Source organism: Runella limosa DSM 17973, from assembly GCF_000482465.1.
Lineage (GTDB): Bacteria > Bacteroidota > Bacteroidia > Cytophagales > Spirosomataceae > Runella > Runella limosa.
Genome location: NZ_KI519422.1, coordinates 230276 through 345618 on the forward strand (window position 1 = coordinate 230276; position 115343 = coordinate 345618).

The 115343-nt window shown below is 45.3% G+C and carries 73 protein-coding genes (1 of these 73 cut by a window edge); 35 read left to right on the forward strand and 38 right to left on the reverse strand.

What is annotated here, in order from left to right; all coding sequences use genetic code 11:
• The 3 genes from bshC to K339_RS0118895 form a co-directional block, all read left to right on the forward strand.
• On the forward strand, positions 1 to 729 hold the end of the coding sequence (gene bshC, locus K339_RS0118885; protein WP_028525003.1) for a bacillithiol biosynthesis cysteine-adding enzyme BshC. 828 nt of this gene lie to the left of the window's left edge; 729 of the gene's 1557 nt are visible here — the last part of the coding sequence; its start codon lies off the left edge, out of view; it ends in the stop codon at positions 727 to 729.
• A gap of 127 nt (positions 730 to 856) precedes the next feature.
• On the forward strand, positions 857 to 2284 hold the full coding sequence (locus tag K339_RS34135; RefSeq protein ID WP_051398109.1) for a CotH kinase family protein: 1428 nt from the start codon (positions 857 to 859) through the stop codon (positions 2282 to 2284).
• Between the two features lie 70 nt (positions 2285 to 2354).
• Positions 2355 to 4712: a PDZ domain-containing protein gene (locus K339_RS0118895; protein ID WP_211243817.1), complete on the forward strand. Its 2358-nt coding sequence runs from the start codon at positions 2355 to 2357 to the stop codon at positions 4710 to 4712.
• Positions 4713 to 4736: 24 nt separating this feature from the next.
• Here K339_RS0118895 and K339_RS0118900 read toward each other — a convergent pair whose 3' ends face one another.
• The 6 genes from K339_RS0118900 to K339_RS0118925 all read right to left on the reverse strand — a co-directional run bounded on the left by K339_RS0118900 (position 4737) and on the right by K339_RS0118925 (position 9256).
• Positions 4737 to 5579, reverse strand: coding sequence for a helix-turn-helix domain-containing protein (locus K339_RS0118900; protein ID WP_028525005.1), 843 nt, complete (start codon positions 5577 to 5579; stop codon positions 4737 to 4739).
• A 17-nt stretch (positions 5580 to 5596) separates the two neighbouring features.
• Positions 5597 to 6043 (reverse strand): hypothetical protein, encoded by a 447-nt coding sequence (locus K339_RS0118905; RefSeq protein ID WP_028525006.1) that lies wholly within the window; start codon positions 6041 to 6043, stop codon positions 5597 to 5599.
• An 81-nt stretch (positions 6044 to 6124) separates the two neighbouring features.
• Positions 6125 to 6808 (reverse strand): hypothetical protein, encoded by a 684-nt coding sequence (locus K339_RS0118910; protein WP_028525007.1) that lies wholly within the window; start codon positions 6806 to 6808, stop codon positions 6125 to 6127.
• A 66-nt stretch (positions 6809 to 6874) separates the two neighbouring features.
• Positions 6875 to 7720 (reverse strand): helix-turn-helix domain-containing protein, encoded by an 846-nt coding sequence (locus tag K339_RS34140; protein ID WP_051398111.1) that lies wholly within the window; start codon positions 7718 to 7720, stop codon positions 6875 to 6877.
• Positions 7721 to 7853: 133 nt separating this feature from the next.
• Positions 7854 to 8375, reverse strand: a complete 522-nt coding sequence (locus tag K339_RS0118920; protein ID WP_028525008.1) for a hypothetical protein — start codon at positions 8373 to 8375, stop codon at positions 7854 to 7856.
• A 23-nt stretch (positions 8376 to 8398) separates the two neighbouring features.
• Complete coding sequence (locus tag K339_RS0118925; RefSeq protein ID WP_028525009.1) at positions 8399 to 9256, reverse strand: hypothetical protein; 858 nt, start codon at positions 9254 to 9256, stop codon at positions 8399 to 8401.
• A gap of 160 nt (positions 9257 to 9416) precedes the next feature.
• Between K339_RS0118925 and K339_RS0118930 the strand changes: the two genes are divergently transcribed.
• The gene (locus K339_RS0118930) at positions 9417 to 10067 is read left to right on the forward strand and encodes a Uma2 family endonuclease (RefSeq protein ID WP_028525010.1); all 651 of its coding nucleotides are present in this window, start codon (positions 9417 to 9419) and stop codon (positions 10065 to 10067) included.
• A 4-nt stretch (positions 10068 to 10071) separates the two neighbouring features.
• Here K339_RS0118930 and K339_RS0118935 read toward each other — a convergent pair whose 3' ends face one another.
• From K339_RS0118935 to K339_RS0118955, 5 genes are all read right to left on the reverse strand, one after another.
• Positions 10072 to 10857 (reverse strand): helix-turn-helix domain-containing protein, encoded by a 786-nt coding sequence (locus K339_RS0118935; RefSeq protein WP_310586642.1) that lies wholly within the window; start codon positions 10855 to 10857, stop codon positions 10072 to 10074.
• A gap of 87 nt (positions 10858 to 10944) precedes the next feature.
• Positions 10945 to 12273 carry an NAD(P)/FAD-dependent oxidoreductase gene (locus K339_RS34145; protein ID WP_037301109.1) on the reverse strand — a complete coding sequence of 443 codons (1329 nt, stop codon included), beginning with the start codon at positions 12271 to 12273 and terminating at the stop codon, positions 10945 to 10947.
• A gap of 12 nt (positions 12274 to 12285) precedes the next feature.
• A complete protein-coding gene (locus tag K339_RS34150; protein ID WP_051398112.1) occupies positions 12286 to 12894 on the reverse strand; it encodes a hypothetical protein in 609 nt (202 codons plus the stop codon).
• 106 nt (positions 12895 to 13000) lie between these two features.
• Positions 13001 to 14452 carry a BamA/TamA family outer membrane protein gene (locus K339_RS0118950; protein WP_229598773.1) on the reverse strand — a complete coding sequence of 484 codons (1452 nt, stop codon included), beginning with the start codon at positions 14450 to 14452 and terminating at the stop codon, positions 13001 to 13003.
• Entirely contained in the window at positions 14449 to 15219 is a 771-nt protein-coding gene (locus K339_RS0118955) for a M15 family metallopeptidase (protein ID WP_157607655.1), read from the reverse strand. Before K339_RS0118955 ends, K339_RS0118950 begins: the two co-directional genes overlap by 4 nt.
• A gap of 154 nt (positions 15220 to 15373) precedes the next feature.
• On the opposite strand from K339_RS0118955, the gene K339_RS0118960 reads away from it, so the two are divergent.
• Entirely contained in the window at positions 15374 to 16840 is a 1467-nt protein-coding gene (locus K339_RS0118960; protein WP_028525014.1) for a Gfo/Idh/MocA family protein, read from the forward strand.
• A gap of 62 nt (positions 16841 to 16902) precedes the next feature.
• Here K339_RS0118960 and folB read toward each other — a convergent pair whose 3' ends face one another.
• From folB to K339_RS0118975, 3 genes are all read right to left on the reverse strand, one after another.
• Positions 16903 to 17253 carry a dihydroneopterin aldolase gene (gene folB, locus K339_RS0118965; RefSeq protein ID WP_028525015.1) on the reverse strand — a complete coding sequence of 117 codons (351 nt, stop codon included), beginning with the start codon at positions 17251 to 17253 and terminating at the stop codon, positions 16903 to 16905.
• 184 nt (positions 17254 to 17437) lie between these two features.
• The gene (locus K339_RS0118970) at positions 17438 to 18235 is read right to left on the reverse strand and encodes a DivIVA domain-containing protein (protein WP_028525016.1); all 798 of its coding nucleotides are present in this window, start codon (positions 18233 to 18235) and stop codon (positions 17438 to 17440) included.
• A gap of 74 nt (positions 18236 to 18309) precedes the next feature.
• Entirely contained in the window at positions 18310 to 19758 is a 1449-nt protein-coding gene (locus K339_RS0118975; protein ID WP_028525017.1) for a M61 family metallopeptidase, read from the reverse strand.
• Between the two features lie 127 nt (positions 19759 to 19885).
• Here K339_RS0118975 and K339_RS0118980 point away from each other — a divergent pair, with 127 nt between their 5' ends.
• The 8 genes from K339_RS0118980 to K339_RS0119015 all read left to right on the forward strand — a co-directional run bounded on the left by K339_RS0118980 (position 19886) and on the right by K339_RS0119015 (position 36622).
• On the forward strand, positions 19886 to 21793 hold the full coding sequence (locus K339_RS0118980) for a tetratricopeptide repeat-containing sensor histidine kinase (RefSeq protein ID WP_028525018.1): 1908 nt from the start codon (positions 19886 to 19888) through the stop codon (positions 21791 to 21793).
• A 75-nt stretch (positions 21794 to 21868) separates the two neighbouring features.
• A complete protein-coding gene (locus K339_RS0118985) occupies positions 21869 to 22507 on the forward strand; it encodes a response regulator transcription factor (protein ID WP_028525019.1) in 639 nt (212 codons plus the stop codon).
• A 204-nt stretch (positions 22508 to 22711) separates the two neighbouring features.
• Positions 22712 to 24358 (forward strand): hypothetical protein, encoded by a 1647-nt coding sequence (locus K339_RS0118990; protein WP_051398113.1) that lies wholly within the window; start codon positions 22712 to 22714, stop codon positions 24356 to 24358.
• On the forward strand, positions 24318 to 30365 hold the full coding sequence (locus K339_RS0118995) for a hypothetical protein (protein WP_157607656.1): 6048 nt from the start codon (positions 24318 to 24320) through the stop codon (positions 30363 to 30365). The genes K339_RS0118990 and K339_RS0118995 overlap by 41 nt, the downstream gene beginning before the upstream one ends.
• Before the next feature lie 28 nt (positions 30366 to 30393).
• The gene (locus K339_RS0119000) at positions 30394 to 31446 is read left to right on the forward strand and encodes a hypothetical protein (RefSeq protein ID WP_028525022.1); all 1053 of its coding nucleotides are present in this window, start codon (positions 30394 to 30396) and stop codon (positions 31444 to 31446) included.
• Positions 31447 to 31454: 8 nt separating this feature from the next.
• The gene (locus K339_RS0119005; protein ID WP_028525023.1) at positions 31455 to 33557 is read left to right on the forward strand and encodes a fibronectin type III domain-containing protein; all 2103 of its coding nucleotides are present in this window, start codon (positions 31455 to 31457) and stop codon (positions 33555 to 33557) included.
• Positions 33558 to 33580: 23 nt separating this feature from the next.
• Entirely contained in the window at positions 33581 to 36166 is a 2586-nt protein-coding gene (locus tag K339_RS36095) for a fibronectin type III domain-containing protein (RefSeq protein ID WP_051398114.1), read from the forward strand.
• A gap of 12 nt (positions 36167 to 36178) precedes the next feature.
• The gene (locus K339_RS0119015; protein WP_028525024.1) at positions 36179 to 36622 is read left to right on the forward strand and encodes a hypothetical protein; all 444 of its coding nucleotides are present in this window, start codon (positions 36179 to 36181) and stop codon (positions 36620 to 36622) included.
• Here the strand turns inward: K339_RS0119015 and rdgB are convergent.
• The 4 genes from rdgB to K339_RS0119035 form a co-directional block, all read right to left on the reverse strand.
• On the reverse strand, positions 36601 to 37188 hold the full coding sequence (rdgB, locus tag K339_RS0119020; protein WP_028525025.1) for an RdgB/HAM1 family non-canonical purine NTP pyrophosphatase: 588 nt from the start codon (positions 37186 to 37188) through the stop codon (positions 36601 to 36603). The genes K339_RS0119015 and rdgB overlap by 22 nt on opposite strands.
• A gap of 66 nt (positions 37189 to 37254) precedes the next feature.
• Positions 37255 to 38190 carry an FKBP-type peptidyl-prolyl cis-trans isomerase gene (locus tag K339_RS36100; RefSeq protein ID WP_084332258.1) on the reverse strand — a complete coding sequence of 312 codons (936 nt, stop codon included), beginning with the start codon at positions 38188 to 38190 and terminating at the stop codon, positions 37255 to 37257.
• A 58-nt stretch (positions 38191 to 38248) separates the two neighbouring features.
• The gene (locus K339_RS0119030) at positions 38249 to 39160 is read right to left on the reverse strand and encodes an FKBP-type peptidyl-prolyl cis-trans isomerase (RefSeq protein WP_028525026.1); all 912 of its coding nucleotides are present in this window, start codon (positions 39158 to 39160) and stop codon (positions 38249 to 38251) included.
• A 55-nt stretch (positions 39161 to 39215) separates the two neighbouring features.
• Positions 39216 to 40244 (reverse strand): DHH family phosphoesterase, encoded by a 1029-nt coding sequence (locus K339_RS0119035; RefSeq protein ID WP_028525027.1) that lies wholly within the window; start codon positions 40242 to 40244, stop codon positions 39216 to 39218.
• A gap of 121 nt (positions 40245 to 40365) precedes the next feature.
• Here K339_RS0119035 and K339_RS0119040 point away from each other — a divergent pair, with 121 nt between their 5' ends.
• Both K339_RS0119040 and K339_RS0119050 read left to right on the forward strand, forming a co-directional pair.
• On the forward strand, positions 40366 to 40785 hold the full coding sequence (locus K339_RS0119040) for a nucleoside-diphosphate kinase (RefSeq protein WP_028525028.1): 420 nt from the start codon (positions 40366 to 40368) through the stop codon (positions 40783 to 40785).
• Between the two features lie 196 nt (positions 40786 to 40981).
• Positions 40982 to 41662 carry a response regulator transcription factor gene (locus tag K339_RS0119050; protein ID WP_037301114.1) on the forward strand — a complete coding sequence of 227 codons (681 nt, stop codon included), beginning with the start codon at positions 40982 to 40984 and terminating at the stop codon, positions 41660 to 41662.
• Here the strand turns inward: K339_RS0119050 and K339_RS36105 are convergent.
• On the reverse strand, positions 41657 to 42388 hold the full coding sequence (locus tag K339_RS36105; RefSeq protein WP_051398117.1) for a LytTR family DNA-binding domain-containing protein: 732 nt from the start codon (positions 42386 to 42388) through the stop codon (positions 41657 to 41659). The two genes, K339_RS0119050 and K339_RS36105, sit on opposite strands and share 6 nt — an antisense overlap.
• Before the next feature lie 604 nt (positions 42389 to 42992).
• Between K339_RS36105 and K339_RS0119060 the strand changes: the two genes are divergently transcribed.
• The 7 genes from K339_RS0119060 to K339_RS34185 all read left to right on the forward strand — a co-directional run bounded on the left by K339_RS0119060 (position 42993) and on the right by K339_RS34185 (position 74984).
• Positions 42993 to 43172: a hypothetical protein gene (locus K339_RS0119060; RefSeq protein WP_028525031.1), complete on the forward strand. Its 180-nt coding sequence runs from the start codon at positions 42993 to 42995 to the stop codon at positions 43170 to 43172.
• A gap of 15 nt (positions 43173 to 43187) precedes the next feature.
• Positions 43188 to 44297, forward strand: coding sequence for an LpxL/LpxP family acyltransferase (locus tag K339_RS0119065; protein ID WP_028525032.1), 1110 nt, complete (start codon positions 43188 to 43190; stop codon positions 44295 to 44297).
• Between the two features lie 630 nt (positions 44298 to 44927).
• Positions 44928 to 53315 carry an SdrD B-like domain-containing protein gene (locus K339_RS34175; protein WP_169731876.1) on the forward strand — a complete coding sequence of 2796 codons (8388 nt, stop codon included), beginning with the start codon at positions 44928 to 44930 and terminating at the stop codon, positions 53313 to 53315.
• A gap of 471 nt (positions 53316 to 53786) precedes the next feature.
• Positions 53787 to 60710, forward strand: a complete 6924-nt coding sequence (locus K339_RS38075) for an SdrD B-like domain-containing protein (RefSeq protein WP_028525034.1) — start codon at positions 53787 to 53789, stop codon at positions 60708 to 60710.
• A 267-nt stretch (positions 60711 to 60977) separates the two neighbouring features.
• Positions 60978 to 65045 carry an Ig-like domain-containing protein gene (locus tag K339_RS0119095; RefSeq protein WP_028525035.1) on the forward strand — a complete coding sequence of 1356 codons (4068 nt, stop codon included), beginning with the start codon at positions 60978 to 60980 and terminating at the stop codon, positions 65043 to 65045.
• A 739-nt stretch (positions 65046 to 65784) separates the two neighbouring features.
• The gene (locus tag K339_RS0119105; protein WP_157607658.1) at positions 65785 to 74217 is read left to right on the forward strand and encodes an Ig-like domain-containing protein; all 8433 of its coding nucleotides are present in this window, start codon (positions 65785 to 65787) and stop codon (positions 74215 to 74217) included.
• 338 nt (positions 74218 to 74555) lie between these two features.
• Positions 74556 to 74984 carry a hypothetical protein gene (locus K339_RS34185; protein ID WP_037301123.1) on the forward strand — a complete coding sequence of 143 codons (429 nt, stop codon included), beginning with the start codon at positions 74556 to 74558 and terminating at the stop codon, positions 74982 to 74984.
• 94 nt (positions 74985 to 75078) lie between these two features.
• Here the strand turns inward: K339_RS34185 and K339_RS0119120 are convergent, their stop codons facing one another.
• The 15 genes from K339_RS0119120 to K339_RS0119195 form a co-directional block, all read right to left on the reverse strand.
• Positions 75079 to 75648: a DUF4833 domain-containing protein gene (locus K339_RS0119120; protein ID WP_028525038.1), complete on the reverse strand. Its 570-nt coding sequence runs from the start codon at positions 75646 to 75648 to the stop codon at positions 75079 to 75081.
• Positions 75649 to 75658: 10 nt separating this feature from the next.
• Positions 75659 to 76579, reverse strand: a complete 921-nt coding sequence (locus K339_RS0119125) for a PfkB family carbohydrate kinase (protein WP_028525039.1) — start codon at positions 76577 to 76579, stop codon at positions 75659 to 75661.
• Positions 76580 to 76711: 132 nt separating this feature from the next.
• The gene (locus K339_RS0119130) at positions 76712 to 77410 is read right to left on the reverse strand and encodes an HAD family hydrolase (RefSeq protein ID WP_028525040.1); all 699 of its coding nucleotides are present in this window, start codon (positions 77408 to 77410) and stop codon (positions 76712 to 76714) included.
• Between the two features lie 107 nt (positions 77411 to 77517).
• Positions 77518 to 78552, reverse strand: coding sequence for a lysylphosphatidylglycerol synthase transmembrane domain-containing protein (locus K339_RS0119135; RefSeq protein ID WP_229598775.1), 1035 nt, complete (start codon positions 78550 to 78552; stop codon positions 77518 to 77520).
• A 1-nt stretch (position 78553) separates the two neighbouring features.
• Positions 78554 to 79486, reverse strand: a complete 933-nt coding sequence (locus tag K339_RS0119140; protein WP_028525042.1) for a CDP-alcohol phosphatidyltransferase family protein — start codon at positions 79484 to 79486, stop codon at positions 78554 to 78556.
• A gap of 56 nt (positions 79487 to 79542) precedes the next feature.
• Positions 79543 to 80424, reverse strand: a complete 882-nt coding sequence (locus tag K339_RS0119145) for an ATP-grasp domain-containing protein (protein ID WP_028525043.1) — start codon at positions 80422 to 80424, stop codon at positions 79543 to 79545.
• Positions 80425 to 80743: 319 nt separating this feature from the next.
• Positions 80744 to 81448: an NTP transferase domain-containing protein gene (locus K339_RS0119150; RefSeq protein WP_028525044.1), complete on the reverse strand. Its 705-nt coding sequence runs from the start codon at positions 81446 to 81448 to the stop codon at positions 80744 to 80746.
• Between the two features lie 131 nt (positions 81449 to 81579).
• Positions 81580 to 84135 (reverse strand): DUF5686 and carboxypeptidase-like regulatory domain-containing protein, encoded by a 2556-nt coding sequence (locus K339_RS0119155; protein WP_028525045.1) that lies wholly within the window; start codon positions 84133 to 84135, stop codon positions 81580 to 81582.
• Positions 84136 to 84197: 62 nt separating this feature from the next.
• A complete protein-coding gene (locus K339_RS0119160; protein WP_028525046.1) occupies positions 84198 to 85193 on the reverse strand; it encodes an NAD-dependent epimerase/dehydratase family protein in 996 nt (331 codons plus the stop codon).
• Complete coding sequence (locus tag K339_RS0119165; protein ID WP_028525047.1) at positions 85190 to 86311, reverse strand: hypothetical protein; 1122 nt, start codon at positions 86309 to 86311, stop codon at positions 85190 to 85192. The genes K339_RS0119160 and K339_RS0119165 overlap by 4 nt, the downstream gene beginning before the upstream one ends.
• Positions 86308 to 87513: a serine palmitoyltransferase gene (gene spt, locus K339_RS0119170; protein ID WP_028525048.1), complete on the reverse strand. Its 1206-nt coding sequence runs from the start codon at positions 87511 to 87513 to the stop codon at positions 86308 to 86310. Before spt ends, K339_RS0119165 begins: the two co-directional genes overlap by 4 nt.
• A gap of 149 nt (positions 87514 to 87662) precedes the next feature.
• Positions 87663 to 88286: a TetR/AcrR family transcriptional regulator gene (locus K339_RS0119175; RefSeq protein WP_229598777.1), complete on the reverse strand. Its 624-nt coding sequence runs from the start codon at positions 88284 to 88286 to the stop codon at positions 87663 to 87665.
• Between the two features lie 177 nt (positions 88287 to 88463).
• The gene (locus K339_RS0119180; protein ID WP_028525050.1) at positions 88464 to 89372 is read right to left on the reverse strand and encodes a helix-turn-helix domain-containing protein; all 909 of its coding nucleotides are present in this window, start codon (positions 89370 to 89372) and stop codon (positions 88464 to 88466) included.
• 4 nt (positions 89373 to 89376) lie between these two features.
• Positions 89377 to 89721, reverse strand: a complete 345-nt coding sequence (locus tag K339_RS0119185) for a hypothetical protein (RefSeq protein ID WP_028525051.1) — start codon at positions 89719 to 89721, stop codon at positions 89377 to 89379.
• 199 nt (positions 89722 to 89920) lie between these two features.
• A complete protein-coding gene (locus K339_RS0119195; RefSeq protein ID WP_028525052.1) occupies positions 89921 to 90646 on the reverse strand; it encodes an EcsC family protein in 726 nt (241 codons plus the stop codon).
• Between the two features lie 685 nt (positions 90647 to 91331).
• On the opposite strand from K339_RS0119195, the gene K339_RS0119200 reads away from it, so the two are divergent.
• From K339_RS0119200 to K339_RS0119230, 7 genes are all read left to right on the forward strand, one after another.
• Positions 91332 to 91916 (forward strand): RNA polymerase sigma factor, encoded by a 585-nt coding sequence (locus tag K339_RS0119200; protein ID WP_028525053.1) that lies wholly within the window; start codon positions 91332 to 91334, stop codon positions 91914 to 91916.
• A gap of 51 nt (positions 91917 to 91967) precedes the next feature.
• Entirely contained in the window at positions 91968 to 93050 is a 1083-nt protein-coding gene (locus K339_RS0119205) for a FecR family protein (RefSeq protein ID WP_028525054.1), read from the forward strand.
• Between the two features lie 235 nt (positions 93051 to 93285).
• Positions 93286 to 96714: a TonB-dependent receptor gene (locus K339_RS0119210; RefSeq protein WP_028525055.1), complete on the forward strand. Its 3429-nt coding sequence runs from the start codon at positions 93286 to 93288 to the stop codon at positions 96712 to 96714.
• A gap of 34 nt (positions 96715 to 96748) precedes the next feature.
• The gene (locus tag K339_RS0119215) at positions 96749 to 98254 is read left to right on the forward strand and encodes a RagB/SusD family nutrient uptake outer membrane protein (RefSeq protein WP_028525056.1); all 1506 of its coding nucleotides are present in this window, start codon (positions 96749 to 96751) and stop codon (positions 98252 to 98254) included.
• A 295-nt stretch (positions 98255 to 98549) separates the two neighbouring features.
• Complete coding sequence (locus K339_RS0119220) at positions 98550 to 99449, forward strand: ThuA domain-containing protein (RefSeq protein WP_084332264.1); 900 nt, start codon at positions 98550 to 98552, stop codon at positions 99447 to 99449.
• A 34-nt stretch (positions 99450 to 99483) separates the two neighbouring features.
• The gene (locus K339_RS0119225; RefSeq protein ID WP_037301130.1) at positions 99484 to 102645 is read left to right on the forward strand and encodes a PVC-type heme-binding CxxCH protein; all 3162 of its coding nucleotides are present in this window, start codon (positions 99484 to 99486) and stop codon (positions 102643 to 102645) included.
• 155 nt (positions 102646 to 102800) lie between these two features.
• Positions 102801 to 103907 carry an acyltransferase family protein gene (locus K339_RS0119230; protein ID WP_028525059.1) on the forward strand — a complete coding sequence of 369 codons (1107 nt, stop codon included), beginning with the start codon at positions 102801 to 102803 and terminating at the stop codon, positions 103905 to 103907.
• A gap of 115 nt (positions 103908 to 104022) precedes the next feature.
• On the opposite strand, the gene K339_RS0119235 is transcribed toward K339_RS0119230, so the two are convergent.
• The 3 genes from K339_RS0119235 to K339_RS36115 are packed head-to-tail and all read right to left on the reverse strand — an operon-like array spanning position 104023 to position 105531.
• The gene (locus K339_RS0119235) at positions 104023 to 104883 is read right to left on the reverse strand and encodes an alpha/beta hydrolase (RefSeq protein WP_229598778.1); all 861 of its coding nucleotides are present in this window, start codon (positions 104881 to 104883) and stop codon (positions 104023 to 104025) included.
• Between the two features lie 59 nt (positions 104884 to 104942).
• Positions 104943 to 105086 (reverse strand): hypothetical protein, encoded by a 144-nt coding sequence (locus K339_RS37195; RefSeq protein ID WP_157607659.1) that lies wholly within the window; start codon positions 105084 to 105086, stop codon positions 104943 to 104945.
• Between the two features lies 1 nt (position 105087).
• Positions 105088 to 105531, reverse strand: coding sequence for a DUF6934 family protein (locus K339_RS36115; RefSeq protein WP_051398119.1), 444 nt, complete (start codon positions 105529 to 105531; stop codon positions 105088 to 105090).
• A gap of 236 nt (positions 105532 to 105767) precedes the next feature.
• Between K339_RS36115 and K339_RS34195 the strand changes: the two genes are divergently transcribed.
• The 6 genes from K339_RS34195 to K339_RS0119275 all read left to right on the forward strand — a co-directional run bounded on the left by K339_RS34195 (position 105768) and on the right by K339_RS0119275 (position 114628).
• Positions 105768 to 106421: an RNA polymerase sigma-70 factor gene (locus K339_RS34195; protein WP_051398120.1), complete on the forward strand. Its 654-nt coding sequence runs from the start codon at positions 105768 to 105770 to the stop codon at positions 106419 to 106421.
• 54 nt (positions 106422 to 106475) lie between these two features.
• Positions 106476 to 107483, forward strand: coding sequence for a FecR family protein (locus tag K339_RS0119255; protein WP_028525061.1), 1008 nt, complete (start codon positions 106476 to 106478; stop codon positions 107481 to 107483).
• 123 nt (positions 107484 to 107606) lie between these two features.
• Complete coding sequence (locus K339_RS0119260; RefSeq protein ID WP_028525062.1) at positions 107607 to 111083, forward strand: SusC/RagA family TonB-linked outer membrane protein; 3477 nt, start codon at positions 107607 to 107609, stop codon at positions 111081 to 111083.
• Between the two features lie 21 nt (positions 111084 to 111104).
• Positions 111105 to 112541, forward strand: coding sequence for a RagB/SusD family nutrient uptake outer membrane protein (locus K339_RS0119265; protein WP_051398136.1), 1437 nt, complete (start codon positions 111105 to 111107; stop codon positions 112539 to 112541).
• A 57-nt stretch (positions 112542 to 112598) separates the two neighbouring features.
• Positions 112599 to 114278: an FAD-dependent oxidoreductase gene (locus K339_RS0119270; protein ID WP_028525064.1), complete on the forward strand. Its 1680-nt coding sequence runs from the start codon at positions 112599 to 112601 to the stop codon at positions 114276 to 114278.
• The gene (locus tag K339_RS0119275) at positions 114275 to 114628 is read left to right on the forward strand and encodes a hypothetical protein (protein ID WP_028525065.1); all 354 of its coding nucleotides are present in this window, start codon (positions 114275 to 114277) and stop codon (positions 114626 to 114628) included. Before K339_RS0119270 ends, K339_RS0119275 begins: the two co-directional genes overlap by 4 nt.
• Before the next feature lie 11 nt (positions 114629 to 114639).
• On the opposite strand, the gene K339_RS0119280 is transcribed toward K339_RS0119275, so the two are convergent.
• Positions 114640 to 115170: a DUF2911 domain-containing protein gene (locus tag K339_RS0119280; protein WP_051398121.1), complete on the reverse strand. Its 531-nt coding sequence runs from the start codon at positions 115168 to 115170 to the stop codon at positions 114640 to 114642.
• Between the last annotated feature and the right edge of the window lie 173 nt (positions 115171 to 115343).

Genomic DNA, 115343 nt, shown 5'->3' on the forward strand with positions numbered 1-115343 from the left:
AAAGAAGGCGACGAATACAAAGCGCTCAATTCGGATATTTCATTCTCCGAAACGGAGATTTTGGCTTTGGCCAATGAGCACCCTGAGCAATTTAGCCCCAACGTTGTACTGCGACCGTTGTACCAAGAAATCATTTTACCCAACTTAGCCTACATTGGTGGTCCTTCGGAAGTGCCGTACTGGATGCAGTTGAAGGGGGTTTTTGACCATTATCAAGTGCCATTTCCGTTGTTATTGCCGCGTAATTTTGCCCTGTATGTGAATGCAGCAAGCCAAAAACGTGCTGAAAAACTTGGGGTGACGGTCGAAAATCTGTTTTGGGACGATGTACGTTTGCGTAAGTCTTTTGTAGAAAAAACATCGACGGTTTCGCTGGAATTGGCGCAGGAAAAGAAGGCGATAGAGGACGTTTTCAACGACATTTTGCACAAAGCTTTGGCCATTGATAAAACCCTTGAAGGAGCGGTTAATGCCGAAAAAGTGAAAATGCTGAATACGCTCGAAAATTTAGAAAAGCGTCTTCAAAAAGCCGAAGAGCGCAATCACGAAACGGAAGTAAATCAGTTATTGGGCTTAAAAGCGAAACTTTTCCCGAGCGGAGGGTTGCAAGAGCGCAGCGAAAACTTCCTTAATTTTTATCTCAACGATAGCACATTTATTGAGAAACTATTGGCGCATTTTAATCCCCTTGATTTTTGTTTTAATATTTTGACCGAAGAAGGAGAGTAAGAGTTAGGACTCAACTACTTAATAGTAAGGGCTCTATAGAAAAGTGTGTTTTTAGTGATAGTAGGGTTCAAGTACCGATTTGTTTTGTCAAAGTACTCAATACTTTAGAGATAAAAATGTACACGCCATGAAAAACTATCGATTAAATAAGCTTTATAAACTATGGAGACTTACTACTTTAGGTTTAATAATAGTTGTTTCTTGTTCAGAAGGAGATAGGCCGACTCCCATAAGTTCTGTTATTCCCAGTGGAGATTTACCCAATATAAAACCCAAAGGGAATGAAAATTATCTAAAGGAAAACTCTGATTATATCTACAACCAAGAGAAAGTAAAGACATTTGAGCTACTTATTAGAGACAAAGATTTAGAAAAGCTCAACTTCGACCCTGTCAATCAAGATTATGTAGAAGGGGCTTTGATATTTGAGGGGGATACAATTAGCCCAATTGGTGTACGTTACAAAGGTTCGATTGGGGCTTTTGCTGGTTGTTTATCAAACCGTGATTGGACGAAACCTTCGGGTCAAAAAGTTTGTGAAAAACTCAGTTTGCAAATAAAAATTAACTGGAAAGGTCGCAAAGAACGTTTTTTTGACCTAAATAAACTTCAATTTCATTCGCAGAACTACGACAAATCCCAGCTTCGTGAACGCCTAGCTTATTGGCTCTTTGCCGAAATGGGTGTTCCTTCTCCGCGTTCAGTTCATGCTAGGTTACTTATCAATAAAAAATATTCAGGTTTATATGGCCTTACGGAAGAGATAGATAACCGTTTTGCAGAATATTTTTACAAAGAAGGCAAAGGTAATATCTACAAGGAAGTTTGGCCAGTAAAAGCCAATGGAGAAGTGGAATCGGATGATGCTTTTATCAATGCTTTAAAAACGAATGAAGAAGAGAAAGACATTAACTTAATCAGAGAATTTGGGCAAGCGATTGCGGCTTCTAACGCGTCAAATAACAAAGATGTGGTGAAGAAGTATATGAAAGTCAATGAGTTAGTGTCGTATATTGTGGTTGACAGAGCAATTAGGCATGATGATGGCCCGTTTCATTGGTATTGTACGAACGAAACGGTAAACTCTTGTACAAATCACAATTACTACTGGTTTGAAGATAAAAAAAACAGAAAAATGCACCTCATTCCATGGGATATGGATGGCACTTTTGAACACATAATTAGGAATGCAAACGAAAATACGCCTTTGGCAGATAAATGGGGCGAAACATCGAATAACTGTTTGCCTTTTGCCAAAGGAAGTGGTAATTTAAAACATCGTTCGGCTGCTTGTGAAAAGCTAACGGCAGCATGGGTTAATTTTGACCAAGAATATAATACTACCAAAAGTTATTTTCAAAATAACTTCGTTGCAAACGATAAAATAATTTCCCAGTTAGACAAGTGGGCAAAACAAATTGAGCCTTATATTATTGAGGCAGATAATATTCATAATAAAGATATTATGAACGTGGCGAATAAAAGAACAACCACACTTCTTATTTGGCAAAATGCAACAAATACTTTGAGAAGTCAAGTCAAAGCTATTCAGTGAAATCTAGAAGGCAAACTGCCATATAAATAATTCGGCAACTTATTCCTCCATTTCTTAACCTCTCTTTTTGATGATGATACGTTTTTTTGCGTTGTGGGTGATGAACTGCATCTTCGTTTCGGTCGTAAGCGCTCAAGTGACGTACTATGTTGCGCCTAACGGACAAGATACCTATGCGGGTACGCTGCAAAGACCCTTCAAAAATGTATCTAAAGCCATCGCTTTGGCGCAACAAGCCAAAGGAGCAAAAGTGAAAATATATTTGCGCGAAGGGGTTTATTATTTGTCCGCTCCTCTTGTGTTGAACGCGGATGAAGTGAAGGCAGCATCGGTAGAAATCGGCGCGTATGCCCACGAAAAAGTGACTATTAGCGGGGGAGAGGCCGTACAGCTGGCATGGAAACCGTTTAAAAATGGTATTTATCAGGCTCAGGTAAACGGCAGTGGTGCCTTCGAACAACTTTTTATCAACGGCCAATTACAGCATTTGGCACGTTTTCCCAACTATGACTCCACCGCTCGGGTATTTCATGGCACATCGGCCGAGGCAACAGCCCCCGAACGCGTACGGACGTGGAGCCAACCCGCAGGCGGCTACGTACACGCTCTTCACTCGGGCGAATGGGGCGGATTTCATTATCTAATTACGGGTAAAAATCAAAACGGGGAGTTAGCGTTGGAGGGTGGTTGGCAAAACAACCGTCCTTCGTCAATGCACAAACAGCACCGTTTTGTAGAAAATATCTGGGAAGAATTGGATGCTCCCCACGAATGGTATTTTGATAAAAAGACCCGTACGTTGTACTTTATTCCCCCGCCAAACATAGACCTCGCTAAAGCACGGGTGGAAACCTCGGGACTATACACCCTAGTAGAATTGCGCGGCACTCCCGAAAAACCGTTGCGTAATGTTCATTTCAAAAACCTGCATTTTACCCATACTGAACGTAGTTTTATGGAAACCAAAGAGCCGTTGGTGCGCAGCGATTGGACGTTTTTTCGGGGCGGAGCCGTGCTGTTGGAGGGGGCTGAAAACTGTACCATTACCGACTGTGAATTTGCCGATTTGGGAGGGAATGCCGTCGTAATGAGCAAATATAATAGAAATAATACCGTCAAAGGGTGCTATATTCATCATATTGGAGCGAGTGCTGTGGCGTTTGTGGGTGATCCCAATGCGGTACGTTCGCCTTCGTTTCGGTATGAGTGGTCGATTCCCTACGAAAAACTGGATAAAACTCCTGGGCCTCAAACCAACAATTACCCGCAAGTGTGTTTGGTTGCTGACAATTTGATTCATGACGTGGGACAAATCGAAAAACAAGCGACGGGGGTTCAAATCGAGATGTCGGCGAAGATTACCGTGCGTCACAATAGCATTTACAATACGCCAAGGGCAGGAATAAACATCGGCGATGGGGCGTGGGGCGGACACGTGCTGGAGTACAACGATGTGTTTAACACCGTCTTAGAAACGGGCGACCACGGCGCTTTTAACTCTTGGGGACGCGACCGTTTTTGGTACGCTAACCGACGCTACATGGATAGCCTGACGGCGGTGCATCCTGAACTGATTCTGCTCGACGCGCAGCAAACGACGATTATTCGTAATAACCGCTTTCGCTGCGATCACGGCTGGGACATTGACCTCGACGATGGCTCGTCCAACTACCATATTTACAACAACGTTTGCCTCAATGGCGGTCTCAAGCTTCGGGAAGGATTTTACCGAACGGTTGAGAACAATATCATGGTCAACAACTCATTTCACCCGCACGTTTGGTTTAAAAATAGCCACGATGTATTTCGGCACAATATTATAATGAAAAAGTATTTTCCCATTCAAATCAACGATTGGGGGAAGGAGATTGACCAAAATTTATTCCCTGATGCAGCGGCCTTGGCGTTGGCACAAAAGAACGGTACCGACTCCCGAAGTAAAGCAGGAAACCCTCTTTTCGTGAATGCTTCGGAGGGAAATTATACGGTCAAAAACGCTTCGCTGGCGCTGACACTCGGTTTTAAAAACTTCCCGATGCAGTCGTTTGGCGTGCAGAAAATAGCCCTAAAAAAACGAGCTTTACAGCCTGAGTTGCCAACACTCGTAACCAATGAATCGGTGGAAGGAAAGACCGTTGTGATTACTTGGTTAGGCAGTACGCTCAAAAACGTAGAAGGCTTAGGCGAACGCTCCGCCTACGGACTTCCCGACGAAACAGGTGTGATTATAACGAGCGTCGCGGTCAATAGCTTATTGTCGAAAGCAGGTTTACAGCCCAAAGACGTCATCCGAGTGGCTAACAACAAGCCTGTCAAAACCATTCGCGATTTGCTAGAAATCTACCAAGAAGTCAACTGGCAGGGACACATGGACGTAGAGGCGTTGCGCAATCAGCAGTGGGTGAAACGAGTAGTGATGCTAAAATGAGGGCGATTGGATAGAAAAAGGGGGCTACAGCCCTACAAAATTAGAATTTAGCTGAAGGCGACGTTCAGGGTTAAGATTGCTTTCTTGAATCAGCATATTGGGCGTAACACCTGCAAACTGCTTAAAATCTTTGACCAAATGCTGATAGTCAGTGTAACCAGTCTCCACCGCAATGCTCAACCAGTCCAAGTCTTGACGGGCATCTTTGAGTGAGTAAGCTTGATAAAATCGACAGATACGGGCAAAGTATTTAGGAGTAACGCCTACTTGCCGTTCAAAACGCTTCTCAAACTGACGAAAACTTAGGCAGGCGTCACTGGCTGTTTGGGAGAGATTAAACCCTTGTGGGTTACTTAATATAATACCACCAATTTTGTCGATTGGCTCAAACCCAAATTTAACTCGGGAGACTTTCTTCGTAAAGTAGCGGTCAAGAATGCAGGGAAGCTCGTCATAAGAAGTTGCATGGGCCAGTTGGTCTTCTACATCATCAATTTCTCGCCCTAAAATCGCTTGTGCTTCAATATATTGGTGCAGGAGTTCGTACATCGGAATCCGAAGTAATTTATGAATGGCGCCAGGCTGAAATCGCACGTGGACCATCATGTATTCGGAAGGTAGGTGTAAATTTTGGCGAGTGGTAGGAAGCCCAAAAATGCAGGTCTTAGGGCGTACTGTAAATACTCCTGTCTCAACAGTCTCGGCGGTTTTGGTACCCCGAACCACAAAGGTCATTCCTTCTTCGGGATTTACGGGGTATGCCTTGCTGGGCGCAGGAATGTCTTTCCCAAATCGCATGTGTAGCACCAAATACTCTTTAATGTATGGGCCGAGAATAAGCGAGGGTTGACAACGTTGGCAAATCATGGCATTAAATTGTCAGTTTATTTGGGACTATAATAATGTTCAGAGATACTGGTTATTTTCCATTCGTTACCCTTTTTTTCGAGCAATACTACTCGGTGGGCTTTTACTGTTTTTCCATCGGGGGCGGTGTAGGTGGTTTGGTAATTGGCACTGGCAAAATTTTCCGCCGATTTGATTTGAAAGTCGGCATTGCTCACACGCAATGGCATGGCGGGCGGGAAGGTGTTGTCGTTGGTAAAATCAGCTCCTGTACGAAAGGTATAGCTGCCGTCGGGTAAATTTACGCTTACAATGGTATGTTTTGTGTCTTTAGGATCAAACGACCAATGCTTTCGTACTTCGCTGGGTTGATGCGCTTTGAGCGCTTTTGCTTCGGCAAGTAGCGTGGCTTTAATCGCGTCGTCGTTGGTTTGAGCAAACAAACTGCCTGAGCCAATCAAAAGGGCAAATAATAAATTTTTCATTTTTAACAGGTTGTTGGGTGAAACATTGCTGTACAAAAATGAAGGCTTAAAGCTGGTTTTTAGTGGTAAAAAATCGTTGAACTACGACTTCCCAAAAAACAGTTGCCAAATTTGATTCAACAATTCCTGATTACCCAAAAACAAATAGGCGACAACAGCCAAATTAAACACATAATATCCCAAACCAATGAAGTAAGGCTTGAACGTTTTTCGCGTAAAAAACTCCACTATAAAAAACAACAACCACAAACCCAACTGTACCGCTAAACCATTGGCCAGCAAACGAGCCACCGCAGGGTTGATAAAGGGTATGACCGTCATCACCATAAATCGGGCGTGGTAAGCGGGCTTTCGGCGAAAATAAATGGCTAAACCGTAGAATACCAAGAAAACGGGTACATCGAACAGGTTGGCCGTGAAAACAGGCAGGCTTTTTTCGCGGCTTTGTTCTTGGTTAATAATCAATAGTAATGATACAACCATCAACGCCACCACTACATACGATGCTTTGCCCACCAGTTTATGCCAATGAATTTTTTTTTGCACAATCAAAATCGGTTGAACAATGAGCATTAGTAGCCAAATAATGAGCATCACCGCGTGAAAGTGTGTAACCCCAGTGATGGCAATAGGGACATTGCCAATGGGACTGATAACGCCTTGAAAGTCTGGAAATTCACCAAAGTAGCTTTGGAAGAAGCAGTAAATTACCAAAACAAAAAAGGCAACAAAAAAGAAAGGTAGAAAGCGGTAGGTTTTTTCCATGATGAATGTTTTTTTCGAAACATACTGCCTTTTAAGCGTGTAGAGGTGGTAAAAAAACGACAGGATTTAGCGCGTAGCCATTGTTTTGTTCACCAGTCCCAGTCTGCGTTCGGGAGAGTCCAGTTCTGCTTGAAGGATAAGATTGGGTGTAACGCCAGCAAATTGTTTGAAGTCCTTGACCAAATGTTGGTAATCGTTATACCCCGTTTGTAAAGCGATACTGAGCCAATCGAGCGATGGGTTTTGTTGTTTGAACTCAAATGCTTTATCAAAACGACTAATGCGTGCCAAAAACTTTGGGCTAACGCCCATTCGTTCAATAAACTGCCGTTCCAGGTGTCGTGGACTCCAACACGCTTGGTTTGCCAGCCAATCTAACGAAAAACGATTAGGGTCTTTAATCAGTAACTGTCCAATTTGAGCTACAGGACTCGCGTCAATTTTTCGTTTTTTTGCTTTTTGCCACAAGTATGCCTCTGCAATTGTAATGATGTCATGGTAAGAGGAAGCATTGGCCATTTGCTCATTGACGGTTTTTATCTCATGTCCAATCACACTTTCGGTGTCGAGATATTGATCGGTAATGCAACGCAGTGGGACACCAAATAATTGGTACATGGCGTCGGGCCAAAACACCACCTTGAGCATGATATAGTCGTTTGAAATGTGCAAGTTAAGCCTCGAAACTTGCTGACCTGACACGTAACAAGCTCCTCGTTGTACGACCTCGTCGGTGTGCTGATTGATACTCGTAAGCGGAGTTCGCGGGTTAAAAGTGAGGCATTGTTCGGGGCAAGGCGGGTATGGTTTCACAAAAGATACATTGCCCTGCTTTACTTTAAAATGCAGCAGTAAGTACTTTTTCACAAATGGGGCAAGGAAAGGCGACGGAGTAATGTGTTCAAAAACCATTCTTTTCTTTGAAATAGATTGATAGTGAGCTAGTTCAAATGTAAACAATGAAGTTTTAAAACAATATACCGTTAAATAATTTGCCTGAAGCTTGGAAACTGATGCTAAAAAATGGATTTTAAGCCTAAAGCTCCTATTTGCGATTTATTAAAAATGGACAAGCTGCCACCAGTACAAAACCCAAAATAGAAAACCATTCCCTGCTCTGAAAATTCTTGATGACTTGCGGGTGCATTTCATTGATTTTTGCCACTTGCTCGGCAGTAAGGTGCTTAAAATCTAAGGTTTCAATGTAGCGATTGATGGGGATTTGCTGTTGCGTTGTCAAAACAATATCAGCCACGAAAAGCCCAAACGCAGCTAACAATAGCCAAAAAACGGGTGATTTCCACTGTTTTACAAAAAACAGAATTGCAATCACGTAACTGCACAAGATAATTGGCCCAAACACACCCATGCGTACCCGCATGAAGCCATCAATGATTTGCCAATGGGCTGCCCACTCAGTAGAAGGCATCAAGTCGCCTTTCAAATTGATAATCCCAAAAGCGATTGGGTCTAAAATCCCTTCCAAATGAATGCCAGCATATAAGCCTGCATTAAGCAGTACGATGTAGAGCAATACGGGACGAATTTTGTCAATGAGTGCGTTCATTCGGTGATTTTGCGTTTAGTTTTCTAGCCTGTTATTGCACTTTTTTGGAATTTTGTCAGTAAAGCTACACCCAACCAATACAAAAGAAAAAACGGTATGCCTGGAATAAAGAACAACATTAAAATTTCAAAGCCTTTGGGAAAGTTAAATTGAATAAAGTAAATCATTGTCGCTGATACTATACCAAGCAGACTGAAAATGATAGATACGATTGGGAACCAAACTTGCACTTGTCGCAGCTTATAAAAATAGACTGAAAGCCATATTATCAATGAAAACTGAATAAGCCGCCCCAGTACACCAATGTTGACAATGGTTGTATTGTCATAGTGCTTTGCAAAATCTTCTACTTTTTTGCCTTGACTTATCCATTCTTTCATTGCTTCGGGATATAGGTAATGGTGCCTAAATTCCCAAATAAATTCTACAAAGGCAAGAATAAAAACAACGGCGATTACCCCTCTCATTAAATTTCTGTCTTTCCATGAATCGCTCATCCATAAAGACAAACCAAAGCCCCCAAAAAGTATTGCTGCGATGAATAAGAAAATATAGCGCAAATGTTCGCGTTCGGGGTGTTCAAGCATTTTGAGGCTGAGGTCAGGGGGGGCGACTAGACCAAATATATCAATCAATGGACACACCATTAAGAAGAGAAAAATACTACCGACGGGTACGCCTTCGACAGACCTTGCTGAATAGTGCCAAAACAGCACTATCAACGTAACAATGGCCACAGAAATAACACTACAGATGGTGACATACCTCAGAAAATTATTGCCTTCTACGTAGGGAGAATAGCGCCCAATCGCGATGACAACCAAAAAAGGCAGTATGACTAAAACGAAGGTTGTCAGAATAGATATAGCTTTTCTTTTCATTCGTTTATAAAGAGTTATGTTTTGGCAAACGTAGGAAGAATGCCTTGGGAAAGCATAGTAAAAAAACGACATTTTACCTGATAGCACATTCTCAAAAGCGGGTGCGATTGACCTAGTCTATATCAATTTTTTGTACATTTGTTTACCAACTGAACGTATCATGAGCAATCGCCTTGTTGCTGAAATTCTGAATGAACCAGATGCTTATTTTTTGATTCAAGCCATTGAAGTGGTACTTGAAAATGAAAAGCAGCGAAGAATGGCTTTTTATAATGACATCACCGAACAAGAAAAAGCGGAATTTATCAATGGTGAAATCGTTGTTCATTCGCCTGTGATGAAACGCCACAATACTGCTTCGTTGTTACTAGCTCGTTTGATGAGTATCTACGCCGATACAAATCAACTTGGTTTTGTAGGTATCGAAAAAATCATGATTACGCTCACTCGTAATGATTATGAGCCAGACATCTGTTTCTTCAAAAAAGAGAAAGCCACCATTTTTACCGAAAAGCAAACACTTTTTCCCGCTCCTGATTGGGTGATTGAAATTTTGTCAGAGGGCACAAAAGAGCGTGACCGCGGGGTAAAATTCAAAGATTATCAGGCACATCAAATAGAGGAATACTGGATTATTGATCCCGACCACCAAACCATTGAACAGTATCACTACGCAGAAGGCGAATACGAACTGATTCTTAAATCGGCAGAAGGGCACATTAAAAGTTTTGTCATGGAAGGATTCCACATCCCAATTCGGGCCGTATTTGACGAAGCCCTAAACGTCGAAACCTTGAAAAAGTTGATGTAAAGTTTTAGTAAATCACCGCATTCTCAAAATCAAATCCTGTGGGAACGACTCCCGTAAATTGCTTAAAATCTCGTAACAAGTGATTGGGGTCAAAATAGCCACAACGGTAGGTAATATCGACCCATTTTAAAGCAGGGTTTTGTTTTCTCAAGTTCATCACCTGATTGAAGCGAAGCAGACGTTGGTACATTTTGGGACTTACTCCTATGCGTTCCAAAAACTGACGCTCAAATTGCCGAGAACTTACACAAGCGGCTGCCGCCATTTGGTCTAAGGTTTGCGTTCGTAAATTGGTTTGGGTTAGGACAGCGTCGATAGGTAATGCTGAGACTTTACTTCTGGTCAGTTGACGAACTAAATACTCGTTTGTCAAGGAAATAACTTCGTTGTCAGAGTCGGCATTACAAATGTGTTCCGAAAGCTGTTTTACCTCTCCGCCCAACACCGCCGCACTTTCTTCGTATGTATTCGCAAAATACGTCATCGGAACGTTCAACAGCCGATACATACCTCCAGGCTGAAAAAGTATTTTAAACATACAATAGCCGTTGGGAATCAGTAGTTTAATGTTGCCGATAGTTGCCTGTCCCATAATCATCGTGTTAAAAGCTGTCATGGGTTTTCCCGTTGTATCAAAGGGTTGGGGCTGGCTGCGGGGGTAAAAATAGAGGCACTGCTCAGGTACTGGAGCCATAACCAAAGGGATACCGCTCCCTTGACCAAGGCGAAGCATCCAATATTCTTTTACGAAAGGACGCAAAAGGGGCGGGGGTAGAAATTTTTGTAACAAAGCAAAGCAGGTTTAGTATAGATGAAAATACACTAAAAGTGCTTGATATACAAAAAGATAGCATTAAATTTACTAAACGGTCAGACGTCAGTGAGACAACCGTAGCTTCTCAAAAAACTCAGGGTTAAAGTCAGCCTCTTGGAAGTGCTCTAGCACGTAGTCTAACGAGCGTTGTTGGCGTATCCACGCGTCGCAAGTAGCGTGACGAAGGCGAGTGCCCAGCGCGTTAAAGCCCGTAACTGCCTGCGTATCTTGGCGGTAGTTGATTCGGATGGCGATTTCTTTGCTTGGATGCTGCCAATAAAAGGTCTGAATGCCGTCGGGGCACTGGGCAGGAACATCGCCGTAGGTTTGGTATTCTAGGTCAAAAAACTTAGCCGAATTAAAAAAGACGCCTGGCCGATAGGGCGTCCTTTGACCACCAATGGTCTGAGCAACGGTTTCTCCCATGATTCGGCCCGTGTACCAAATTTGCTCCACCGATTTACGGCCTTGCGGGGGTATGCGGTGTTCCACGCAGTCACCAACCGCATATACGTTAGGAAGGTTAGTTTCTAAATACTCATTGACCAAAATTCCGCGTTGCGTTTCGAGGGAAGTAGTGCGTAAAAAATCAATATTTGGCTCAACGCCGATTGAAATGCCTATAAGCTGACAATCAATGGTTTCGCCCTGCGAAGTGATGACGCGCTCCACCTTCTGGGTACCTTGTATTTTGGCCAATTCGCAGCCAAATCGCAGGTTGATTCCATGCTTTTGGACATGTTGGGTTACAAGAGCAGATTCTTCGGGAGCTAATACACTGCTCCAATAACTCGATTCACGCACGAGCATGGTCACATGAATGCCGCGCGAATGAAGCATTTCGGCCAATTCGACCCCAATTAACCCACCACCCACGACCACGGCTTGTTTTACTCCTGCCGACGACCGTTCGAGTTTTTCCAAATCCTGAAAGCTATAAAGCCCTTGGACGCCATCCAGATGGGTATTGGGCCAGTCGCCAAAACGAGGCACAGAACCCGTTGCAATGATAAGTTTATCGTAAGAAAGGTCGCGTACTTGAGAGGCGGAAGTGGCTGGTTTTGAGGCTACTTTTGTGAGTCGTTCAAGCAGGGTTGGCTGGTAAACAACCGTTTGGCTATCGGCCGAAAGAAATAACTTACGTTGGGCAAAATCAACAGATTCAATCATGCCTCTGACTAACTCAATCTTATTTTTTTGCCAAAACCAGTTTTCGTAAGGTTGGGTATGCTCAAACTTGAGATGCCCCATATACATGTACATGAGTGCCGTTCGGGAAAAGAAATAGTCGGTTTCTTTGGAGATAACCGTGATGCGGCAATCGCTACGTTTGCGCAGCTCCCGTGCGGCTGTGATGCCCGCAATTCCATTCCCGATGATAACAACGTGCATATTGAAAAGCGGCTATTGCAATGGTTTGGGCTTTTTCTCGATTGATTTGCCCTTGGAACCAATGCTAATTCGTAAACCAAAATCTTTGCCTTTACTTACGTCTTCGAGCGATACGAGCATTCCCCCTTTGGCCTTCCAAGTAGTGCGTTTGCCCTGTTTAGAATCGGGCGTGTATTTCCCTGACAAATAGGTGTCAAATTGATTGTACAAGCTTTGGGCATCATTGGCTTCGTTGAGATAAATATCCACCCGAACGCCGTTGAGGGCTTTGTTGTTGTCGAGGTAATAAAGAATATCAATCGCTTCAAAATTCTCGGTTTCGTGCGTGTAACCTACGTGGTCGGTACTGTCTTCAAACAGCTCAAACTTTTCTTCAGCCTTGATTTTGCTCAACGGGTCGCCAAACTTAAAACCACGAAAATCGCCCCCTTGAGGCGTGATGACGAGCTTCAATAGCTCTGATTGATTGCTACTTACAACAGGTGTTTTGACGGCATTGGCTGTATCGGTAGTAGCTTTCTGTTCGGCTGTTTTTTCGTTACTTTTTCCACACGAAAACAAGATTGCGACAACGCCAGCCAAGACTAATAAGTAGGTGTATTTTGGGTAATAATGAGTCATTTCGTCCAAATTTGCTTAAAATCCCTGCTAAGTTAGGGCTAAATACACTTCTATACCAATGACTTACTTCTTTTTAATGGGAAACTAATACTTTGTTGGGGGAAAATCAGAACTCTCGGCCTATCGAAAAATAGGGACGTGCTTCGCCCAAGTGATTGACGGAATAATTGAGACGTCCCACAAAATTATACCAAGTCACCACATCCAGCCCTATTCCTACACCCATCAATGGGCGGTTGGCCAATGTGCTGTTGTTTAGCGAACTGTATTGGTTTCGGGTATAACCAAAATCGGCATAGATGTTGGGATAAATCGCCAACGGGAAGGTATTAAACTGACGCATTTTGATGAACTTACTCAAGTTAAATGTTCGGTTTAATAGTTGGTAGCGCAAATTAGTTTTGGCTAAAGCAAAGTGTTGACCATCAATAACATATAATTCGTAGCCGCGTACAAGGTCGGTGCCGTAGCCCAACCCCCGCGTTTGTAAAAAAGGCTGCAAGAAGGGGCTAGAAGTCTTGGCTTTGAGACTGTAGCTGAAAAAGAGTTTTTTGCCTAAGGAGAAGTATCGTCCATAGTTGGCAGTAGCCTCCCATTGTTGAATATCATCGGAAGAAAAAAGCCCTAATCGGCTAAAAACGAGTCCATAATAAAACCCTCTTAAAGGATATTGGACACGGTCGCGGCGGTCAAAAAAATGTGAATAGCTCAGTTGGAAATAACGCTGTTGTCGGCGACCTTCCAAAAAATAATTAGGATTTAGGCGCGCCACGGTATCGCTGAGGGTGGTATGCGAATATTGGGCAGTTATTGAATGAAAACCGTAAAACCGTGGCCGATAGGTAAAAGTAACGTAAGGATTGAGTCGTTCTCGAACGCGGCTATCGCTTGGAAAAAAAATAAGTTTATCGGCACGGGTACGGTAGGGCAAGGTTCGGTTGGTTAGCCGAATCATTCCGACGGTCATTCCTAGTTTTTGCTTTTTACCCAAATAGGGGCGGGAGTAATACAAATCGAGCCGAGGAATAAACCCAAACTCGGCGCGTAATCGGAGGCGGTCGTTGTTGCCTGTCAGGTTTTGGTGCAAAATATAAGTGCCATAAATTGTGCGGCTCAGGTCACGCCCGCGTTCATACCACCATTCGTTGAAATTGCGGTCGGCGAGTTCAAATACAGGAAAAGCCAATAAATACCACTGTTCCTTAACAACCACCTCCAAATCAACCGTCTGAGGAGTAGCAATCAGCTTGCCATCGGCCGTATAAAAGGCCATGCCCGTGGTGTCGGAGTTTATCGTTTTTCTTTTAAGTTCTACCGTGACGAAGAGGTTGGTGTTGAGGATTTTACGTCGGTCAAATTCTAGCAGGGAATCGAGCCGCTGGGCGGTTAGTACATCGCCCGTCCGTACGTCCATCTCACGACGAATAATGTGTTCACGGGTGCGATAGTTGCCCGTAAACGTAACTTGGCGCACGCGAATGTACTGAGACGTGTCGCTCACTGAATGACCAAACAGTGAAAGCCAAAATCCATGAAATAAAGCGAGAAGGAGCATCATTCAATAAACCCGTATTTAGCTTTTGCTTTGGCGCGAGACAAAGCATTAAAATGCCACCATTCGGTCTGAATCGACGTAAATCCAGCTTTGAGCATGACGCGACGAAGTAACTTACGATTTTCGACTTGTTGGCGAGATAGTTTCCCCGATTTGAGCATTTCGGCTTCACGTCTTGGCTCGGCACTAACGCCAAAAAAATCAAAAATAGTGCCCATATCGAGCGGCTTGCCGTTTTCATCGGCGATGGTTAAGTCAACCGCACAACCAAAGTTATGAATAGAGCCTTTGGCAGGGTCAGCCACAAAATCTTCGCGGCGATTATAGGGTAAATGACTCATCCGTGCCCAAAAAATCTTGGTAACACTCAGCGGACGTGCCCCGTCGTACACCAACAACGTATAATTGGGCTTTTCTTGTTTTAAAAACTGATTGGCTTTTACCAATTTTTGGGCAGCCATGGGCTGCAAATAAGCGCGCTCTAAGTCGCCATAGACATCTTCTTTGATGAAATTGTCGGTCGTGGAGTACTTGAGCTCAACCTTGAGCGTAGGGTCGAGGTTTTGGATGTCCACTAGGCCGTGTTTGATAAATTTTGTCTCTAAAGTGCCCACCTTTGTCTGGGCATGACCAGCCAATGAAAGGCTTACAAAAAGCCACAGCGCAGCAATTATTCTTCTCCTCTGCAACCAATAACGAATAACCGATAACGAATAACCGATAACAGTCTCCCCAATAGTCCACTTTGCTTTTAAGAACGTATTATACATCAGGCGTTTGCTTTTTTGTCTCTATTCAATCTCAAAAGTAAGCAGAGTTTTAGCATCTTTTCTAAAAAAATGCGCAATAAAACGGTAATTATTACCCTCTTCTGTGCTTTAAGTTACGAGTCTGTTCAAACAACTTAAAAAAACTACTAAACCAATGAAATCAAAACAAAAGACCTTATCGGTATCAAGACGCGATTTCGTGCAAAAGAGCGCCTTGGCCGTAGGTAGCTTTTTCATTGTGCCCCGCCATGTGATTGGAAAGGGTTATACTGCACCGTCTGACAAACTTAATTTGGCAGCCATCGGAGCAGGTGGCAAGGGAACAAGTGACATTTTTAACGCATCAAACAAAGGAGCCAATAACGTGGTGGCGCTCTGCGATGTGGATTACAAACACGCTGCTAAGTCAATCGAGCGTTTCCCTAACGCAACTAAGTACAAAGATTGGCGTGAAATGTTGGCCAAAGAAGGAAAAAACATTGATGCCGTTACCATTTCTACGCCTGACCACAACCACGCGGTGATTGCGATGGCGGCCATGCAATTGGGCAAACACGTCTATGTACAAAAACCATTGACCCACAATATCTACGAAGCGCGTATGCTCACGGAAGCGGCTCGTAAGTACAAAGTGGTAACGCAGATGGGTAACCAAGGTGCGTCGAACCCTGCACAGCTACAGATGGTTGAGTGGTTCAATAAAGGATTAGTAGGGCCTGTGCATACGGTTCAAATTTGGACCAACCGTCCTGTGTGGCCACAGGGGATTCCTGTACCAACGGGCAAGCCTGATATGCCAGAAGGCATTGCATGGGATCAGTGGGTAGGGCCTGCGCAGTGGGTTGACTATCACCCAGGCTATCACCCATTCAAATGGCGTGGTTGGTGGAACTTCGGTACGGGCGCGTTGGGTGACATCGGTTGCCACACCATCGATACTCCGTTCCGGGTATTGGGTCTTAACTACCCAACTGAAGTAGAGTGTAGCATAGGTTCGGTGTTCTTGAAAGACTGGAACCCAGAGTGGATTCCTGAAGGATGCCCGCCGTCGGCGTTGGTGGAAATTAAATTCCCTGCTACTGCGAAAAATAAGAGCCCATTGAAAATGGAATGGATGGACGGCGGTTTGCGTCCGTTCCACCCTGATTGGATTCCTGCCAACGAACCACTTAGCACCGACGGAAACGGCGCGAACGGGGTGTTGATGATTGGTAGCAAAGGAATCATTGCCTGCGATATGTATGGCAACAATCCTAAGATTTATTACAAAAACGGCGACAAAGTAGAAATGGCGAAAGATAGCAAGTACGCTGCGCCAACAAACTTGCCAGAATACGGCCACCAAATCCATTGGACAGAGGCTTGTAAGGCAGGTTTTGGTAGCGACAAGCACAAAGGCTTGACATCGTCGTTTGATTACTCAGGACCACTTACTGAAACGGTATTGATGGGTAACTTGGCGATTCGTAGCTACATGCTTCGTCAGCCAAAAGGCGATGGCTTCGACTACTACGGTCGTAAGAAGTTGTTGTGGGATGGTAACAACATGAAGATTACAAACTTCGACGATGCGAACCAGTTTGTATCGCGTCAGTACCGCGAAGGTTGGAAATTGGTGTAAGCTATTTCCCCGACGATCATAAACAAAGCGCCCCCGTTTGCCAAGCAAACGGGGGCGTTTTATTACCCTTTCATCGTAATGCGCGAACGCGCACAGACGCCTCCGACGGGCGGGTTAAATTTCGAAACGCTGACTTCGATGCTCTCTACGTTGGGGTAGGTTGCGCGTAGTCCTTCGATGATATTGTAGGCAATATGCTCCAGTAGCCGACTTGGCTTGCTCATCACTTCTACCACCACTTTATATACCACTTCGTAATTGACCGTGTCGCGCAGGCGATCTAGGCGGGCGGCTTCTAAAAAATCGGTTTGGATGGTGACATCAATCGAAAACTTGTTCCCAATTTTTTGCTCCTCATCCGACGTGCCGTGGTAAGCGAATATTTCAATTCCTTCTAATGCTACTGTTCCCAAAATATATAATGTGTGTTAAAGACTTTCCAAGTTTGGATTTTGATTGAGTAAAAACTTGGAAAGTCTAAAATGTTGATACAGAGACTTTCCAAGTTTGGATTTTGATTGAGCAAAAACTTGGAAAGTCTAAAAGGGTGCTACTAAACCTGTGAGGTTTTCAAAACCTCACAGGTTTGATTTGATTTTAGATTTGGTCGAAGAATGAGCCCTCTTGCTTAGGTTTTTGCTCTTCAGGGGTTGGTTCGTCGGTTGTTTCTTCAGCTACAGTTCCTTCCGTAATAACCTCAGCTACTACTTCTTGTACAGGCTCTGGCGCTATTTCTTCTACGGGAGGTTGACTTTCCACGATTTCTTCCACAATTTTCTCCGCTTCTAAGCGAGCTTGTTGGGTTTGCTCTCCTTGCTGAATTGCATCCGATACTTGCGTTTTAAGGTCTTCAAGACGTTCTGCTACCGTATTTTGGGCAAATTTCTTTTCAAAACGCTCCACACTATCCACCGTATTGTTGGCGAGGGTTTTGAGTTGAACAATCAAGTTGTCGCGGTATTTTTCCATGGCTTTGAAATCACGTTCCTGATTTTTAAAATCATTCATGATTTCTTCGCGCACGTATTTTGCTTGGTTTTCGGCATCAATGACGAGCATATTCGACTTCTTCCGCGCTTCGTTGACGAGTTCTTCGGCTTTTTGGCGTGCGTCTTCGATGTACTTTTCGGCGGCGGTTTTGGCCTGCTCGGTCATTTGCGTACTGGTATCTTCCGCCGTTTTGAGCATTCTAAACATCGTCAATTCTACTTCCCGAAGTTTGTTGAGCTCTTTTTCGGCTATTTCAAGCTGCATTTTTAGCATCTTGTTTTCGTTGAGCACGCGTTCCCATTCGTGAGACAAAGAGGCCAAAAAAGCGTTTACTTCTTCTGCGTCGTATCCACGTAAGACTCTTTGGAAAGTATGTTGACGAATCTCAATCGGCGTGATTTTCATTGTCGTTGTTAGATTTATGCCTGATAATTTGGTGTTAATGTATGAAAAAATCCGCTAAAACACTCAAAAATGCCTTAAATATTGCCATTTAACCATTTTTTTCGTTCTAAAACGGCAGGTTCACTTTCTAATTCTTGTAGTTGGACTGTCCCGTCTCCCAAACTAACCATGTGTAAACCTACCCACGCGAGGGCATCGTTTAAGTGATTTTCGAGGGGTAAATTGCTCAAAATACAGTCGTTCCAGTACCACGGAAGCGCTTCCCCCGCAATTTCTTCAACCACTGCTTGGTAGTCTTCCATCGTATATCCCACAAAAGGTATGCCAAATCTTTGCCATAAAGAGTACATAACGTCATCGAGGGACCGTTTGTGTCCGTGAATCTTGCGAATGGTTAGGTCAAGAATTAACGCTGCCAACGCTCCTTTATGATACACTGATACTTTTCGCTGCGGAATTCCTTTCTCGTAGCCGTCGAGCCACAAGTCCCATGATGATTCTACCAGCGATTGCTGGGCATGACGGCTATTTTCAAAATGACGCTTCATGTAGGTTTGCAGTTCGCGATAGTAGCCTTCATCATTAAAGACCCCCGAACGCCGCAGAAACAAATCGCCGTAGTAGGTCGTCACTCCTTCGGCCACAAAGCAAGTCGTGAAGTAATTTTCTTTGGTAAAATCGTACGGAAGCAACTCTTTCGGGCGAATCCGAATGATGTTCCAAGCGTGAAATAGCTCGTGTGAGCTTACGCCGAGGAGGTCGAGATACAAGCCATCGCCTTCGTCGTCGGGGCCAAGTACGACCATCGTTGAGTGACGGTGTTCAACACCGTGGTAGTACGGCGTGGGTAAGATCAGGTTTAAAAAGTGATATTCAGGCTCGGGAAAAGAACCCATTGCGGCAATTTGGGCGGTCGAAAATTTCTGAAAATCGGCGACAATTTGCTCCCAATTGGGCTTGATATTCCCTTGCATCCAAACGTAAAACGTGGTATCCTGCACCTGATAAGTACGGTGTTGGAGCGTTTCGGAGGCCATCAAAGGGCTATCGACGAGTTCGTAATAGTCTTTGGCCAATAGCGTTTTGGGCGCAATCTGCTGCAATCCACAGGCAATCTGGTATGTATCGGGAATGGCAAGCTGAAGCGTACAAGGTTCGTTTAAAAAAGCATCGGCATATACACAAAGATTCACAGGATTAACATACCAAAAGTCATTATTGACGTAGCTGCTGCCTGCATTTTGTACATTGGCATAGTAGTTGTAACGAACCACCACTTCGGTTTCGTCGCCTGTTTCTACCCGCCAGCGGTCTTTCGTTATTTTCCGATAAATAAGTGGTTCGCCATTTTTATTGAAAACTCCAAAACGCTGAATATTTTTGGCAAAATGCTGTAACTCATACCGTCCAGGCCGCCAAGCGGGCAGTTGGATTTCGAGATATTCAGTTTCTACTTCGAGAAATGTACATTCGATTTCAATAAAACGGCTTTCTGGACTGGGTGACGATAGGAGATAATACATACGATGTTGGTCAATGGAGGGGAATAAAACTAGGTAAAAATAGCAAAAACCACTTTCCAAAGTCAATCTGTAGTTTCTTTTCCAAAATAGCTGTACCTTAAACGTCAATTCTTAACCCTACTTTTAAATGAAAAAAAGCTGCTTATTGGTAGGTTTTTTTGGAATACTTTTTGGTGCAATGGCTGTTGCCCAAAAACGTACTGTACCCCAATCCACTGACTCGTTGGTTCAATTTTTAACCACTTCCCCCAAAGATACACTCTACCTGCAAGCACTTGCGGATTATGCCTGGAAGAAAGTGGATGCGTCGGAGTACAAAGCAGGAGACTCGCTGGCGAAAGTACTGCTGACGTTGACGCAACAACTCAAAAACAAAAAGGGAGAATTTGATTCGTACGATTTGCGAGGACGGAGTGCGTACGTGCAAGGAAAATACAACGAAGCGTTGGACTTTTACAAAAAAACGTTGCAGTTGACCAAATCGTCTTCGTTGGGGTTTGCATCACAACAACGCGCTTTGACGAACGTAGGCATGATTCTTCATTTAATGGGGAACAACGAAGAGGGGTTGAAGTACGTGTTGGAATCTATCAAGATTTTTGAGCGAGAACGTTTACCCAAATTATCAGGAAGTTCTCCTTACGATATTGCGGCGGCAATCTATCACCTTCAAGGTAAAAATGAGGTGGCCCTGAAATACTTTCAGCAGAGTTTGGAAATCAAAACAAAGGAAAAGAATTACCGTGGATTGGCCGTTACCAACAACCGAATTGGGTCGTTGCTGGCCGAACAAAAAGAATACCAACGGGCTTTGTCTTACCTTCAAAAAGCCGATAGTTATGCGCAGCAGGCTAATTATGAGGCTATTATGGTGGACATTGCCATCAATTTGTCGCTGGTGTACAGGGCTTTAAACAAACCAAAAGAAGATTTGGCGGCTTTAAAAAAAGGGGAGGAAAGTGCTAAAAAACTTCATCTTAGGCATCACCTTGGGGCTATTTACGGGAATTTAGGCCAGTACTACCAATCTCAAAAACAGTACCAGAAAGCAGAAACGTATCTGAAAGACGCGTTGTCGATTTTTAAAGAAATTGGCTCGCTCGAATACCAAGGCTATATCTACCAAGCCCTGAGAGAAATGTTTGTGGAAAAAGGAGATTATAAACAGGCTTACGAAAATCAACAAGTGGCCCAAAAACTGAGTGACTCGCTGTTTTCGCAACAACAAAAAGCCCGCATGGACGAATTGAGTATGAAGTTTGAAACCGAACGGAAAGAACAACAAATCAAACTATTGCAGAAGGAGTCAGAGTTAAAGTCGCAGCAAAATAGGTTGTGGTTAATCGGCGGCGGATTGGCGTTGCTTTTGGCGTTGGTGAGTATTGTGTTTGTCATCAATCGGGCCAAATACCGTCGTTTGCAGGAATCGCTGCAATTGCGCAACAAGATTGCGGCCGACTTACACGACGAGATTGGGAGTACGTTGAGTAGTATTTCGCTCATGAGCGGGTTGACCCAGAAACAATTGGCCACTAATCAACCCCAAAAAGCGGAGCAGATGGTGCGTAAAATCAGCGCCGATGCGCGCCAAATGTTGGAGTCGATGGACGACATTGTGTGGACGATAAACCCCCGTAATGACTCAATGCAGCATTTGTTTGTCCGTTTGCGGGAGTATGCCAAACCGTTAGCGGAGTCAAAAGAGATAGCGTTGGATTTTGTAACGGATGCCCAAGTGGAGGCGTTGAGTTTGCCGTTGCAAGTGCGTCAAAATGTGTATTTGATTGTAAAAGAGGCGTTAAACAACGCGTTTAAATATGCTCAAGCCAGCAAGATAAGTATCGAATTTAGCGGACAGGGTGACGAATGGAATGTATCAGTAATCGACAACGGGGTAGGTTTTGAGGTAGCTGCGGTAAACACTCGCAATGGGCTCAAAAACATGAAAAAACGGGCCGAGGAGATTGGAGGGACGTTGGTCATAGAATCGGTTTTACAAAAAGGGAGCGCAGTACGTTTAAACTTCAAGAACTAAGCCATAAATCATATATTTATCCGATTTACAACGATGTTACAGTCATTTATCTTTGCCTGATAAACGAAAACTACCATGCCACGCATTTCGATTTATGACGATAACGATTCGTTTAGACATACCATTGCGCTCATCATTGAACTGAGCGACCACTTCGAGTTGGCAGGCTCACATCCTGACGCGACTCGGGTAGTCGAAACCGTTCAACTTGAAAAGCCAGAGGTAGTCTTGATGGACATCGAAATGCCCTCGCGAACGGGCATAGAAGCCGTGGCATTGTTGCAGCAATTGGCTCATCCTCCCAAAGTACTGATGCTCACTGCGTACGAAGATACTGACAATGTATTTGCCGCCATTGAAACGGGAGCCGTGGGTTATTTATTGAAGAAAACCCCCGCCGAAAAAATCATGGAAAGCATACAAGAAGTACTGCAAGGCGGTGCGGCCATGAGCCCGAGCATTGCGCTCAAGGTGTTGGGGGCGTTTCAGAAACCTAATCAAAAAGTAACCTACGACCTGACGCCCAAAGAAATGGACGTGCTACGCCGCTTGGTCGAAGGGGATAGTTATAAGCTCATTGCGCACCATTGTCAAATCAGCATTAGTACCGTACAGACGCACATTATGCGGATTTACGAGAAACTTCAGGTCAATTCCAAAGGCGAAGCCATCAATAAAGCCCTTCGTGAAAATGTCATTCAGCTTCCTCGCTGACCGTTAACTCAATTCCTACGACCGTTAACTCAAAATATACCTCTCGAAAGTATATTTTTAGAGGGTGGGTATTTATTTTAATATATTGATTATTAGGTGTTTGTGTTTTTGTGAATATACGTGAGTAGTTCTACGGTCATATATTTATACGATTGACTCAGCTATACAAATGGGCTATTTTTGTTCTACCCAATAGCAAAAACTATGCGCCGATTTCTACTGTTTTTGTGTCTTATCCTAAGCAAGTTCATTCATGCTCAGAATACTACTTCCCAAGCCGTCAAACTGTCGGGGGGGCTCAACGCTTATGCGGGTCTGTATCAAGCCAGCGGAATTGACGCCCGTAACCAAACCACGCCCTTTGGCTTGAGTGGTTCGGTCAACGTGGCCTTGCCAGGAGGCGTGTCTTTACCTTTTTCGATGGTGTTAGGAAACCAAGGAGCTAACTTTCGTCAACCTTTCAATCAGTTTGGCGTAAGTCCTACTTACAAATGGGCGATGGTTCACGCGGGCTACCGCAACGTCCAGTTTTCGCCTTTTACCTTGGCAGGACATACATTTTTGGGAGGAGGTTTTGAGATAAACCCAGGGAAACTACGTTTGGGAGCGGTGTACGGAAGGTTCAACAAAGCCATTTCGACCGACCTCGCCAACCCCGACCAAGCACTGCCATCGTTTAAACGTACAGGATACGCCGTGAAATTGGGTTACGGAACGGCCTCCAATTACGTTGATTTGAATTTGCTCAATGCCGCTGACGACCAAAACTCCATCACTCCCAACGAGTCGATTGCGCCTGCCCGCAACACAGTGCTAGGCCTGACGTCGCGGTTTACGCTCGTAAAAAAAGTGTCGTTTGAATTGGACGCTGCGGGGAGTGCCTACACCCGAGATACCCGTGCGCAGCTGATTCTGTTGGAACAAGGTTCGTTGCTCAAAGCCTTCACCATTTTTATGCCAGCCCAGCTCAGTACGCAGTTGACGACGGCCCTACAAACGGCCGTGGGTTACCAAGACAAAGTCTTTGGCCTCAAACTTCAATACAAACGTATAGACCCCAACTTTCAGACGATGGGCGCCTATTATTTCCAAAGCGATATTGTGAGTTATACGGTAGCGCCGAGCTTCAATTTGATGAATAGCAAATTGCGAATTATGGGGAGCTTGGGGATTCAGAAAGATAATTTGGCCCAAAATAAAAACGCCCAAACGGGCCGAACGGTTGGCTCGGCGGTGTTGTCGTTCAACCCCTCTACGGCATTTGGTATCGACCTACAGTTTTCAAATTACGGCATTAGCCAACAAGCAGGCTTGCGACCCATCATCGACACGTTACGATTAGCCCAAAACAACTTGAGTTTGATGGGGAATGTGCGTTATAATCTTCAGAATGAGTCGGTTTCTCACTTGTTTACCCTCACGGCTACGCACCAACAATTGTCGGATTTGAACCAAAATACGGCGGAATTTACCCAAAACCAGAACCAAAATGTGAACCTGGGCTACTTCTTTACTCAATTGGAATCAGGTTTTGGAGCCAATGCCACCGCGAGTTATACGCAAACGTTTCTTCCCCAAGACCAAACGGTTCGTTTTTATGGGCCTACCGTAGGGGTAAATCACACTTTACTAGATAAAAAACTGAACGTATCGGCCAGCGGAAGTTATTTGTTCAATCAACAATTAGGGCAAAACGGTCAGGTCATTAATGGTTCGGCCAACGCGAGCTATCAGCTTGGTAAGCGCCAGAGCTTGAGTTTACAACTAGGATACCTTAACTCAAATACGGGACAACCCGATCAAAAATTCAATGAACTTAGAGGATCACTTGGTTATGGAATCTCGTTTTAACAGCCCCCTAGCCCCCAATGGGGGAATTGTTCGGTTCGTTTGCGGTACAAAACTTCGTTGGTTTGTCATAGGACTGATTTGCTGTGCATTTTTAGCCCCCATTGGGGGTTGGGGGCAGTCGGTGCAGGTGACGGTCAACGTATTGCCGCCCTACAGTGCCTATTTGCAAGACTACCCAGGTCGAGGGAATCAAGTGCAAATTTTTGTTCGAAATACTACTTCTGCGGTCCTAGAAGTGCGTTTTTTGGGAGTAATCACGGGGGACAATGGCGTACGAATTGCGACGCCACAAAACTTTCGTCCGTTGGTGCCGCTGCGTTTGGCTCCTTTGGAAAATAAATTGCTGACGCGTTCGGATTTGGAAGGGTTGTTTGATTTGGGGCAAATTGAGGTTCAAGGCGTGGACAAAGCCCAACTTTACCGTGGAATGCCCTTGCCCGAAGGGAATTATCAGCTGTGTGTTCAAGCTTTCGACAACCGAAGTAGCCGTCCTCTATCGGCCGATTTTCCGTTGGGATGTAGCGGGTTGTTTACCCTCAGAAGCGTAGAACCTCCCATGCTCGTCAACCCTATCTGTGACAGTAAAGTCGCTGCCAATACGCCACAGAATGTCATTTTTTCGTGGACGCCACCCGTGGGTGTATCGCCCGCGCAGGTGAGTTATACGCTGAGAGTGATTGAATTGCCTGATGTTCAGCCAGTAGCCGAAAATGTCCTGAACAATCAATCCAATGTAATCAGCGGTTTCCCGAACAGTAGTCAGGATAAAAAGCCTACCTCTAAACCTACCAAAATTGAAACAGCAGAAATCAAAGTAAATACGTCCAATGCGCTATTGGGATACGACCCCAACGTTTTTATTGATGCCGTAGTGCTGCCGCCATCGGGTGTAGAAGTGAAGAATATTCGGGTAAATTCATTTTTATACGGCCCCAACCAGCCTGCCTTGAAGGTAGGCAAACGGTATGCGGTGCGGGTTCAGGCGTTTGATGCTTCGCGAAAAATCAATTTTCTGAACGAGGGAAAAAGTCCCGTTTGCTATTTTACGTACGGAGAAGATACCATGCCATTTTTTCCCTTAGGGCCTTCATTTGCTGCCAACGACAGCACGGGAAAACCTAAGCCGATGGTCGTGAAATCTGGAAATATACCTGTCAATTGTTCTTGCAATGCGGGCGAAATTTCGGACAACCAAGTGGATAACGAGGGTGTCCTGAAAAACAAATCGGCGACCATTGGGCTGTTTACCATGCAGTTGCTCGACAATGTAAAAGAAGTTAATGGCAAATTGAACGGCGACGGCATGATTCCCATTCCGATGGTCAACAGCCAATACGTCAAGCTGCGGGTTCGTCTTTACGATGTCCAATGCAACGCAGCGGGGCAGGTGATTGGTGGTACGGTGCGCGCTCGTTTGAGTAATAAAGCAAACCCGTCTTTGTTCCCTAACTACGATTCGCCCGACTATAAGCCGCCTACGCTTACTTCGAGTCAGATGGGGAGCTTGAGCGAGTTTTTTGCTACCCAAAAAGACATGCTCGTTTCTTCCTTGAAAAATACCAAAGAAAGCATTGGCTTTGAAGTGCCCTTTGGTATAGACAAATCTTTTGGCCCCGTCAATACAGTGATTGCCATTACCAACGTCACCTTTACGCCCAAAAACGCTTATTTTGACGCCAATACGTGGATAAAAGTAGCCAATAGCCAGGTAAATGGCATTCCGTTGAGTGGGTATAACATGTGTATGTCGCCCAACAAACCTTGCGGTGAAGGCATTCTGTACTTGGCCGAAAAAATGCAGTTGTCGCAGTTTTTTGCTTTAAAAGGAATGGACACCGCTCCGCCCAAAGGCCCGTTTGAAGGCCCAGATACTACCGTGGTAACGCACGTTGTTTTTGATGAAAATGGCTACAAACAACTGCGCGTTCATGGCCTGCTGACGCCGCCTGGTTTGGTAAATGCCGAAACCAACGGCCCCGTCGAAATTAGTGTCAACGCAGGCATGGTTAATTTTCAGAACTGGACGGCGCAGTTGTCTTTTCCTAAGTTTTATGTACAAGGCTTGAGCGATTTTAAGTTTGCGATGCTGCCTGGCAAACCTGCGCTTTATGACCACTCAGAAACCACTACGCCCGCCAAGCTGCCCGAGGGATATTTGGAAAACCCCGCGCTTGAATTGAATTTGTGGCAAGGACTTTATTTTCCCGAAATCAGCTTGGAACTCCCTGCTTTTATCAAGCGGGCCGATGGCAAACCGCTTACCGTTGGCGTGAGTGATTTGATTTCTGACAACAACGGTTTTTCGGGAAAAGCTTTTGTGAAGAATATTTTGGATGTAGGCAGTGGTTCGTTGGATAGTTGGTATTACTCGATAGATGAGCTATCCGTAAGTTTCTTAAAAAGTACCTTCCAAAAGTCCCAAATGAAGGGTTTGGTAGTATTGCCGATTTTCAAAAACCCACAGGAACAGGCATCGCAGTTGCCCTACACCTGTACCCTTTCCAAAGATCCGCAAGCGGGCTCGCTGGGGGTGGAATTTAGCATTTCGCCCACCGACAAAATGCAAATGGATATTTGGATGGCGCAATTGCACTTGGCTGCTGATAGCAAAATTTTTGTTACGTATAATACAGAAGGATTTACCGCAGGCGCTGAATTGAATGGTAAGCTGGACATTGTTACTGATTATTTCAACTTTACTGCGGCTTCTTTTCAAGGATTGAAATTTCAATCTAAACCCGATTATTTTGGTCTAACCAGCCTAAAAATGGGTTCGGCTTCTCCCCAAAAAGCGATGGCTGATTTTCCGCTTACGCTCACCGATTATAAATTGGTCAACAACGGTGGCGGTTCGATGGGGTTGAAGCTAATGGGTAAACTTGACCTCACGGGCGATGGCGATAAGGGACTTTCGGCAACGGGTGGGGCTACAATCCTCTTCAAAGTAGGTATGAAAAATGGCCGCCCTGACTGGAATTTTGACAAAATCCAGCCCAATGAAGTCTATGTAGATGGGGATTTGGGACCTATACACGTACAAGGAGGATTAGCCTTTTTTGATAATGACCCCACCTATGGAAATGGGTTGAAGGGGGAGGTGGATATGACCATTGCAGGTTTGATAGGCGGATCGGTAGAAGCACAATTTGGCCGAACGCTGGCCAATAATGGCAACTTCCGCTATTGGCACGTAGGTGGTAAAATCAAAATCGGTGGCTCAGGGATTCCGTTTGCTCCTCCTTCGCCGCTGGTATTTAGGAGTTTTGGAGGTGGTTTGTACTCCAATATGACGAAAGAATTTAACGGTGACGGGTCAATTACCTATAAACCAAAAGTTTTGCCTGCTCCCTCGGGCGGCTTTGAGGCAACGGTGGGTATCGGCTTGGTCACGCCTGGCGTATTTACCATGGAAGGTACACTTACCATGGAGTCCAATGCCATGGCGATAGACGTAAAAGCGTGGCTATTGGGCGAATCTATCAACAAATCGCTGGCGCAAGGGAGCGGAGTCGTGGAATACAGTTTTGCTGATAAAGTCTTCAAAGCCCAACTCAACATGCACGCGGGCTACGACGTACCACCGCTCATCAGCCTAAGTGCCGATGTGAAAGACACGCGTCTATTGATAGATGGCAACAAGGGTACATGGTTTTTATCTTTGGGCATTCCTCAAAACCGCATAGGATTGAATGTTACGCTGGCGAAGCTTGGTAGTTTTGATTTTGGGTCATATTTTATGATGGGAAACTACACGCCAGGAGATGTGGGGGCGCTTCCGCCTCCGCCTTATGGCTTTGAAAAACGGCCAGGTATTTTGCAAGAATTGGGGTACAAAGGAACTGCGGGAACTGTTTTTAAAGACAGTTCTCCGATGTTGGCCTTTGGGGTTGGTTACAAATTGGGCGCAGATTTTGGTATTGGCCCCTTCCATTTACGCTACGACGGTGCCATTGGGTTTGATTTAGCCTTGGCCAAGAGCGAAGACAAATGCAACGGAAATACGCCTGGTATCAATGGCTGGTATGCCCAAGGTCAAATCTACGCTTATATGCACTTTGCGCTGGATTTGGACATTGATACGTGGGTGTATGAAGGAAGGTTTACGGTCGTAGAGCTAGAAGCCGCTGCTTTGTTGCGCGGAGGCATGGTTAATCCGATTTGGCTCAATGGGCACATTTTGCTCAAATACCGCGTGCTGGGCGGATTGGTAAAAGGACGCGTAAATCTTGAATTTTGGTACAACAAAGGTGAACGATGCGAACCCGCTTACTCGCCGCCTAATCCTTTTGCAGGGCAGCCACTCATCGCCACGTTGGGACCTTCGGGTACGAAGCAAAAAGTGTCCATCTTGTCGCCCTATTATGCGGAGTTTAACTATCCCGTAGAAACGGATTTGATTGTTGATATTGAAATTCCTCAAGGACAAAAAGTGGAAGCGGGAGCACAGGGCACTGTTACGATGGGGCCAGGTGGGGTGCAGATTTTCCACCGTGAGTTTCGGCTTAAATTGAAAGAAAACTTCAATGCCATTGCGACCAGTGTACCTGCCGAATATGCCAATTGTAGCAAAGATAATTCGGGACGGTTTAGCTGGGGAAAAAACGAAGACGGTGATCCTAATTACAGTGCGACGTTTTACCGCAGTACGGCGCTTTTGCCCAATTCAACGTATAAAATGTCGATGGGCGTACAGGTGTTTATTAAAGACAACAGTGGCAAAGTAGTTCCTTACATTTTTAAAAACCAGACGGTCGAACAAACCGAAACCGTTGAATTTGCCACGGGGCCTTGCATCAGTGTATTGTCGAAAGGAAGTGAAGATGAGGCTACGGTTCTCACTTCGTACCCATACGAAGGACAGCGATATTTTATGAAAGGAGATGCCGCCGCGACCTTTATCAAGCTCAAAGCCAACTTGTCTTGCTGTATGAAAAACCTCAATAGCGACGAATTTTATGACTTAAAAGTTCGATTGGTACCGTTGGAAGGGGCCAAGTTTGCGGAGGTAAATGCCCCGAATGTACTGCTAGCCGACGCCAAATTTGACGGCGACAAAGTGAGCTATAAAATGCCGTTTGGCATCAAAAACAAGACTTTTTATCGCTTTGAGTTGGTACGGATTCCGAAAGCTGATTTTGCCGAAAAAATGTACGCTGAAGCCCTGAAAGCCAAAGCCTCGGCCAAAAAAATCACAACGGCTAACATTTACGTAAGTACGGGTACGAAAAGCTACAATGGAAGCATATCCGCTCAAACCTGGTCAACTTCGGGGAAATATAATGCGCCAGGAGTTGGAGCAGGTGCAACGGCCAAGGCTGTCAACCAAAAATACGAGGACGTAATAACCGACTATACAGTGGTTTCGGAACAAGAATACGAAAAAATTGCCCAAGGCTATGGTACTTCATATAAGGTCAATACTGCAACAGAAAAGATGTTTAGTGACGGCAAGTTTCTTGTTCAAAAGTCGGTTGAAAACCTTCAACAGCAGCAAAAGCAAGAAGCCGCATTTTTCCAGAGCTTGGAATCGCGTTTGTACAAATACTACTTTAAAACCAGTGAGTTTAGTACGCTCAAGGAAAAGCTGATGGCCACGCAATTCCCTCCCACAGAAACGTCATTCTGGGGTTTTCTCTCCGATGCCTTGACGACCAAAATGGTGTCCAAAGAAGGATTTGATACGTATGAGTTAAGAACCGAAAAACTGAGCAGTGAAATCGTAAGGCCGCCTTTGGTGCTGCTTCGCGCCGACCCAACGAGCAATTGGTTTAAAAATATTGCCATTCCAGTAAGTCAATTGCTAGAACGAGTACGGCCTGATATTTATGACCCTAAAGGAACAAATATGCTGTTCAGTGGCTCGTATGGGAAAGAAAACCCCGACAGTCCAAGTAAGGTTTTTGAGCGGGCCATGGTGTTTTTTAATACCATCAATGATGCGCCCCAGCAGCCTTTCAAAAATGAAGACATAGAAGCCCTTTTCCTTTCGGAAAAAAAGAAAAAATAAACGAACAATTGACTGAAAATTGAGAATTATGAAACCACTCGTCACATTGCTAATCGTTGTCGGATTTTTTTCAAACTCTTTTGCGCAGCTAGGCAAAAAAGTAACAGCCAATGCGCCAATCACCGCACCTAAGACACCTGCCGTAAACTTGAATGTGGTAGAAATGAGCCTCATAGCCAATACGAACGCTACCAGTGCCGATTTAGGCGGGTTTAATATAGCAGATAAAGAGTTGGGTAAAAATGCTTTGGAGGCAAACCAAATAGTGGCTGATGCCAATAAGATGATGATTGAGAAAACCATCTTTGGCGACAACGCCCCCAAAAACTACGGCATCACTTATTGGTCGGACCCAGTCTTGAAATTGTACAATAAATACATTGCGCAAAAACTAGTAGAGCTCATTGAAGCAAACGATGACAAATACAACAGCAACAATCAGGGAATCAATGAGTACATCGCTTCAAAGGTAGCCGATCAGCTTGTTTTGGCAGCAACCAATAACGGGGCTTATGTAAATACGTTGTTAGAAAAGTGGAAAGGAGGCAAGCTTGGCCCAGAAACGCTGGAAACGCTCAGAACAAAAACCAAGGAAAAGTTCAAAACGGAGACTTGGACGGCTGATTATCAACAACCCAACTACTTTAAAGATGAGTTGCTGAACATTCACTCTCAGATGCCTTTTGACTACGTAACAGACAAGTCGAATGGATACTCCTCTACGAACAGTCCTGCCAACACCCGTGGCTTTTTCTTTATGGCGAGTCCAGGAGCGAATGCCAATTGCGCTATTGCGGTTATCATTGCCAAAAGCCAAATAGAGACCAATAAAAGCAACAGTAAACTGACTCAGCTATTGCAATCGGCCAAGTGGGGAACGCTCTATCGCCCATTGTTGGATTACAAAAATCAAAGTGCCTTTTTTGACGTACATCAGGTAAGTTTAAATTGGTTACAGGCCATTACGTCGTCCAATCAAGGAGCTATTTTGTTTGACAAAGACCATAATTGCCCGTCGGAAATGGCTTACAGCATTGCCCAAAAAATCCGCTCCGCCTCGGTGTTTAACTCCGCTAAATAATTGACAACATGAAAGTTAGTGTATATACTCGTTTTGTCCTTTGCTTCTTACTTTTTGCTTCTTCAGCTTGGGGGCAACAAAAAAAGACGGCTGCTTCTCCAAAAACACCCATAGATACCTCGCTGTTGGGAAAATACCGAGTAGGGGTAATGACCAAATCCTTTGGCGATTCGATTGTCGTTCGTTGGGCACCCAACCAATCCTCTTTTTTCAGACAAGCGCTTAAATCGGGCTATTTGCTTACTCGGCGGAGCGTAATTGACAATAAAACTACGAAACTGGACTTTCAAGAGATGATATTGCCTTGGACACTTGATGAATGGCTTAAAAATACGGCTCGCCGCGACACCCTAGCGGCGGCTTGTGCGCAGTTGGTTCATGGAAAAAATACGCCCATCGGAGCTACTGAGGCCGTGACGCTGGATAAAATTTTGGAACAACAAAATCAAAACGACCTGCGCATGATGTTGGCCTTGGTTTTGGCAGATAGCCACCCCCGATATGCCCGTGGAATGGCCTTAGGTTGGGTAGATAAAAAGGTTAAAAAAGGAGTTCAGTATCTCTATTATATCATTCCACTGACCGATCCGCAAACGTATCCAGTAGAAGTGGCGGCATCGTCGGTGGTCAATGACGGCCCAGGAGCGCCCCTGAAAATGGTACCTGTCCGCCCCGAATCGGGAGAGCATTTGATAAAACTTAAATGGAATCGCCGTTTGGCCGAATCCGCTTTTTCGTCATACCACGTAGAGCGCTCAACAGATGGCGGCAAAACTTTCCGTCGGCTCACCAAGCGTCCATGGATACAGCCCCCCGCCGATCAGATGGATGACATCATCCAATATGCTGACTCCGTTCCTCAAAATTACCGCCACTATCATTATCGAATTTTGGGCATTACGCCTTTTGGTGAATTGGCACCTTCTGAGGTTATTGTAGGCATGGGAGTTGACAAAACCCCCCCGCCATCGGTAGAACAACTCAATGCCAAACACCTCAATGGAGCCAAAGTAAGCGTTACTTGGAAATATCCTACAGTAACTGGCGATGTGGCAGGCTTTGTGGTGGCCAAAGCAACGAATTTAGAAGGGCCTTTTAGCCCGCTAGTTACCCAGCCGTTGGCGCCTTCGATACGTGAATTTACGGATACCACCGCTATCCCTCATTTGCCCAATTATTACAAAGTAATAGCAATAGATACGGCCCGAAACTTGGGGCATAGTCTGCCCGTTTATTGCATCATCAAAGACGGAAAAGGTCCTTCAAAGCCAAAAGGATTGCAAGGATACATTGACTCAACGGGCTTTGTGCGTGTTGTGTGGGACATGAATCCCGAACCCGATTTGATGGGCTATCAGGTGGTATCGGCAAACGACCGCAAACACGTTTTTACGGTAGATACCAAAGGCTATTTGGCATTACCAGTCTATAATGATAGCGTGACGCTAAATACCTTGACGCGTAAAAAATACTTTCGGGTGATTGCCTACGACAAAAATTACAATCCAAGCGAAGCGTCTGATATTTTGGAGCTGATTCGTCCCGATAAAATTGCGCCAACGACGCCTGTCATAAGAGACTATGTAGTGAGCGATACCTCAGTAGCGTTTTCGTGGGCACCAAGTAGCAGCGACGACGTAGCGTATCAGTTGTTGTTACGTCGCGGTAAAAACAGTGAAAGGTGGGTTGAATTGGCAAAATTAGCCAAAGACATTTCGACTTACACCGACAAAACCATCAAAGGAAGCGCAGAATACGGCTATGCGTTGGTGGCAGTGGACGAAGCGGGGCTGCGTTCAGAGACGTCTTTCCCGCTCAATGTTCAAACGCCTCGCATTACTCCCCAAAAAGTCAATGGGCTCAAAGCGATTGTCAATCCAGATAAAACGGTGTTGGTTTCGTGGAATTATGCCGTCCCGAATTGTCGCTTTGTGGTTTATCGGTCTGTCGAAAAAGAACCTTTTTTAAGTTATGATTCGGTTTATGATAACCGTCAATACCAAGATAAACGCCCACCAGCTAAAGGCATTGTTCAGTATGCGGTACGGGTTATTTATCCTGATGGACTGGAGTCAAGTTTGTCTTCGGTCGTAAAAGTAGAGCTTAAATAAATGCCATTCAACGCATTGTGCCCATGAAAAAGCTATTCTTATTTTTAGTGTTTATCAGTTTTGGGAAAGCCTTTGCCCAAAGCGAAGCACCTTCCAATTTGGCGGCGGTTGCCGTTTCCAGCAAACAGGTTAATCTGAGCTGGAAAGATAATTCGAATCGGGAGTTAGGCTTTGAAATAGAGCGTTCTACTACTTCTGAAACGGCGGGTTTTTCAAAATTAGGCGAGGTCGCAGCCAATGTTATTTCTTATACCGATGCCAATCCGCCAGCCAATATGTATAGTTATTATCGGGTAAGGGCGAAGTTGACAGCGACCACTTTTAGCGGTTATTCCAACGTGGTTTATGCTTTCCCGCCCGTTGCGCCCAACATTTCAAAAATTGAGGTGAAAGGGACAAACTGGATTGCGATTACGTTTAAGGTACAAGGCGGAAAAGAAAACGGCAATGTCGTTATTCAGCGTCGCCAAGGGCAGGGTGGGGCATGGAGTACGATTGGCTCGTTTGATTCTAACCTTACGTTTTATGATGACCAAACCGTTCCGTTAGACAACACTGAGTACTGTTATCGGGTGTCTTGGACGGGAGCTCCCAATGAGTTTTCTAATATCGCCTGTGCCACTACGCTCGCCTCACCTCCTAACCCGCCCACCAATCTTAGCGCTGTAGCGGTATCGTCAAGCCAAATCAACCTTAGTTGGACGGATGCGTCCAATAATGAGTCGGGTTTCGAAGTTTTTCGCTCTACTGATAATGCTAATTTTTCTAAAATTGCCGATGTTGGCGCCAATGCAACGACCTACGCCAATACGGGGCTGAATGCTTCTACCCGTTATTATTATTATGTAGGTTCTCAACGGGGTGGGACGCCTTCGCGCACCAAATCCAATACCGCCGATGCCACCACGCAGTCGGGCTTGCCCAATGCCCCCGCACGCTTAACGGCCAACGCTACAAGTAGTTCCCAAATCAATCTTTCGTGGGCGGATTTGTCAGACAATGAAACGGGTTTTGAAATAGAACGTAGTACGGATAGCCGAAATTATAGCAAAATAGCCGACGTGGGGGCTGGAACAACGACCTATTCCAACACGGGACTTATTAGCAATACGCAATATTGTTATCGGGTACGGGCAAAAAATGGCGCAGGAAACTCAGGTTATACCGACCCAGCTTGCGCTACTACCCAAGCTCCTCCCGTAACGATTCCTCGCCCGCCGAGTAGTTTGACAGTCACGGCGACAAGCAGCAGTCAAATCAATTTGGCGTGGACGGACAATGCCTCTGATGAAACGGGCTTTGAAATTGAACGCAGTACAGATGGTACGAATTTTGCAAAAATCGCCGATGTCGGTGCGAATACTACGACTTATTCGAATACAGGCTTGAACGCTTCAACGCGTTATTGGTACCGCGTTCGGGCTAAAAATTCGGCGGGAGTAAGTAGTTATACTAACGTTGCTGACGCCACTACCCAAGCGCCTCCCGTAACGATTCCTCGCCCTGCGAGCAGCTTGACAGCCACGGCTATGAGCAGCAGTCAAATCAATTTGGCATGGACGGATAATGCGTCCGACGAAACGGGTTTTGAAATTGAGCGCAGTACGGATGGTACGAATTTTGCGAAAATCGCGGATGTAGGCGCGAATACCGCTACCTATTCGAACACAGGTTTGAACGCTTCAACGCGTTATTGGTATCGCGTTCGGGCTAAAAATTCGGCGGGCGCTAGTAGTTACACCAACGTTGCTGACGCCACCACCCAAGCTCCTCCCGTAACGATTCCCCGTCCGCCGAGTAGTTTGACAGCCACGGCGACAAGCAGCAGTCAAATCAATTTGGCGTGGACGGATAATGCTTCTGACGAAACGGGCTTTGAAATAGAACGCAGTACGGATGGGACGAATTTTGCGAAAATTGTGGATGTAGGCGCGAATACCACGTCGTACTCGAACACGGGCTTGAGTGCTTCAACGCGTTATTGGTACCGCGTTCGGGCTAAAAATTCGGCGGGCGCTAGTAGTTATACCAACGTTTCGGACGCCACTACTTCATTGGCCGTTCCTGTAGCTCCAACAAACCTCACGGCCGAACTCGCAGATTATGACCAAATTCGGTTGACGTGGGGAACGCTTTCTAACGTCACCAACGTCCTCGTTGAGCGTTCAACCAGTCCGAATACTGGGTTTGCGCAAATTACGCAACAACCCGCTACGAACACCTCGTACGTGGATCTTGGGCTCAACGAACAAACTACCTATTATTACCGCATTCGCCTTTCTAACGCCGCTGGGAATTCAGGGTACAGCAACGTAGTGAGTGTTACTACGCCCGAAGTGGTGATTTCGGTACGGCCGCAGTTGTCGGAAGTGGGATTGACCGTGGTTGCTTACGGCCACACGTTACGCATCCAAAACGAGCGTTTTCAGCCGTTAGAAATGGACTGGAAACTCATGAGTTTGAATGGACAACCCCTCAAAACCGATGCAGGCATCGTGGCAGGCAAGCAAGCATGGATACACGATCTAAGTGCCTTGCGAGGAGGCGTGTATGTAGTGGTAGTAAATGCCGAAAATCGTGTTTTTTCGACCAAAATTGTACTCAATTAATTCCCAAAGAATATGAAGACCTTAGCGATAGTTAGTTGTTGTTTGATGTTGCTGTTGGCAGGATGTACGCCCCAAAAAGTGGTTCCGATTGCCGATTTGATTGGGAAAAAGTGGAAAGCAAAATTGGTAAAAGAAGGCACTCAGGTAGTATTTAACTTGGGGGGGAGCACCAATGTAAAACCAAGTTATGCCAATTTTCGATTGGATTTGAGCGATCCCAAACAGGTCACTTTTAAAGATATTGATGGTAGAACGCTGGTAGGAACGTGGACGGTTTCGACCGATAACCAGCGCCTTATTCTAGAAAACCTAGTTCCAAAGCCGACGGGGACCATTGGGACGGTGGAGTTTTTTATTACCGAAACCCCGACCGCCGATGTACTGAAATTAGAACGAACCGCCGAAAGCCGAAAAACGGGAAATAGTATCAATAGTTATGAATTGATACCTGAATAATCTTGCAAAAACGCTACAAGTTTGGCAAAAGCCCTTGAACGGTGGCTGATTTTTCCCTTTTCGTCCAACGACATTTCGGCAAATGTTCGTTCCGAACCATCTGGGACAAAAATAGGATCATAGCCAAAGCCGTCGGTGCCGCGTGGAGTGTCGATGATAGTACCTTCGACAATTCCCTCAAACGAATGGCTTTTCCCTTCTAACGTAAGCGTAATGACGGTTTTGAAACGTGCTTGGCGGTTACTTTCATTGGCCAATTCACTCAAAACCCGCTCAATGTTGCGGGCGTGGTTGCGTTCGCCACTATAGTAAGCTGAATGAACGCCAGGAGCGCCGTTGAGTGCTTCTATTTCAAGGCCAGAGTCATCGGCAAAGCAGTTGACGCCGTAGTGTTCCCACACGTATTCGGCTTTTTGCGCTGAATTGCCTTCAATGGTATCGGTGGTTTCGGGAAGTTCTTCGTTGCAGCCGATTTCTTGGAGGGTTTTTAATTCAAAATTATCGCCCAAGAGTGCTTTGATTTCCTTGAGTTTGTGGGCGTTGTTGGTAGCAAAACAAAGTTGCATGATGTTAGAAAGGTAAAAGAACAAAAAGCGGCCATTCGGCCGCTTTTTGTGGTATAAAAAATAAAATTACTTGCGTTTCGCTTCGACCTCAAAGAGCAGCGGAGAATAAGCAGGGATTTTGCCACCACTACCCGTTGCCCCGTACCCGAGGGTAGAAGGGAAGATGATGATGGCTTTTTCGCCGTAACGCATCTTAGCGATACCGTCATTAAATCCTTTTACCACGCCTCCTGATGCGGTACCTTTAGGGTCAACCACGTTTACATCGACGGTGCCACTGTCAAATTGTGCCCCGTTTCGGATAAGTTTTCCAGTATATACAACACTGACAGTTGTTCCAATTTCGATTTGGGCAGAATCAGGACGAGCCAAGGTCTTTACAAACCGAAGCCCATTTTCGGTGTTTCTTTCTAACCCCAAAATCTTATTGGCTGCTACGTAATCGTTAATTTGTTCTTCCTGCGTACGTACTTTTAGAATATTTATATCGTAGCGAATGGGAATATACAATGGTGCCAACAACGAAACATCGCCAGAACCACGCAACGACCACGGTACAAAAAGCGTTACTTTGTCGGTCTCTCTTATTTTTTCATAAGGAGCGTTCATCAGTACCTCAAACGATGGCACAGGGTTAAAACGGTACGCCATTGCATAGCCAGTAGTAGTGATGTCATTGGTGTTGAAAGAACGAATAAATACATCTCCATATCCTACTTGACTACTGTCAATAATGGCTCCATCAAGCCGCCTAGCGATGTAGCTAAATGTTACTTCATCTCCAATTTGAGGTTTCTGGAGGCTTGTGTCGGCGTTGCTAACGACATAAAACAAGCCCGAATTGAGGCTATCAGCCACGAGTTTGTTCGCGCTTAGATAGTTCTTGATTTCGGTCTTATTTTCGAGTGTTTTACGATCTTGGTACACATCTTCCGTCTGCTTGCAAGCAAACATCGTTGCCACAATACTTGCCGCTGTACCTAAAATTAACTTTCCCCTCATTCTTGTTCGATTGAGTGTGTTTGATTGAGTTTGTTTGCGATTTGCAATGGTTGGCTGCTTACTGTTGCCCACCTACTGCGCCAGGCCCTGCGGGAGCTGCTGGTGCTTTTTTCACGTCCACCAATTCAACGTCAAATACCAACACAGAGTTTGGTGGAATCACGCCTGGAGAACCTGCCGTTCCATAAGCTAACGACGACGGAATGATAAACGTACATTTTCCACCTTTTTTCATGTTCATGATTCCTTCTTCCCAGCCTGGAATCACCATTCCTTGGCCGATAGGGAAGTCGATGGGCTTGCCACCACTTTGTGGGTTTTTCACTGAGCTATCAAAAACCTTTCCGTCAAGGAGTTTGCCAGTGTAGTGTACAGTTACTACGTTTCCAGCAACGGGCTTCACCCCTGTTCCTTCTTGCGTTACTACATAGTTCAAGCCCGACGCCGTTTCGGTTGCGTTAAGTTTGTTTTTAGCTACGTAGTCGTCGATGGTTTTGGCATCCACTTTTACTTGTTTGTCGCGCGCTGAAGCTTGTGATTTCTGGAATTCCTGCTCATTCTGAACATCCACGAGTTTTACCGTAAACTGAATGTCCGAACCTTTAGGAATGCCTGGAGGAAGTGGTTGCATCATGCGTGTAAAGAGTGAATCGGCACTTACGAAAAACGACGCACTGTCTTTTTTAGAAATCATGGCAAGACCTTCTTCAAAGCTACCTTTGAAAGGAGGTACTTGAAGCATCATTTGCATTGGTTGGCCTTCCTTATAGGTATCGCGCAAGACAGAGTCTTTGCTGTTTTTTAATACCAAATGAAACGTAAGAATATCGCCAACTTTTGGTTTGCGGCTATCAGAATGTTCATCGTGAATTTGATATTTAAGACCAGTTTCGCTGACACTAACACGGTTGTTGCAAGCAGCCATGAGGGCAGCTACCGAGAAAAAAGCAATTGTTGATTTAAATTTCATGAAATGAGTGCAAAGCACAGTTTAATTGTATTTGAATTGGGATGCGATTACAAGATTATTTTTTAACGCTTAAAAGCTCATTTTGGTATTCGGGCAATACTGATAATAAAAGCTCAGTGGTTTCTTTTAATGAGGTACTGGTACGTCCACCAGAGGCGTTTTTATGACCTCCTCCTGCAAAGTACTGATGGGCCAAGTCGCGCACCGAAAAATCAGACACTGAACGGAATGATAGCTTGATTTCGTCGCGGCGTTCGATGATGAGTACCGACATGACGATGTTTTCGAGCGAAAGCCCATAATTAACAATGCCTTCAGTGTCGCCCATCTCCGATTGAAAGCGTTTTAACTCTTCGAGCGATAGGGTCATATATACCGTACGGTAGTCGGGCAAAACGGTAAGTTTTTCTGATAAAACATATCCTAAAAGCCGCGTACGACTGATGGTGTTGTTGTCAAAAATAGCCCGATGGACGTCGTTTACTTGCAAACCCGTTTTCATGAGTTCAGCTACGGCAAGGTGTACCTCGGGCGTTGTACTTCCGTGTCGGAATGACCCCGTATCGGTCATAATTCCCGCGTACAAGCACTGGGCCATGGGTAAGTCCACCAGCGAGGCATCCCCCAGTTGCTGAATGAGTTCAAATACATACTGCGCCGTTGCGGCTTTGGTGGTATCCGAAAACACAAAGTCAGCAAAGGATTCTGGCTCTAAATGGTGGTCAATGAGCACCTTGGTGGCCGTTGAAGCCAGTGCAAGTTCGCCCAAGCCTTTGATACGATGGAGGGCATTAAAGTCTAAGCAACAAATCACCTCGGCTTCTTGTATCACCTGTTTGGAGCGTGCTTGAGACTGAACGTTTTGGTCGTACGTAATTACTTCAGCAAAGTCGGGCATCCAGCGCAAATTGGCCGAACATTCGTTAGGAATGATGACCGTTGCACTGTGTCCTTTTTTTTGAAGGTATAATTTCCATCCCAAAGAAGAACCTATCGCGTCAGCGTCAGGATTTTGGTGGGTCAAGATGACAACACGTTTTTGGGGCGAATTGATGAGTTCGTAAAATGCGTTCCACTGTTGCATAGCTTGCAAAATTAGCAATTTTCTTAAAAAAGACCTGCTAGGTTTTCAAAACCTGTGTAGTCTGCGTAGTTTTGCCCCACTTTTTTATCGAAAATTGTTCATTTTAAATCACAACATACTAATGGCAACCAACAGAACATTCACTATGGTGAAACCCGACGCTGTAGAAGCAGGGAATGCAGGCGCAATTTTGAAGATGATTGAAGAAGCGGGATTCCGTATTGTGGCTTTGAAAAAAACCTTGTTGACCCAAGAGCGCGCAGGACAATTTTATGCCGTACACGCCGAACGTCCGTTTTATGCCAGCCTGTGTGCATACATGTCATCGGGACCGATTTATGCGGCGATTTTAGAAAAAGAAAATGCTGTGGCAGATTTTCGCACGTTGATTGGTGCGACCAATCCAGCCCAAGCAGCCGAAGGAACTATCCGTAAATTGTTCGCTACGTCGCTAGAAGCAAATGCCGTTCACGGTTCTGACTCAGACGAAAATGCGGCGATTGAAGGAGGCTTCTTTTTCTCATTGACGGAGCAATTTTAAAAAAAAATAGCCCAAAAAAAGTTTAGGCTTCGAGGTATATCGAAGCCTTTTTTTTTGCCATTTTCCGTGAAACATCAATTTCGTGTAGATTTCACGGGCAAAAAAGTAGGTTTCACGGAAATGTCTTGCGTATGGGGTACAGCAAAGCGTATCTTCAATACAGTTATAAACTGTAAAATCCCCCATAAGTAGAGAAATGAAAAATCCCGAAATGAGATTGCGGAAGATGGATTCGTCCGTATTGATTGCCAAAGAAGAGCCGTTTTCGTGCGAAGTATTGAGCAAACTTTTAGAGAGCGAAGGCTTCGATGTTGTAGGAAGAGCTAATGAGTTGGATGAGCTTATTCAGAAGATTCACACCAAGAAACCAAAGTGCGTGATTGTCGAAGCCAACTTAATCGGAAAAGAGACAAGTCACTTATTAAAGCAAATTGCGGAAGCATCGAGCCGACCTAAGATGGTTTTGTTTTTTAATGCCTCTAATTCCAGGGAACTCTCCAAAGCACTGGACGCCAATTTTAATGGCTACCTGTATTCGGAAGATAAATTGGAGGAGTTGTACAAATGTTTGTTGTATATCCAGACGCAAACAAAATACTACAGCGATGGCTTCAAGGATTTGATGAAGAAGATGGGAGTCAATGAGGTAGATAGCGAAACCCACCGAAAGTTGAAGTCACTTACAAAGCGAGAACGGCAGATTCTGTACCTAGTAACCGAGGGGCTGACGGGCTACGAAATAGCCGACTCGTTGTCGATTAGTTATCGAACACTGGCGAATCACAAACAAAACTTAATTCAAAAACTAGGCATTGAGAGCAACCGACATTTACTCAAATTTGGGCTACAGATAAAATCGTACCTCAATACATTATAGTTGTTTGCTAGGAAGGCTACGGTTTTCACTAAGCGATTTTTTGAAGGCATCCAGCCGAGTACGGGGCATCACTAGCTCTCGTGCTTGGTTGGTACCTTTGACATACACAAGGTATTTTCCTTTTTCCCAGTACGTATAGCTATTAAGGTGATTCATGTTGATGATACAACTTCGGTGAATGCGGAAGAAGTGAATTGGATCAAGCTCTAGTTCTAGCACAGCGAGCGGTTTTGAGATTTGGAAGCGACCTTTGGGGTGTTCCACAAAGTATTTCTCTTCTACTGTTTCAAAAAAGTAGCAATCGTCAATTCTCAAAAACGCCTCACCCGTTGTTGCTTTGCCGTCAATAAACTTGATGTATTTGTCGGTAGATGCGGGGCTACTGACGGTTATGGGGGTATTTATTGAAAATGTAGTAAATGATTCTGATTCAGGAGCAGGGACGGCTTCGGCAAAACTTTTTAGCGGAGCAGGAGTCACTACTGTTTCTTTAATAACAGTGGCTGCTGGCGAAGAATGCCGACGAAGCGCAATAGCTTGTTTTTGAGAATGTGTTTGGTTGTTTGTTACTTCTAAAAAATCGCGAACAAGCGACACATTTAGTAAAACATAACCGAGAATGATGATAAATGGTAAGTATAAAAGATAGGTTTCGATGGTAAAACCATGCAAAATGTATAAATCGAGGTAGCGGTTAAACGAATAGTGGGGGAATTCGCGGAGCAAAAAGCGAACATGTAACGTAACAGGGAAAAAAAGAAAAAATGCTACAAAAAACAGCGGTAGGAATTTTAGTTCATACCAAAGGATAGATAGGGTATTAAAGTTGATTTTGCGGATTCCCCAAAAACGGTGGTATATATCAATTAGGAAGGACAGTATATATAAGGTACAGAACTCTGGTACTAAAATCCCGATTAAGATATTTTTGGCATAACTAAAAAAAGTCTGATACGAGACATAGATATCTAAGCGAGTTTTGGGGGATACAGCCCACCCGAGAATCTCGCAAAAGATTACTATAACCAACAAGAAAATAACCCCAGTCTTTGGGTTTTTATAGAAAGACCGATTAAGCGTCATCGACTTCATGGCTTCTCTTTAAGTATCAACTGCCTCTGGCAGTGTAGGGTATTGTGACTCACAAAGATAGAAAATAGTCAATAGTTACTATAACATTTCATAAATATAGGCATTACTGCGGATTTCCCAGCAGGCTTCGCTCCTCTACCTTTGTATCATCCAAAGCGGAAAACAACAGTGGGTTAAAAACAACAAATAATGCACTGGTTATCAATAATTTAAAATAAAAAAAATAACTACTACGACAATGAAAAAGTCATTCGAAATCAAAGCAAAAAAAGAATTGAACTCTTTTATCCGGGCTGGCAAATTTTATGCCAAAAATGAAACTGCAAAGGTACTCAACCTTGGTGAGTCAGATCCGTTTGCGTCTTGCTACAAAATTGTGGTAAACAACGACGTTGAAAATAAGCTAGTTCTTCAATAAATCTCTCGGTCAGCAATGAGCTTTTCAGGTTTTATAAACTATCAGCGTGCGCTTCTCGACTGCGAAAGTGCATTTAATAAAGTGAATTTACACGATGAAGAAGGGTATATGGTAAGGTTTGCGATATTTTCAGCGAACCTTACCAACTTCCTGCCTGAAATCCCTGTTTCGGAACATGCTGAGATGTTTAGAAAACTACTAACGAGCTTGGCATTTGAGACCTTTGATCGTAATGTGTTGCATATCAGTGAGGTATGCTCTCTCAATGGTGACCTGAAGGCGCTAGAAACCCCAGGTACTCCGAGTATATTTTGTACGTTTCATTTAGGTTCGTACCGAATCATTGCCAATTTGTTGATTAAAAATGGGCATCATTTTACAACCATTGTAAAAAAAGATGTTTATAAACAGCAGATTGATTCGATGATGGATTATACAAATAGGATGAAACAAACGTACAAAACGGATAGTGAAGTCCACGTGGTAAGTGCCGAAGATCCTAATATTGTACTAAAACTGCTTAGAGAGTTAAAAGCGGGGAGGTCGTTGTTAGTATATTTGGATGGAAACGTGGGTACAAGCGATGAAAAGCTTGAGAAAATCACGTTTTTAAGCCGAACAATCACTGCTCGAAAAGGAATGGCTTACCTTAGTTATGTAGCTGGGGTGCCGCTAGTGCCAGTGATTTCGTATCGGAAATCGGATATGAGTAATGTTCTCTACATGGGCGAAAGGATATACCCCGACAAATCCGTAACCAAAGAGGCATATTCCCAGAAAATTTTACAACAACTTTTTGATTTTTTTGCCAAGTACGTCGCCAATTTTCCCGAACAATGGGAGGGTTGGAATTATATACACCATTCTTTACAAACAGATGAAACGTCGTTATCGCCACCACCCCCTTCGGCTTATCGAAGGTTGAGTTATCAATTCAACGAGCATCGCTACAGTATTTTTGACCTGAAAGAGTCGCCCGTTTTGTTTGATAAACGCTATTATTCTACGTACGAAATATCGGATAGCTTGCGAGATTACCTGCTTGAATCTCCTTTTAGTAATCCTAAAAGGGTGTTGGGGAAACCAATTTTTCAAGAGTTAGTTCGTCAAGAAATTATAATTTGAGTGTGCAAAGTCTCCAATTTTTGGAGACTTTTTGTTTTTACCCACTCCCCAAATGGCCGTTTTTACCCATTTTTCGAAAATGCTTCACGGGCTAAAATGTAGATTTCACGGGCTAAAATGTAGATTTCACGGGCAAAAATGTAGGTTTCACGGTTTTGGACTTGAAACAGCGTCGCAGGCGTTTGTTTTCGTGGTAATTTTGTCACAGAGAATTTAAGCTCAAAAGCAATAAATCGTCCAGCTGTACAAAGACAGCTTGCTCAACGTTATGCAGGGTAATAGGACAACGTTATGAAGTGTCTTCGAGTATCGATAACGTAATTTTTCAAAGTAGGGTAAAGTGTGCAGCATTGGCCTCGTCTTTCTAAGACGAGGCCATGTATTTTTAGGACATTTGTAATTGCTCCTTATAGTGCTTTCAATGAGATTTGGTTTTATGATACGGCCATTTCATTTGAAAGATGAAAATTTTATCCCAGATTTTTTATGGATTTGAAATAAGAGTTTTGGCATAGTATTTGAAGGGTGAAGGTATATCCCTTGCGGTGGTCGGTGTATATCTTACTAAAGCAAACGGAGTTTTAAAATTAGAGAGGATTACCAACACAACTGTTCCAAATCCAAATGTTTATGTATCCAAACAATTACCAACGTTTCGCCTTGTTAGCAAAGAACAAGGAGCTGAACCCGCCAAGGAGAATCGGGAGGTTGCTGAAATGGGGGCTATTTTTTGTAGCTCTGCTGCTGAATCAGCAGTTAATGGCTCAAGTAAGTGGAACTGTTTTCCGTGATTTTAACATCAATGGAACACAGCAAACCACCAATCCTATTGAGCCTGGCCTTGAAGGAGTGACAGTTAAAGCTTTTAATGCCTCCAATGTACAAGTAGGAGCCACTGCAACTACAAGTGCAACAGGAGCATATACCATTGCGGGTATTACGGGAAATGTACGTTTGGAGTTTACGCTTCCCAACACGTTCTATGCCTCTAACGGTAAAACAGGAAATACAACGGTGCGCTTCGTGACAGCACCTTTAACGGGAGTAAACTTGGCCGCTAACAACCCAAGTGACTACTGTCCAGGTATTCCTGATGTGATTGTTACCTGTTTTGTGAACGGAAACCCCACGCTGGGAGGTACGGCAGGAACAGGAGATGCGCTAGTGAAGTTCCCGTATGACATCGCCAATGCTTCTACAACATCGCCTACGCACTTGGCCAATGCCAATGAAGTCGGTTCGGTATGGGGTGCGGCGTACCAAAGAGAAACCAATAAAGTCTTCACCTCAGCCTTTTTGAAACGCCACGTAGGGTTACTTTCGGCAGGGCTAGGAGGGATTTTTACTACCCAGCTAGGCACTACGCCTAGTACGGCACTGTTGGTCGATTTGGAAACGTTTAGTGGCGCTCCGCATAACATTGACCTCGGGCAGTCGGTGATTGGAACACGTACATTACCAGCTGCGGCAAATGGAAGTAATGAAGATCCATCTGCTTTTGGAGCGGTAGGGAAAGTAGGTTTGGGAGGAATGACGATTTCAGAAGATGGTCGGACGCTTTATGTGATTAATTTATACCAGAAAAAACTTATTTCGATCAATATCGGTGTACCTGCCAAAACAACGATTACGTCAGCGGATATTCATACATATACCATTCCTGATCCAGGCTGTACCAATGGGGTTTCGCGCCCTTTTGCCGTGCGTTATTATCACGGGAAAGTATATGTAGGAACAGTCTGTACGGCAGAAAGTGCAGGAGGTACACAAAGCAACCTTCATTCTTATGTCTATACTTTTGATCCTGCCACGACAACCTTTAATTCAACGGCGGTAGCCAATTTTTCTCTTAATTATCCTAAAGGAAAAGTTCACACCTCAGAAACACCTGATAAGTGGCTACCTTGGACAGATAACTTCAGTGTGCTTTATAAGGGTGTGCCCGTTGGGACGCCAGGCGCACCCAGAACCATGCGCCCACAGCCAATGTTGTCAGACATAGACTTTGTGGAAAACGGAGACATGGTTTTGGGCTTCACTGACCGTTCGGGACACCAATTAGGTTATCGAAATACGGGGGCTGGTGCTTCAAACGATAGTATATTCAGTGGATATATTGGTGGTGATCTTCTACGTTTGGCAAAAGGCTCGAGTACTTGGACGCTGGAGTCGGGAGGAAATGTGAGTGGCCTAACAGGCTCTGCCAATAGCCAAGGCCCAGGTGGGGGAGAGTTTTATTCGGATGATCAGTACAGTGGACAATTGGTTATAGGGGGGCCTATCGTCGAAATTCACCAAGAAACGTATGTGGGTAGTAGCTTTACACTTCCAGGAAGTGGATTACTAATGGCAACAGTCATGGACCCGTTGAGTACATGGTCTGGGGGAACTTCTTGGTTTAGTAATACCACGGGAAAATACACTAAAAGGTATCAGATTTACCAGTCAACAGCTGACGGTGGTATCACCTTCGGAAAAGCGGCTGGGTTGGGAGCGTTGGAACTTAGTTGTGCCCCGTCTCCCATCGAAATCGGTAACCGAATTTGGCTAGATACAAATAGAAACGGGATTCAAGATCCAGGAGAAAATGGAGTGGGTGGGGTCGTTGTAACGCTCTGTGATTCAACAGGTGCTACCATCACCACTGTTACTACGGATGGTAACGGTAACTACTACTTCGCATCTCTAACAGGAACGGATGCGACAGGTATCAAGTATGGCGTAGCCTTGAAACCGTTTACGAAGTACAGATTGAAAATCCCTGCAACAAATGGAACCAATGTATTGGCTTCTACAGACGCGCTAGGTAATGATTCGGCAGATAATGATTTTGCGCTTAATGGTACGAGTGGTGAATTGACCTTCATTACAGGCGGTTCTGGTGCCAATATACACACGTACGATGGTGGCTATCAGCCTCCTGTGGGTTCATTGGGTAACTTTATTTGGAAAGATACAAATGACAATGGCAAACAAGACAGCGGTGAAGCTGGCCAAGCAGGAGTGATTGTGCAGTTGGTGCAAGGTGCAACCGTCGTAGCTACCGATACAACTGATGCCAATGGTATCTATGGATTTAACAACCTAAGTGCTGGAAATTATCAAGTGAAAATCTTGGTTTCATCGTTGCCAGCAGGCTGTGTTATTTCTTCAAAGAAAGATGCGGCTGGAGTGGCTGATACGTTGGATTCTGATTTTGATCCCACAACTGGATTGAGTCAATCGGTAACGATTACTCCTACTGGCTCGGGTATTGCCAAAGATAACCCAACGATCGACGGAGCGCTTTATTCACCGCTAGGCTCTATCGGTAATTATGTTTGGAAAGATGCCAATAATGATGGCAAACAAGACCCAACCGAAGCAGGACAAGCTGGAGTAATTGTACAACTTTTGCAAGGCTCTAGCGTGATTGACGAAGACACGACCGATGCCAATGGTTTCTACAGTTTCAATAACCTGACATCAGATACTTATCAAGTCAAGCTGCTCTTAACTTCACTGCCAGCGGGTTGTGTTATTTCGTCTAAACCTAACGCGGCAGGAGTAGCAGATACTTTAGATTCTGATTTTAACGCGGCAGGTTTGAGTCACTTGATTACGATAGACACTTCAAAGCCAGCAACCGATACATCGCGCAACAACCCACATATTGATGCCGCACTTTATTCACCTAAAGGTTCGATTGGTGACTACGTGTGGAAAGACCTTAATGATAATGGGATTCAAGACGATGGCGCTACGGGCGTAAAAGACGTGATTGTGGAACTATACAAAGGAAGTACAACGGGTAGTCCAGTCGCAAAAGATACAACCGATGCCAGCGGTGCCTATGGTTTTACCAACTTAGATGCAGGCGATTATTACGTCAAAGTAGTCATTACAAGTCTGCCAGTAGGTTGTGTGATTAGTACTAAACAAGATTTGGGTGGTGATGATACCAAAGATTCGGATGTGAATCCAGTCACTGGTTTTAGTGCGAAAATCACTTTAGACCCAACGTTGACAGGGCTTTCAAAAGACAATCCAACCATTGATGCGGCTTTGTATTCGCCCAAAGGTTCGATTGGTGATTACGTTTGGAAAGACCAAAATAACAACGGCGTTCAAGACTCGGGAGAACCAGCAGTAGCGGGTGTAATCGTTCAATTGTTGAACTCTACGACCAGCGCAGTTTTGGCAACGGATACGACAGACGCAAGTGGATTGTACTTGTTCTCTGACTTGTCAAGCGGTACTTATCAAGTAAAAATCGTGACGACGAGCTTACCAGCAGGTTGTGTCATCAGTAGCCAGCAAAATTTGGGTGGCGATGATACCAAAGACTCTGACTTTAACCCAACCACGGGTTTGAGCCAAGTGGTAACTATCAATGCGTTGGGCACAGGCATTGCCAAAGACAACCCAACGGTTGACGCAGCCTTGTACTCACCAAAAGGCAGCATTGGTGATTACGTTTGGAAAGACCAAAACAACAATGGTATTCAAGATGCAACTGAAGTAGGAGTGGCGGGTGTGATTGTTCAATTATTGAACTCGACAACCAGCGCGGTATTGGCAACTGACACAATGGATGCAAGTGGTTTGTACTTGTTCTCGGACTTGTCGAGTGGCAGCTACCAAGTGAAAATCGTGACAACGAGCCTACCTGCCGACTGTGCACTTAGCAGCCAACAAGACTTGGGTGGCGATGATGAAAAAGATAGCGACTTCAACTCAACCACAGGTTTAAGCCAAGTAGTAACCATCGATGCTTTGGGTACAGGCACAGCTAAAGATAATTTAACGGTGGATGCTGCTTTGTATTCGCTCAGAGGTTCGATTGGAGACTTTGTTTGGAAAGACCAAAACGACAATGGTATTCAAGACCCTAACGAATCGCCAGTGGCAGACGTAATCGTGCAGTTGTTGCAAGGAACGACTGTTATAGCGACGGATACGACAAACTTTAACGGTTTGTATTTGTTCCCTAACTTACCAAATGGGACCTACCAAGTAAAAATCGTAACAACAAGTTTGCCTGATAGCTGTGTAATTAGCAGTAAGCAAGATTTGGGGGGCGACGATACGAAAGACTCTGACTTTAATCCAACCACAGGCTTGAGTCCATTGATAACCATTAATGTTTCGGGGACAGGTATCGCCAAAGACAATCCAACGATAGATGCGGCACTGTCAACACCGAAAGGTTCGATTGGTGACTACGTATGGAAAGACCAAAACAACAACGGTGTTCAAGATTCGGGTGAGCCAGCGGTGGCAGGTGTGATCGTTCAATTGTTGAATTCAACAACTAGCGCTGTTTTGGCAACTGACACGACGGATGCGAGTGGTTTGTACTTGTTCCCGAACTTGAAGTCAGGAACTTACCAAGTAAAAATTGTAACGACGAGCTTACCAGCGGGTTGTGTCATCAGTAGTCAACAAGACCAGGGTGGTGACGATACGAAAGACAGTGATTTTAACCCAACGACAGGTTTGAGTCAAGTGGTGACAATCAATGCCTTGGGAACAGGTTTGGCCAAAGATAACCCAACGGTGGATGCAGGTTTGTATTCTCCGAAAGGTTCAATTGGTGACTATGTTTGGAAAGACCAAAACAACAACGGTGTTCAAGACTCAGGAGAGCCAGCGGTTGCAGGTGTGATCGTTCAATTGTTGAACTCTACAACGAGTGCGGTGTTGGCGACTGATACGACGGATGCAAACGGTTTGTACTTATTCTCAAATTTGGAGAGTGGAACTTACCAAGTAAAAATCGTAACGACGAGTTTGCCAGCGGGTTGTGTCATCAGTAGCCAACAAGACTTGGGCGGTGACGATACGAAAGATTCAGATTTCAATCCAACGACAGGTTTGAGCCAAGTAGTAACCATCAATGCCTTGGGAACAGGCATTGCCAAAGACAATCCAACGGTTGACGCGGGCTTGTATTCTCCGAAAGGTTCGATTGGTGACTATGTATGGAAAGACCAAAACAACAACGGTGTTCAAGACTCTGGTGAGCCAGCAGTTGCGGGAGTAATTGTTCAATTGTTGAACTCAACGACCAGTGCCGTTTTAGCAACTGACACGACGAACGCTCAAGGTTTGTACTTGTTCTCGAATTTGGAAAGTGGCACATACCAAGTAAAAATTGTGACGACGAGCCTACCAGCGGGTTGCGTGATTAGCAGTCAACAAGACTTGGGCGGTGACGATACGAAAGATTCAGATTTCAATCCAACGACAGGTTTGAGCCAAGTCGTGACCATCAATGCCTTGGGAACGGGCATCGCCAAAGACAATCCAACGGTTGACGCGGCGTTGTATTCGCCAAAAGGTTCGATTGGTGACTATGTTTGGAAAGACCAAAACAACAACGGTGTTCAAGACTCAGGAGAGCCAGCGGTAGCAGGTGTGATTGTTCAATTGTTGAATTCAACTACCAGTGCGGTGTTGGCGACTGACACAACGAACGCCCAAGGTTTGTACTTGTTCTCAAATTTGGAGAGTGGTACTTACCAAGTGAAAATTGTAACAACAAGCTTGCCAGCGGGTTGCGTGATTAGCAGCCAGCAAGACTTGGGCGGTGACGATACGAAAGATTCAGATTTCAACCCAACAACGGGCTTGAGTCAAGTCGTGACCATCAATGCTTTGGGAACAGGCATTGCCAAAGATAACCCAACGGTTGACGCGGGCTTGTATTCTCCGAAAGGTTCGATTGGCGATTACGTTTGGAAAGACCAAAACAACAACGGTGTTCAAGACTCAGGAGAGCCAGCGGTAGCGGGCGTGATCGTTCAATTGTTGAACTCAACCACCAGTGCGGTGTTGGCGACTGATACAACGAACGCTCAAGGTTTGTACTTGTTCTCAAATTTGGAAAGCGGTACTTACCAAGTGAAAATTGTAACGACGAGTCTGCCAGCGGGTTGTGTCATCAGCAGCCAGCAAGACTTGGGCGGTGACGATACGAAAGACAGTGATTTTAACCCAACGACTGGCTTGAGCCAAGTGGTGACAATCAATGCGTTGGGAACGGGTCTTGCGAAAGACAACCCGACGGTGGATGCAGGCTTGTATTCTCCGAAAGGTTCAATTGGTGACTATGTTTGGAAAGACCAAAACAACAACGGTGTTCAAGACTCAGGAGAGCCAGCAGTGGCAGGTGTGATTGTTCAATTGTTGAACTCAACCACCAGTGCGGTGTTGGCGACTGACACGACGAACGCTCAAGGTTTGTACTTGTTCTCGAATTTGGAAAGTGGTACTTACCAAGTGAAAATTGTAACAACGAGCTTACCAGCAGGTTGCGTGATTAGCAGTCAGCAAGACTTGGGCGGTGACGATACGAAAGATTCAGATTTCAATCCAACGACAGGTTTGAGTCAAGTCGTGACAATCAATGCGTTGGGAACAGGTTTGGCCAAAGATAACCCGACGGTGGATGCAGGCTTGTATTCTCCGAAAGGTTCAATTGGTGACTATGTTTGGAAAGACCAAAACAACAACGGCGTTCAAGACTCAGGTGAGCCAGCGGTTGCAGGTGTGATCGTTCAATTGTTGAACTCAACCACCAGTGCGGTGTTGGCGACTGACACGACGAACGCTCAAGGTTTGTACTTGTTCTCGAATTTGGAAAGTGGTACTTACCAAGTAAAAATTGTAACAACGAGCTTACCAGCAGGTTGCGTGATTAGCAGCCAACAAGACTTGGGCGGTGACGATACGAAAGACAGCGACTTTAATCCAACGACAGGTTTGAGCCAAGTAGTAACCATCAATGCGTTGGGAACAGGTCTTGCCAAAGATAACCCAACGGTGGATGCAGGATTAGTTATACCATGCGTAGAGTCGAGTGTAACCTTGACGGGTACCCCTGTATGTTCGGCCAATCTGCAGACATATAGCATTACGTTCAATGTCACCAATAAACTAGGTATTGTAAAGGTGAACAAAGGAGTGCTTACAGGTAATAATCCTTATACTGTGACAGGCATTCCATCGGGGCAAAGTGTGATTATCACGGATAGTTTAAGTGCGCTTTGTAAATCAGACACGACGATTGTAGGGCCTAACTGTAACTGTAATCCAGCGCTACCGCAATTATTGACACCAAGTTTGACGGCTTGTATCGGGGATACTTTCCCGACCTTAAAAGCGACGGTGGTGGGTCTTGCAACTGTAGAATGGTTTAGTCAACAAACAGGCGGAACAGTGTTGTTTACGGGCTTAAACTTCAAGCCAAGTGGCATAGTAGCAGCCAATACGGTCTTCTATGCGCAAGCACGTAGCACAGACCCAACCTGTCCAACGGCGGTAAGTACAGGCCGAGTCCCAGCGACGATAAATGCTCAAAGTTGTATAGACACGGTTGACTTAGCATTGAAGAAGTCGATTAACACGAAGATAGCGCAGGTAGGTGATATACTTACTTATACGCTAAAAGTCTGGAATGAATCGAACAAAAATGCAACGGGCGTAGAAGTCGCGGACAGTATTGCGACGACGGTACAGTTCATTGCGGGTAGTTTTCAACCAAGCCGTGGTAGTGCGACAATCAGCGGCAATGTCATAAAGTGGACGATTGGCAACATTGCAGCCAATGGCGATACGGTGACGTTGACCTATCGAGTACGAGCGACCCAAGAAGGGCTGCACTTCAACACGGCTGAAATCTCGAAAGTAGATCAAAAAGATGTGGATTCGACGCCAGGCAATGGTAGCCAGACAGAAGACGACATCGACCGCCAGTGTTTTAGCGTGCCATTTAAGGTGTGCCCAACCAACCAAGTGGAAGCATCGGTACCTGCGTCTTTGACAAATGTACAATGGTTCAAAGATGGTGGAACGACGCCAGTAGCAACGGGCAATGTGGTATTGCTGAGTGAAGTGGGTATATATACTTTCACTGCAACAAATCAGACTTGTCCAGCAGAAGGATGTTGTCCAATCATCATTGAGCCAGGAGTGAACTGCTGCCCAGAGGATTTGTGCGTGCCATTCACGATTCAAAAAAGAAAGAAAAAGTAAAATAAGGTTGTAGCCAACCGCGCCCCCCTTTTTCATCGGAAGAAGGGGGGCTTTTTGTTGTCTTGCTTGGCTGTTTTTTCCCAAAGATTTGGTAACAGGTATTCCCAAAGAGGGCGTAATCTTAAAGTGAGCAGATGTTTATATCCCATTTGTAGTGAATGCGAGAAAAAGTTGGAAAGGTATTTAACGGTCTTTGGTATTCTTGAAGGGATAATAAAAAAGGGAAATAGGTGCTTATTGCCCTTTTTTTAATGTGTATTCTTGAAGTTTGGTTCGATTGTTGCGGGATATAGCACTTCGTTTGCAGATATAAACTTATGATGATTGGATATTAATATTTTGAGTTGGTATCCAATTGATTTGTTAGTATATACTGAATTTCTAATAAAAAATCACATTGGTATGTGTTTTGCTGCAAAAAGGTAGATAAAAGAATGATTTTTCACTTACCCTATTTTGTCGCACATCTGCATGAAATCTTTACTTCGCACTTATCGAGGGGAGTATGTCAATTGGCTGTTTAGTTTTTGGCTACAGTCGCTGGCTATCATAGGTATATTCCTATGGAGCTCTCAGAAAACCCAAGCCCAGTGTTCTGTCACTATTCGTAAAGTAACGGTCTCAGGCTGTTACTTGGTGAATGGCCAAAGCAAAGCCACCGTCAGTGTTGAGGTGGGATGGACTAATGCCCCCAGTGGTGGTGTGATTACCGTCACAACAGGTTCTCAAACGAGGACAATTACCCCAGGAAGTATTACAGTAAGTTACCCTCAGGCAAACAATAGCGCGCCACTATCAGGGACACAAACCATTGTAAGCCCACAGGTGGTAGCTTTTGAAGTAGATGCTAATGGGAGCACCAATAATGCCCTTACAGCTCGATTTAATGCTACTTGTACAACATCAACCACATTTAATGCTCCAGCAGCCTGCCCTACAGCAGCTTGTAGTGGAAATAACGTAGGGGGGATGGTTTTCAAAGACTTTAATGATAACGGGGTCAGAGAAGCGGGAGAAACCGCAGGGGTTTCGGATGTTGCCGTCAAAGCCATCGCGTGTGATGGTACGGTTTATAACACCACCACTGATGGATACGGCTTTTATTCGATTCCTGTTCCTGCTAACAAATACCCTGTTCGGGTTGAGTTTAGTAGTGTACCTTCTATTTATAAGCTAGGAGTAAACGGAACTAATTCTCGTACCTCAGTTCAATTTGTCAATGCGCCTTCTTGTAATATCCATTTGGGGATAGTCAATCCAGTCGAATATTGTTCGGGTAGTAACCTAAGGGTGTTTGTGCCTTGTTTTACGTACGGCGATCCTTTGATAAGTTCGCAGCAAGGAGTAAGCGCAGCCAATCTTTCTGCCAATGCTGACGCCTTGGTAAGTATTCCATACCGTGTTTCGTCTTCGACTTTTCAAGGCGAACAAATGATTACCAATGCGGGTAAAATAGGCACAATCTGGGGGTTGTCGTATAATAAATATACAAAAAAACTCTTTCTAAGTGCGGTTTTAAAACGCCATGCAGGACTGGGGTCTTTAGGCTTAGGAGGTTTGTATGTGATGGATTACACAAATTCAGCTTCTCCAACGGTAAGTAACTTCATCAATGTATCGACTATCGGTATCAACGTTGGTACCATTGCTACCAACAGTGCTCGCGGTTTACAGGCTGATAAAACCCAACCTAGCCGTGACCAACAGTCGTTTAGTGCCATTGGCAAAGTAGGGATCGGTGATATGGATGTGTCAGACGATGGTAATAAATTATGGTTGACCAACTTGAGTGATAAAAAATTGTATTCAATTGATATTACCCAATACAACCAAAATGGAACTGCGCCTACGACTAGCAATGTAGCCAGCTTTACTATTCCTGCTACGTGTACGGGAGGTGAGTACCGTCCTTGGGCGATAAAAGCCTACAACGGCAAAGTGTATGTCGGTGGTGTTTGTGATGCTTCTACTTCTTCTAAAACAAACCTTCGTGCTTCTGTATATGAATTAGATGGAACAACATTTACTCAAATCTTTGACTTCCCGCTAACCTATCCTAAAGGTTATCCAGCGGCAGCCAATACAAGCATTACGGGCTGGTTTCCTTGGACTGATAACTTTAATGATTTGCTTGAAGGCACAGTACTTCGTCATCCTGTTCCTATTTTCACTGATATTGAGTTTGATGTTGATGGCTCGATGGTATTGGCTTTCGGAGACCGTACTGGTTTACAAGGTGGAGATGCCAACTATCATCCTAATACAACAACGACAGACTTATATGAGACAAACTCACAAGCAGGGGATATTTTAAGGGCTTTTTATGCCAATGGTGCGTTTGTATTAGAAAACAATGCCAAGGCAGGGCCTAACACTGGATATGGGCCTGCTAATTCGCAAGGGCCAGGTTTTGGGGAGTTTTACGATGATAACTGGCGCCAAGACGGAAATCCTAATCGAATCTGGCACGCCGAACAAATCATGGGTGGACTGGCCCTTAAACCAGGCTCTGGTGAGGTGGTCGTAACGACGATTGACCCTGTAGATGAGCAACCGTATGCAGGAGGAGTTCGTTATATGAACAACAGCGACGGTAAAGTGACTGGGGCTTATTCGGTCTATGTGACACGAGCTCCGGGCGCTTTCCAAATCCCAGGTACGTTTGCCAAAGCAACAGGTTTGGGTGATATAGAATTGAACTGTGATAACTTAGACATCATAGAAATCGGAAATCGCACTTGGCTTGATACCAACAAAGACGGTATTCAGGATGCTTGTGAAAAAGGTTTGAAAGATGTGAGTGTAACACTCTACAAAGGCAATACAAAAATTGCTACTACAAAAACCGACGCCAACGGAGAATACTACTTCAGCCGTAAATCGAAATTGACCACAGGTACGTGGTCGGCAACGGGAGCTGATACGACTTTATTGCCTCTTACGGCTTATCGTTTGGTTTTTGGTACATCAGGACAAATCACCAATAGCAGTGATACCTTGGCAGTTGCAGGTCTTGGGAAGTTTTTACTGACACTAAAAGACGCAACTACAGGGACTGGCAATGACCATAACGATAGTGATGCAGCCAAAGCAAGTGTAACGGGCGAAGGAGGTAGTTTCCCCGTGATTACACTTACAACAGGTACAGTAGCTACGACGAATCACACGTTTGATGCTGGTTTTTACTGCGTAGAACCTTATAACTATAAAGTAACTGTTACGCAAGCAACGTGTACAGCCATCACGCCTAATAGCGATGCCAAAATAGAGCTGACCGACGTAAAATGTGCCGATAAGTACGCTTTCTCGAAAAATTCAGGTGGTGTCTTTACAGGAGCTGCTTACGCTTCAGCGACGGCATTGACAGGGACAACCATTACGTTGAACAACTTAGCCAACCCCGCCACGGCGGCAGGCGATACGTTCTACATTCGTTTGTACAACGGCTTGTGCTGCTACAAAGACACAACGATTATTTTACCATTCAAAGATTGTAGCTGTATCAAACCTGTAGTGACTGCCACGCCAAAAAATCAAGTAATTTGCCAAGGAGGAACAATCGCTTCTTACACTGCGGTCACTCTTCCAAGTGCAGGGATTACTTACCGTTGGTATGGTCCATTGACTGATACGACGGGAACGTTAGGAACAGCAATTAGTGGTCAAACCAATGCTTCATTCACTCCAGCAGGAGGCTTTACAGGAAGAAGATATTATGCTGTGATAGCAACTGGCGTAGCCCCAATATGTTCGGATACGGCCTTTGTGTCATTGACAATTAACGTTCGCCCAGTAGCCAATGCAACGGCTAAACAGCAAACAATTTGCGTGGGTGATTTACCTGCGGCCTTCACCGCTACTCCAAGTACGGGCGTAAGTTACCGTTGGTACGGAGCGTTGAGCGATACAACAGGTAGCTTAGGAACAGCCATTGGTGGTGCAACAAGTGCAAGCTTTACACCATCTGGTAGTGCGATTACGACGGTAGGAACGAAGTATTACGCAGTGATTGTGACCAATACCCAAACGTCATGTGCCGATACTGCTTTTGTTCGTTTGGTAGTGAACAAGAAGCCAACCGCAGGAGCTGATAGCACAGGTACCAATGCGATTTGTAATACCGTAGGTACTATCAATTTGCCAGACGCTGCCGCAGGCGAGACTTGGACTCAATTAGGAAATACCCCAAGTGTGGCGACGATTGACGCACAAACAGGCGCTGTAACGGGACTGACAAGTATCGGTGTGTATCAGTTTGTTCTTAGAAATGCCCAAACGGGTTGTGCTGATACCGTAGCCGTAGAGGTGAAAAACTGCCAGAAAGGCTCAATTGGCGACTACGTGTGGAAAGATTTGAACGATAACGGTGTCCAAGATTCGGGAGAACCAGGAGTGAGAGGCGTCATCGTTCAATTGCTAAACTCGACGACAAACGCTGTCTTAGCAACCGATACAACAGACGTGAGTGGTTTGTACGGTTTCAATGGCTTGGAGTCGGGTAGTTACAAAGTGAAAATTGTGTTGAGTAGTTTGCCAGATAGCTGTGTCATTAGCAGCAAACAAAACCAAGGCGGAGATGATACCAAAGATTCGGATTTTAGCCCAACAACGGGAGAAAGCCAAGTTGTAGTAATCAATACCTTGGGAACAGGTTTACAAAAAGATAATCCAACCATCGACGCAGGCTTGTTTACGCCAAAAGGTTCGATTGGGGATTATGTTTGGAAAGATTTGAATGACAACGGCGTACAGGATTCGGGCGAGCCAGGAGTGCGAGGTGTAATCGTACAATTGTTGAACCCGACGACGAGTGCCGTGTTGGCCACTGATACAACAGACGCGAGTGGTTTGTATTCTTTCCCGAACTTATTGAGTGGAAGTTACCAAGTGAAAATCGTGTTGAGCAGTTTGCCAGATAGCTGCTTGATTAGCAGCAAACAAAATCTAGGTGGCGATGACACGAAAGATTCTGATTTTAGTCCAACGACAGGCTTGAGCCAAGTGGTGACGATTGATGCCAAAGGCACGGGCATTGTCAAAGATAACCCAACCATCGACGCAGGCTTGTTTACGCCGAAAGGTTCGATTGGAGATTATGTTTGGAAAGATTTGAATGACAACGGCGTACAAGATTCGGGTGAGCCAGGCGTAAAAGGCGTAATTGTGCAGTTGTTGAATGCAACCACAAGCGCTGTGTTGGCCACTGATACAACAGACGCGAGCGGTTTGTATTCTTTCCCGAACTTATTGAGTGGCAGCTACCAAGTGAAAATCGTAGTCACAAGTTTGCCAGACAGCTGTACCATCAGCAGCAAACAAAATCAAGGTGGCGATGACACGAAAGATTCTGATTTCAGTCCAACCACAGGCTTGAGCCAAGTGATAACTATCACTGCGACAAGCACAGGTTTGGCGAAAGACAACCCAACGATTGATGCAGGTTTGTTCACACCAAAAGGTTCGATTGGGGATTATGTTTGGAAAGACCAAAACGACAACGGTGTTCAGGATGCTACCGAGCCACCAGTGGCAGGGGTAATCGTTCAGTTGCTGCAAGGGACAACAGTTTTGGCAACGGATACAACGGATGCCAATGGCTTGTATTTGTTCCCGAACTTGTTGAGTGGTACGTACCAAGTCAAAATCGTAACGAGTAGTTTGCCAGCAGGTTGCGTAATTAGCAGCAAAAAAGACCAAGGTGGTGACGATACCAAAGACAGTGATTTTGACCCGACTACAGGCTTGAGCCAGCTGGTTACAATCAATGCTTTTGGAACGGGTATTGCCAAAGACAATCCAACGGTGGATGGTGCTTTGTTCTCACCAAAAGGCTCGATTGGGGATTATGTTTGGAAAGATTTGAACGACAATGGCGTTCAAGACGCAGGTGAACCACCAGTAGCAGGTGTGATTGTTCAGCTATTGAACGCAACCACGAGCGCAGTTTTGGCTACTGACACAACAAATGCGCAGGGCTTGTACTTGTTCTCTGATTTGTCGAGCGGAAGCTACCAAGTGAAAATTGTGGTAACGAGCTTGCCAGACAGTTGCATCATTAGCAGTAAACAAAATCAAGGCGATGATACCAAAGATAGTGATTTTAGTCCAACGACAGGATTGAGCCAAGTGGTAGAAATTGTGGCGACTGGCACAGGTTTACAAAAAGACAATCCAACCATCGACGCAGGTTTGGTTGTACCATGTATCACAACAAGCTTTACGTTGACGGGAGCACCTGTGTGTTCGGCGGATGTTCAGACGTACAGTTTAACCTTTAGTGTAACGGGCAAAAATGGCGCAATAAAAGTAGATAAAGGCGTATTGAGCGGAAATAATCCATACACAGTAACGGGTATTCCTTCGGGAGCGAGCGTACGGATTGTGGATACGTTGAGTGCGATTTGCGTACAAGACACCATCATCACAGGCCCTAACTGTAACTGTAACCCTCCTGTGCCTATTTTGTTGACGTCGAGCTTTACGGTATGTAAAGGCGATACTTTCCCAACCTTAAAAGCAACGGTAGTAGGTTTGGCCACGGTTGAATGGTTTAGTCAACAAACAGGCGGAACTGTGTTAGCAACGGGCTTAAACTACAAGCCAAGTGGCGTAGTGACGGCCAATGCCGTATTCTATGCACAAGCCCGTAGTACCGACCCAACTTGTCCGACGGCGGTAAGTACAAGCCGCGTTCCAGCGACAATCAACGCCCAAGACTGTGAAATTGACTTGGCGTTGAAGAAGTTGATTAACAAGAAAGTGGTACAAATTGGCGATACGCTTACTTATACCATCAAAGTATGGAACGAGTCAGCCAACAATGCTTCGGGTGTATCAGTGACTGATTCGATAGCGAGTACGGTTCAATTTATTGCTGGAAGCTTTACGACAAGTCGTGGAACGGCAAGCATCACTGGAAGCGTGATTACGTGGAATATCGGTAACATTGCCGCCAACGGAGATACCGTAACGTTAACGTATCGCATCAAGGCAATTCAGGAAGGTATTCACTACAACACCGCTCAAATTTGTGCTGCCAACGAAGGAGACGTTGACTCAACACCTTGTAATAACAACGAGGAAGAAGATGACATTGATCGTCAGTGTTTCACGGTGCCGATTAAGCTTTGTCCAACGGAGAAAATTGAAGTGAGCATTCCAGCAAAATACACCAACGTACAATGGTTTAAAGATGGAGGTAGTACAGCGGTAGCGACAGGCAATACGGTATTGCTGAGTGATGTTGGAAGCTACACCTTTACGGCCACCAACAAGACGTGTCCAGCAGAGGGCTGTTGCCCCGTCATCATCGTGCCAGGTGAAAACTGCTGCCCAGTTGATTTGTGTATTCCGTTCACGATCAAGCAGACCAAGAAGGCAGGTAAGAAGCTGTAATATTTGTAGTTAAGAATACTAAGAGAAGGGGTGGTGCTAGGGCATCACCCCTTCTCTTTTTTTATTTGGTGCGATTTTTGTGGAAATAAATGTCTTTTTGTATTGGTATATACGTTTTTTAAATTTTATAAAAATGCGCGACTTTATGGTATAAATACGTTGATTTTCAGCAAAATACATACTTGTTGGACTAGGTTGGTATGCTATTTGATAATGAGTTGATATGCTATTTAGTAAACTTTACCGTGCTTTAAATTGAAAAAAATTATGAGCCAATTCGCCTTCTTACTCCAAACCAAAAATCTGCCTGACAAAAAAACAAAGCTGATGCTTTTTTGCCTCAGGATGATAGGAATGTTATTCATGGTGGGAGTTCTCTCCACTACTACAACTTATGCTCAGTGTACCCTTACTGCTGAAGTAACCAACATTACCTGTAACAACATGACAACGACAACAACAGCTGACGATAAGTTTAGCTTTACGTTGACAGTCAATTCTACCTCCTCAACAGCTGAAACGGGAGGGTATGTGTCGGTCTCTATCAATGGGACAAACGTAGGTGGCCAAAATATTGGGGAAGCCAAGGAGTTTGAAAGTCAATACAACATTTCTGGAGGTGTCCTAAACGTAACCATTACAGCAGGTAGTGGTAATTGTTCTACTACCACGACCATTACGCCACCCCAGGCTTGTTCGCCAGGAGCAGGTTGTACTTGGGATCCACTCAACCTAAATCCACCTTATGTAACCGTAACCGTACAGCGAGATTGTAAAGGAACGTCTGATGAAAGTGACGATGAAGTTTCGGGAACATTTTCGGTAACAGGGATACCAGCGGGATATGCCGCCGAATTAGACAGAAAATTAGATGCAAATGGGAATGGGAAGGAACATATTGAGGGGGGAATTACCAATGGTCAAGTGGTTAATTGGGGACCGTATAACGTTAATACGGTGAAATATCCAGGTCAAAATGGTTTTGTCCTTTGGTTTATGCTAGAAGGTATTTCTGATTGCTTAGGTGATTATTTTGTAATGATTCCTAATTGCCCCGCTTGTGCTGCACCAACGCCAACAGGAACAGATGCTAGCATTTGCAGTGGAGAAACGGCGATTTTGATGGCTTCGGGTTGTACAAGCGGATATACAGCTACTTGGTTTAGTAATTCAACTTTGACCAGTCAACTTGGAACAGGAGACAGCTATGAAACGCCTACCTTGACAACAACTACCAATTATTATGTATCCTGCGTGAAAGACGGCGATGCTACCTGCAAAAGCACAGGAGTATTGGTAGCTGCGACTGTAAAGCCTTTGCCAACGTTGACGGCAGGGACTCCAACTTGTGCTCAGAATGGATTGACGTATAGCGTAACGGTAACCAGCAACGGAACAATAAGTGCTGATGCAGGTACTGTGAGTGGTACTACGGTAAGCAATATACCAGCAGGTACAGATGTGACGATTACGGCTACGTTGAATGGCTGTACAAGAGATGTAACAGTAACATCGCCGACGTGTCAGATACCTTGCACTGCCCCCACACCTACGGGCACAGGCGCGTCAGTTTGTCCAGATAATACAGCGACTTTGACCGCCAGTGGTTGTACAACGGGCTACACCGCTACTTGGTTTAGTGATACTGGCTTGAATAATCAAGAAGGAACAGGCAATAGTTTCACAACACCAGTCTTAACTGCTACCAAAAACTATTATTTGTCTTGTGTAAAAAATGGGGACGCAACTTGTAAAAGTAGTGGCGTAACAGTAACCGCAACGGTTAAAACAAAACCTGCACTTTCGATAACTAACACTACATGTAGTGGTACAACGGTAATTGCAACTTTTACAGCAACGGCGGGCGCAACGGTAACCGCAAGCGTAGGAACGGTATCAGGAAATCAAGTAACAGGTATCCCAAGTGGACAGACGTTTAGCCTTACTGCATCCCTGAATGGGTGCGATTCGACAGTGTCAGATTCTAAAACTTGTGCCCCCAATTGCGATTTGAATGCAACTTTAGGAGTTATCAAATGTATCGCAGGGCAAAATACGCCTGAGGTAACAGACGATTTGTTTACATTTGATTTAACTGTAACTGGTACAGGAGGAGCAAGCAATTTGTGGGAAGCTGTGTATAATGGAACAGTAATTCAAACGGGAGCTTATGGTCAGACCAAAACTGTGACTGTAAGTTATTTGACATGGAATGGCGCTGCCAACATGGCTATTATCATACGAGATAAAGACAATACAAGCTGTACTGACAATGTATCTGTCCAAGTACCAAGTTGTTCGCCTGCCCCTTGTACTGGCTTTAAGTTTACCAATATCGTAGCAAGTTGTGAAGGCGGACTTCATAAAATTTGTTTGGATGTATCAGGAACAGGCGGCCGCAAATGGGCCATCAGTTTGAAACACAGCAATGATTTTAACGTACCAGGAATCCCCTTTGCAGATGGTACTGGTGATCAAACAGGCGTTTGTGGAACAATCAGCAATACTGACTTTGCGATTTTGCAAGCGTTTGATGCAGATGACTTTATAGTATGGGGAATGCTTGAGTTAGCAGACGGTACTCCAATTTTTGGTACTGGTTGTGAAATAGATTCGGTTGTTCGTTATTCTCCGTGTGTTACTTGTCAAGCTCCAACGCCAGTGGGCACAGGAGCATCGGTATGCTCAGGAACAAGTGCGACTTTGACGGCCAGTGGCTGTAGCACAGGTTATACAACGACCTGGTTTAGTGATGCAGGTTTAGGAACACAAGTAGGAACAGGTACAAGTTATACGATACCTGTATTGACATCGAATACGAATTATTACGTAGCCTGTGTAAAAGATGGCGATGCAACGTGCAAGAGCAGCGGAGTAACAGTAACAGCTACTGTTAAGCCCAAGCCAACGATTAGTGTAACATCCACTACATGTAATCAAGCAGGTACGTTTTACGATGTAGCATTTAGCGCCACGTCAGGAGCTACCGTTACGGCAGATAAAGGAACCGTGACAGGCAGTACAGTTGTGGGAGTTCCATCGGGTCAAGTGGTGAAATTAGTAGTTACCCTAAACGGTTGCAAAGATTCGACGACGGCGACTAAAAATTGTTCTGTGCCTTGTGTTGAGTCAACATTTAGCTTAGTAGGGACGCCATCTTGTTCCGCCGATTATTCAACTTATTCGTTGACGATTCAGGTCAATAATAAAATTGGCATTGTTAAAACTAACAAAGGAATACTTTCGGGTAATAATCCATATACGATAACAGGTATTCCAGCAGGTTCGCCAGTAATAATTACTGACAGCTTGAGTGCAGTTTGTAAGGCTGATACCATGATTGTGGCTCCTAACTGTAACTGTAACCCAGCAATGCCACAATTGCTAACGCCAAGTTTGACGGCTTGTATCGGTGATACCTTCCCGACGTTGAAGGCGACGGTGGTAGGTCTTGCGACGGTAGAATGGTTTAGTCAACAAACTGGCGGAACAGTACTAGCAACAGGCTTGAGTTTCAAACCAAGTGGCACGGTATCTGCGAATACTATTTTCTATGCGCAAGCACGTAGCACCGACCCAACTTGCCCAGCGGCAGTGAGCACAAGCCGCGTTCCCGCGACGATTAATGCGCAAGATTGCACGAAAGAAGTGGATTTAGCTTTGTCCAAGTCGATTAGTAAGAAAATTGCTCAGATTGGGGATGTGTTAACCTATACCTTAAAAGTGTGGAACGAATCAGCGACGAATGCAACGGGTGTCTCGGTGACGGATAGCATCGCGACGACGGTACAGTTTGTGAGCGGCAGTTTTAGTCCAAGTCGAGGTAGTGCGACGATTAGTGGCAATGTGATAAAATGGACTATTGGCAACATCGCGGCGGCAGGCGTACCTGCGAATGGCGACACGGTGACGTTGACGTATCAGATTAAAGTAACGCAAGAAGGAGTTCACTTCAATACGGCTGAGATTTGTACGACCAACGAGAAAGATGTGGATTCGACGCCATGTAACCACGATGATACGGAAGATGACATCGACCGTGCGTGTTTTACGGTTCCCGTGAAATTATGTCCAGGAGAAGTAGTGGAGGTGAGTATTCCCGCGAGATACACCAATGTACAATGGTTCAAGAGCGGTAGCACAACGCCAGTGGCGAGTGGCAATTCGGTGTTGTTGACAGATGTTGGAAGCTACACTTTCACGGCTACCAACAAGACGTGTCCAGCAGAGGGCTGTTGCCCCGTCATCATCGTGCCAGGTGAAAACTGCTGCCCAGTTGATTTGTGTATTCCGTTCACGATCAAGCAGACCAAGAAGGCAGGTAAGAAGCTGTAAGTTAGCGTAAAATAATCTGAGAGAAAGGTCTCATATCTATGGGTGTCGAAGCAATTCGGCACCCATTTTTTGTGCTTATTTTTCTATTTATATGTCTTTTAGTGTTATTTTTTTGAATAGAGTTTTCTTGGTAATGTGTTAGTAATGAGGATTTTGATGTTTTTTGTGCTGCTATTTTTTGAATACAACAAGCATGTTTTACTCATTTTGTAAAAAAAATAAACCATTTATGTTGTTATTTTAATAAATACAAATGGATATATACATATCCGAAGAAGAATAATTGTAATATTTTCTGATTGGTAATCTTCTGTTTCGTTATGGTTAATATACTGTAATATTGTTTACCATAAAGAGTGATTTTTGGTATATATTTAAGAGGAGTTTAAAAGTCCTGAAAAAGTGTTTATACACAAGTTTTGGCTTCAAAAACGGCTTAAAGGCCATTTTTGAAGACTATTTGCTAATCGAAGAAGATAGGTTGCTGGAACGTGGCACGGATGTTGAGTAGAGGGATTGGTATGCAGTATTCTACTTTTATATATGGTTTTATAGCCTTATTTTTTTGAGTTTGTACATATTTGGGCTATTTTTTAAGTATTGGTATGATAATTGTATTTTTTTGGAACGTCTTTGGGCTTATTTTAATAATTGTGTTTTAGTATGTCATATTAAATCATTGGTTAAGCCTTTAGCTGTACTGTTACTTGAGAAATTATATAAACCAAAACTTACCTCAATGAAAAAAAATGTATCGCTTTGGAACATAAGTCGATGGTACTTTTTGATGACATTCTTGATGATAACCTTTGCAGGGAAGTCTCAAACCTGTGTGGGTAATAAATTTACGAATGGAAGCCTAGAAAGTGGAACATTTGCGGCCAGTACAAAAAACGGAGTAACGACGCAAATGACGACATTTGGCGGAAGCCAATCTGTTTATTTGCCATTTACTGCAAGTGGTGTGTGGGATCATCCTGTAGATGGTTTTGCCGCCAATGTAGGTTACTGGGTAGATGGAACTACCAACGGCGGTACTGGGGCAAAAGACCAAAATCGGTTTTTTGCCATTCCGTCAAATTTTGGGGCTAATAGATGTTTGTGGCCGACTGCAGGGTATGGAGTGGTAATGACCAAGGACCAATGCTATCGTGTATGTTTCTGGGCTGCACAATTTGATCCTGCCCAACCCAATGCCAACGTAACTTCTACGTTCAATTTTGAAATGTATGATGGTTGGGGCTCAACAACTCCTGCGGCTACAGTTGCCAACTTTTCAGTTACACCGACTTCTACCACAAGCGATTACGTCAAGTTTACTTTGCCTGCCTCTACCAATGTTAAGGACATTACGGGGGCTGCCTACACTGGGGCATCTGGACAAGTTGTAGATTGGAAGACTTTAAATTGGCAGTACATCTGTTTAGACGTAACGCCATTAGTGGAAAGTAGTCGTTTTGAAATTTACATATCAACGGATGGTGGGCAGGACAATGGATTTGCAGTGGACGGGCTGTGTGCTGTTGCTTGTGGTACGAATTCTTGCGTTACCCCTTCTGGTATTCAACTGGCAAAAACGGCTCCAACGTGTACAGGCTCAACGGCGAATAACAACGGTAAAATCACCCTTATTTCGGCTACTAATACCGACAAATGTGGCATTAGTGCCGCAGGTGCTGCCACTTATAATGGCCCTGCGTATGCCTCGGCGACGGCCTATGCGGCCAATAAAGATGTCAAAACCTTGATACCCAATACAGGAGGTACGTATATATTAAGGTTGTACAACGGCTCTGACAATTGTTATAAAGATACGACGATTACGGTGGCAGCAGTGACGTGTACAGCGGTGGATTGTAATTGTAGTAATAACTTAATTACGACCCCAAGTTTTGAGGGGTCAGATTTGTCGGCGTGGACGCAAGCTACGAATGACCCAGGAGGAACGATTTTATTCTCAAACGATAATCCTTATGCTGTTTGTGGCAGCTGGTATGGGTATATCCGCAGTGCCAATGCAGATGCTTATTATGCGTCTGTTTATCAAAATGTTAATACAACAGCAGGGACTTCATTTACCTTGAATGTATATGGAGGAACGCACGATCCAGGTCAGGATAGTCAAATCCGCCTCCAGTTTTTTAACGCCTCCAACACCTTATTGTCAGGTGGTCAGACGGTACAAGTAGATACAGATGTGGATGTGGCACCGTTCACTTTAGGCAAATATACGTTAACGGGAACCGCACCCGCAGGTACTGCGTATGTGCGGGTGACATTTTACACCCAAGGAACGTACAATGGCGATAACATGGCGTTTAAGTTTGACCAAGTGTGTTTGCAAGCAACGGCAACGGCTTGTTCGCAACCTATCGCAGTGGTAAGCCCTCAAAAACAAACGATTTGCGTTGGCGGTACGGCGACGGCCTACACAGCAACGCCAAGCACAGGTGTGGACTATAAATGGTATGGCCCATTGACGAGCACCTCGGGTAGTTTGGGGACGGCTATCAGCGGCGCAACGAGTGCGACCTTTACACCAAGTGGTGCAGCTTTTACTACTTCTGGTACAAAATATTATGCGGTAGTGGTGAATACTACGGGTGATGCGACTTGTGCGGATACGGCCTTTGTTCAGTTGGATGTAAGAAGCCTAGCAATTACTGCCAATGCCTCAAGCTGCACACCTGCTACCAATAAGTTTAGCGTAAGTGGGCAAGTTACCTTTACGGCTCCACCTTCAACGGGGCTTTTACGCGTACGAATTCCAGGCAAAGGCTACCAAGATTTTTTACCACCATTTACTAGCCCCATTTCCTACACCATTCCAGACCTGAACTCAGACGGGATGGCCGATACAGTAGAAGTGATGTTTAGTGATGGGGTATGTAAGCAAACGGCTATTTATACTGCGCCAGCTATGTGTTTGCCGAATGCTTGTACAGGTACAGAAGTGGCAGGGAAGTCAGAATACAAATTTACGGTGCCGCTCAAACGCACCAATTGGAGTGATACACTTGCTCTTCCCAAATTTGACACAATGGGAGGAACGCGCACCCTAAAAAATGTGCTTTTGACGGTCAACCAATCAATCGTAAACTGGGGGGTGGCCGAAAGTACAGATAATGCTTCCTCTGAAGTAAATATCGAAACGACGGGAACGACGACGTTCAAATTAGACGGGGTAAATTTTGAGACAAATTCTTTTACGGCCACCAATTACCCCAAAAATGTGACCAGTGCAGTGTTGGTGCCTGCTGTGGGTACATGGCCAGGCGATAATACTTTTGTCTCGCCACCATCGACCTTGTTAGCGATGTCGGCAGCCGTAAATAATGATTTGAATAACTTGGTGGATCCTACTTTATCATCAACTTGGGTGACGAACCAAACAGGGGATTTGACCGATGACGATGATATGACCTATTTTCCGCCAGTTTATTCGGACAATACCAAATGTTGGCTTTACAGTAGCTCAACCGATTTGGCGAAATTTACGGGAACGGGTAATGCCGAGTTTATTGCTCGTGCAACAGGGGCATCTTTAGTGAGTGGCTCAGGAAACCTAAATTCAATTATTAAGACGTCAGCGAGTGCCGAAATAACGGTCACTTATATTTATTGCTCAACAGCCTGTGTAAAACCTGTAGCCTCAGCAACACCACAAAAACAAACGATTTGCGTTGGCGGCACTGCCTCAGCTTTCACTGCAACGCCAAGCACGGGCGTGGAATACAAATGGTATGGTCCACTGACGAGTACCTCGGGCAGTTTGGGTACGGCCATCAGCGGTGCAACCAATGCGACGTTTACGCCAAGTGGTGCAGCATTAAGTACTTCTGGTACAAAATATTATGCAGTAGTGGTGAATACCACGGGCGATGTGACGTGTGCGGATACGGCCTTTGTTCAGTTGGATGTGAGCAAAATCACGGTTCCTGCGGTGACGACACTTTGTCATGCCAACGGTACGCCTGAAAACGGAGCGGATGACTACATGACGTTCAGCATTCATGTGTCCACCGAACCGATGAGTACGAATAAATTCACGGTAACGGCCACGCAAGGCGGAAATCCATTGGCCATAACGTTGTCAAACGGCAGCGCAGCGACGGCAATTAATTGCGGATTAAATACCCCATTACGCACGCCAGCAGGAAGCGCAGGCAAAGGCAACGTGACCTTGACGATTACTGACAATGTAACGGGCTGTTCGACGACTTTGGTCGTGACAGACCCAGGAACGTGCGCCGTAACTTGTGTTCAAGGTACGCCAAGCACGGTGGTTTATCAATACGCCACGCAAATGGATGTAACCGAATTAAATTCATTGCCAATTGTGATACCAAAGTTTGATGAACAAGGTGGTACGCGTGTTTTGCAATCAGTGAAATTGGAATATACAGTAGGGGGCAAAACGGCATTTGTGTTTGAGAACAGGGCCGCGCAATCACAGTCGTTTAATGCCAAAGCAAGCTCAGAGGCGACGATTAATTTGAATGGGACTGACATCGCGACGAACATGATTGAGATGCTGATACCTCAAACGACATTGCCAGGGGGTATTTTGGTGCCTGCCACGGGTAGTTGGGCAGGCGATAGTATTCCATCACCAACGCCCACACCAACGACTTTGGGTCGAATGGAGTCATGGGTAAGTGATTATTTGACAGTATTCAAAGATCCTCGCACTGATGCACGTTGGGTAACGAACACAACGGGAGATGCAACTGACGACGATGACATGTACCTCAACCCAATGATAGCAGATTCGGTGAGTGGGACATTTACCTACAACACTGCGTTGGCGCTGGCACCGTTTATTGGGACGGGTAATGTACCGTTGAATGTCAGTACGTTGTCTGGTTTGACGTTGACAGGTGGCGGTGGCAATTTACGCTACCTACAGCGGACGCGTGCTTATGCGAGTGCGAAAGTGACTTATACTTTTGAGTGTATCTTGTGTACCAAGCCAGTGGCATTAGCTACGCCAAAAGCACAAACGATATGTGCTGGCAGTGCAGCCACGGCCTTTACCGCAGCGCCAAGTACAGGCGTAGAATATAAATGGTACGGGCCATTGGCAGACACAACAAGTAGCTTAGGCACAGCAGTGAGTGGTGCCACGAGCGCGACTTTCACGCCGAGCGGTGCAGCGTTGACGACGGCTGGAACGAAATATTACGCAGTGGTAGTAAATACAACGGGTGATTTGACTTGTGCAGACACGGCTTATGTCCGTTTGGTAGTGAATGCCAAGCCAGTGATTGCTGATGGTTCTGACACCATCTGTGCAGGTGAAACAGTTGATTTAACATCGAAAATCACGAATTACGCCACGTATCAAAGTCCAGTATGGACGGTAGGTACAGCGAGTGGCACAGCAGTGGCGACACCAACTTCGGTGAAACCAACTGGAACAACGACCTACGTATTGGTAGCTCAAAACGCCGCAGGTTGTAAAGACACAGCGAATGTAGTAGTAACGGTAAACGCCAAACCAAGTGCGGGCAAAGACACGACCTTGGTTTGTGTAAATGCTGCGACGAATACATTGGCAACAAGTATAACACTATCGCCAAGCCCAGCGGGAGGAAGCTGGTCACAACTGGGAACGACTCCAGCGACGGCGACAATTTCTGGAAACAACGTGACAGGAATGGGTGTAGCAGGCACGTACCAGTTTATTTATACGACGACCGCAGGTTGCAAAGACACGATTGCAGTGACAGTTGCCCCATGCGCGGGCTGTGTAAAACCAAATGCAGGTGCTGATGCGGCCTCAGTATGCCAACCGATAAGTACTGCGAAGTTGACGGCAGTGACGACGGGCGGCACGTGGACACCGATAGGCAGCCCCGCAAACCCCTCGGCGGCAAGCATTGATGCCAGTGGCAATATCAGTGGTTTGAATGCAGCAGGAACGTATAAGTTTGTGTACTCGGTAACGGGTGGTGGTCAAACGTGTACAGATACAGCACAAGTAGTAGTGAATGCCAAGCCAGTAATTGCCGATGGTTCTGCGACGATTTGCGCAGGTGAGTCAGTGGATTTAACGACGAAGATTACAAACTATAATACTTATTTGAGTCCAGCGTGGATGGTAGGCACAGCGGGCGGTACGGCAGTAACAACGCCAAGTTCAGTGAAACCAACAGGCACAACGACTTACGTATTGGTAGCTCAAAACGCAGCAGGCTGTAAAGACACATCGAACGTGGTAGTAACAGTGAATGCCAAACCAAGTGCGGGCAAAGACACGACCTTGGTTTGTGTAAATGCTGCGACGAATACCTTGGCGACGAGTATAACCCTGTCGCCAAGCCCAGCGGGTGGTACGTGGTCACAAATTGGGACAACGCCAGCTACTGCAACGATTACGGGTAATAACGTAACGGGTATGACCGTGACAGGTACTTACCAATTCATCTACACTTCGGCTGCAGGTTGCAAAGACACGATCTCGGTGACGGTAGCCCCATGCGCAGGTTGTGTGAAACCGAATGCAGGTGCTGATGCGGCGGCGGTGTGTCAACCGACGAGTATTGCGAAGTTGACGGCAGTGACGACGGGCGGCACGTGGACACCGATAAGCAGTCCCGCCAACCCAAGTGCAGCGACGATTGATGCCAGTGGCAATATCAGTGGTTTGAATGCAGCAGGAACGTATAAGTTTGTTTATTCGGTAACGGGTGGTGGTCAAACGTGTACAGATACAGCACAAGTAGTAGTGAATGCCAAGCCTAATATCGCCGATGGCAGCGCGACGATTTGCGCAGGTGAGTCGGTAGATTTAACGACGAAGATTACAAACTATAATACTTATTTGAGTCCAGTGTGGACGGTAGGCACAGCGGGCGGAACGGCAGTAGCAACGCCAACTTCGGTGAAACCAACTGGAACGACGACCTACGTATTGGTTGCTCAGAATGCAGCTGGCTGTAAAGACACGGCGAACGTGGTAGTAACGGTAAATGCCAAACCAAGCGCAGGCAAAGACACGACTTTAGCTTGTGTGAATGCCGCGACTAATACATTGGCGACAAGTATAACACTATCGCCAAGTCCAGCGGGAGGAAGCTGGTCACAACTGGGAACGACTCCAGCGACGGCGACAATTTCTGGAAACAACGTGACAGGAATGAGTGTAGCAGGCACGTACCAGTTTATTTATACGACGACCGCAGGTTGCAAAGACACGATCTCGGTGACGGTAGCTCCATGCGCGGGTTGTGTGAAACCTAATGCAGGGCCAGATGCGGCGGCGGTGTGTCAACCAACAGCCACGGCGAAACTGACAGCCGTGACGACGGGCGGCACGTGGGCTCCGATTGGTAGTCCTGCAAACCCTTCGGCAGCAACAATTGACGCTAATGGCAACATCACAGGTTTGAACGCAGCAGGCACGTATAAGTTTGTATATTCGGTAACGGGTGGTGGTCAAACGTGTACAGATACAGCACAAGTAGTAGTGAATGCCAAGCCAGTAATTGCTGATGGTTCTGCGACGATCTGCGCAGGTGAGTCAGTGGATTTGACTACAAAGATTACAAACTACAACACATATTTGAGTCCAGTATGGACAGTAGGTACAGCAAGCGGCACGGCAGTAACAGTGCCAAGTTCGGTGAAACCAACGGGAACGACGACGTATGTATTGGTAGCTCAAAACGCCGCAGGCTGTAAAGACACGGCCAATGTAGTAGTAACGGTAAATGCCAAACCAAGTGCAGGAAAAGACACGACGTTAGTTTGTTCAAATGGCAGTGTGCCAGCAAGTGTACAATTGTCAGCGACGCCGACGGGAGGAACGTGGTCAGCATTGACGGGTAACCCAACGGGCGCGACGGTGAGTAGTTCTGGTTTGGTAAGTATCACCAACGCTACAGCCCAAGGCAAGTCTTTTGACTTTGTTTATTCAGTAAATGGTTGCCAGGATACGGTCAAGGTGATTGTACCAGTTTGTCAACAACCTTGTATCAAATCAACAATTAGTTCAGCTGCCCCAGTCTGTTCAAACGACGCCCAAACCTACAGCTTCACCTTCACGGTGGCCAACAAATTGGGTATTGTGAAAGTGAACAAAGGCACTTTGAGTGGAAGTAACCCATATACAGTATCGGGCATTCCATCGGGTCAGAATGTGATTATTACTGATAGCTTGAGCGCGATTTGTAAGTCAGACACGATTATCGCGGGTGTCAATTGTAACTGTAACCCAGCGATGCCACAGTTGCTGACACCAAGTTTGACGGCTTGTATCGGGGATACTTTCCCAACGTTGAAGGCGACGGTAGTGGGGCTAGCGACGGTCGAATGGTTTAGTCAACAAACTGGTGGAACAGTACTAGCAACAGGCTTGAGTTTCAAACCAAGTGGCACGGTATCTGCGAATACTATTTTCTATGCGCAAGCACGTAGCACTGACCCTACTTGTCCAACGGCGGTAAGTACGAGTCGAGTACCAGCGACAATCAATGCCCAAACGTGTATTGACACGATTGACTTGGCGTTGAAGAAATCGATTGACAAGAAAATTGCGCGAGTGGGAGACGTGTTAACGTACACGATTAAGGTGTGGAACGAATGGACGAAGAACGCGACAGGTGTGGAAGTGGTAGATTCAATTGCGACGACGGTTCAGTTTGTAAGCGGAAGCTTTAGTCCAAGTCGAGGTAGTGCAACAATTAGTGGGAACGTGATTACGTGGAACATAGGCAATATTTCGGCGGCAGGCGCACCTGCGAATGGTGACACGGTGACGTTGAGCTACCAAGTGAAAGCAACGCAAGCGGGTGTACATCTGAATACGGCGGAAATCAGCAAGACCAACGAGAAAGACCGAGACAGCACGCCAGGCAACGGCAAAGGTGGTGAAGACGACATTGATCAGCAATGCTTCACAGTGCCTTACGGTTTGTGTACAGGTCAGAAGTTGGAAGTGAGTGTACCCGCAGGTTTGACGAATGTCCAATGGTTCAAGAACGGTGGTTCGACGGCAGTAGCGACGGGTAACGTAGTATTATTGAGTGAAGTGGGTACTTACACTTTCACAGCAACAAACAAGACCTGTCCTGCCAACGGCTGTTGTCCAGTGATTATCGAAGCGGGCACTAATTGTTGTCCAGTGGATATTTGCATACCATACATTGTACGAAAAGTCAAAAAATGAGTTAGATTTTAAATTTTTAATCAAAAAAGCCGTTTCGACTGAAACGGCTTTTTTATTGGCTATAATTCAAAAATTGCACTATTTTAATATGTTATTGTAAAATAAAATTTGGTTTTAATCTCGTTTTTAAGCCCATTTAACCCTGTTTTAACCCTTTTATGGGCGTTTTTAGAATTTTCAACAGAATATAATTCCGTTTGTATTTATTTTAGGTCGTTCGTCATTGAAAAATACCCTTCGTCATTAACTACTTTCACGAATGGCGAAAACAGGCAATCTTTGTATCAACAAAAAGCAAAACACAAACAGAATTACAGCCACATAAAATAAATAAAACCATGAAATCTCTTATCACAACCATCGCATTAAGTCTTGTAGGTTTAACCACAGTAGCAGAAGCTCAACCTACTAGAAAATTCACTCAAGCTGAATCTCAATTGTTGGCTACTTTGCCAACTGAAGATGCAAATGCTGCCACTTTCGTATCAGTTTCAACAATGACTCCGCAAATCTTGATTGCATCATTGCCAGTAACTGATGAAAATATTGAAACACCTGCTCCGCGTATCAGTGGTGCAAAATTGTTGGCCTCTTTACCAACTGTTGACGAAAATCCAGGTTTACCAATGGTAAAAATGAACTTTACAAAATTGTTAGCAGCGTTGCCTACCGCAGATGAGTTTACTCAAACAACGGTTTTGATTGACAGTCCATTGAATGTTGATACAAAAAGCCAAGTAACGGCAGTTCGTTTGTCGGAAGAATAAGCCAAGCCGCTACACGATTCCAAAAATCAAGATCATAAAAAAGCCCTCCTCTGAGCAATTCAGGGAGGGCTTTTTCTTTGGTAGAAACTCCGAATCAAGACGGTTTTATGCGTTGAACCATTGTTTTTCCTGATATGACGTCAGTACCTTTGAGTTCGATAAAAAGCACGTTGGGCGACCAAAAAGAGCCTCCATCAATGCGAATAAAAACCCGACTGAGGATACATTCTTTTTTATTGATGTCGGTATAAACGTGGTATTTGTTATGGGCATCTTTTCGTAAATGTAGCGGTAGCTTCGAGTAAGCCACCGAACGCAAATCGTAACTTCCGTTGCTGTTGGCTTTGACATTGATACCGTACGCAAACTTACGCTGGATAAAATTGAGCTCCTTGCGCATTCCTCCCTCTGGATAGCGAATCCAGAAAACATGAACGGGGTCTTCTTCCTCAAACTTCCCGTTTTTGTCCACATTTAGCTCATAGCAAATCGTGTTGGTATTGGGGTCGCGTTGAATGTAAAACAACAACCCTGGAATACCGTTGGGCACGGGAAATGTTTCGGGGTCGGGCAGGGGAGATTCACCTACCGCACTTTTGGGCGAAACGGCAGAAATTAAAAAAGGAATGGCTGCAAACAAAAAGACAAAAAGACTTTTCTTCATAATAACAATGCTATTGAAGCAGGGCTTCCGACCACGAAAAGACCTTTCGGTATCCGTTGTGAGCACCAAACTTTAGTACGTTTTCTACTTTTTCAAAATCACCAGAGAATGGCCCCGATGCTTCGATTTTAATCGTAGCCATGGCCGCGCCAAATTCTCCTGCTTCTTGTACGTGTGCCCCTTTGATGCGTTGATACAAATACCCTGCCATGTAGGTATCGCCGCAACCCGTAGCGTCAGCTACTTGAGATGGGGTAAACGCAGGAATTTTGTGAAATACGCCATCGGTATAAATCACCGAGCCGTGGCTTCCCAAGGTGATAATTACCTCTTTAACGCCCAAATCAGCCAAATATTCTGCCCCGTCTTTGACGCGGTGGTGGCCTGTCAATACCTCCATTTCAAATTCGTTGGCTTTTAAAACACCGATATAAGGAAGTAATGCTTTTTTGTCGGCCCAATCGCGGTAACGTACTTTTTTGTTATCAACGTAACGCAAAAAGCCCTGAATATCCAACGAAACCATGCCGCGACGTGCCAGTTCTTTCACCAACTCCGCCGAAATATCATCGGAAAGCAACGGGCCTAAATGAAAAATCCGTGCTTCGAGGTCGGGAAGGGCGGGTACATCAAAAGGCGTCGCTTTTTGCAAAACGTTTTGCTCACGGTGGTTTTGGTCAAAGCTGTAAATGTTTTCAAAATACACCGTGTGCTCGCTAGGTAAGGCAAATACTTCGGTGCCTGATTTACGCAAGTCGGCCACTACTTTTAACTCTTCCGTCGCTACGGCCGTAACGAGGGCGTAGTTTATTTCGGCATTTTGCAATGCTTTTGAAAAGTAAAAAGAAGTGCCACCTGGCATGTAGTTGGTTGATTTCGGGGTCACTACCTTATCGAGGGTAATGTGCCCAATAGTGCAAATGTCATACATGGTTGTTAACGATTTTGGTGTCTATGTGCTAAGGGTTGCTCACAACCCGTTTTGTTCGTGTCAAGGGTTGCTCACAACCCGTTTTGTTCGTGTCAAGGGTTTCTCACAACCCGTCTGTGTGTCAAGGGTTGCTTACAACCCGCCGATTACCTCAGGGATCCGCCCAAAGTCATCAATTTCAACGTCAGCTTCAACACTTACCTCGGTAGTTTCCCAACCTTTGACGTTGAGCCAAATGGTTTGGCAACCAACGGCTTTAGCGGGTACAATATCTTTGCTGTACGAATCACCAATAACGACGCATTCGTGGGCGGCAAAACCTAGTTCTTGTACGCCCAAGGCATAAATGGCCGCATCGGGTTTCCGAACCCCCACAACGGCTGACTCAACGATGGCTTGGAAATACCCCGCGATCCCGAAGTCTTGTAAGACCGTGGATAAGTTTCCGTAAAAATTAGAAACCATTACCAAAGGATAGCGGTCGGCCAATTGAGCCAAAACGGGCGCTGCTTGTTGAACAGAGCTTTTGGCAAACTGATAGCAATCGAGGGCAATGGCCTTGCCAAGTGAGGCGGGTAGGTCTATGCCTTCGTTGCGCAAAAACAGAAACTGCTGTTCTACCTTCAGTTGTAATGTATCTAAAAAAGTGTGCCGAGGCTCAATAATCGGGTTAATAGCCAAGGCTCTTTCTCCGTAGGAATAGGCTTTGAGGAATGCTTCTTCTGGTACACCAGCTTGGTGTTTTTCGTAGCTATCCCAAAGAACCCTCCCCCAGTGGAGGCCGTTGGTGTCGATGGTGCCTCCGTAATCAAACAATAATCCTTTTATCATAAGTAATGGTCTCTGTTAACAGTTATTTGTTATCTGTTAACGCTATTAAATATCAATGAGTTAGCTAAATAATGAGTTTAGCTACTTGTTGTTTCATTGCACAAGACTTACTCGACGGGAGCGAGGTCTTCTTCCTCCTTTGCAACAGGTTGCGCTTTTTTTGTTTTAATCATCAATAACCCAATCATAATCCAGACCACTTCGCGAATGCGCGTGACTAAGCCAATGAAAACACCTGCCGATGCGGGCATTCCGACGGCCGTAAGTGCCAAGGCCAATCCACCCTCGCGGGTGCCGAGTTGCATGGGTAAAAAGAAAATAAGATTGGCAAACAACGACGAACCCGAACTGATAATCAGCGAATCGACGATGGACATATTGAGTCCAATGGCTTGACCTGTAAAATAAATTTCGGCGCAACCCACCACGCGAGCTGCAAATTCGAGCCAAAGGGAAGCATGAAAACGGCGTCGTCGTTCGGCATAAAGAATCCGAATTTGGTCGTCGATTTCGTGCAACGTATCGGCTTTATTGGCCAGCATGGCTTGCACTTTAGTTCCTACCCAAGGCAGGCGCGTCAACAGGCGAAACGTACTCACGGTAAAGCCGCGCTTGTAAGCGCGCATAAACCAAAAGCCCAGTATCAGCCCCACCACCAGCATGATCAAACAGCCCATGAGCATCAAAGGTGCAAGCGGGACAAACGCAAAAATGAGCAAGATGGACGCCAACCAGAAAATCACGTGCGAAAACATGTGCATCAGGCTGTAGAGCAGCACCGACGAACTCGCTTTTTGGAGTCCCAGCGTGGGCTTTAGTTCCATAATGCGGTAAGGTTCACCGCCCAACGCTACAAAAGGCGTGATGTAATTAATGACGTAGCCCGTAATGGTGAGCCGCAAAACTGACCCAAATGACAGATTGCTTTGCGGCAAATTCGGCTCCTGAATGATGGCTTTGAAAGCCAACGCATTGAGGATATAAATCACTAACCAACTGCCAATGACGGGTACAAACCACCAGCCTGTTTTTTGGATATTTTCCCAAATAACCGCAATACCCAAGCCATGCACCATATACATCAGCGTACCGACGCCAATGGCCATGAACAGGATTTTGTAGGTGACGGCGTTGATTTTCACGTTAGGCAGTTAGTTTTTGGTAAAAATGGCGGCTCACTTTTTCCTGACTTACGCACATGTAAATCAAAATGGGGTTGAGCACGAAAATGTCGAAGAGAAAGTAAATCCACGCTTGGTCGATGAAGAGCCACAAAAACAAGAACAGCACGCGGGTGTTGAACTGAACGATGTTGGTATATTTCATCAATGGCTTATTCATGGCGCGAAAATCGGTGATAAGCCATTCGGGCAAGCCGTTTTGGAAACGTTCGCGCACCACGCCCAATAGTTTTTGGAGATTAGGCGAAAATCCTTCTTGTAATTTGGTGTAATTGAGGTAGCTGCGTGCAATGAGTTTTAAGAAAAAATGATTGCCCCAAGAAAGTTTATCATAGTCTTTTTGCAAGTCATGGCTGTTGTCTAGCTCACTACCTGAAGTGCCTTTGATAAAGAACAAATGCACGTTTCGGTAATAATCAGCCATAGCAGACTGCACCACGTGCGATATACCTGCCACCACGCCTGGAACCCAAATCAACGCACTCCAACCTTCGTTTTGACTGCGCAAACAGATAGCGACGTGAATGGCAATAAACCAAAAGTCGCCCGCAAGTCCGTCCAAAATGCGGCCTAAGCGGCTTTTATTGTTGGTCAGTCGGGCCAATTGCCCGTCGGCGCTGTCAAGCGAATTGGCAAATACCAACGACAACATCCCGATGACGTTAATCCAAAGTTCTTGGTAGTAAAACAATATCCCCGCCGCTACGCCAAAGAAAATGCTGATAATGGTAACGGCGTTGGGCGTAATGCCTATTTTGGCGCAAAAAAGGGCAATTTGGTAGCCAATAGGGCGGTAAAACCAAATGTCAATTCGTTCTTCGGTGTCGTTGGATTTGAGCGAACTTTGAAACGCACTTGCCTGAGTGGTTTGGGTATCTTTTGTCAATGTCTCCATTCGTTATCGTTAGTATAGGTAATGGTTAAAATGTATCAGCGAGCAACTGCTAACAGTTAACTCACTGCTACGGGCTGTAGCTCAAATTGTTCGGCAATGGCTTGAGCTATATAAACGGATGCTTCTTGGCGGCAAGGCGCAAAGCTTGGCCAATCGTTGACGTCGATGAGGTGAAAATTCCCGTGTTTGTCGATGATGGCATCGCCTCCGTAAATATGAATGTTGAGTACTTCTGCCGAGGCGTTGGCGGCTTGCTGCAAGGCTTTTTCGTCAAACGGATAATAGACCGATTGACCGTTGATGTGTTCGTACTCGGCGTACTTGTGGTGATTGTTGGCGTACGGATAAAACCAGAAGAAAAAGTCGGTGTTGCGTACGGCATAAAATTTCACCAAATCGCCACGGAGGTGTTCCGAAATAACGGCGTCGGGAATTTCGCGCAGGGCGTATTCTTGCAGCATTTCTTTGGCTTCTTCGGCCGTGGCCGCAAACGACACGTCTTCTTTGTGGATGGCGTGAAAATCGCCTCTTTTTACCCAAAATCCTTTACCTGGAAGGTTTTCAAAAACATCGTTTCCATCGTAATCCGTTGGTACAATGTAGCTTTTGGGGTACGGAATGCCGTTTTCCAACAAATTTTTGGTCATGTTGGTACGGAAACAGTTTTCAATGCCAAAGCCCGAATTAACGACGATTTTTCCTTCGTTTTCAAGCTGTTGTAATTTTTTTACGACCCGTTTTTGGCGCGCCATGGTGAAAATGTACTGGTGAGGAATCTCAGTGGCTGCTAAGAAGGTATCTTCGTCCCAAAGCTGGACCGAGTACCCCATTTTTTCGAGCTCTTGGATAACCAAAGAAAAAATCGCACCGTCGTTTCCGACGTGGTTGGGCGAAAACTTTTTGTTTCTGGTTACTCCAAGTAATGTGGTGGTTTTCATGATACGAATAGTTGCTTAGACTTTCCAATTGGCTTGGTGTCAGATTTGGAGAGTCTGGTTAATTTTACTGTGCTAGACTTTCCAAGTCTTGAACTCGTTGGTTGTCAGCCTTGGAAAGTCTTGTTTATTCGGTTGTATTAGACTTTCCAAGTCTTGAATTCGTTGATTTTCAGCCTTGGAAAGTCTTGTTTATTACGTTGTATTAGACTTTCCAAGTCTTGAATTTGTCGATTTTCAGCCTTGGAAAGTCTTTTTTATTCCGTTTATTAGACTTTCCAAGTCTTGAACTCGTTGGTTATCAGACTTGGAAAGTCTCTCTTTAGGCTTCGCTTAAAAACAGTTCCGCCGTTTCTATGTCCCTTACATGGTCGATGTCAACGATTTTTTTGAAGGGAAATGCTTTTAATTGTAATCCTTCCGTGACTAAACGACGCTGAAAGTTTCGCATACGGTTGGTGCCACTTTCGACGGCTTGGGTGACTTGTGCCAAAGCGCGGCTGCGTAAACAGTAAATCCCGCCCGAAACGTAAGGAATTGGATCGTCGTTGGTGTCGCAAAAATCAGTAATTCCAAGTTGCTCGTTGGTTTTTACGAACAAAGGACTCTCGTCATCCACAAACGACGTAACGGCCATCAGCCCATCCAACGAAGGTGCCGCTTGGAAGGCGTTGATATAAGCTTCAAATTCCTCTTCGATAAATACGGTGTCGGTGGTGGTCAGGCAAAAATCGCTTGGCTGCTCGGTACTTTTTAGTAATTCGTAAAAACTGTGGAGCGAACTCGGCGTTGATTTCTTTACGATAAAAACAGGTACAGGATACTTGGCCTGCAACAAGTGATTTTCGAGCACTTCTGAGGCTTCATTGATGATAATATGTACAGATTCAGCTCGGTTACGGGCAAAAACTGCAATCAGGCGGTCAATTAGCATTTCGCCGTGCAACTGCACCATGGGTTTGGGAAGGGTAAATCCCTCCTTCGCCAATCGTGACCCTTCACCCGCTGCTATGATTCCGTATTTCATTTTGGTGTCTGTTTTTTGTTTATCTGTTAACGGGGAGCACGAGGTCTTTTATTTGACCACATAGTTCAGATAGTTCTCTATGTGTTAATTCTCAGGTGCTCTATGTGTTAAAATAAACAATAGATAACTGTCTAAAAATCAAGTCTAAAACGTGTTCTTACTCCCCACTGAACCGTGTTTGGGTTGTTGAGGTAACTAAAACGTCGTACCAAATCGACCCGAACTAATTTGAAAATATTGGCCACGCCAACGCTTCCTTCAATGTACGGTTGGCTGCCAAGAGTGTAGCTAATGCTACGTCCTTCCGAATCGACAGGGAAACGAAAAACGGATGCGCCTTTGTTAGGGTTGTTTTCATCGCGAAGGCCACCTACCAAGGCTTTTACGCTCAACACTTCGCGCAATTTGAGTCGTTTCAGCAACGGTATTTTGTTGAATAAGAAGCCATTGAAGTAATACTGAACGTCGATGCTCGCGTAGCGGTCGCTTACAAACTCAAGGAAATTCATCAAGTTGTAAGAGTTCAATTGGTACGCGTAGGTTTGGTTGGCGCGGTGAATCATCAACAGCGGAAATGGAATATTGTTGCCAAAAATGTAGCCACCTTCGGCTGTTACGTCCGCAAAACCATACTGTGATAAATAAACACGTTTGGCGACATTGCCAGTAATTGTATGATAGTCGGTTTGGCCTGACAAAAGCCCCTTTATCCCAGCGTTATAACGCAACGTAAAAATAGGGGAGCGATTGATGAGCGGCGTCCGATAGAGTTTTCCTTGATAAAACTGCTCGTTGGGGGCATAGCGAAGCTCCAAGCTCAATTCGGTATTGTTGAGTTGGGCTACATTTTGAGCTGCGCCGTCAGTAGTTCGTTCGTACTTGAGAATGCCTGCGGGCGTTTGTGCCCATTGGGTAAATCCAAACTTGTACGAAAAGTGATTGGTGAACTCGCGGATGTATTCCAATTTTATAACATCGTTGTACAGCCAACGGTTGTTATCGCCGCGTTTGAACGACAGCAGGAAGTTATCTTCTTGGACAAACTGCAACTCTTGTCCAGGGATTTTTGTGTCGCGCTGATAACTCGCCCGAATGTAGTGTAGCGGAAAATGATAGACCGATTTGTTGTTCAGCGAAAATGTACTGCTCGCAAAATATTTCCATTTTTGGTCTTTGAAACCGTACGCTCCATACCCTTCAAAATAGAGTCGATTGCTGAGTTCGGTGGTGGTGCGTCCGCCAAAGCGTAGGCGAAAACCTTCCACGGGGTTGAAACTATAAAACGTATTGGCAGGTCCGATTTCCACTTTTCCAAAAGACTTGTACCCCGCAAAAAACAAGGTAGTGATGTCCATAATTCGACGGAACGATGGGATGGTCTGGAGCGTATCTACGTTCCGGTAGATGTTGCTCTCCATGCGGTCGAGGGGGAGGTGACGTAAATTGCTCCAATAGGCTTCGTTGTTGGCATTTAGCTTGGCAAACGTCGGCGCATTTTCTTGGGCAGGGCCTTTATAAAGGCTATCAGGACGGGGCTGATTGGTCAAGAAATTTTTAAAATTTACGACACGCTGACCGTACAAACCTGCGGCTTTTTCGCCCAACGAAAACTCCATTCCCAACGACGTTTTGCTGGGGCGGTAGCGTCCATCTTCCTCTTTTACAAATTCAATTTTGGCCTCAAGGTCACGCATGAAGTTGAGGTTAATGTCTTTGTTTACGGTTAAATACGCGTTTTGAACGCTGTAATTTCCGTCGAGGGTAATAAATAGTTTACCCTCAAAAAGCATATCGGCTTTATTGCGAGGTACAAACCCAAGCTCAATCAACCAAGGCGTTTGGGTCTTGACGGTATCACGAATAAAAAACTTATAAAACGTAGGAGCGGTGTTAGCAATGGGGCTCAAAAGCAAATTAGTTGCAATTGAGATGTCATTTTTATAAATATCAATGTCTTCGTACAACCGTCTGAAATAGGCATTTAGCCCCTCGTTGTCAATAAATTTTTGGTCAAATTCTGCCTTGCGGTCGGCTTGCACCCATTGTTTTTTGGTATAAGGGTTTTTGCGAAAATATACTTGTGATAGTTTCTCCTGCATGTAAGCGGGTAGCATATTTTTTCCGCCCATTCCAGCCGAATCTTGGGCTACAAACAAAAATTGATAATTACGAAAAATGCGTTTGTCCTTAAATTCATCAGAAAGATTGCTCAGCGCAAGCGATATTTTTTCGTACTGCTCGTACTCCACATAGTCGTTTTGGGTCATGCGGTTCTGCTCTTTGTGGTCAATCACCTGACGAATGAGCTGAACCGCAGGATTATCCTTGTTGCGGTAGCGAGTGGTTTTTCCTTTGACAACAATTTCTTTGAGCAAAAGCGCATCCACCGCCAATTTGACGTTGATAGTCTGGGTGTTACCTGGCGTGACCGTTTTCTCGATGCTTTGGTAACCGATGTACGTAAACTTGATTTTGGGCTGTTTGTTGGGTACGCTGAGGGTATATTGTCCATCCGCATCGGAGGTGGTTCCGATGGTCGTGCCTACTACCTGTACGTTGACAAAAGGTAGCGTTTCGCCCGTTTTAGCGTCCGAAATGACTCCTTTTACAACCGTTGCGCTTTGGCCGTAGAGAAGGGTTATCGGCAAAAGCAGCACTAATACGATGAGTGTGGTTATTCTTTTCATTTTCTTAATTCAAGAAATCTTTGTCGTTCATGTCTGTTGCTGTAATGGTAATCTATTGGTTATCAAAGCCATTGGTTTTCTCGGTACCACGTTAGGGTTTCGAGAAGCCCTCTTTTTAAGTTATATTTTGGTTGGTAACCGAGTTGCGATTGGGCGGTATCGATGCTACAATACCAGTTTTGTGCCGTCAGTTCTTTGAGTTTTTCGCGGTTAATGACTGGCGTATTTTTTGAAAATGTATAGCCTACTTCCAAAGCCGTTGCAACAAATTTCATCAACCCCAAAGGGATATGAATCCGAACAGGTTTTTTGCCACTCCATGCGTTGAAAATCTCGGCCAGTTCATAACGGTTATATGCGGCTCCGTCCGAAACGTTGAAAACATGGTTGGCGGTACTTTTGTGAAGCGCTGCTTTTACCGTTGCATCTGCTAAATCCTTTACGTAAACAAAGCTGAAACGTTGCGCACCACGACCAATGTACGCGTCGATGCCGCTGTTGAGGGTTTTGAAAAGGATAAATACATCTTTTTCGCGGGGCCCATAAACGGCGGTTGGCCGAATGACGCTGGTTCGCAACCCTTTGATTTCAGCTAAATATTGTTCGGCCAACAACTTGCTTTTACCATAATCGGTGACAGGCATTGGCGGCGTATTCTCCGTAATCGGTTGTTTTTCAGTGTATGATAACGGCCCAAGGGCGGCCAAACTGCTCACAAAAACAAACCGCTCCAACGGTTGACTAACTTGGCAGGCTGCTTCGGCCAACCGACGGGTATATTCGGCGTTTATGAGGTTGTACGTGGCACTGTCTTTGGCGCGCGTTGCCCCTGCTGAGTGAATAATATACTGGTATTGACCCTTTTCCAAAAACGACCGAAGTGCGTCGGTTGAACGGTAATCGGGATAAACAAAAACGGGAGCCAATGGCGCAAGGTGCGAAACATCGCTTGACGGGCGCACTGCGGCATGGACTTCCAATCCCGCTTTTTGGGCTGCCTCAATCAAGTGGTATCCAATAAACCCGCTTGCCCCCGTTATCAATACGCGCCCGCTCATAGTTCTTTTTCGTACAACCGATACCGCTTGTATAATTTTGCGTTGATTTGTTCGATGGCGTGGTTCATGAGGTAATTGTCTTCAAGCATCCACGAACATTCACCACCCGTGATTTTTGTTCCGTACGTGTTTTTAATGATGGTTCCGTACAAACAGGCTTCAATGCCCATTTTGCGGTAGTTTTCCAATACGCCAAGCGCCAATACGCGCAAACGAGTGATGTTTTTACGTTGGGTCAACAACTTGAAAATCCCCGTTGGAAACAACCGACCTCGTTTGATTTTAATCAAGATTTGGTTGAGGTCAGGTACGCCGAGTGCAAAGGCGATGAACTCACCGTCTTTTTCGGCAACGAGGCAGAATCGAGGGTCGAGTAATAACTTCAAATCGTTGGCCAAAAAGTCAAACTCTTTGTCGGTCATGGGTACAAACCCTAAGTTTTTGTCCCAAGCCTTGTTATATACTTCACGAATCTTGACGGCCTCTTGTTTGAAATTTTTAATGTCCACCTGACGAATCGTGATTCCTTTGTTTTTCAAACGGCTTTGCAATACTTCCAACAGTTTGATAGAGCGGTCGTTAGACTCGCTTACTTCCAACTCGTAGGCGAGCAAATCGGTCATTTTTCGCAACCCTATGCTTGACAACAACGTGTCGTAATAGGGAGCGTTGTAGGTCATCATCACGATGGGTGGGCGTTCAAAACCTTCAACTAACACCCCAGAAGGGTCGTTGGTGGAAAAGTTGACGGGGCCAACGAGGCGGGTTAAACCTTTCTCTTTTAGGTGATTTACTGCCGTATCAATCAGTGCTTGGGCGACTTCTTGGTCGTTGATGCAATCAAAAAAACCAAAGAAACCGTCTTGTTTCCCCGTAAATGCGATGTGATTGCCATTCACAATGGCCGCAATTCGACCCACAATCTGGTTGTCTTTATAGGCTAAAAACAGCTTTACCTGCCCGTGTTCGTGGAATGGATGCTTCTTGGGAGAAAGCATATCACGTTGGGCAATAAAGAGTTCGGGTACGTAATTGGGGTCATTTTTATACAAATCGTGCGGAAAATCAATGAATTTTCCTACTTCTTTGCTAGACTCTACGGGGGCTATACGAATCATATATGTTGCTTTAACGCTTCAGGACAAACTTTTTGGGCAACTCGTGCCAATTTATCCACGGCTTCTTCAATTTGGCTGAAAGTATGCGTGGCCATCAGCGAAAAGCGAATGAGGCTGTCTTCGGGGCGTACCGCTGGCGATACGACAGGATTGACAAACACACCTTCGTCCTGTAAAAATTTGGTCATGAGGAAAGTATGCTCGTTGTTGCGAATATAAATTGGTAAAATTGGGCTTTCGGTCGGACCCAAATCAAACCCACTCAACAGCAACAATTCTTTGGCATAGCGGGTGTTTGCCCACAAGCGCTCGATGTGGAACGGCTCTGACTCAATGACGTCGAGTGCTGCAATGGTGCTCGCTGCCGTAGCGGGTGTCATGCTGGCGCTGAATATGAGCGAACGCGCACGGTGTTTGAGGTACTCGATGGTCTCGTTGTCGCTGGCAATAAACCCTCCCAACGATGCCAAGGACTTGCTGAATGTTCCCATAAACAAGTCAGTCTCGTGGGTTTGGCCAAAATGAGAGGCCGTTCCTGCGCCACGTTCACCAATAACGCCTAAACTGTGGGCATCATCCACCAGAACAGACGCATCGAATTCGGCAGCTACTTTGTTGAGCCCAGGCAAGTCCACAATGTCGCCTTCCATGCTAAAAATCCCGTCAGTAGCGATGAGTTTTACGGCTTCATCGGGCAAAAGACTAAGCTTTTTGCGGAGGTCTTCCATGTCGTTGTGGGCATACTTAATGACCTTCGAGAACGACAAACGACTTCCGTCGATGATGGAGGCGTGGTTCATTTCGTCCAACAAAATGTAATCATGGCGGCCTGTCAAGCTAGAAAGAGCTCCCAAGTTGGCCTGATAACCTGTGCTGAACAAGATGGCAGCCTCTTTTCCTACATAAGCGGCAAGTCGGCGCTCAAGCTCGATGTGAATGTCGAGTGTACCGTTCAAAAACCGTGAACCCGCACAGCCTGTGCCGTACTTTTCAGCAGCTTTTTGAGAAGCCTCAATGATGTAGGGGTGGTTGGTTAGTCCTAAGTAAGAATTAGAACCAAACATTAAAACGGGTTTACCGTTGATGAGAACCTCGGTATCTTGACCCGATTCGATGGGTCTAAAATAAGGGTAGATTCCTTTTTCTTTAGCAATCGCAGCCTCCTTGAACTCTGCGAGCTTGTTGCGTAATTTGTTTCCCATACTGTCAATAGCGTGTCAGACTTTGATAATACAACGGATCCAATGAAGCATCGGCACGTTGTTTTTGGTGTAATGGTGGTTAGGTAATGACCTATCCTTGAAATACAAACAATTCTTTTTTAAGAATTGTTTGTATGCTTAATAAAAAACTAAGAAGCTGTTGTTGGGACAAACAGGTACTCAGTAATCATGCTGATAATAAGGTCTTTATGGCACTCGGCGAAGTGGTTGAACTCTTCTTCGCAGGTATTGTGAAGTTTCATGTTCATTTTTTTGCCCACAAAAATAAACTGAAGACTTCCCATAATGAGTGGCATTAAATGGTCGGCACTGATGTCGCGCATTCGACCATTTTGTACTTCTTCGTTAATTTGGCTCGTCAGCGTTCCATGCAACAACTCCTTAAACTTCGATAGCTCGGGGAGGAGCTGCTCGGGGTCGCGCTGAATTTCATTCATCAGAAACAGTACCAAGTTGGGTTCTGCTTTCATCACTCTGAAATCTTCCTCAATCAGTTCGATTAATTTCTCGCGAATACCAATCGGTTTCTCAAAAATTCTTAGGGTGTTTTGGCAATAGTAGTTGAACAAATCCCTAAAAATCTCAACAAACAACTTCTCCTTGCTTCGAAAATAATAATTCGTCAAAGCAATGTTCATGTTGGCCGCTTCAGCTATATCTCTTGCCGTTGTTCCTGCGTACCCCTTTTTCAAAAAAATAGCCTTTGCCGCTTCTTTGATTCTCTCTTCACTAGACTGAGTAATACATGTCACGATAACCTCCATTTTCAAATTTCCGCAACAAAAGTGAAAACAAATTTTTGATTGAACAATTATTTTAAATGTTATTTTTAAACAAATGTTTAAACCATTTGATTAGTACAAAAAAAACTTTTTTTTGACCAATTTTACGAGGCCCAAACGGATAATATTGAACAGTTACTGATGACCTTAATTAAACGAATGCCTAAATTCGAGGGGGCTTTGGTTGGTTTTGGCTTTGAACAGCTTATTGAACGATTGGGAATGTTCAAAACCTAGTTCATAGGCAATTTCGCTCACGGTCAGTTCGGTGGTGGATAGCTTTTCCTTGGCCTTTTCAATCAGTTTTTCGTGGATAAGCTGCTGAGTAGTAAGTCCGATAAGCTGTTTCAACATACTGCTCAGGTATTTGGTGGAAAAGTTCAGGGAATCCGCCACGTATTGCACGGTGGGTAGTCCTTTTAATACCAAATCTTCGTTGTTGAAATAAGCGTTCAGGATTTCTTCTAGGCGATTGAGTACTTGGCTGTTGGTGATTTTTCGGGTAATAAACTGCCGTTCGTAAAACCGTTGGGCATAGGTAAATAGCACGTCCAGCTGGGCAATGATTACGTCTTGGCTGAATTTGTCAATGTTGGCGTGGTATTCTTCTCGGATGTTATTGACAATACCGTTGATGGTAGTTTCTTCTTTGTCGGACAAAAACAAAGCTTCGTTGGTCGAGTATCCAAAGAACTCGTACTGTTTGATTTTTTTGGCAAGTGGAGTGTTCCACAAAAAATCAGGGTGAATAAAGAGCATCCAGCCTTCGAGGTTGTGAGGGACGCCGTTGGCTTCCCCGCGCAAAATTTGCCCTGGTGCAATGAAAGCCAGCAACCCTTCATCAAAGTCGTACTTTTGCTGGCCGTACATAAGTTTGTCGCAGCCTCTCTTGAGCGACACCACATAAAAATCTGAAAGTACAGCCTGAATGTTGGGCGCGGATTTTAATATTTTGAGGTCAATCATGCCGATAAGTGGGTGCTGTGGCTTCGGCAGGTTCATCAACCGATGAATTTCGGCGATGGATTTGATTCGGTACGGTTTTTCTTGGGGCATACTGCTAAAATTTAAAAGGGTATTTTAACCAAATCAATAGCAATGGTAACGCAAGAAATGGAATTTCGATGAAGGCCATTTTGACGTTTCCTGCCCGCAACGAAAACGCCATAATCAACAGGATTACAATGGCATTGAGCAGGTTGCCCACAAAAAAAGTTTGAGGAAAAAGGAGCATTAAGCCAATAATAATAGAGAGTGCGCCCACAAGAGGCACAAAGGATTTGGTAATGCCCAAGTCGGCCATCATTTTGGCTTGCTCGGCAGTAGCAGGTTGGAAGGCATCCCAGCCGTGTTTGAGGCTCAAAAACGACGAAATGAGCAGGAGGGCGATGGTTACAATTTTCATTTTCTTTGCTGGTTTTTTCTAAAATTACACCAATTTTGGAATTATTTGATGGTGCAAAGTTCAGTAACAATCAGATAAATGATGTAGCCAAAAGTCGCAATGTTGTAGCTGAAAAGGAAAAAAGTGATGATAAGAAATAATTCGGATTGTGAGCAACCCTCAGCACATAAAACGTTTATCACTCCTCACTCATCTCTCCTCACTCAAACTTCCCCTTCTTCCGCATTCGGTAGGCATTCATGGCAGTTTTACCTAGTTTGTCGATAAGTTGATAGTTGACGACCACCCCCACGGCGGCACCAATGCCAGGAATGAGTTGCGCCATTTTTGCCAAATCGATGTAGTCGCGGTACTCTTGTTGAAACGTACGCCAGTCGAAGGCGTGGATGTCTTCAGGTAAAAGCTTACTTTTTTCCTCCCAATCAACGATTTGCAGATACACCTCTCGACGGCGTTCTTGACTTGAAAACGCCAGCTGAAAGATGTGTAACAGAAAAATCCGCTCGCGGTAGTCGTTGATAGGATAGCCATAACAAGCCGTAATGTCGAAAAGGAGCTTCATTTTGAGACTAAGCAATAGCGGAAAGTCGGCCAAAGCCAGCCAGAAGCCGCCCGCGCCCGCCACGCCGCCTTCGGCCGCACCAGCGGTTTTATAGAAACTAATGCGTCGTCGTACTTCATCTTCTTGTTGCTCAAAACTAACCGCAGGTGCAGGAAGTGGCGTGATAAACTCCGCACCAAAAAGCACACCACGGGTCATTTGCTTGATGGTGGTGGTGATGATTTCGTGAATTTTCTCAGGAATCAGGTTATTGATCCACTTTTGGGTGGCTTTGGCGAGACGGTTGGCTGCCGAAGGCTTTTTTAGCATTTGGCGTTGCCAGAGACGGAGTTCTTTTGCGACGGTTTCTTCGTAAGAGGGCATAACGAGATGGGTGATGGGGTCAAGTTACTGAAATTTTAAAAATATACGAAAAATCAGCTAGGGGGCGCTATGTATCTATTGTGAAAAATCCTATGTGAGCTATGTGCTTATCCCTCTTTTATTAATTTTAAAACACATAGATCACAATAGAAAGTACACACATAGAAAACAGTAGCTAAAGGGTCTATGTATCTATTGTGAAAAATCCTATGTGAGCTATGTGTTTACCAATAGCCTCGGCGAGGCGCAACATTTGTAGCATTTAATAAATAAAATTTCAACGCAGCCTCGGCGAGGCGCAACATTTGTAGCATGTAATAAATAAAATTTCAACGCAGCCTCAGCGAGGCGCAACATTTGTAGCATGTAATAAATAAAATTTCAACGTAGCCTCGGCGAGGCGCAACATTTGTAGCATGTAATAAATAAAATTTCAACGCAGCCTCGGCGAGGCGTAACATTTGTAGCATGTAATAAATAAAATTTCAACGCAGCCTCGGCGAGGCGCAACATTTGTAGCATATTGTAAATCAAATTGTTATGAGAGTTTTGTCTATTGAAAAATGTAGGTAGTAAAAAAAATAAAAAAATAATGAGAAAAAATAGGATTAAAAATGAGTTTTTCTGGCATTAGTAATTGAAGCTATCGAAAGTTATTCGACTGTACCACTTAATCCGACGTTCTGTGACCTCACACCATTCACATACTGCACTTTGGGATGCTTTCCGCGAAGGAGAACGCTGGGCCTTCAAGCGGATTTATGAGCTGTATGCCCAAGAGTTGGTGCGTTATGGACACAAGGTTACCTCAGATGCGCGCCTGATAGAAGACAGTATCCACGATTTATTCATCGAATTGTGGCAAAGCCGAACTCGCCTGAGTGAGACCGACTCCATCAAATTTTACTTATTTAGGTCGTTGCGAAACAAAATTACGCGGGCGCAGCAGCGCGATGAGTTTTATGCTGCCACCAACGTTGATAATTTCGACAACGCCGACGAAGCAGGTACCATCGAGCACCAATGGATTTCGGACGAGCGACAAGAACAGCTATTACGACGCTTGCGGGAGGGCTACCAGACACTTAGCCCGCGCCAGCAACAGGCTATTGATTTGCGATTTACCCATCAGTTTAGTAACGAGGAAGTCGCCCAATTGATGGGCGTGAATTATCAATCAGCTTGCCGATTTATTTACACCGCCCTGAAAACATTGCGCGAAACCGTCCGAATTTTTTCGATGGTGCTCACGATGCTTTTTTTCTACTGACAAAAACTCGTTATCCACACCCTATTTTTTAAAATCGAACATCTTTAACCTATGGACTATTACCAATTTACAGCCGAAGAACTTGCCGCCGATGAGTATTTTCGGGCTTGGGTTTGTGCGCCTACGCCCGAGAGTGATGCTTTTTGGCAACAATTTTTACGAGATTTTCCCGAACGTTATTACCAACTAGAGGAAGCGCGCCGACTTATTTTGGGGCTTCAAGAATTACACGATTCAAACGCGGAAAGCGTAACTGCCGCCGTGATTTGGGAGCGAATAGAGCATACCATTGAGACGCTAGAAACAACGCCGAATGTACGGACGGCGTCGTGGTTTTGGCGCGTAGGAGGTTGGGCGGCGGCAGCAGTGGTTGTGTTGGCATTAGGCTATGCTTGGCAAAATGGCGGAATAATACCTACAGAAAAAACCGAGGTGGCCACCAAAGTGTTACCAGCATGGATGGAGGCCGTTAATTCATCGGATAAAATGATGCTGATTCAGCTCTCCGATGGCAGTCGGGTCGAGTTAGAAACCAACAGCCGTCTGAAGTATCCACGTCGTTTTCAGGACGATAAGCGTGAAGTACACTTAGAAGGAGGTGCTTTTTTTGACGTAGAAAAAAACCCTAAACGTCCCTTTTTAGTTTTTGCTAATGGATTGGTAACAAGGGTGCTGGGGACGAGTTTTCATATTGCTGCCTATCAAAAAGACCCTGACGTGACGGTAGCCGTAAAGTCGGGGAGGGTTTCGGTATATGCCGACCGCCGCGACCCTCGGCAAGACCCCGAAAGTAAAGGCATCGTGCTCACCCCCAACCAGAAAGCGGTATTTGTTCGCAGTGAGGCAACCATCCGAAAACTACTCGTAGAAACGCCTACGCTGCTGTTGCCTCCTGCCGAAATGGCTCGCTTTGTCTTTGATGCAGCACCCGCGCCTCTGGTGTTTGCAGCGCTAGAAAAAGCCTATGGCATTGAGGTGGTTTATGATGAAGACGTGTTGAAAAACTGCTTATTAACCATTAACCTCACCGATGAAAATCTTTTTGAGAAGCTGGAAGTGATTTGTAAAGTACTTGACGCAGACTATAAATTGATTGATGGCCAGGTGATTATTTATGGCAAAGGAGGGTGTTGATACCTGATTTGCTAAAGTGATATATTATTAAACCTTTCTACTTAACCCCTTAACCCCCATTTGCACTATGAAACAGTTCTGTTGTTCGTCCTGATGTAAAAAAAACACCAGCAGTGGTTGCAACACCGCTGGTGCCGTTAGCCTCCCCTTGTGATTTTGGTCGATCTGCAAGCGTCTCATGGAAGACGTGAGGGAGGAGTTTTTGCCTAATTCTTAACAAAAACATTCAAATCTAATGAAAACAAAGGTACGTTTCAAACCCCTCTTTTACCACCTTATGAAATTATCACTGATACAATGCCTGCTGGCGGTGATTTTTACGGGTGTGTCGTTGGCCAATGAAGTCAATGCCCAGGAAATTCTCAAGCAAAAAGTGTCGATACACGTTGAAAATCAGGGAGCAAGGCAAGCCCTAACGGTAATTGAAAAGCAGATTAAAATTCGTTTTGCTTACCGCCCAACTGCCCTTCCTGCCGACCGTAAAATCACGCTGATTGCTTCCAATGAGCCTCTTTCGGAGGTATTGGGAAAACTCACCCGCTCGCTTAGGCTACGTTATGAAATCATTGGGCAGCAGATTATTCTGACGCCCGAAAAAGAAGCCGCTCCAGTCCGTGCTTCATCAGGAGCGCTACCTCGCGAAGTAAATTTTCCTTTGGCGCGAAAAGTGGCGGGGATTGTCAATGACGAAGCTGGCACAGGATTGCCAGGCGTAAGCGTGGTCGTGAAAGGTACGACCCGTGGCACGACGACCAATGCTGATGGCCGTTTTGATGTGGAAGTTCCAAACGATAATGCCACGCTGGTATTTAGCTATTTGGGCTATGTTACCCAAGAAATAACGGTGGGAAACCAAGTCCAACTAACGGTCGCGCTCAAAGTAGATGCCAAATCGCTGGAAGAAGTCATTGTGGTAGGTTACGGCGTGCAGCGTAAATCAGATTTGACGGGTTCGGTCGGAACGGTCAAAGGAGAAGTGTTGCAAGAACGCCCCTCGGCATCACTAAACCAAGCCCTTTCGGGACGCATTACGGGGGTAAACGTATCGGTCAACTCGGGTCGTCCTGGAGGCCGTGCCAACATCCGTATTCGGGGAAATACCTCGGTGAGTGTAGCCAATAACCCGCTTTATGTGATTGACGGCGTGATTTTGAACGCCACTGACCTTGCCAACGGCAGTACCCCCATGGACTACATCAACGCCAATGACATTGCGTCGATTGAAGTGTTGAAAGACGCCTCAGCTACCGCGATTTACGGAGCGCGGGGTGCCAATGGGGTAATTTTGGTTTCGACCAAACGCGGAAGCAAAGACGGTGGGCGGGTCAACTATGATACCGATTTCAGCGTGGGCGTATTGCCCCGAAAAATTCCTTTATTGAACTCAGAAGAGTTTTTGCGAATAGAAGATGTTGCCTACGAAAATGCCAAAAAATACGATCCCGTAGGTTGGGCTGGGGGCAAGTACGTTGACCCCAAAACCAAACGCACGAACCCATTGCTTTTTGATGCAAACGGCAAACCATTGTACAATACGGACTGGCAAGACGAGTCGTTTCGGAAAGCATTGACCCAAAACCACCAATTGTCGTTTACGGGCGGAAACTCAAAAGATAATTTTGGGGTGTATTTGGGCTACCGCAACGAAGACGGTTTGATGACGGGCTCGTGGTTGAAGCGCTTTTCGGGGCGTTTTGTGGTGGATAGCCAAATTAAAAAATGGTTGAAAGTTGGCGGTGCGTTGAGCTACAACGATCAAAACGAAAGCCAAGTCGATCCACTCGGCGGGGGCGGAATTATCGCCATGCGTCAGGTGTTGGAGGCGTTGCCCATTATTCCCGTACGTTACCCCGACGGCCGCTGGGGTGGAAATGAAGATTACCCAGGCATGGAAGGCGGCGGGAACCCCGTCCACGTAGCGACTGAGCGTTTGTATTACCTCAAAACCCAAACCATGTTGGGCAATATTTATACCAACATTACTTTGGCCAAAGGTTTGGAACTACGCACAACGCTTGGTACAAATATCATCAATCAGCGCAACGATTATTACGGTGGTCGGACGTTGAACTACATTTCTCGTAACCAAGGTGGAGATGCTTACATCAACAACGAGCGTCACAATTCTTGGCAGTTTGAAAACTACCTGACCTACAATACTAAATTTAAGTCGATTCACTCAGTGAATGCCTTGTTGGGGTTGGCGTGGCAGCACGTTGATCGTTTCTCGTCGCAAGCAAGAGCCCAACGTTTTCAGGATGATTATTTTCAGTTCAATAATTTAGGGGCAGGGGCTGTTGCCGTGGCGCCGACTTCAAGTACAAGTGCTTATGGATTAAACTCTTACTTCGGCCGTATCAACTACAGTTTGAAAGAAAAATACCTGTTGACCTTCACGGGTCGTATTGATGGTTCGTCTAAGTTTGGTTCGTCCAATCGCTACGCAGTGTTTCCGTCGGCAGCGTTGGCGTGGCGGGTTATTGACGAAGATTTCATGAAAGGCATACCCGTTATTTCCAATCTAAAATTACGCACGAGCTACGGTTTGACGGGTAACTCCGAAATTACGGCCTACCAAGCCTTGGCGGGATTGGGCAACTACTCGGTGATTTTTAACAATGCCCGTCAAATCGGTATTGGCGTCAACCGTTTGGCCAACCCTGATTTACGTTGGGAAAAAACGGCTCAAGTGGATGCAGGTATCGAAGTCGGTTTGTTCAACAACCGCTTGAACCTCGAATTTGACGTCTATCGCAAGCTGACTTCCGACATGTTGTTGAGCGCGCCTGTGCCGTCAAGTAGTGGTTATACTACCGTGAGCCAAAACATTGGTAGCATGGAAAACCGTGGTATTGAATTGGGCATCAACTCGGTGAACGTGGCTACGCCTAATTTCAATTGGAGCACTGCCTTTAACATTTCTATCAACCGAAATAAAGTAATCGCCTTGACGGGCGGCGCCGACATCTTCAACGGTTCGACCGTCATTCGAGAAGGACAGCCTGTGGGGTCGTTCTTTGGATTTGTTCACCAAGGTACGTGGAGCTTGGCCGAGGAGTCAGAAGCTGCGCGTTACTTGAAAAAACCAGGGGACATCAAGTACCAAGATGTAAATCAAGACGGGGTTATCAACGACAACGACCGTGTGATTATTGGCAAGGGGATTCCTGATGGGTTTGGGACGTTGACCAACACGTTTTCGCACAAAAACCTAGAGTTGATGGTGGATTTACAGTTTATGTACGGCAACGACGTGTTGTTCCGTAGCAAGCACTCCGCCGAAGACCGCACAGGAATTGCCAACAGTTTCAAAACGGTATTGAACGCGTGGACACCTGAAAGGCAAAATACTAATATTGCCCAAACTCGCCCTGTTTCGGCAGGATATAACACCAACAACGACACCGACCGTGTGCAAGATGGCTCGTTCATTCGTGGACGTAACCTATTGTTGTCGTACCGCTTCCCGACCAAAATGATTGAGAAAATTCATTTGAACCGCTTGCGGGCGTTTGCATCGGTGCAGAATTTCTTCTTGCGTACCAAATTTGAAGGCTATGACCCAGAGGTTTCTACTTCAGGTTCGGCCTTTGACCAAGGCGTGGATTTGTACGCTTATCCAAAACCACGGGTATTTATGGTAGGCTTAAATATCGGTTTGTAATTGTTGTATCACTTTCATTAAAAAGAAATCAAGCATGAACGCGACAGTAAAATATATCAGCCGATGGTTAATTAGCGGAGCGCTATTGGTATCGGCAGGAAGTTGCTCGGAGTTTTTGGAAGAACCCGATCGCTCAAACTTTACCCTCGAAAACTATTTCACCAAGCCCGAACACGCCGAAAGTGTGGTCAACTCCATCTATGAAAACCTCCGCAACGTGCTAGGAGGAGGGTTCAACGGAGGGCCTTGGATGATGCTCGAATTTGCAACAGGCTTGGCCAATACCGAGTTAGGGCAAGCCCAAAACAGCATTTTTGTGCGCAATTTGGTCAACAACTCCGACAATGGCTACGGTGCTACCTACTGGACCAACCACTACCGTGGTATTGCCAATGCCAACTTGGCCATTGCCAAAATCCCTGGCATTACGATGAACGAGGCCGCCAAAAAGCGTTATTTGGGCGAGGCACGTTTCTTGCGGGCATTGTATTATTACGAATTGGTACGAATTTTTGGGGGTATTCCTTTAATCAAAGACCCTGTTGACCTCAAATCGCCCGATTTGTACGCGCCGCAAGCATCTGTAGAGGAAGTTTATAAGTTGATTGAAGCCGACCTCGTTGAAGCCGAGGCATCGGGATTGCCCAATGCCGATGCTACAGGACGCGCATCGATGGGCGCAGTGAAGTCGCTATTGTCGTCGGTGTACTTAACGATGGCGGGCTATCCACTCCAAAAAGGAGCTGAATATTACAAAAAAGCGGCAGATAAAGCCCAAGAGGTGGTTACGATGAAGAACTTTAGCTTGTTTCCTTCGTACGACGACTTACACAATCCTGCCAAAAAGAACGTAGGTGAAAATATCTTCATGGTCCAGTTTGTGGCTTTTGTATTGCCTTCCAACTGGCAAACGTCAATCATTCCGTACAACCAAGGGATTTCGGCTTATACCGACGAAACGGGCGCGATTTTTGCCAACAAAGAGTTTGTGGAGTCGTACGAAAAAGGAGACAAGCGTACGGCCGAGAAGCAGTTCTATTACTCATCGTTTTCGTTGCGCAGCGACCGCACCAAGACGCGTAATTTGGGAGGCTATTATTTGTACAAACATTTTGACAACACCGCCCAACTTTCGACCACTAGCAGCGACTTGAACTGGACGGTATTGCGCTACGCCGAGGTATTGTTGACATTGGCTGAGGCGTCAAATGAGGCAAATGGCCCAACGGCGGTGGCGTATGATGCGGTCAATGCCGTTCGTAAACGCGCCGAATTACCCGAATTGAAGGGCTTGAGCAAAGAAGAACTGAGAGAAGCCATTTGGCGGGAACGTTGGTACGAGTTGAGCTTTGAAAACAAAACGTGGTATGACATGGTGCGTTTGCGCAAAGCCTTCAACGTCACGACCAAGAAGTTTGAAAACTACGTGGGTCACAAGTTTTCTTACGGCCCAACGCTCAAAGACCGTGAGTTGCTATTCCCTATTCCTACTGCCGAAATTCGTAACAATAGCAAGTTGAAGCAAAATCCTGGCTACTAAGCGTCATTTGTTTTAAACACATAGGGCACAGTAGAATAGACACATAGAAAACCTAAGAAAAGGCTATATGTCTATTGTGAAAAATGCTATGTGAACTATGTGGTTAAAATAAGTTTGAAAAAATGATGTTACGAGTACTTAAAAGGGTGCATAAATAGATAGAAAGCTTGATTCATACCGTAGGCATCTTTTAATCAGAAGCCTACGGTATAAACTCCAATTTGGCTACTTTTTATACAAACACATCGTTTCCTTTTTTTTACTACCAACAAAGAAGCTTAATCAGTACATGCCGATGAACCAACCGACCCACCGTCGTCCGAAAGTCCGTACCCTTTGGAGTTTTGGCCTTATTTCTTTTCTCTCTCTTTTTATTGCTTGGGTGCTTCCGTCGCAGGGAGTATTGGCACAAAAAAAACCTTTGGTGGTTTTTGTCTGTGGTGACCACGAATACAGCGGCGAGCAAACGTTACCATTGATAGCCGCCGAGTTGGAAAAAAACTACGGCGTTCGTACCAAAATTCTCTCGTCCTATCCTGACCAAAACGCCGAAAAAAACATTCCAGGTTTGGAAGCGCTCCGCGAAGCTGACTTAGCTATATTTTTTCTCCGTTGGCGTCAACTCCCTCCTGAGCAACTGGCTTTTATTGATGAATATTTAAAATCTGGAAAGCCTGTGATGGGTTTCCGTACGTCCACCCACGCCTTTAATTTCCCCAAAGGTGATCCGTCCGAAGTCTGGAATGCCTTTGGCGAACGTGCTTTTGGGACGCCTCCAGGTTGGGGAAGAGCGGGGCATACGCACTACGGCCACAAAAGTACCACTGACGTAACCATCATTTCCGAAGCGGCCAAACACCCGATTTTGAGAGGAGTTCCTGCCTCGTTTCATGTGCCTTCTTGGTTGTATCGCGTCAAGCCCGATTATCCGCCACAAGGTTCTGTTTCGCTTTTGTTGGGAAAATCAGTCAATCCTGACAAAGCTGCTATTGACAATCCCGTAGCGTGGACGTGGAAAAACAAAGAAGGCGCAAAGGTGTTTTTCACAACCCTAGGTCACCCCGAAGATTTTCAAGAAGAAGGTGTTCAGCGTCTGACCGTCAATTCAATACTATGGTTATTGGATAAGCCTGTTCCCAAAAAATGGAAAGGAAAAATAGCCATTCAGGTACCTTACCGTGGTATTGTAAAATAGAAAAGAAAACCCTGTTACATAAATTCCTAAATCCATGAGAAGAAGCGTACAAGGATTGCTGATCGCTGCCAGTGCGGCGTTCATTGCCTTCAGTGCTTTTCAGCCAGAGTTAGCCACCCCACTGAAAATTGAAAAAGGAACGCACATTTCGTTAATCGGGGGAAACCTTGGTTCTCGAATGCTGAACTACGATTATTTCGAAACCGAAATGCAGCTCCGTTATCCCGACAGTCAACTGTACATTCGTAACATGTGCGACGGCGGCGATACGCCAGGTTTTCGGCCTCACTCAAGCCGAAACAACCCTTGGGCGTTTCCTGGGGCGGAAAAGTTTCAAACCGAATATGCCAATAAATCAGCCAGTGAAGGCTTTTTTGATGCGCCTGACCAGTGGTTGACGCGCCTCAAAACGGACGTCGTCGTGGGAATGTTTGGTTACAGCGAGTCGTTTCAAGGAGCGGCAGGGGTTGCCAACTTCAAAGCCGAGCTCGATGCGTTTATCAAACATACCCTCAGCCAAACCTACAACGGAAGTGCGGCACCACAGTTAGTGTTGGTCTCTCCGATTGCGTTTGAAGATTTGTCAAGTTTGTATGATTTGCCCAATGGCGTGAAAGAAAACGCCAATTTGCAATTATATACCAATGCCATTAAAGAGGTAGCAACGCGCAACAACCTTTTGTTTATTGACGCTTTTACTCCTTCCAAACAATGGTATGCCGAGTCGAAAGAACCATTGACCATCGACGGTTCGCAATTGACGGAAGATGGATATAAAAAGTTCGGGGTGTTTTTGGCCGATAAATTAGCAGGAAAAACGCCTGCCAAAGCTGAAAACAACCGTACGCTCGTTCATGCAGCAGTAGCGGAAAAAAACTGGATGTGGCACAACGACTTCAAGATTCCTAACGGGGTTCACGTCTATGGCCGTCGTTACAATCCTTTCGGTCCCGACAACTATCCTGCTGAAATAGAGAAGATTCGTCAAATGACGGCGATTCGCGATACGGCCGTTTGGTTGGCAGCGTCGAAGGGTACAAAGGTGGATATTGCCGCCGCTGATGCTAGAACTCGGGCACTCCCTACGGTAAAAACAAACTTTAATCCCGACAAAAACGGTAGCTTAACGTACCTCTACGGCGACGAGGCCGTAAGCAAATTGAAAGTGCCATCAGGGTACAAAATTGAGTTGTTTGCTTCTGAGAAAGAGTTCCCTGACTTGGCCAAGCCGATGCAGATGTCGTTTGATAACAAAGGGCGTTTGTGGGTGGCTGCGATGCCTAGCTATCCGCATTACAAGCCAGGAGATCCTAAACCAAATGATAAAATAATCATTCTCGAAGATACCAACGGCGATGGCAAGGCGGATAAAAGTACCGTTTTTGCGGATAACTTACACTTACCGCTTGGTTTTGAAATCGCCTCGGAAGGGGTGTATGTTTCGCAAGGGACTAATTTTAAGCTCTTGAAAGATACCAACGGCGATGGCAAAGCGGATAAAGAAGAAATATTGTTGAGTGGTTTTGATGACCACGATACCCACCACAATAGCCACGCCTATACTGTGGATCCTTCGGGTGCTATTTATTCAGGGGAAGGGGTGTTTTTGCATACCAATGTAGAAACATCGTACGGAACAGTACGAGGTACCAACGGTGGGTTTTACCGTTACAGTCCTCAATTGAAGAAATTAGAACGTACGGCACAGCTCTCAATTCCTAACCCTTGGGGGATTGTATTTGATGATTGGGGACAACCATTCTTTGCCGAAACGTCAAGCCCCGATGTGCGCTGGATGATGCCTGGTAGTGTATTGCCTCGTTATGGTCAGGCCACGCACAAGTCGGTACAACTTATCGAAGATAAACATCGGGTACGACCTACGTCTGGGTTAGAGTTTGTATCAAGCCGACATTTTCCTGATGAATTGCAAGGAGCGCTTTTGATCAACAATACCATCGGGTTTTTGGGAACGAAAGCGCATAGTATGGTTGATGACGGAACGGGTTATAAAAGTCAACATTTGGTTGATTTGATTGTAAGTGAAGACCGTAATTTCCGTCCAGTAGATATGGAGTTTGCGCCTGATGGCTCATTGTACGTGATTGACTGGCACAATATCCTCATTGGTCACATGCAGCACAACGCTCGTGACCCTCTCCGTGACCACATGCACGGACGGGTTTATCGCATTACGTATCCTTCACGCCCGTTGGTGACTCCTGCGAAAATTGACGGAGCTTCGGTAGAAACTTTGTTGGACAACCTCAAGCTCACCGAATACCGTACTCGCTACCGCACCCGCCGTGAGCTTCGTGGCCGTAATGCCGCTGAAGTGTTGCCCAAAATAACCAAATGGACTGCAAGCCTTGATAAAAACGACCCACGCTACGAACACCATTTGTTGGAAGCGTTGTGGGTAAGCTGGGGATTGGATAAAGTGGATCAAAAACTATTGCGCCAGTTGCTCAAAGCCAAAGATTACCACGTGCGTTCGGCGGCGGTTCAAGTAGTTCGCTACACAGGTCATCAAGTGCCCGACCAAGCCGCATTGCTTATGCAAGCTGCGAAAGATGAAAACAGTCGGGTGCGTTTAGTAGCCATCGTAGCCGCGTCTTGGGTTGGCAAAGAAAAAGGGTTACCAATTTTGGCCGAAGCTGCCAAGAAGCCATTGGACGATTGGATGGTGTATGCCCACGAAACGGCCGTAGCGCATTTGAAGGGAGAGAATGTGGCAGTGAAGAAAAAAGAAGCCGAAGTTGCAACTACCTTAAAAGGAGCAGAATTGGAATTGTTTAAGTTGGGTAAAACCATTTATAGCAAAGAAGGCTACTGCGCCACCTGCCACCAAGCCGACGGCAATGGATTGACGGCATCGGGCTTCCCGCCATTAGCTGGTACGAAGTGGGTACAGGGCAACGAAGAGCGCCTCATCAAAATTGCTCTCAAAGGACTCATGGGGCCGATAGAGGTAAACGGTAAACAATACCCAGGCCAAGTACCGATGACGCCGTTTGCAGGTTTGCTCAACGACAAAGAAGTAGCGGCCGTATTGACTTACGTTCGTAACTCCTTTGGCAACAAAGCCTCGGCCATCACACCCGAAAAAGTAAAAGAAGTAAGAGCCGCCACGGCTGGCAAAAGCGATATTTATACTTCAACAAAGCTCCTGAGCGAGCACCCGTTGGAGAAGTAAGCGGTACGGGTGTCCCGCCCATTTTAAAGAATAAAAATAACAAAAAGCGAGCAAGAAGCCCGTGCCACAGCAGTAAGTTTGTGGTACGGGCTTCTTGTTGACCAAGGGGTAATAATTTTACCCAACCAATTTTACTACTAAATGTGACATTATTAATGAGTTCTAACAACCTTGACATCAAACCACACTATCAGCTATTAGATGGGCTTCGAGGCGTAGCTGCTATTATTGTTGTGTTTTTTCACCTAACGGAACCACTGGCCACTAGCCATCTTGACAACGTGGTTAACCATGGCTATTTAGCCGTTGACTTTTTCTTCCTTTTGTCAGGTTTTGTGATTGGATACGCCTACGACGATAGATGGAATAGGTTGACATTCAGTGGCTTTCTTCGGCGTCGGTTTGAGCGCCTGCAGCCACTCGTTATATTAGGCATGACCCTCGGCGGTATCGGCTTTTACTTTACCGACTCACCTATCTGGCCACTCATTCATACCGTTCCTGTTTGGAAGTTAATAGTGGTTATGCTGATAGGATACACGCTTATCCCCATCCCACTGTCTATGGATATACGCGGTTGGCAAGAAATGCACCCGCTCAACAGTGTGGGGTGGTCACTGTTTTTTGAGTACATCGCCAATATTCTCTACGCCTTAGGCATAAGAAAACTATCCAATAAAGCGCTGGCTGGTTTTGTGGTACTGGCAGGGGGCATACTTGTGCATTTAGCACTAACTAGCCCCAACGGAGACGTAACGGGTGGCTGGACCCTAAATACAGAACACATGCGTATTGGGATAACGCGTACTTTATTTCCTTTTTTTGCGGGGTTGCTTTTGTCGCGGGTTACAAAGCCTACCACCATTAAAAATGCGTTTTTTTGGTGCAGTCTGCTGGTTGCCCTTGTGTTGTTTATGCCAAGAATAGGCGGGGCAAAGCATCTTTGGATGAATGGCTTGTACGAAGCGTTTTGCATTATCATCGTCTTCCCCCTAATCGTGTATATTGGTGCCAGTGGTGTAGTACATAGCCAAAAAGAAGCGAAAATTTGCAAGTTTTTGGGCGAGCTTTCGTATCCTTTGTACATGACACATTATGTGCTTTTGTATTTCTATGTGGCATGGGTGAGCAAGCACAAAGGTATTACATTGGCGCAAGTATGGCCCTACGCGCTACTCACATTTTCAGGTGCTATTGTGTTGGCGTATGTAAGTTTAAAATGGTACGACGAGCCGATACGAGCATGGCTGCGCAAGAAGTAGGGGTCTTATAATCCCTCTTTCTTTGAAAACGCACTTATTTTATCCATAAATTAACTTATTGGTTGAATATAGGTCAGATGACAGTATTGTCTCGGTCAGACGATAGTCAGACCGACTACAATACTCCCTTCAAAAACCCCGCCATCTTATTCATCAATTCTTTTTTTGCATACTCAGGGCTAGAGTGGCCTGCGTTGGGAATAAACTCAATCTGAACGGGTCGGTTTTTGCTTTTATAGACGCTCATTAGTTCAATAGACTGATTGATAGGTACTTGAATGTCTTGTTCGCCATGTACAATAAAAAGAGGAGGAGCATCGGCGGTCACCTGATGTACGGGGCTAGCGAGTTTGGCTAGGTCAGGCACTTGCTCAACGGGTTTGCCCAATAAAATAGCCAAGGCAGGCAAGCGCACATTCAAGCCGTGCGGCGTGGACTGATTTAGAATCGTTAGGAAGTTGGTCGGGCCAAAAAAATCAATGCACGCTTGTACCGAAGAGGAAGTGGAGGTGTATTTTCCAAGCGTACCTTCGAGTGTCGGATGGTTGTTGGTGGTAGCGACTAATGCCGCCAAATGTCCCCCCGAAGAGGCACCCCAAATGATTATTTTATCGGCTCGGTAGCCGTAGGTAGCGGCATTGGCCCTCAAAAAACGAATTGCGGCTTTGATGTCATGTACGGGCGTAGGGAAAGCCTTGTCGGTACTCGCCCGAAAATCAACACTTGCCAGTGCATAACCGTGCTCCAACATCCCCAAAGGCGGATTTTCTTTACTTCCCGAATGCCATGCCCCGCCATGAATCCAAACAATTAGGTAGGGAGAAGTATGCTGCTTGAGTTTATAAATATCCAGTTGGAGCTTTTTACCGTCGGCTTCGGCATAGACAATATCTTTGACAACAAGCGTGTCTTTCTGAGCCTGTGCCCCAAACGTAAGAAGGCAAACCCAAAGCGTTAAAAAAGATTTTTTCATCATTTGGAGCATTGGGGCTGCCATATACTCAAACATAAAGGAATCGATTGCGTTCAACTGTCTTATTTGGATATTTTAGCCCTTGCTTTTTTAATGGTCTCTTGAAGCTGGTTCATATCTAGTTTTTTTAATAACTCATTGGCTATTAGTACTTTGTTTTCTACAACGTTATAGCTTTGTTTTGGATATTCTTGTTTGGTTTTCATGTTAGAGAACGTTTAAAATCAAAAAATAATCATATTGTTGATTAGCCTGAAAAGGCTCTGGTTGTATGTCATTAAATCCACCCAAAACTACAAATCTCTTTTGAATTTCACTGAGTTCCCGACTGATTATCAAACGGTATAAGCGTTGTCTGCGTTCATCGCTACCACGAAAATGTACAATAGCAGTGGTATATTGATTTAAGAAACTATCTATAATTCTTATGACAGTTGCTAAAACAGTTCTCATGTCTTTGTTTCGTGTTTCGGTTATATCCGACATATTTCCATTTTCCAAAATATCTACCAAAGCCAAATTATAAATATTGGGCGTATCTAGAGCAGTAAAAATCACTTGTTTTCTTACATGTTTTTCATTGCTTACACTCCAAAAATCATATTTTATTTCGGTCGAAGGGTGTTCATAGGGGTAATAAGGCTCGTCCATCAAACAATCTAAAGTTTTGTTATACTACTTATCAAAAATATAAAGTTTTTGCTGGATTTGCTAAAAACAAGTTTCTGGACTCTTCTGCATTTTTCTTCTGTCAATAGTTGCCGAAGCAGCAGCGCTACCATCGGCATATTAATTCCAAAATTTCTGAAATGAACTAAGGGGAGTTTTTGGAAAACTTGTCTCTGTTATATAAAGTGTCTAAGAAATTTTTATCCAAAACCTATAAGATGCAATCGACCTTACTGGATAGTGCAGGTGATGAAGCACCGAAACCAAATGTGTATTCATTGCTGAACGAAGGGGCTACCAACGAGGAATTGGCGAGCGAAAAACGGGAATGGAATGACAACGAGCTATTTATTCGGCAGGCTTTTCTTGAAAACCCTTCCAAAGGCTGCGCGTTGTTGTTTCGCCGTTATCACAAAATGCTCTGTAGCCATGCCGTGCGATTTGTGTATTCCAAAGACATCGCCGAAGACTTGGTGAGTGATGTGTTTTGTCGGTTTTGGAAAACCAAAGCCTACGAAACCGTCACGAGCTCGTATCGTCTTTATTTGTTCAGAAGTGTACGAAATGAGGCACTTAACTACTTACGTTGGGAATTCAAAGAAACCGAGAATATCGAGTTGGCAGAATACCGTGAATCGCCCCGTAGCCAACAACCCGACCACGCCACCCAGTACGAAGAAGTTGTTAAAAAGGTGGAAGACCTGGTCAATACCTTACCGCCACAATGCCAAAAGGTATTTTTAATGAGCCGTTTTGAAGGAAAAAAATACCAAGAAATAGCCGACGAAATGGCCATTTCCCTCAAAACCGTCGAAGCACATTTAGGAAAGGCGCTGAGTATCATGCGAAATGGACTCAAAAATCACCTGTAACTAAGGGGAGTTGGCCTATTTCTTATCTAAATAGTAACACACTATCTGAAACAAATGAAACGAGACATAAGCAAGGAGTTGATATTTAGCCATTTTGCCCATAAATCTTCGCCTTTACAGCGAAAAATGATTGACGAATGGCTGCAAACCGAAGCCAATGAAGAGCAATATTTCGCATGGCTTGAGGAGTGGGAAAATACCCATCCACAGTACTTGCCCAAAAGCGAGGCGGCCTTGGAAAATTACGAGGCGTTTTTGGAGGCCAATCCGCATTCCCAATTACCAACAGAAATGCCCGCGTCCGAATCCGTGGTTTCCTCAAACCGTCGCTATTGGTTTCGTTGGTTAGCGGCGGCGTCGGTTGTGTTGGTGCTGGGCGGTGTGGGATGGTTGTTCCGTAGCAGTTTACTGTATCAAACTTACCAAACTGCCTTTGGCGAAACCAAGTCGGTGCGGTTGCCAGATGGCAGTAAAGTGACGCTCAATGCCAATTCGTTGCTACGGCTCCCGCGTTTTGGTTTTGGGACAAAAAATCGGGAAGTATTCTTGAAAGGAGAAGCGAGCTTTTCGGTGACGCATACCCCCGACCATCAAAAGTTTGTGGTAAAAACCAATAAGCAATTTGAAGTGGTGGTTTTGGGAACGGAGTTTTCGGTATATGCCCGTCAGCGGATTTCTAAAGTGGTATTGAGCAAAGGAAAAGTGCAGGTACGCTATCAACAAGGCCATACCCAAAAACAAATTGTGCTCACACCTGGCGATTTGGTCACGCTCGACCGCGAGAATAACATGGATAAAAAGGCCGTGTCGCATCCCCAAAACTACGCAGCATGGGAGCAAAAACGATTTGTGTTTGAAGAAACGAGCTTGCAGGACGTCGCCTATCTGCTGCAAGAAAACTACGGATTGGAGGTCGAAATCAAAGACAAAGAGTTGTCCGAGCGGGTCATTATGGGGTCGTTTCGGGCAGAGAACGTTGACCAACTTTTACAATCCATTTCGGAGCTTTTGGATATTAGCGTAGTGAGGCAAGGAAATAGAGTTCAACTGTCTGATAAATAAGTGAAATAGCAGACTTTCCAAGTTTAAAAATCTATTGATTATCAAAGAGATGAGCTTGAAACTTGGAAAGTCTATAGTGGTGTAACTGTTTAATTAACTAAGCGAATTTAACTTATCGAGAATATGAAAAAACGATTATCTAACCCTTCTAAATTTGGGCTTCTCCTCACGGTGATTTTACTGGGAAATCAGTTGGGACGAACGCAGACGTTTGCCAAAGCCCAAACGGTTATCAAAAAAAACAACGATAGCGCTCGCACGGCTGCGCCGCGCCCGCTCAAAGAGGCGCTCAGTGAGCTGATGAAAACGTACCAAGTAGAGATTATGTTTGAGCGCGATGCGGTCGAAGGCTTGGTCGTTCAAACGGCTCCTGTCAATCAAAATGTTAAGCTTGAGAAGAACTTAGACAACCTGCTACGACCGTTGGGGTTGAAGTACAAAAAAGTAAACAGTAATTCTTACTTGATTATTGGCGAGCGTAAAAAGCCTTCTAAATCGTCGAGTGGGGTTTCGGAGCGATTTCCTGAGGGCGTGTTGCCTGGGCAAGAAGTAGCAGAAAGGGATGCCACGACCGAAGTACTGACGCCGTTTGAGACAAGGGCGGCGGTCGAGCAAGTACTCAAAGGTAAAGTCACCGATGCTGAGAAAGGTGATGGACTGCCAGGGGTAAGTGTTTTGATAAGAGGAACGAATAAAGGCACAACCACCAATGCGAATGGGGAGTATTCACTCCAAATTCCTGACAATGGTGCTGTGTTGGTGTTTAGTTTTGTTGGGTATGAGCCGCAAAAAATGGCCATTGGTAACCAAACTCAGTTGAACATAGCTTTGAAAGCCGACATCAAGGCGCTGAACGAAGTAGTGGTAGTTGGTTATGGGCAGGTGAAAAAGAGTGATTTGACGGGTTCGGTAGCGACGGTGGCGGTTGAAGAAATCAAAAAAGTAGCGGTTACTTCGCTCGACCAAGCCTTGCAAGGACGGGCCGCAGGGGTGCAAATTACCCAAAACTCAGGTGCGCCAGGGGGGGCTACGACCATCCGAATTCGCGGAGGAAACTCCATTCAGGGCGATAATGAACCCTTGTACGTTATTGATGGGATTCCGTTCAAAAACGATGGCGCGGGTAGCGGCTCTAGTTTCAACGTCTTGAGCACGCTCAACCCCAGCGATATAGAGTCGATGTCGGTTTTGAAAGATGCCTCTTCAACGGCGATTTATGGGTCGCGCGGAGCCAATGGCGTCGTGATTATTACTACCAAACGAGGCAAAGCAGGCAAATCCACCATCAACCTCGAAAGCTATTATGGTGTGCAGGAAGTCCGTAAGAAGTATGGCGTATTGAACGGCCGTGAATATGCCCAGTTTGTCAATGATGCCAATACCAACGAAGGACGCGCCGCCGTTTATACCCCAGATCAAGCGAACGCTTTTGGCGAAGGCACCGACTGGCAAAATGAGATTTTTAGATCGGCACCGATTTCCAACTACCAGCTTTCGATGAGCGGGGGAGACGAACGAACCCAATACGCACTTTCGGGCGGGTATTTCAAACAAAACGGTATTGTCGCCAACTCCGATTTTGACCGTTATTCACTCCGACTTAACCTCGACCGAAAACTTACCGATCGCCTCAAAGTAGGAAACAGCCTAACCGTTAACCGTACTGTAACCAACCAATCGCGTACGGACGGCGACTTAGGAAGCGCAGGTTTGGTGACGATTGCGGCTTTGCAGTTTCCGCCAATCTTGCCCGTATATAACCCAGACGGAACCTACCTTATCACCAGCCCAGCCTTATCTTTTACGGCCGATAACCCCGCCGCGTTGGCCAGAGAGAGCAAAAACCGTAACACAGCGCTGCGTACGTTCGGGAATGTGTTTGGGGAATACCAAATCATGGAAGGGCTGAGTTTAAAAGTGTTGTTGGGGGCAGATGCCATCATCCAGAAGCAAGACTCGTACCTGCCGCGTAGCGTAGGGAGTGGCTTGGCACAGGGTGGTGCGGCTTCCATTTTCAATGGACAATCCGTTACGTGGCTGAACGAAAATTTATTGACCTATACCAAATCATTCGGGGTTCATAACCTCAGCGCATTAATTGGTTATACCCAACAAGCCAACCGTACCGAAAACAACACGGCGGCCTCTCGCAATTTTGTGAACGATAACCTAAACTCGGGTAATTTGGGTGCAGGTTCGGTGCCGTTGGTGCCTTCGTCGGGCATTGGTACGTGGGGTTTGCAGTCGTATTTGGCGCGAATCAATTATGGATACAAAGATAAATATCTCTTTACGGCGTCGTTTCGGGCCGATGGTTCATCGCGCTTTGGAGCTAATAACCGATACGGCTATTTTCCTTCGGCCGCGTTGGCATGGCGTGTTTCAGAAGAAGATTTCCTGAAAAATGCGCGCGTAATCAGTGATTTGAAACTGCGGGCTACTTACGGTTCTACTGGAAACCAAGACGGTATTGGCAATTATCCAGCGTATTCGTTGTTAGGAACGCAAAATTATATTTTCGGTAATGCTGTTTCAACGGGCATTGGGCCTTCCCAAATCGCCAACCCCGATTTGTCGTGGGAAACGACGACCCAAGCGGATTTGGGTATTGACGTTGGTTTCTTCAACAACCGAATCACCTTTGTGGCCGATTTGTACCTCAAACGCACCAAAGATTTATTGCTTAACGTAACGATTCCGAGTACGTCGGGTTATTCGAGTGCCATTAAAAATTTGGGAAAAGTAGAGAATAAAGGGATAGAGTTCAGCATTTCGTCGCGCAATATTGATGGCGCTTTTAAATGGAATACTGACCTTAATTTTGCTTCTAATCGCAATACTGTTTTAGACATTGGTGGTGCTCCCCAGATTTTTGCAGGACAGGTAGCGAACATTGCCCAAAACGTTAATTCTGGCATTATTCGGGTGGGCGAACCGCTGGGGTCGTTTTATGGATACGTTACCAATGGGCTGTATCAAAAGACAGACGAATTGACGGCACTAAGCGATCCACAAGCTAGAAAACCAGGCGACCGTAAATACGCCGATTTGAATGGTGACAAGAAAATTGATGACAATGACCGAACCATTATTGGCCGTGCTCAACCCAAGTTTTTGGGAGGTATCAGCAATTCGTTTTCTTACAAAGGCTTTGAGTTGACGCTGTTTTTGCAAGGAGTATCTGGGAGTAACATTCTGAATGCCAATCGGTTTGAGTTAGAATATTTGAGCGGAGTCAACAACCAGAATCGGGATATGTTGAACCGTTGGACTCCTACCAACACCAACACCGATATTCCGAGGGCTTCAACCACACGGCCTGCCAACCGTATTTCGTCGCGTCAAATCGAAGATGGCTCTTATTTACGGTTGAAAAATGCCCAGTTAGCCTATAATCTGCCCGCATCAGTTACCAAAGCCCTTAAAATACAGTCGTTTCGGGTATATGTGACTGCTCAAAATTATTTGACTTGGACCAAGTACTCAGGCTATGACCCCGAGGTGAATCGCTTCGGACAAGATAGTCGTAGTCAAGGGTTTGATTACAGTAGCTACCCTGCCGCCAAGACGTTATTACTGGGCCTTAATGTCGGTTTTTAATTCATTAAACTCATGAACAAAATGAACGCAAAACATATACTTACGGGCCTTTGCCTGACATTTGCTTTGGCTGCCTGCGATGTGTTAGACCAAACGCCAGAGTCGAATTTTACCCCTGAAAATTTTTACCGAAATGCCGATGACGCCAAAGCCGCCGTTAGTTCGGTGTATGACTTGATGAATACGGCCGAGATGTACAACCAAATCGTGTGGATTTTGCAAGACCAAGCGACCGACGATTCTGAGTGGGGCGGCGGACGCTCAACGGCCAACCAAGCCAAAAACGATTTGGATAAATATACCTTTACGCCTGCCACGAGCACGTTTCAATCGCTCTGGACGACTACCTACCGTGCCATCAATCGGGCTAATACGGTCATAACTCGTGTACCGACGGTGGCGATGGACAGTGACTTGAAAAATCGTATGGTGGCCGAAGCGAAGTTTATGCGTGGGTTTTACTATTTCAATTTGGTACGTCTGTTTGGAGGAGTGCCGCTAGTGACCAAAGAAACCACGTCGCTCAATGATTTGGCAATAGCACGTGCGTCGGTCGATGAGGTATATCAGCAAATTATCCAAGATTTTACGGAAGCAGAGGCTATTTTGCCAGTTACCTACGCAGCGGGCGACCGTGGTCGTGCGACCAAGGGAGCAGCAAAAGCGTTTTTGGCCAAAGTCTATTTGACCCGTCAAGAATGGCCCAAGGCATCGGCCAAGGCCAAAGAAGTGATGGACATGGGTGTCTATGACCTTTGGGCCAACTACGTCGACGTGTTTGCGATTGCCAACAAAAACGGGAAAGAGGCTGTTTTTGAGGTTCAAGCCCTGGGTGGTGGAGTCGGAGAGGGTAGCTTTATGCAGGGTTATATGCGTCCGAATTTTGACCGTGTCAATGGAGTTTCAGGGTTTGGAGATGATCCCGTGACGGAGAATTTGTACCGTGCCTACCGTGCTGACGATAAACGCCGTAACATTAATTTGAGACTTTATACGTCCACAGGAACTCCAGCGGCTCCTGCGAGTGTGGCGTTTCCGTGTTATGTGTATAAATATTTAGACCCCACCGCTACCGCCAATGGAGAAGGAAGCAATAATTTCCCTGTGTTGCGGTATGCCGATGTGGTTTTGATGTATGCTGAAGCCCTCAACGAACAAGCAGCAGCTTCAACCGAAGCGTATGCCAACGTCAATCGGATTCGTAGCCGCGCAGGGCTTCCCAATTTGACTCCCAATCTCACTCAGGCCCAATTCAGAGACAGTTTACTGTTGGAAAGACGCCTAGAGCTGGCATTTGAAGGGCATCGGTGGTTTGATTTAAGCAGAAGAAAAAAGCTCATTGATGCCATGAAAATCCAGAATCCAACCATCAAGGTGGAAGAGCGGCACTATTTATATCCGATTCCGCAAACAGAGAGAGATGTCAATCCTAAACTGGACCAAAATCCTGGTTATTAGCCTTCTGAACATTAAAACAGCGAGTTATTTTCCTTTTGCTGATTAAAGACCCTCATCATGAAAAGATACAGTATTGTTATTATCCTGATTTCGTTTTGCTTTTTTCTCCCAAGCTACACCTTTGTAAAAACAAAACCCACCAAAACCTACCAAGCCGATGTCATCATTTACGGCGGGACGTCTTCGGCGGTTACGGCGGCGGTTCAGGTGGTAAAAATGGGTAAAACCGCGATTATTGTTTCACCCGACAAACACCTCGGCGGGTTATCTTCGGGTGGGTTGGGATTTACCGATACGGGCAATAAACAGGTGATTGGTGGACTATCGCGGGAGTTTTATCATCGTTTGTATGAGCACTACCAAAAGTCCGACTCGTGGCAATGGCAAAAAAAGGAAGAGTACGGCAACAAAGGCCAAGGAACGCCCGCGTTGGATGGTGCCAACCGCACCATGTGGATTTTTGAACCCCACGCTGCTGAACAAGTTTTTGAAGACTTTGTCAAAGAAAACAAATTGGTGATTTATCGCAACGAATGGCTCGACCGCTCGGCCAAGGGGGTGACTAAAAAGGCGGGAAAAATCACTTCGTTTCGGACTTTGAGCGGCAATGTTTACGAGGGGAAAATGTTTATTGACGCCACCTACGAAGGCGATTTGATGGCGGCTGCGGGCGTGAGTTACCACGTGGGGCGCGAGGCCAACAGCGTGTATGGTGAAAAATGGAACGGGGTACAGGTCGGAGTTTTCCAACACGGCCATTATTTCAAAAAACCAGTAAGTCCGTACAAAGTTGAGAACGACCCTAAAAGCGGACTCTTGCCCGAAATCTCCGCCGAACAACCAGGCGAAAATGGGTCGGGTGATAAGAAACTACAAGCGTATTGTTTCCGAATGTGTTTGAGCAACCACCCCGACAACCGCGTGTTTTTTACGAAACCCGAAGGCTATAATCCCGACCGCTACGAGTTGGTAGCGAGGGTGTTTGCAACGGGTTGGCGCGAGACGTTCGATAAGTACGACCCCATTCCGAACCGTAAAACGGATACCAACAACCATGGGCCTTTTAGTACTGACTACATTGGCAAAAACTACGACTATCCTGAAGCCAGCTATGAGCGCCGCAAGGCCATCATCAAAGACCATGAGTTGTACCAAAAAGGCTTGATGTACTTTTTGCAAAATGACCCTCGCGTTCCTGCCGACGTGCAAGACAAAATGAAACAATGGGGTTTGCCTAAAGATGAATTTAAAGACAACGGCGGCTGGCCGCATCAATTGTATATCCGCGAAGCACGCCGCATGAAAGGCGTTTTTGTGATGACCGAAGCCGATGCTTTGGGAAAAACCAACGTTCCGCAACCCATCGGAATGGGGTCGTATTCGCTTGATTCTCACAATGCCCAGCGTTTTGTTACAAAAGAGGGGTACGTTCAGAACGAAGGAGACATCGGCGTTCATCCCGATAAGCCGTATTCGATTGCCTACGGAGCCATTTTACCCAAGGAAACCGAATGTGCTAACCTCTTAGTCCCCGTGTGTGTGTCAAGCTCGCACATTGCGTATGGTTCTATCCGCATGGAGCCAGTATTTATGATATTGGGTCAGTCGGCCGCCGCTGCGGCAGTATTGGCCATCGAAAACAATGTTTCCCCCCAAAAACTACCGTATGAGAAGCTTCGTCAAATACTTGAGAAGGAAAACCAGCGTTTAGATTGGGAAACAAGTCAAGGGAAATGAAAAGTAAAAACGTGCGATGGGGACTGGGAATCTTCGTTTTTATTATTCTCGCTAATACCCATACGGGTAGCTGGATACTAGGAATGATGACATGGACAGATACTTTTATGGGTAGGCCTCGTCAGTATTTGTTTGTCACGGAAGACTATCGTTTTCATGTTTATTTACAGGATGATTTGAGCCGTGTCAAAGCATCTTTTGACGAATATCAAAAAACGCAGCACCAAAAGGTAGTGCTTTACAGGACATTTGCTAAAAATCCACTTTATTTTTGGAAGTGGCGCAGCTATCTCTGGGATGAGAAGTATGAATATCCTTACAAAGAACTACCTCTTGGGGTGCGGTTTTAGAACATTCAAGGTTACTGATTTACACTAAAAGCTACTTCTACATTTTCCCACAATAGCGAAACCTTGCCTTTGGGAGAAATGGTATAAAGCAGCTTTTCGTTGAATTGCGACGATTTTTTGGGTTGGACACTCACGCGCAATGCATCCTGTTTTTCGTCGTACTTAAAAGCTCCCCATTGAGCCGCTACTTTGTTGAAAATGAGCGTCCATTTCCCCTCGCTAGGAATGACAAAGAAACCGTATTTACCCGCAGGCAAAGTAGCGCCTTCGATGGTGACATCTTTGTCGATTTCAAATGTAGTAGCCTCGTTGGCACCCGCCCGCCACACTTGTCCGTAAGGCACCAATTCACCCCACACTTTACGGCCTTTGACCGAAGGCTGACCGTAGTTGAGACTCATTGTAATTCCGCCTACTTCCCGAGATATTTGAGCGGGCGGGCTAGGGCGTGTGCTTTTATCTTGGGCAAGGGTGTTGAAACCAAGAAAATAAACCAACGTAAAGGCAAAGAATGTCAGGCTGTTTTTTAGGTACGATTGCATAGCTTACAATAGATTTGAATGGTTAATAAAAATGACTGCGACAAAATTGCGGAACCCTTCAAAAACAACCCGTTCAAACGTGGTTCAAATTGGTGCAAGTTGATTCAAGGAAAACTGGGGAGAACTTTGTAGGAAACTCAAGTAGATTTTAGTCAAAAAACGGTTTATACTAC

Bases quoted from the DNA above. Each gene is read 5' to 3' on its own strand.
- K339_RS34135 (WP_051398109.1), top strand. From the start codon at position 857: ATGAAAAACTATCGATTAAATAAGCTTTATAAACTATGGAGACTTACT.
- K339_RS0118895 (WP_211243817.1), top strand. From the start codon at position 2,355: ATGATGATACGTTTTTTTGCGTTGTGGGTGATGAACTGCATCTTCGTT.
- K339_RS0118900 (WP_028525005.1), bottom strand. From the start codon at position 5,579: ATGATTTGCCAACGTTGTCAACCCTCGCTTATTCTCGGCCCATACATT.
- K339_RS0118905 (WP_028525006.1), bottom strand. From the start codon at position 6,043: ATGAAAAATTTATTATTTGCCCTTTTGATTGGCTCAGGCAGTTTGTTT.
- K339_RS0118910 (WP_028525007.1), bottom strand. From the start codon at position 6,808: ATGGAAAAAACCTACCGCTTTCTACCTTTCTTTTTTGTTGCCTTTTTT.
- K339_RS34140 (WP_051398111.1), bottom strand. From the start codon at position 7,720: ATGGTTTTTGAACACATTACTCCGTCGCCTTTCCTTGCCCCATTTGTG.
- K339_RS0118920 (WP_028525008.1), bottom strand. From the start codon at position 8,375: ATGAACGCACTCATTGACAAAATTCGTCCCGTATTGCTCTACATCGTA.
- K339_RS0118925 (WP_028525009.1), bottom strand. From the start codon at position 9,256: ATGAAAAGAAAAGCTATATCTATTCTGACAACCTTCGTTTTAGTCATA.
- K339_RS0118930 (WP_028525010.1), top strand. From the start codon at position 9,417: ATGAGCAATCGCCTTGTTGCTGAAATTCTGAATGAACCAGATGCTTAT.
- K339_RS34145 (WP_037301109.1), bottom strand. From the start codon at position 12,273: ATGCACGTTGTTATCATCGGGAATGGAATTGCGGGCATCACAGCCGCA.
- K339_RS34150 (WP_051398112.1), bottom strand. From the start codon at position 12,894: ATGACTCATTATTACCCAAAATACACCTACTTATTAGTCTTGGCTGGC.
- K339_RS0118950 (WP_229598773.1), bottom strand. From the start codon at position 14,452: ATGATGCTCCTTCTCGCTTTATTTCATGGATTTTGGCTTTCACTGTTT.
- K339_RS0118955 (WP_157607655.1), bottom strand. From the start codon at position 15,219: ATGTATAATACGTTCTTAAAAGCAAAGTGGACTATTGGGGAGACTGTT.
- K339_RS0118960 (WP_028525014.1), top strand. From the start codon at position 15,374: ATGAAATCAAAACAAAAGACCTTATCGGTATCAAGACGCGATTTCGTG.
- K339_RS0118970 (WP_028525016.1), bottom strand. From the start codon at position 18,235: ATGAAAATCACGCCGATTGAGATTCGTCAACATACTTTCCAAAGAGTC.
- K339_RS0118975 (WP_028525017.1), bottom strand. From the start codon at position 19,758: ATGTATTATCTCCTATCGTCACCCAGTCCAGAAAGCCGTTTTATTGAA.
- K339_RS0118980 (WP_028525018.1), top strand. From the start codon at position 19,886: ATGAAAAAAAGCTGCTTATTGGTAGGTTTTTTTGGAATACTTTTTGGT.
- K339_RS0118985 (WP_028525019.1), top strand. From the start codon at position 21,869: ATGCCACGCATTTCGATTTATGACGATAACGATTCGTTTAGACATACC.
- K339_RS0118990 (WP_051398113.1), top strand. From the start codon at position 22,712: ATGCGCCGATTTCTACTGTTTTTGTGTCTTATCCTAAGCAAGTTCATT.
- K339_RS0118995 (WP_157607656.1), top strand. From the start codon at position 24,318: ATGAACTTAGAGGATCACTTGGTTATGGAATCTCGTTTTAACAGCCCC.
- K339_RS0119000 (WP_028525022.1), top strand. From the start codon at position 30,394: ATGAAACCACTCGTCACATTGCTAATCGTTGTCGGATTTTTTTCAAAC.
- K339_RS0119005 (WP_028525023.1), top strand. From the start codon at position 31,455: ATGAAAGTTAGTGTATATACTCGTTTTGTCCTTTGCTTCTTACTTTTT.
- K339_RS36095 (WP_051398114.1), top strand. From the start codon at position 33,581: ATGAAAAAGCTATTCTTATTTTTAGTGTTTATCAGTTTTGGGAAAGCC.
- K339_RS0119015 (WP_028525024.1), top strand. From the start codon at position 36,179: ATGAAGACCTTAGCGATAGTTAGTTGTTGTTTGATGTTGCTGTTGGCA.
- rdgB (WP_028525025.1), bottom strand. From the start codon at position 37,188: ATGCAACTTTGTTTTGCTACCAACAACGCCCACAAACTCAAGGAAATC.
- K339_RS36100 (WP_084332258.1), bottom strand. From the start codon at position 38,190: ATGAGGGGAAAGTTAATTTTAGGTACAGCGGCAAGTATTGTGGCAACG.
- K339_RS0119030 (WP_028525026.1), bottom strand. From the start codon at position 39,160: ATGAAATTTAAATCAACAATTGCTTTTTTCTCGGTAGCTGCCCTCATG.
- K339_RS0119035 (WP_028525027.1), bottom strand. From the start codon at position 40,244: ATGCAACAGTGGAACGCATTTTACGAACTCATCAATTCGCCCCAAAAA.
- K339_RS0119040 (WP_028525028.1), top strand. From the start codon at position 40,366: ATGGCAACCAACAGAACATTCACTATGGTGAAACCCGACGCTGTAGAA.
- K339_RS0119050 (WP_037301114.1), top strand. From the start codon at position 40,982: ATGAAAAATCCCGAAATGAGATTGCGGAAGATGGATTCGTCCGTATTG.
- K339_RS0119060 (WP_028525031.1), top strand. From the start codon at position 42,993: ATGAAAAAGTCATTCGAAATCAAAGCAAAAAAAGAATTGAACTCTTTT.
- K339_RS0119065 (WP_028525032.1), top strand. From the start codon at position 43,188: ATGAGCTTTTCAGGTTTTATAAACTATCAGCGTGCGCTTCTCGACTGC.
- K339_RS34175 (WP_169731876.1), top strand. From the start codon at position 44,928: ATGTATCCAAACAATTACCAACGTTTCGCCTTGTTAGCAAAGAACAAG.
- K339_RS38075 (WP_028525034.1), top strand. From the start codon at position 53,787: ATGAAATCTTTACTTCGCACTTATCGAGGGGAGTATGTCAATTGGCTG.
- K339_RS0119095 (WP_028525035.1), top strand. From the start codon at position 60,978: ATGAGCCAATTCGCCTTCTTACTCCAAACCAAAAATCTGCCTGACAAA.
- K339_RS0119105 (WP_157607658.1), top strand. From the start codon at position 65,785: ATGAAAAAAAATGTATCGCTTTGGAACATAAGTCGATGGTACTTTTTG.
- K339_RS34185 (WP_037301123.1), top strand. From the start codon at position 74,556: ATGAAATCTCTTATCACAACCATCGCATTAAGTCTTGTAGGTTTAACC.
- K339_RS0119120 (WP_028525038.1), bottom strand. From the start codon at position 75,648: ATGAAGAAAAGTCTTTTTGTCTTTTTGTTTGCAGCCATTCCTTTTTTA.
- K339_RS0119125 (WP_028525039.1), bottom strand. From the start codon at position 76,579: ATGTATGACATTTGCACTATTGGGCACATTACCCTCGATAAGGTAGTG.
- K339_RS0119130 (WP_028525040.1), bottom strand. From the start codon at position 77,410: ATGATAAAAGGATTATTGTTTGATTACGGAGGCACCATCGACACCAAC.
- K339_RS0119140 (WP_028525042.1), bottom strand. From the start codon at position 79,486: ATGGAGACATTGACAAAAGATACCCAAACCACTCAGGCAAGTGCGTTT.
- K339_RS0119145 (WP_028525043.1), bottom strand. From the start codon at position 80,424: ATGAAAACCACCACATTACTTGGAGTAACCAGAAACAAAAAGTTTTCG.
- K339_RS0119150 (WP_028525044.1), bottom strand. From the start codon at position 81,448: ATGAAATACGGAATCATAGCAGCGGGTGAAGGGTCACGATTGGCGAAG.
- K339_RS0119155 (WP_028525045.1), bottom strand. From the start codon at position 84,135: ATGAAAAGAATAACCACACTCATCGTATTAGTGCTGCTTTTGCCGATA.
- K339_RS0119160 (WP_028525046.1), bottom strand. From the start codon at position 85,193: ATGAGCGGGCGCGTATTGATAACGGGGGCAAGCGGGTTTATTGGATAC.
- K339_RS0119165 (WP_028525047.1), bottom strand. From the start codon at position 86,311: ATGATTCGTATAGCCCCCGTAGAGTCTAGCAAAGAAGTAGGAAAATTC.
- spt (WP_028525048.1), bottom strand. From the start codon at position 87,513: ATGGGAAACAAATTACGCAACAAGCTCGCAGAGTTCAAGGAGGCTGCG.
- K339_RS0119180 (WP_028525050.1), bottom strand. From the start codon at position 89,372: ATGCCCCAAGAAAAACCGTACCGAATCAAATCCATCGCCGAAATTCAT.
- K339_RS0119185 (WP_028525051.1), bottom strand. From the start codon at position 89,721: ATGAAAATTGTAACCATCGCCCTCCTGCTCATTTCGTCGTTTTTGAGC.
- K339_RS0119195 (WP_028525052.1), bottom strand. From the start codon at position 90,646: ATGCCCTCTTACGAAGAAACCGTCGCAAAAGAACTCCGTCTCTGGCAA.
- K339_RS0119205 (WP_028525054.1), top strand. From the start codon at position 91,968: ATGGACTATTACCAATTTACAGCCGAAGAACTTGCCGCCGATGAGTAT.
- K339_RS0119210 (WP_028525055.1), top strand. From the start codon at position 93,286: ATGAAAACAAAGGTACGTTTCAAACCCCTCTTTTACCACCTTATGAAA.
- K339_RS0119215 (WP_028525056.1), top strand. From the start codon at position 96,749: ATGAACGCGACAGTAAAATATATCAGCCGATGGTTAATTAGCGGAGCG.
- K339_RS0119220 (WP_084332264.1), top strand. From the start codon at position 98,550: ATGAACCAACCGACCCACCGTCGTCCGAAAGTCCGTACCCTTTGGAGT.
- K339_RS0119225 (WP_037301130.1), top strand. From the start codon at position 99,484: ATGAGAAGAAGCGTACAAGGATTGCTGATCGCTGCCAGTGCGGCGTTC.
- K339_RS0119230 (WP_028525059.1), top strand. From the start codon at position 102,801: ATGAGTTCTAACAACCTTGACATCAAACCACACTATCAGCTATTAGAT.
- K339_RS0119235 (WP_229598778.1), bottom strand. From the start codon at position 104,883: ATGATGAAAAAATCTTTTTTAACGCTTTGGGTTTGCCTTCTTACGTTT.
- K339_RS37195 (WP_157607659.1), bottom strand. From the start codon at position 105,086: ATGAAAACCAAACAAGAATATCCAAAACAAAGCTATAACGTTGTAGAA.
- K339_RS36115 (WP_051398119.1), bottom strand. From the start codon at position 105,531: ATGGACGAGCCTTATTACCCCTATGAACACCCTTCGACCGAAATAAAA.
- K339_RS34195 (WP_051398120.1), top strand. From the start codon at position 105,768: ATGCAATCGACCTTACTGGATAGTGCAGGTGATGAAGCACCGAAACCA.
- K339_RS0119255 (WP_028525061.1), top strand. From the start codon at position 106,476: ATGAAACGAGACATAAGCAAGGAGTTGATATTTAGCCATTTTGCCCAT.
- K339_RS0119260 (WP_028525062.1), top strand. From the start codon at position 107,607: ATGAAAAAACGATTATCTAACCCTTCTAAATTTGGGCTTCTCCTCACG.
- K339_RS0119265 (WP_051398136.1), top strand. From the start codon at position 111,105: ATGAACGCAAAACATATACTTACGGGCCTTTGCCTGACATTTGCTTTG.
- K339_RS0119270 (WP_028525064.1), top strand. From the start codon at position 112,599: ATGAAAAGATACAGTATTGTTATTATCCTGATTTCGTTTTGCTTTTTT.
- K339_RS0119275 (WP_028525065.1), top strand. From the start codon at position 114,275: ATGAAAAGTAAAAACGTGCGATGGGGACTGGGAATCTTCGTTTTTATT.
- K339_RS0119280 (WP_051398121.1), bottom strand. From the start codon at position 115,170: ATGCAATCGTACCTAAAAAACAGCCTGACATTCTTTGCCTTTACGTTG.